This window comes from Enterococcus sp. AZ196 (assembly GCF_050498845.1).
GTDB classification, from domain to species: Bacteria; Bacillota; Bacilli; order Lactobacillales; family Enterococcaceae; genus Enterococcus_A; species Enterococcus_A murrayae.
In genome coordinates, this window is record NZ_JBIPAM010000001.1 from 3,460,737 (window position 1) to 3,576,079 (window position 115,343).

The 115,343-nt window shown below is 35.2% G+C and carries 104 protein-coding genes and 4 pseudogenes; 79 read left to right on the forward strand and 29 right to left on the reverse strand.

The features are described 5' to 3' along the window. Positions 1-115: 115 nt before the first annotated feature. Positions 116-538 carry a hypothetical protein gene (locus IGI67_RS16635; protein WP_429958444.1) on the forward strand — a complete coding sequence of 141 codons (423 nt, stop codon included), beginning with the start codon at positions 116-118 and terminating at the stop codon, positions 536-538. A 583-nt stretch (positions 539-1,121) separates the two neighbouring features. After that, positions 1,122-2,300, forward strand: a pseudogene (locus IGI67_RS16640) (IS256 family transposase). Positions 2,301-2,699: 399 nt separating this feature from the next. On the opposite strand, the gene IGI67_RS16645 reads toward IGI67_RS16640, so the two are convergent. From IGI67_RS16645 to IGI67_RS16675, 7 genes are all read right to left on the reverse strand, one after another. Then, entirely contained in the window at positions 2,700-3,704 is a 1,005-nt protein-coding gene (locus IGI67_RS16645) for a TPM domain-containing protein (protein WP_429958445.1), read from the reverse strand. Positions 3,705-4,144: 440 nt separating this feature from the next. Beyond that, positions 4,145-4,903, reverse strand: a complete 759-nt coding sequence (locus tag IGI67_RS16650; RefSeq protein WP_429958446.1) for an ABC transporter ATP-binding protein — start codon at positions 4,901-4,903, stop codon at positions 4,145-4,147. A 14-nt stretch (positions 4,904-4,917) separates the two neighbouring features. Continuing rightward, positions 4,918-7,263: an FtsX-like permease family protein gene (locus IGI67_RS16655; RefSeq protein WP_429958447.1), complete on the reverse strand. Its 2,346-nt coding sequence runs from the start codon at positions 7,261-7,263 to the stop codon at positions 4,918-4,920. A 646-nt stretch (positions 7,264-7,909) separates the two neighbouring features. Beyond that, positions 7,910-8,104 carry a cysteine-rich KTR domain-containing protein gene (locus IGI67_RS16660; RefSeq protein ID WP_429958448.1) on the reverse strand — a complete coding sequence of 65 codons (195 nt, stop codon included), beginning with the start codon at positions 8,102-8,104 and terminating at the stop codon, positions 7,910-7,912. An 8-nt stretch (positions 8,105-8,112) separates the two neighbouring features. Next, entirely contained in the window at positions 8,113-8,520 is a 408-nt protein-coding gene (locus tag IGI67_RS16665; RefSeq protein WP_429958449.1) for a polyketide cyclase, read from the reverse strand. A 575-nt stretch (positions 8,521-9,095) separates the two neighbouring features. Further along, positions 9,096-10,352: an MFS transporter gene (locus IGI67_RS16670; RefSeq protein WP_429958450.1), complete on the reverse strand. Its 1,257-nt coding sequence runs from the start codon at positions 10,350-10,352 to the stop codon at positions 9,096-9,098. 273 nt (positions 10,353-10,625) lie between these two features. Beyond that, positions 10,626-10,880 (reverse strand): hypothetical protein, encoded by a 255-nt coding sequence (locus IGI67_RS16675; protein ID WP_429958451.1) that lies wholly within the window; start codon positions 10,878-10,880, stop codon positions 10,626-10,628. Positions 10,881-11,832: 952 nt separating this feature from the next. On the opposite strand from IGI67_RS16675, the gene galE reads away from it, so the two are divergent. The 14 genes from galE to IGI67_RS16745 all read left to right on the forward strand — a co-directional run bounded on the left by galE (position 11,833) and on the right by IGI67_RS16745 (position 33,181). Continuing rightward, positions 11,833-12,816 (forward strand): UDP-glucose 4-epimerase GalE, encoded by a 984-nt coding sequence (galE, locus tag IGI67_RS16680; protein ID WP_429958452.1) that lies wholly within the window; start codon positions 11,833-11,835, stop codon positions 12,814-12,816. 103 nt (positions 12,817-12,919) lie between these two features. Then, complete coding sequence (locus IGI67_RS16685) at positions 12,920-13,510, forward strand: hypothetical protein (protein WP_429958453.1); 591 nt, start codon at positions 12,920-12,922, stop codon at positions 13,508-13,510. A gap of 669 nt (positions 13,511-14,179) precedes the next feature. Next, complete coding sequence (locus tag IGI67_RS16690; RefSeq protein WP_429958454.1) at positions 14,180-15,289, forward strand: tyrosine-type recombinase/integrase; 1,110 nt, start codon at positions 14,180-14,182, stop codon at positions 15,287-15,289. Positions 15,290-15,701: 412 nt separating this feature from the next. After that, positions 15,702-17,504, forward strand: a complete 1,803-nt coding sequence (locus IGI67_RS16695) for a SpaH/EbpB family LPXTG-anchored major pilin (protein ID WP_429958455.1) — start codon at positions 15,702-15,704, stop codon at positions 17,502-17,504. A gap of 161 nt (positions 17,505-17,665) precedes the next feature. Then, positions 17,666-22,750 (forward strand): SpaA isopeptide-forming pilin-related protein, encoded by a 5,085-nt coding sequence (locus IGI67_RS16700; RefSeq protein WP_429958456.1) that lies wholly within the window; start codon positions 17,666-17,668, stop codon positions 22,748-22,750. After that, positions 22,747-23,457, forward strand: coding sequence for a pilin N-terminal domain-containing protein (locus IGI67_RS16705; protein WP_429958457.1), 711 nt, complete (start codon positions 22,747-22,749; stop codon positions 23,455-23,457). Before IGI67_RS16700 ends, IGI67_RS16705 begins: the two co-directional genes overlap by 4 nt. A gap of 109 nt (positions 23,458-23,566) precedes the next feature. After that, on the forward strand, positions 23,567-25,318 hold the full coding sequence (locus tag IGI67_RS16710; RefSeq protein ID WP_429958458.1) for a class C sortase: 1,752 nt from the start codon (positions 23,567-23,569) through the stop codon (positions 25,316-25,318). Between the two features lie 14 nt (positions 25,319-25,332). Continuing rightward, positions 25,333-27,441 carry a glucosaminidase domain-containing protein gene (locus tag IGI67_RS16715; RefSeq protein ID WP_429958459.1) on the forward strand — a complete coding sequence of 703 codons (2,109 nt, stop codon included), beginning with the start codon at positions 25,333-25,335 and terminating at the stop codon, positions 27,439-27,441. A 17-nt stretch (positions 27,442-27,458) separates the two neighbouring features. Continuing rightward, positions 27,459-28,022 (forward strand): signal peptidase I, encoded by a 564-nt coding sequence (lepB, locus tag IGI67_RS16720; RefSeq protein WP_429958460.1) that lies wholly within the window; start codon positions 27,459-27,461, stop codon positions 28,020-28,022. Positions 28,023-28,069: 47 nt separating this feature from the next. Next, a complete protein-coding gene (locus IGI67_RS16725) occupies positions 28,070-28,843 on the forward strand; it encodes a hypothetical protein (protein ID WP_429958461.1) in 774 nt (257 codons plus the stop codon). Further along, positions 28,843-30,384, forward strand: coding sequence for a hypothetical protein (locus tag IGI67_RS16730; RefSeq protein WP_429958462.1), 1,542 nt, complete (start codon positions 28,843-28,845; stop codon positions 30,382-30,384). Before IGI67_RS16725 ends, IGI67_RS16730 begins: the two co-directional genes overlap by 1 nt. A gap of 39 nt (positions 30,385-30,423) precedes the next feature. Then, a complete protein-coding gene (locus tag IGI67_RS16735) occupies positions 30,424-31,161 on the forward strand; it encodes a hypothetical protein (protein ID WP_429958463.1) in 738 nt (245 codons plus the stop codon). Positions 31,162-31,183: 22 nt separating this feature from the next. Further along, a complete protein-coding gene (locus IGI67_RS16740) occupies positions 31,184-32,287 on the forward strand; it encodes a hypothetical protein (protein ID WP_429958464.1) in 1,104 nt (367 codons plus the stop codon). A gap of 105 nt (positions 32,288-32,392) precedes the next feature. Continuing rightward, entirely contained in the window at positions 32,393-33,181 is a 789-nt protein-coding gene (locus tag IGI67_RS16745; RefSeq protein WP_429958465.1) for a winged helix-turn-helix domain-containing protein, read from the forward strand. Positions 33,182-33,415: 234 nt separating this feature from the next. Here the strand turns inward: IGI67_RS16745 and IGI67_RS16750 are convergent, their stop codons facing one another. Next, positions 33,416-34,147, reverse strand: coding sequence for an IS3 family transposase (locus IGI67_RS16750; RefSeq protein WP_429958466.1), 732 nt, complete (start codon positions 34,145-34,147; stop codon positions 33,416-33,418). Then, positions 34,144-34,554 (reverse strand): hypothetical protein, encoded by a 411-nt coding sequence (locus tag IGI67_RS16755; RefSeq protein ID WP_429958467.1) that lies wholly within the window; start codon positions 34,552-34,554, stop codon positions 34,144-34,146. The genes IGI67_RS16750 and IGI67_RS16755 overlap by 4 nt, the downstream gene beginning before the upstream one ends. Before the next feature lie 260 nt (positions 34,555-34,814). Between IGI67_RS16755 and IGI67_RS16760 the strand changes: the two genes are divergently transcribed. The 11 genes from IGI67_RS16760 to IGI67_RS16810 all read left to right on the forward strand — a co-directional run bounded on the left by IGI67_RS16760 (position 34,815) and on the right by IGI67_RS16810 (position 46,136). Continuing rightward, complete coding sequence (locus IGI67_RS16760) at positions 34,815-34,949, forward strand: hypothetical protein (protein ID WP_429958468.1); 135 nt, start codon at positions 34,815-34,817, stop codon at positions 34,947-34,949. A gap of 105 nt (positions 34,950-35,054) precedes the next feature. Next, a complete protein-coding gene (gene istA / locus IGI67_RS16765) occupies positions 35,055-36,470 on the forward strand; it encodes an IS21 family transposase (protein ID WP_429956807.1) in 1,416 nt (471 codons plus the stop codon). Beyond that, positions 36,471-37,193, forward strand: coding sequence for an IS21-like element helper ATPase IstB (istB, locus tag IGI67_RS16770; protein WP_429956806.1), 723 nt, complete (start codon positions 36,471-36,473; stop codon positions 37,191-37,193). 65 nt (positions 37,194-37,258) lie between these two features. Then, on the forward strand, positions 37,259-37,726 hold the full coding sequence (locus IGI67_RS16775; RefSeq protein ID WP_429958469.1) for a sigma-70 family RNA polymerase sigma factor: 468 nt from the start codon (positions 37,259-37,261) through the stop codon (positions 37,724-37,726). Beyond that, a complete protein-coding gene (locus IGI67_RS16780; protein ID WP_429958470.1) occupies positions 37,695-39,104 on the forward strand; it encodes a DUF4179 domain-containing protein in 1,410 nt (469 codons plus the stop codon). Before IGI67_RS16775 ends, IGI67_RS16780 begins: the two co-directional genes overlap by 32 nt. A 211-nt stretch (positions 39,105-39,315) precedes the next feature. Further along, a protein-coding gene (locus IGI67_RS16785; protein WP_429958471.1) for an IS3 family transposase occupies positions 39,316-40,442 on the forward strand; the annotation gives its coding sequence in 2 pieces (ribosomal slippage) (positions 39,316-39,544 and positions 39,544-40,442; 1,128 coding nt in all). A gap of 180 nt (positions 40,443-40,622) precedes the next feature. Beyond that, positions 40,623-41,834 (forward strand): IS21 family transposase, encoded by a 1,212-nt coding sequence (gene istA, locus IGI67_RS16790; protein ID WP_429958472.1) that lies wholly within the window; start codon positions 40,623-40,625, stop codon positions 41,832-41,834. 8 nt (positions 41,835-41,842) lie between these two features. After that, a complete protein-coding gene (istB, locus tag IGI67_RS16795) occupies positions 41,843-42,637 on the forward strand; it encodes an IS21-like element helper ATPase IstB (protein ID WP_429958473.1) in 795 nt (264 codons plus the stop codon). 1,179 nt (positions 42,638-43,816) lie between these two features. Beyond that, positions 43,817-44,791, forward strand: coding sequence for a threonine ammonia-lyase (locus IGI67_RS16800; protein ID WP_429958474.1), 975 nt, complete (start codon positions 43,817-43,819; stop codon positions 44,789-44,791). 736 nt (positions 44,792-45,527) lie between these two features. Further along, positions 45,528-45,929, forward strand: coding sequence for a hypothetical protein (locus IGI67_RS16805; protein ID WP_429958475.1), 402 nt, complete (start codon positions 45,528-45,530; stop codon positions 45,927-45,929). Between the two features lie 3 nt (positions 45,930-45,932). Continuing rightward, a complete protein-coding gene (locus IGI67_RS16810) occupies positions 45,933-46,136 on the forward strand; it encodes a helix-turn-helix transcriptional regulator (RefSeq protein WP_429958476.1) in 204 nt (67 codons plus the stop codon). A gap of 791 nt (positions 46,137-46,927) precedes the next feature. Here the strand turns inward: IGI67_RS16810 and IGI67_RS16815 are convergent. The 6 genes from IGI67_RS16815 to IGI67_RS16840 form a co-directional block, all read right to left on the reverse strand. Continuing rightward, a complete protein-coding gene (locus IGI67_RS16815) occupies positions 46,928-47,227 on the reverse strand; it encodes a hypothetical protein (protein ID WP_429958477.1) in 300 nt (99 codons plus the stop codon). Positions 47,228-47,425: 198 nt separating this feature from the next. After that, positions 47,426-47,569, reverse strand: a complete 144-nt coding sequence (locus IGI67_RS16820; protein WP_429958478.1) for a transposase — start codon at positions 47,567-47,569, stop codon at positions 47,426-47,428. A gap of 84 nt (positions 47,570-47,653) precedes the next feature. After that, entirely contained in the window at positions 47,654-47,878 is a 225-nt protein-coding gene (locus IGI67_RS16825) for an ABC-2 transporter permease (RefSeq protein WP_429958479.1), read from the reverse strand. Then, on the reverse strand, positions 47,875-48,321 hold the full coding sequence (locus IGI67_RS16830) for a hypothetical protein (RefSeq protein WP_429958480.1): 447 nt from the start codon (positions 48,319-48,321) through the stop codon (positions 47,875-47,877). Before IGI67_RS16830 ends, IGI67_RS16825 begins: the two co-directional genes overlap by 4 nt. 35 nt (positions 48,322-48,356) lie before the next feature. After that, on the reverse strand, positions 48,357-48,647 hold the full coding sequence (locus tag IGI67_RS16835) for an ATP-binding cassette domain-containing protein (RefSeq protein ID WP_429958658.1): 291 nt from the start codon (positions 48,645-48,647) through the stop codon (positions 48,357-48,359). 177 nt (positions 48,648-48,824) lie between these two features. Continuing rightward, a complete protein-coding gene (locus IGI67_RS16840) occupies positions 48,825-49,100 on the reverse strand; it encodes a GntR family transcriptional regulator (protein WP_429958659.1) in 276 nt (91 codons plus the stop codon). A gap of 199 nt (positions 49,101-49,299) precedes the next feature. On the opposite strand from IGI67_RS16840, the gene uvrA reads away from it, so the two are divergent. Both uvrA and IGI67_RS16850 read left to right on the forward strand, forming a co-directional pair. Further along, positions 49,300-52,728 (forward strand): excinuclease ABC subunit UvrA, encoded by a 3,429-nt coding sequence (gene uvrA / locus IGI67_RS16845; RefSeq protein ID WP_429958481.1) that lies wholly within the window; start codon positions 49,300-49,302, stop codon positions 52,726-52,728. Next, complete coding sequence (locus tag IGI67_RS16850) at positions 52,725-53,912, forward strand: MFS transporter (RefSeq protein ID WP_429958482.1); 1,188 nt, start codon at positions 52,725-52,727, stop codon at positions 53,910-53,912. Before uvrA ends, IGI67_RS16850 begins: the two co-directional genes overlap by 4 nt. On the opposite strand, the gene IGI67_RS16855 is transcribed toward IGI67_RS16850, so the two are convergent. Next, positions 53,902-54,720 carry a MerR family transcriptional regulator gene (locus tag IGI67_RS16855; protein ID WP_429958483.1) on the reverse strand — a complete coding sequence of 273 codons (819 nt, stop codon included), beginning with the start codon at positions 54,718-54,720 and terminating at the stop codon, positions 53,902-53,904. The two genes, IGI67_RS16850 and IGI67_RS16855, sit on opposite strands and share 11 nt — an antisense overlap. Positions 54,721-54,912: 192 nt before the next feature. On the opposite strand from IGI67_RS16855, the gene IGI67_RS16860 reads away from it, so the two are divergent. The 21 genes and pseudogenes from IGI67_RS16860 to IGI67_RS16960 all read left to right on the forward strand — a co-directional run bounded on the left by IGI67_RS16860 (position 54,913) and on the right by IGI67_RS16960 (position 67,011). Further along, positions 54,913-55,551, forward strand: coding sequence for a TetR/AcrR family transcriptional regulator (locus IGI67_RS16860; protein ID WP_429958484.1), 639 nt, complete (start codon positions 54,913-54,915; stop codon positions 55,549-55,551). A 15-nt stretch (positions 55,552-55,566) separates the two neighbouring features. Beyond that, the gene (locus IGI67_RS16865) at positions 55,567-55,755 is read left to right on the forward strand and encodes a hypothetical protein (protein WP_429958485.1); all 189 of its coding nucleotides are present in this window, start codon (positions 55,567-55,569) and stop codon (positions 55,753-55,755) included. A gap of 49 nt (positions 55,756-55,804) precedes the next feature. After that, positions 55,805-56,065, forward strand: a complete 261-nt coding sequence (locus IGI67_RS16870; protein ID WP_429958486.1) for a hypothetical protein — start codon at positions 55,805-55,807, stop codon at positions 56,063-56,065. 94 nt (positions 56,066-56,159) lie between these two features. Next, positions 56,160-56,351 (forward strand): hypothetical protein, encoded by a 192-nt coding sequence (locus IGI67_RS16875; protein ID WP_429958487.1) that lies wholly within the window; start codon positions 56,160-56,162, stop codon positions 56,349-56,351. A gap of 27 nt (positions 56,352-56,378) precedes the next feature. Beyond that, the gene (locus tag IGI67_RS16880) at positions 56,379-56,516 is read left to right on the forward strand and encodes a hypothetical protein (protein WP_429958488.1); all 138 of its coding nucleotides are present in this window, start codon (positions 56,379-56,381) and stop codon (positions 56,514-56,516) included. 103 nt (positions 56,517-56,619) lie between these two features. Continuing rightward, positions 56,620-56,871, forward strand: a complete 252-nt coding sequence (locus IGI67_RS16885; protein WP_429958489.1) for a hypothetical protein — start codon at positions 56,620-56,622, stop codon at positions 56,869-56,871. Positions 56,872-57,225: 354 nt separating this feature from the next. Then, the gene (locus tag IGI67_RS16890) at positions 57,226-57,411 is read left to right on the forward strand and encodes a cysteine-rich KTR domain-containing protein (protein WP_429958490.1); all 186 of its coding nucleotides are present in this window, start codon (positions 57,226-57,228) and stop codon (positions 57,409-57,411) included. Positions 57,412-57,558: 147 nt separating this feature from the next. Beyond that, entirely contained in the window at positions 57,559-57,681 is a 123-nt protein-coding gene (locus IGI67_RS16895) for a hypothetical protein (protein ID WP_429958491.1), read from the forward strand. A gap of 19 nt (positions 57,682-57,700) precedes the next feature. After that, the gene (locus tag IGI67_RS16900; protein ID WP_429958492.1) at positions 57,701-58,294 is read left to right on the forward strand and encodes a YdeI/OmpD-associated family protein; all 594 of its coding nucleotides are present in this window, start codon (positions 57,701-57,703) and stop codon (positions 58,292-58,294) included. Positions 58,295-58,422: 128 nt separating this feature from the next. After that, positions 58,423-58,686, forward strand: a pseudogene (locus tag IGI67_RS16905) (glyoxalase); the annotation flags it as partial. A 131-nt stretch (positions 58,687-58,817) separates the two neighbouring features. Next, on the forward strand, positions 58,818-59,036 hold the full coding sequence (locus IGI67_RS16910) for a hypothetical protein (protein WP_429958493.1): 219 nt from the start codon (positions 58,818-58,820) through the stop codon (positions 59,034-59,036). A gap of 72 nt (positions 59,037-59,108) precedes the next feature. Beyond that, complete coding sequence (locus IGI67_RS16915) at positions 59,109-59,408, forward strand: transposase (protein WP_429958494.1); 300 nt, start codon at positions 59,109-59,111, stop codon at positions 59,406-59,408. 11 nt (positions 59,409-59,419) lie between these two features. Beyond that, complete coding sequence (locus tag IGI67_RS16920) at positions 59,420-60,013, forward strand: IS3 family transposase (RefSeq protein WP_429958660.1); 594 nt, start codon at positions 59,420-59,422, stop codon at positions 60,011-60,013. Next, positions 60,013-60,216: an integrase core domain-containing protein gene (locus IGI67_RS16925; RefSeq protein ID WP_429958661.1), complete on the forward strand. Its 204-nt coding sequence runs from the start codon at positions 60,013-60,015 to the stop codon at positions 60,214-60,216. Before IGI67_RS16920 ends, IGI67_RS16925 begins: the two co-directional genes overlap by 1 nt. 479 nt (positions 60,217-60,695) lie before the next feature. After that, on the forward strand, positions 60,696-61,436 hold the full coding sequence (locus tag IGI67_RS16930) for a TraX family protein (RefSeq protein WP_429958495.1): 741 nt from the start codon (positions 60,696-60,698) through the stop codon (positions 61,434-61,436). 682 nt (positions 61,437-62,118) lie between these two features. Next, on the forward strand, positions 62,119-62,301 hold the full coding sequence (locus IGI67_RS16935) for a transposase family protein (RefSeq protein ID WP_429958662.1): 183 nt from the start codon (positions 62,119-62,121) through the stop codon (positions 62,299-62,301). A gap of 170 nt (positions 62,302-62,471) precedes the next feature. Further along, positions 62,472-62,696, forward strand: a complete 225-nt coding sequence (locus IGI67_RS16940; RefSeq protein WP_429958663.1) for a transposase — start codon at positions 62,472-62,474, stop codon at positions 62,694-62,696. Between the two features lie 452 nt (positions 62,697-63,148). After that, entirely contained in the window at positions 63,149-63,376 is a 228-nt protein-coding gene (locus IGI67_RS16945) for a transposase (protein ID WP_429958496.1), read from the forward strand. A 1,028-nt stretch (positions 63,377-64,404) separates the two neighbouring features. Then, positions 64,405-64,848, forward strand: a complete 444-nt coding sequence (locus IGI67_RS16950) for an ATP-binding protein (RefSeq protein ID WP_429958497.1) — start codon at positions 64,405-64,407, stop codon at positions 64,846-64,848. A gap of 71 nt (positions 64,849-64,919) precedes the next feature. Continuing rightward, a complete protein-coding gene (locus tag IGI67_RS16955; RefSeq protein ID WP_429958498.1) occupies positions 64,920-65,804 on the forward strand; it encodes an ATP-binding cassette domain-containing protein in 885 nt (294 codons plus the stop codon). A 1-nt stretch (position 65,805) separates the two neighbouring features. Then, on the forward strand, positions 65,806-67,011 hold the full coding sequence (locus IGI67_RS16960) for an ABC transporter permease (RefSeq protein ID WP_429958499.1): 1,206 nt from the start codon (positions 65,806-65,808) through the stop codon (positions 67,009-67,011). Positions 67,012-67,689: 678 nt separating this feature from the next. Here the strand turns inward: IGI67_RS16960 and IGI67_RS16965 are convergent. After that, positions 67,690-68,322, reverse strand: coding sequence for an alpha/beta fold hydrolase (locus IGI67_RS16965; RefSeq protein ID WP_429958500.1), 633 nt, complete (start codon positions 68,320-68,322; stop codon positions 67,690-67,692). A gap of 856 nt (positions 68,323-69,178) precedes the next feature. On the opposite strand from IGI67_RS16965, the gene IGI67_RS16970 reads away from it, so the two are divergent. Then, positions 69,179-70,429: an IS110 family transposase gene (locus IGI67_RS16970; RefSeq protein WP_429958501.1), complete on the forward strand. Its 1,251-nt coding sequence runs from the start codon at positions 69,179-69,181 to the stop codon at positions 70,427-70,429. A gap of 283 nt (positions 70,430-70,712) precedes the next feature. Here the strand turns inward: IGI67_RS16970 and IGI67_RS16975 are convergent, their stop codons facing one another. The 4 genes and pseudogenes from IGI67_RS16975 to IGI67_RS16990 all read right to left on the reverse strand — a co-directional run. Then, positions 70,713-71,375, reverse strand: coding sequence for a 5'-methylthioadenosine/S-adenosylhomocysteine nucleosidase (locus tag IGI67_RS16975; protein WP_429958502.1), 663 nt, complete (start codon positions 71,373-71,375; stop codon positions 70,713-70,715). A gap of 161 nt (positions 71,376-71,536) precedes the next feature. Further along, positions 71,537-71,842: a hypothetical protein gene (locus IGI67_RS16980; RefSeq protein ID WP_429958503.1), complete on the reverse strand. Its 306-nt coding sequence runs from the start codon at positions 71,840-71,842 to the stop codon at positions 71,537-71,539. Positions 71,843-72,026: 184 nt separating this feature from the next. Further along, entirely contained in the window at positions 72,027-72,227 is a 201-nt protein-coding gene (locus IGI67_RS16985; RefSeq protein WP_429958080.1) for a DUF4177 domain-containing protein, read from the reverse strand. Between the two features lie 219 nt (positions 72,228-72,446). Continuing rightward, positions 72,447-72,743: pseudogene (locus IGI67_RS16990) on the reverse strand (FosX/FosE/FosI family fosfomycin resistance thiol transferase); the annotation flags it as partial. Between the two features lie 88 nt (positions 72,744-72,831). Here IGI67_RS16990 and IGI67_RS16995 point away from each other — a divergent pair. Beyond that, positions 72,832-73,994 (forward strand): IS3 family transposase gene (locus IGI67_RS16995; protein ID WP_429958504.1). Its coding sequence is split into 2 segments (ribosomal slippage): positions 72,832-73,108 and positions 73,108-73,994, totalling 1,164 coding nucleotides; the frame shifts between segments, so codons are not numbered across the junction. A 359-nt stretch (positions 73,995-74,353) separates the two neighbouring features. On the opposite strand, the gene IGI67_RS17000 is transcribed toward IGI67_RS16995, so the two are convergent. From IGI67_RS17000 to IGI67_RS17010, 3 genes are all read right to left on the reverse strand, one after another. Beyond that, entirely contained in the window at positions 74,354-74,536 is a 183-nt protein-coding gene (locus tag IGI67_RS17000) for a DUF6440 family protein (protein ID WP_429958505.1), read from the reverse strand. 177 nt (positions 74,537-74,713) lie between these two features. Beyond that, the gene (locus IGI67_RS17005; protein WP_429958506.1) at positions 74,714-75,082 is read right to left on the reverse strand and encodes an iron chaperone; all 369 of its coding nucleotides are present in this window, start codon (positions 75,080-75,082) and stop codon (positions 74,714-74,716) included. 161 nt (positions 75,083-75,243) lie between these two features. After that, positions 75,244-75,708 carry a hypothetical protein gene (locus IGI67_RS17010; protein WP_429958507.1) on the reverse strand — a complete coding sequence of 155 codons (465 nt, stop codon included), beginning with the start codon at positions 75,706-75,708 and terminating at the stop codon, positions 75,244-75,246. 126 nt (positions 75,709-75,834) lie between these two features. On the opposite strand from IGI67_RS17010, the gene IGI67_RS17015 reads away from it, so the two are divergent. Continuing rightward, a complete protein-coding gene (locus IGI67_RS17015) occupies positions 75,835-76,053 on the forward strand; it encodes a hypothetical protein (RefSeq protein ID WP_429958508.1) in 219 nt (72 codons plus the stop codon). 128 nt (positions 76,054-76,181) lie between these two features. On the opposite strand, the gene IGI67_RS17020 is transcribed toward IGI67_RS17015, so the two are convergent. Further along, positions 76,182-77,393, reverse strand: coding sequence for an IS110 family transposase (locus IGI67_RS17020; protein ID WP_429958075.1), 1,212 nt, complete (start codon positions 77,391-77,393; stop codon positions 76,182-76,184). Positions 77,394-77,688: 295 nt separating this feature from the next. On the opposite strand from IGI67_RS17020, the gene IGI67_RS17025 reads away from it, so the two are divergent. Both IGI67_RS17025 and IGI67_RS17030 read left to right on the forward strand, forming a co-directional pair. Then, positions 77,689-77,817, forward strand: a complete 129-nt coding sequence (locus tag IGI67_RS17025) for a hypothetical protein (RefSeq protein ID WP_429958509.1) — start codon at positions 77,689-77,691, stop codon at positions 77,815-77,817. A 1-nt stretch (position 77,818) separates the two neighbouring features. Further along, positions 77,819-78,103 (forward strand): transposase, encoded by a 285-nt coding sequence (locus tag IGI67_RS17030; protein WP_429958510.1) that lies wholly within the window; start codon positions 77,819-77,821, stop codon positions 78,101-78,103. Positions 78,104-78,252: 149 nt separating this feature from the next. Here the strand turns inward: IGI67_RS17030 and IGI67_RS17035 are convergent, their stop codons facing one another. The 3 genes from IGI67_RS17035 to IGI67_RS17045 all read right to left on the reverse strand — a co-directional run bounded on the left by IGI67_RS17035 (position 78,253) and on the right by IGI67_RS17045 (position 79,839). Further along, the gene (locus IGI67_RS17035) at positions 78,253-78,822 is read right to left on the reverse strand and encodes an NAD(P)H-dependent oxidoreductase (RefSeq protein WP_429958511.1); all 570 of its coding nucleotides are present in this window, start codon (positions 78,820-78,822) and stop codon (positions 78,253-78,255) included. 164 nt (positions 78,823-78,986) lie between these two features. Continuing rightward, positions 78,987-79,397 (reverse strand): FMN-binding protein, encoded by a 411-nt coding sequence (locus tag IGI67_RS17040; RefSeq protein WP_429958512.1) that lies wholly within the window; start codon positions 79,395-79,397, stop codon positions 78,987-78,989. Continuing rightward, complete coding sequence (locus IGI67_RS17045; protein WP_429958513.1) at positions 79,381-79,839, reverse strand: MerR family transcriptional regulator; 459 nt, start codon at positions 79,837-79,839, stop codon at positions 79,381-79,383. Before IGI67_RS17045 ends, IGI67_RS17040 begins: the two co-directional genes overlap by 17 nt. A gap of 927 nt (positions 79,840-80,766) precedes the next feature. On the opposite strand from IGI67_RS17045, the pseudogene IGI67_RS17050 reads away from it, so the two are divergent. Further along, positions 80,767-81,271: pseudogene (locus tag IGI67_RS17050) on the forward strand (IS30 family transposase); the annotation flags it as partial. 29 nt (positions 81,272-81,300) lie between these two features. On the opposite strand, the gene IGI67_RS17055 reads toward IGI67_RS17050, so the two are convergent. After that, entirely contained in the window at positions 81,301-81,861 is a 561-nt protein-coding gene (locus IGI67_RS17055; RefSeq protein ID WP_429958514.1) for a TetR/AcrR family transcriptional regulator, read from the reverse strand. Between the two features lie 109 nt (positions 81,862-81,970). On the opposite strand from IGI67_RS17055, the gene IGI67_RS17060 reads away from it, so the two are divergent. The 23 genes from IGI67_RS17060 to IGI67_RS17170 all read left to right on the forward strand — a co-directional run bounded on the left by IGI67_RS17060 (position 81,971) and on the right by IGI67_RS17170 (position 115,222). Then, a complete protein-coding gene (locus IGI67_RS17060; RefSeq protein WP_429958515.1) occupies positions 81,971-82,942 on the forward strand; it encodes an aldo/keto reductase in 972 nt (323 codons plus the stop codon). A gap of 917 nt (positions 82,943-83,859) precedes the next feature. Continuing rightward, entirely contained in the window at positions 83,860-84,537 is a 678-nt protein-coding gene (locus IGI67_RS17065; RefSeq protein ID WP_429958516.1) for a hypothetical protein, read from the forward strand. A 417-nt stretch (positions 84,538-84,954) separates the two neighbouring features. Beyond that, a complete protein-coding gene (locus IGI67_RS17070) occupies positions 84,955-86,067 on the forward strand; it encodes a tyrosine-type recombinase/integrase (protein ID WP_429958517.1) in 1,113 nt (370 codons plus the stop codon). Between the two features lie 607 nt (positions 86,068-86,674). Next, the gene (locus tag IGI67_RS17075) at positions 86,675-88,468 is read left to right on the forward strand and encodes a SpaH/EbpB family LPXTG-anchored major pilin (RefSeq protein ID WP_429958518.1); all 1,794 of its coding nucleotides are present in this window, start codon (positions 86,675-86,677) and stop codon (positions 88,466-88,468) included. 24 nt (positions 88,469-88,492) lie between these two features. Next, positions 88,493-93,109, forward strand: a complete 4,617-nt coding sequence (locus tag IGI67_RS17080) for a SpaA isopeptide-forming pilin-related protein (RefSeq protein ID WP_429958519.1) — start codon at positions 88,493-88,495, stop codon at positions 93,107-93,109. Next, on the forward strand, positions 93,110-93,811 hold the full coding sequence (locus IGI67_RS17085) for a pilin N-terminal domain-containing protein (protein WP_429958008.1): 702 nt from the start codon (positions 93,110-93,112) through the stop codon (positions 93,809-93,811). A gap of 74 nt (positions 93,812-93,885) precedes the next feature. After that, positions 93,886-95,643 carry a class C sortase gene (locus IGI67_RS17090; RefSeq protein ID WP_429956374.1) on the forward strand — a complete coding sequence of 586 codons (1,758 nt, stop codon included), beginning with the start codon at positions 93,886-93,888 and terminating at the stop codon, positions 95,641-95,643. 61 nt (positions 95,644-95,704) lie between these two features. Further along, complete coding sequence (locus tag IGI67_RS17095) at positions 95,705-97,990, forward strand: glucosaminidase domain-containing protein (RefSeq protein ID WP_429956375.1); 2,286 nt, start codon at positions 95,705-95,707, stop codon at positions 97,988-97,990. A 69-nt stretch (positions 97,991-98,059) separates the two neighbouring features. Further along, positions 98,060-98,635 (forward strand): signal peptidase I, encoded by a 576-nt coding sequence (lepB, locus tag IGI67_RS17100; RefSeq protein WP_429956376.1) that lies wholly within the window; start codon positions 98,060-98,062, stop codon positions 98,633-98,635. A gap of 28 nt (positions 98,636-98,663) precedes the next feature. Then, a complete protein-coding gene (locus IGI67_RS17105; RefSeq protein ID WP_429956377.1) occupies positions 98,664-99,443 on the forward strand; it encodes a hypothetical protein in 780 nt (259 codons plus the stop codon). Further along, complete coding sequence (locus IGI67_RS17110) at positions 99,444-101,126, forward strand: hypothetical protein (protein ID WP_429956378.1); 1,683 nt, start codon at positions 99,444-99,446, stop codon at positions 101,124-101,126. It begins immediately after the preceding gene. Between the two features lie 123 nt (positions 101,127-101,249). Beyond that, complete coding sequence (locus IGI67_RS17115; protein WP_429956379.1) at positions 101,250-101,990, forward strand: hypothetical protein; 741 nt, start codon at positions 101,250-101,252, stop codon at positions 101,988-101,990. 30 nt (positions 101,991-102,020) lie between these two features. After that, positions 102,021-103,121 carry a hypothetical protein gene (locus IGI67_RS17120; RefSeq protein WP_429956380.1) on the forward strand — a complete coding sequence of 367 codons (1,101 nt, stop codon included), beginning with the start codon at positions 102,021-102,023 and terminating at the stop codon, positions 103,119-103,121. 134 nt (positions 103,122-103,255) lie between these two features. Further along, positions 103,256-104,008 (forward strand): helix-turn-helix domain-containing protein, encoded by a 753-nt coding sequence (locus tag IGI67_RS17125; protein ID WP_429956381.1) that lies wholly within the window; start codon positions 103,256-103,258, stop codon positions 104,006-104,008. A 77-nt stretch (positions 104,009-104,085) separates the two neighbouring features. After that, entirely contained in the window at positions 104,086-104,874 is a 789-nt protein-coding gene (locus IGI67_RS17130) for a YveK family protein (protein ID WP_429956382.1), read from the forward strand. 15 nt (positions 104,875-104,889) lie between these two features. Beyond that, complete coding sequence (locus IGI67_RS17135; protein WP_429956383.1) at positions 104,890-105,657, forward strand: CpsD/CapB family tyrosine-protein kinase; 768 nt, start codon at positions 104,890-104,892, stop codon at positions 105,655-105,657. A 149-nt stretch (positions 105,658-105,806) separates the two neighbouring features. Further along, positions 105,807-106,523 (forward strand): sugar transferase, encoded by a 717-nt coding sequence (locus IGI67_RS17140; RefSeq protein ID WP_429956384.1) that lies wholly within the window; start codon positions 105,807-105,809, stop codon positions 106,521-106,523. Between the two features lie 11 nt (positions 106,524-106,534). Continuing rightward, positions 106,535-107,719 (forward strand): beta 1-4 rhamnosyltransferase Cps2T, encoded by a 1,185-nt coding sequence (gene cps2T, locus IGI67_RS17145; protein ID WP_429956385.1) that lies wholly within the window; start codon positions 106,535-106,537, stop codon positions 107,717-107,719. Between the two features lie 147 nt (positions 107,720-107,866). After that, positions 107,867-108,691: a LicD family protein gene (locus IGI67_RS17150; protein WP_429958520.1), complete on the forward strand. Its 825-nt coding sequence runs from the start codon at positions 107,867-107,869 to the stop codon at positions 108,689-108,691. Between the two features lie 169 nt (positions 108,692-108,860). Further along, positions 108,861-109,751 (forward strand): glycosyltransferase, encoded by an 891-nt coding sequence (locus IGI67_RS17155; RefSeq protein ID WP_429958521.1) that lies wholly within the window; start codon positions 108,861-108,863, stop codon positions 109,749-109,751. A gap of 24 nt (positions 109,752-109,775) precedes the next feature. Beyond that, complete coding sequence (locus IGI67_RS17160) at positions 109,776-111,128, forward strand: O-antigen polymerase (protein ID WP_429958522.1); 1,353 nt, start codon at positions 109,776-109,778, stop codon at positions 111,126-111,128. 19 nt (positions 111,129-111,147) lie between these two features. Next, positions 111,148-112,566, forward strand: coding sequence for a lipopolysaccharide biosynthesis protein (locus IGI67_RS17165; RefSeq protein WP_429958523.1), 1,419 nt, complete (start codon positions 111,148-111,150; stop codon positions 112,564-112,566). 1,207 nt (positions 112,567-113,773) lie between these two features. Further along, a complete protein-coding gene (locus IGI67_RS17170; RefSeq protein ID WP_429958524.1) occupies positions 113,774-115,222 on the forward strand; it encodes a helix-turn-helix domain-containing protein in 1,449 nt (482 codons plus the stop codon). Positions 115,223-115,343: the final 121 nt, after the last annotated feature.

The following is a 115,343-nucleotide window of genomic DNA, read 5'->3' on the forward strand; positions in this document are numbered from 1 at the left end:
GTAAAAATTTTCATTATTTCTGATTAATAAATAGTTTCGTCTAAAATTGCATATTGAAATTTTTTGAGCTGGTCAATTGAGAAATATACACGGACTCAATAAGGATGGTGAGAGAGTGTTTAGTCAAATATTAAGACGCATAAAAGTATTGAAAGGGAACGTTAATTTCAAAAGTAGGATTGTGATGCAAATTTGCATAATGTTCTTTTTCATATTGTTATTAACCTTGGTTATAAGATCTCAACTAGTTAATAATGTTGCTTGGTTAGAAGGGAAATGGACTAATCCAGAACATGAGATAGAATTCAAAACTAGTAAAATTAAAAATGAGAAATATAGAACGTGGAGTATAAGTGATAGAGAAGTACAACTGATTAAAAATGTTAGGGTCTCAGTTATTTCAAAAAAGAACAATATTATACTTTCAGATGATGGCAATAGGTCTAATTACATAGTTATTCGTCTAGATAAAGATAGAATAAAATTAAATATCGTTGAAAATGGAGCAGTGATAAAAGAAGAAATACTAGAAAAATAGTGATATTTAAATTTAGAAAGTATCTGCAACAGTTTAGTTAACAGTCGGTTAGTTTACTTATGGCTTTGTCTCAAATTGTAGAGGAATCATTACAAATTTTGTATTAATTCATTTGTTTGTAGAGTTAGTCTTAAAGCATGCATCTCCATGTTACTTTTATGCTTGTTGAGTTCGATTAAATCTCGTTTGATAGGTCGATGAAATGATTCGATTACTACAGTTTTAATAGGAGTTAAAGGGTGGCTCATTGAATGTGTGATATGGTGGTCGTTCAATATCTCTTAATAGATGAGGGAACGGAAACGATATTGTTTTCCCCTTTCTGAATAAATTACCGGGGCAATTCTCTTTTACAGATTTGTAATGGATGGATGACAATTTATGTTTGAATCCATCATATAGCAACGTGGAATACTAGTTTTTGTATGGTGGACAAGTAGAAGCAAACATCATTACATAGAATTTAGACAGCATCAATTGGGCTCTGTTAAGATTGTCGGTTTAATAAATTTTCGAGAGGATAAAATATTTTGTGTAAGTTCTGATGGTAAAATGAAATAAATTAAACCAAGAGTAACAGACCATGAGTATACTTTCTAAATATCAAATCAAAGAAATGATTCAACACTATGATATTAAGACTACCGAAGATATAAAAGATGCCTTTAAAGGTATGTTTGGTGAAACGATTCAAGCGATTATGGAAGCAGAACTGGAGAGACATCTTGGCTACGAAAAACACGATAAAAAGACGTAGTCCATTATGAATAAGCGAAATAGATCTAGTTCTAAAACTTAACGGTCCGCAGAATATGGTGAGTTGCCAATAGCCGACCCAAGAGATCGTGAGGGTGAATTTGGGCCTGTCATTGTTAAGAAAAACCAATCTTCTGTTTCTGGACTAGGAGAACGAATCATTGCCATGTATGCCTAAGGCATGAGCACAAGAGATATTTGAGACCATTTTAATGATTTATATAGATCTGAAGTATCACACACACTTAGTTCAAATGGTCACCAACAAAGTTTTGTTGCTGGTAAAGAAATGGCAAAATCGGCCGTTAGAAGCATTTTACCCAATCATTTTTATGGATGCGAGTCTCTTTAAAGTCCGTTACGAAGGTCGAATACAATCAAAGGCTGCTTATGTGGTTTTAGGGATTACTGTTAAAGGTTTAAAAGAAGTTCTGGCTATTGGTGTTGAATGAACTAAAGAATCGTGGTGTGCAAGATATTTTGATTGCCTGTACAGATAATCAAAACGGATTTAGTGAAGCCATTCAAGCTGCTTTTCTAGAAACAGAGGTTCAAAAATGTATTGTCCATCAAAGTAGAAACAGCGTAAGATTTGATTTGTTTGTTATAGGGATTTGAAGCCTGTTACAGATGCTCTAAAACCTATCTATAAAGCATCTACCGAAGAACAGGCATTAGAGGCCTTAAGCGATTTGGATAAAAATGGGGCAAAAAATATCCGATTATTACCAAAAGCTGGAAGGATAATTTGACTGAATTGGCCACCATTTTCAAGTATCCAGAAGAATTAAGACGAATTATTCACACAACGAACCTTATTGAAGGATTTCATCGACAACTGCGAAAGCTGACAAAATTAAAAAGTATGTTTCCGTCAGATGAGTCATTAATAAAGATGCTCTATCTTGTAACAATAGACGTCACAAAAAAATGGACCATGAAGGTCCAAAATTGGGGGCAGATTTTATCGCAATCTGTCATCTTTTTTGGGAAATCGCGTGATTGAATATATTTAAAGGAGAAAGAACTTACACAAAACTCTTTACTGACCCAAATTTTCTTTTACTATTTCTCCTACTCCATAAGAAGATTTGCGGCGATGAAATCCTTATGCGCATAAATTCATTCCACGCATAAGGACTAGCGACAACACGTTTATTGGTTTCGATTCCTTCATTAGAAAAGTTGGTGATCTATATTGATCTTTATGTTCGTATAACGCCCGCCTAGTATTCTTTTTTCTAATGGCGGAATTGATTCCTATTTAGGCGACTAATCTGCCTTAAATAATATTCTTGCCTATTTTACTTTTAGAATCCTGTACAAAGTTTCAATTGAATATTGTTGACGATATTTGTGAGCATATTCAGAGAAGACTTTTCTGACTGTAAAGTTATCGACAAATTTACCAATCTGAACTTGCACCTCCACCACCTGAACTACCCCCGCCCCATGAATCGTTACTGCCAGAACTGTATGAACTGTTTGAACTACCACTATTCCATGTATCACGATAGTAATAATATACTGAATAGTCTTGTATCTCTTTTTTCTTTTTCCATAAAAGCTCCCAAAATGTTAGAGAGCCAAAAGCATAAGTAAAATCATAATAAAGAGGGCGCTTTTTCTTGGATTTTTGATGATAAAGTTTTTTTATTATTTCTCTTGCTTTATAAACTGAGGGATCTTTACAATCAATGATCTTTTTCGTTGAATAAAGTTGATATTTAATATCATCATTTTTCACCCTTTTTTTCAATTCTCTTGCGAACTCCTTTCTGGATTTTCGGTAAATAAATAATTTATCCAACGGTGTTGAAATTAAAGCATATATAAATCCAATTCCAAAAATTATTGGACCAATACGTTCAATGAGGATCTCTCTAAATGATAAATCATTAGAAATAACCGGCGAAAATTCGTTAGCTGATTTATTTCCTTGTAACACATCATTTATATTATTTACCACGATTGACACGCCCTCATCATATTTTTCATCTCGAAAATATGTTTTTGCTTTCTCGGACATGAGATCTTTTGCCAAAGCATCCGGGAGAACGTCCTCCAAACCATAGCCTACTTCAATACGTTGTTTCCGATCAGCAATCGCGATTACATACAGTATTCCTGAGTCATATTCAGAATTACCAATTCCTAACTCATTAAATTTTTTATTTGCATATGATTCGATTGAGTGTCCATCTGGTAATTTCTCTATTGTAACCACTAATAGTTGAGGATGTAATTTCAAATTCTTGTAGTAATTATTATATTGGTAAATTTTTTCTTTAGTTTGAGAAGACACAACATCCGCGTTATCTTCTACATAGATATTTTCTGCTTGTACTGGGGCACAATAAGATACGCCTAAGATGATCAATAAAAGAAAATAGAATTTCATTTTCAACATTTTAATCATTCCTCCTTACTATTGGGCAGGTAAAATCATTTTCTTTCTGATTATCAATTTTATCTACTCACGAATAATGTTCAGCGATTACTTAAAAATGGTCGTGATAACCTTAATACAATCGGTTATCATGATCATTGAAGAGTTTATTCTCAGTATTGAGCATAGCTCCATTAATTAATCTTACTTTTAATATTGGAACATTCTTCAATGAATTGATAAATTTGTAGTTAAACTTAGTTTATAAAATAAAAGATTATCAATTTTATCATGATACTTTAAAAATTATGTTTAAGTAACTTCTTACCATCTCATAAAAGTCCTTTATCAGTTCTACTGCTTCAGTATTGATGAATATGCTAAATCGTTCGTCTGATGACGTTGACACCAATTTACTTCATGGTGAATTCGATTGATCGACTCACTGATATTTTCCCATACTAAAAACCTAAAATCTCTAACCATTCACTTACTTGCTTTTCACGATCTCTAGGTGTTGAATCCACTGCTAACTTTCCTAAATATTTTTCGGAAATAATCTCTCCGTCAGACATAAAGAGAATACGTTCTGTTTTTGATGCAACTTTTGCATCGTGTGTAACTAGTAATATAGTTGTACCAGTTTGATTAATCTCATTGAAAAGAGTCATAATCTCGGATGCGGATTTAGAATTTAGAGCACCTGTTGGCTCATCACAGAAGATAATTTCTGGATTATTAATTAATGCACGACATATAGAAACTCTTTGTAATTGCCCACCAGATGCTTGAGTAATATCCTTCGAGGCAAGATGATCTACGCCAGTCTGTTTCATTAATGTGTCTGCACGTTTATCAATAGTTTTTTGTGGTTCCATTTTTCTTAGATATCCGGAGAGCACAATATTGTCTCTCAAATTGAAATTTTTTAATAGATTTGCTTGTTGGAAGACAAAACCCATTTTATTTAATCGTAAATCTGTTAGATGATCTTCTGATAAACTATTAAGTTGTTCTCCAGAAAATTCTACGACTCCTGAAGTAGGTTTTGTCATACCACTAATTGTATAGAGTAATGTAGATTTTCCAGATCCACTAGCACCCATAATAGAAACAAATTCGCCTTTTTCAATGGTTAATTGAATGTTACTTAAAATTTTTTGAGATTCCATATTTTCTATTGGGAAACTCTTTGATAAATCCGTTGCTTTCAAAATCATAAAAAAATCCCTCTCTATTCTGCAACAAGCATTACTTTTATTTTTTTTATAGATAAGCTAACCATATAAACACTTGAAATTACTACAAGTACTAATGATATCGGTATCACTAAATAGTTGATCAGAGGATTAGTGACAAATGTTAGGTTTGATACACCAGAGAGTAGAAGGCAAGCAATCTTTGGACCAAATATGTTTGTTGCAATTGTTCCAATTATGATTCCTATCACTAGAGTAAATACAGCTCTGGTGTAGTATTGGTGCTGTAGACTTTTTGTAGAAATACCGATGCTTTTCATGATTGCGATATTTTTTGATTCTTTTACGATTATCATTTTAAAGAACATGAAAGTGACTAATATAGCGATGAAAAGAGCTAGTCCAATAGCAACAACATTTATTGTAGAAACTTGTTCAATAATTCCTCCTAAAGTTTGTTTAACATAGTCATCTGTATCAGTAACTTTAATATGTTCAAATTTTTTCTCTAATTCGGTCTTTATCTTATCAATTTGTGAATCATCTGCGATATTGAAATTGTAAGTTACCCATAATATATTGTCACTCTCAAGCATTCCTTTGGCAGTTTTTCCACCATTTGTGACATCTTGATATATTCCGCATACAGTAATGGTTTTTTCTTTTCCATGTATGATAATCGTAAGTTTATCTCCCACGGTTGCTTCAAATTCATCTGCATTCATACTTGATAAGGCAATTTCATTATCATTTTGAGGCGCTTTTCCTAATGTATATTTAAGAGGAAATAAACCAGGGTTATCTGTGTTTTCGATTTTGATAGTAACAAGTTCATCTTCATTATTTTTTATTTGATAAGCACTTGTTTCAGAACGTGCAATACTTGAAAATTTTGATTCTTTGTTTTTCCCGTGTAATAAGTGATTAAATATTGCTTCTGACTCCTCAGGAAATTCATCTAACTCGTGGATATCAATTCTTAAGTCACTTTTTCCGGCCCCCATATAAGTGATAAAACTTGGTGCTTTGACAGTTTGTAAAAAATTTAATGGAACAGTCATTAAAAATATACAGATAGAAAATACAAACATTATTAAAAGATAAATTCGAACCTGTGTTAAGACATCTCTGATACCAATAAAAATGTTTTGATTCCGAAACCAGTGTTTCTTTCCACTTAAGCGCATTTTATGTGCAATTTTGCGATTTCCAGTTGTTTGTCCGACCTGTAAAGCTTGATAAGCTGAGATCTTCTTAAATCGGCGAAAAACTAATTTGCAAAAAAGGTAGACAAAAAAGAACACAATAATTGGACCTAAAAGAGAGAATAGATAGCTGAAAATAGTTTTTGGAGCAGTTCCCATATATGCCGACATAGATTGTGTAAACAAGCTTGTAAGAACTAGAGAAGTAATGTAACCACCGACACAAGCAGTGGAGGCAATCACAATATATTTTAATAAATACATATTTCTAGTTTTAGTATTACTAATTCCAAGGGCCTTCATGATACCAATCTCTCGATAATCTTCTTCGATTGCAGTCATGATGGTGAATCTTAAGCATAATGAGGCAATTAGTAGTAATAACAGGCTAATCAACGTTATAATCGCAATCACGATACCGTCTGTCATAGAATTCAATATTTGATACAAAGAGCGTGTTAGTGCTGTCCCACTCTGAGGTAGATTGGAAGCTTCGTATTGTTTCTCAAATTTGGAAATGGTACTTTCATCCTTTAGTTTAAATTCAATCAGGTATTCTTGATTATTAATATATTGTCGTAGTTGATTCCAGTCATTGTCACTTACTAAAAATCGTTTAGATGTGACAAGTGAAGGATTCATTTGAGCGTCACGTATAAACGATGTGACAGTATACGTTTTCTCGAATTCTCCAAGCTTTACTCGTACTTTTGAACCTAGTTTTAAGTTATATTGTTGTTGATGATATACGGGTACACCAATTTCACCATCTGCGACTTGGGCGACTTCATTTTTTGTGTCCAATAAAAAGTCGAACAAGGCATTTTGTTTCACAAAGCTATTTTCAATAATACTGTCTACTTCAGATTTATCTTTACTTTGAAGAAATAGATTCTCTCCTGAAATACCCAACATCGTTACAGTTTGTTGAGCTTTTACTAGATCGTTTTTTCCACTAAATGTATCTATATTTTTTTGAGAGAGATTACCTTTGTACATTTGAACATAGCTTGGAACATTTGTTTTTTCAAACAAATGAGTTAAGGAACCATTTAGCTCAGTGACGATCATCAGAGCACTAGACACCAACATAGCAGATAATAAAATAAACATGAATAAGGTGAGGGTAATCACTTTATTTTTCTTGAAGTCCTTTTTTATTAATCGAAATATCATTTACATACTCCTTAAAAATTAGTATTTAACAACTATAATTGTTATGAAATTCCTCTATCAACTTCCTTTTACACTTTTTTAGACGCTCTATTGAATGGCATATATGATTTTTCAACAAATTTTATAAATATTCATAATATCTTCTATGGTCACATAAAAGTATAAATGCAAAGTGAAGAAGTCCTATTTTAAAAAATGCTACCTTATGACAGTACAGTAAGAGATGAGCTTCACTCTTTAATGTTTCAGAGCACAAAAGAAAATGTTGATCTTCACTCTCAATTCTAATCGTAGTCTCTTCTTCTAATGAAAAAATATTTTTGTGTGAGTAACTTCTAAATTGTCAGAATTCTTCATATTGCGATTGCGTTTATGCCTTTTTTTACTTTGTGTATAGATAAGTTCAACAATCATAATCAATACAATATACTATGATTGTTGAACATTGAGTCAGTATAATTTTATTAATAGTCTCCATCATTATATAAACCATTTTTATGGACTTTACCTTAATTACTACGATGATAAATACACTTGAGTAATATAATCACCTCTTTTCAATTTACATGAATTCATACTCACTTTTATTTAGGGGTTGCAAAATGATAAAAGGTCAATAATTACGAACGATTTTTAACCCGTGTTATTAGTTTTGTGTAATTACGTCAGGCCCTTCTAATACTGTTATCTTGTAGTTTTTTAAACAAATTAAAATTTCCTGTTTGCACTTTGGGCAGAAGAGAGGAAAATTCCTTAATTCAGTGTCTTCTCTTACTTGTATCCGAGTCTTATTATTACAAACAGGACAGTAAACCCATTTACAATTCATAATTACCTCCATTATTCATATCATTCGACAGCTTGTTTAATTTTATAAACAGCACCTGTTGTATCATCAAAAATACTATTTAGTGTTTCTAAACTTTCTTCACTAATATGTGTATTTCGAAGTTCTAAAGAATGTGTCACCTCAACACCATTAGTGACTTCATTGATTTCATGACCAAAAACTAAATCTCCGAATGGAGTGGGAGTACAGTCGACAAATTCTTTGTTTTTAGTGACGGATAATAATACAAAATCCATCGCTGGAAGATCGGTTAACTTCATATTTCCCTCAGTTCCAGTGACGAAATCTCCATATAAATTGTATTCTTCTAAATCAACTTCCCAAATTTTACGAAGAGAAATATCCTCATAATAATTCCAAATTTTCTCTGGTGTACTCTTAATAAATAATGTAAATTCTAATTTCATTTTTTCCTCCTATATCAAACTAAAATGATTTTTCTTCAATAAAACTAGCTGTACTTAAAATTTCTGTTTAGTAATATTTCTTCTAAGGTTTCAAATTTACTACTGAGTTGTTACTTTGTTGAACGTATTGTCTTCTAAAATAGATTCGCTTACAGAGAATTAGTCTCAATTACTAGCTCCTATTTATACTTTTCTTCAAAACAAATATTCTCGTTTTTGGAGCCTACATATTAAGTGAACCATTAATATTGTTTGAAGAGATATTCTCTGTTGTAAAAAGTCATCTTGAAATCTTTCCTCGATAATATATTCATCTAGAAGAGTGAATATGCGTAAATAGCCATGCATCATCAGTGAAAAAGGATATTCCAGCTAATACTGGAGTACAACATTTAAAGATAAGTAGTGCTTGAATACTCCAACTTTTTATGCTTCTATAACTTGTTTTTTATCCGCGCTCCATCACAATATACGCGAGGATAGAAACAATAATTACCTTAGAAATTTTGGATCTAAATCATACTATCATTTACATCACACCTTTCAAAAACTAATAATATTAAGTATTGACCTTGCTAAATATCTTCTTCATTCCTGTAAAGTATATGGCTAAGGATGGAGAGTGATAATGTGGCGATAAATGTAATAGCGATTAAAATGTATACTGAGTCTTGAAAAACTTCAAAACCGAATCCATAGAGTATCTGGCCCATCGGAGCGGCGCATTGTGCTGTGGCCAGGATGATAGCCATAACTTTTCCTAAATTTTTACTCGGAGTTATTTTTTGAACTTTGCTAATCGCAAAGATTGATACAATCGATAAGCAAGCAGAAAGTGGGACGCCGCTAATTAGAAAAAGAGAAAAAGGCTGTAAAGTTCCATAGTTCAAAATTAACGGAGAGCAGGAAAGTGCAATTGGGATCAAAAGAACAGAAATGAAAAGTATCCATAAATAGAAATTTGAGACATTTAATTTTTTTGACACAAATCCGACTAAAAGTGCACCTAAGATTGTAGCAAACTCAATAATTCCAACTCCAACTCCGTACAAACCTGTGCTCAAATTCATGGTTATTCTTAGAATATAAGGAACTCCAACGATAAAAAGCGGGGTGAGTGCAAAGTTTAATCCAACACTTATAAGCATTGTTTTACGAATGAAACTGTGCGTTAGAGTATAATGGAAACCTTCTTTCAAATCTTCCGCCAGTACTTTAAATATACTTCCTGAAAAACTGGATTCGTTTTTTGGTACCAAAATGCGCGTTTCTAAAAAAGCAGTTAAGAAGAATACGACTGAAGTAATGATAAGAATATTATTCATACCAATTATGCTGTATAGCAGCCCACCTAAGATAGGAGCAACAATTCCAGATAATGATTGAATACCTTGAAGAATTCCATTTGCTGATTCTAGTTTATCTTTAGAAGCTAAACTAGGAATTATAGCAGAAACTACAGGAGTATCCATTGCTCCAACAAAACCGAAAAGAATCATGGCGACTGTGATTATAATGAGTGAAGATTGATTGATTAAAAAGGCTACAAGTAATAATGAACTAAAACAACCATTTGCTATATCTAGTCCAACCATAATAGTCTTTCTATTAAACCTATCTGCCAATGCTCCAGCAATTGGTGAAAATAAAACGGGAAGACTTGAAATTGCGAATAATGTTGCATAGATATCTGCGCGTCCTGTAATATCTAGAATATATAAAGATAGAGCAAATCGAAGTAGCGAGGTGCCGAAGACCGAAACGGCTTGTCCTATGACCAGTTTAAAGAAATTGAATGATGTTTGATAAATTGAGTTTCTTGTCGTATCCATAACAACTCTCCTAAAAATAAAATTTCAGTTCATAAATAAAGAAGAAAACAACTTTTGCAAATAAAGTAAAAGTTTCATGATGATTGCTCCCAGTATCTTAGAAAATATTTCTATATGCAAAAAAGCCAATAACTTGGAATTGGTAATTCCAAGTTATTGGCTCTGCGACAAAGCGTCTGGCTCTACTAGCAATGTTTATTATACTTCTAGTACATATTATCCAGAAAAAGGCTTAGAACAATTACAACTGTACTAATTATATTTACATAATTGTTAAATAAGAAATTCCTTATTCTTATTGTCTCTAATAATAGGGATCAAAATGCTGAGAACCAATTCCACACTCCCTCTGCTACAAGAGGTTTTAAAACTGATCCAATCAATCATCTGAGCGTCATTTTCCTTTGTAAAGGGCAACTTAATTTCGTCTTTTCGATATTTGTTATACGCTGAAATAATTTTTTCGCAGGTTTCACGATCTTCACCGGATAGCTGTATCATTTTTTTTAGAACAAATTCCTTTTTCATATTCATTTCCTCCCGATTAGAATTTCTGAGTAAAAGTATTATTAAACATTTAAATATAATAATGCTTTTACGCAGAAATATCTTTTCATGATTAAAACGAGCTCAATAGTGTTATGGTATTAGACTAGTAGTCTAATGTCAATAATTGATTTTCAATTTGATGTTACTAAGGAGTTTAAAAGGATGGGAAGAGTAGTAATTAGATGTGAAGATAGTTAAATCCAATGAGTTAATTTGAATAGTTCTCTTTAGTTAAGTTTGTAATAAAGTATAATATATTTTTTTCTGTTTTTTTAACTAATATTTTTTTTTTAGAAAAATATATTGAAGTCAATTTCTCGGGAAAATATTTTATACTTGTAAATCCTTTCTACTCGATAAAAGCATGTTCTGAATATTGAAAGAATGTATTTACGAACTAATTAAAAAAGTTGGTATATATTTTTAAATATTCTAAAATACGTATCTGAACTTAGATGTATGCAATTTTCAAAAAAAGCACTTACCACCCAATTCTAATTGATTTATAATTATATTTTTTAAAATAAGAGTATTATTTAAAAGGAGTTTATTATTTATGTAGTTGACAATAAAATGCTATTCTATTAAAGTATTCTCATAGATTCTCTAAACGATGAATTAAGTAACTTAGTTGAATATTAATGTATGAAAACATAGTTAAAGTAAACATGATAAGAGAGAAAATGAAGATTATGGGGGACACTTTTCAATTATATGCTAATATTTTTTTATTAAAGTTCTTTATAATGGACGCAGATTTATTTAAATGAGAGAGCCAGATGCTATGACACAGAGCCGATGACTTAGAATGGAAATTCTTTGTTGTTGGTTCTTTTTGTGTTTAAATATTTTCACTTTTTGCCCATTTTTGATTTTTTTACTAGGAAAGCATTTGATTTTTTTTTGAAATCTTAACATGAAAGGAAAAATAATGAGTAAGACTATTCTTGTCACCGGGGGAGCCGGGTATATAGGTTCCCATACAACATATGAATTACTGAATGAGGGATACAATGTCATTGTTGCAGATAATTTGTCTAAAGGAACGAAGGCTGCAGTTGACCAAAGGGCACACTTTTATCAAATTGATGTAACCGATGAAAGAGATTTATCTGACCTATTAGAAAATGAAAATGTTGATGCATTATTACATTGTGCAGGATCTATTGTAGTAAGTGAAAGTATAGAAAACCCGAGTAATTACTATTCAGATAATGTTTCTGGAATGAACGCTGTATTAAAAACTATATCAGATTTCAATATTAACAAGATAATATTTTCTTCTACTGCGTCAGTTTATGGAAATAATTGTTCAAATGTTAAAGCAACAGAAGATACTTTAGTTGATCCGATCAATCCATACGCTGAAACTAAATATGCAGGAGAAAGACTTTTACACTGGATGGCTTCTAGATACGGATGGAAGTATATCGTGTTTCGATATTTCAATGTTGCTGGAGCAATGCCAAATAAGAGTAACGGACTTAGAGTTAAACATCCTACACATATAATCCCTAATATCAACAAAGCAATATTAAGGAAATTAGATTGCGTGAAAGTATTCGGAACGGATTATCCAACCATAGATGGAACATGCATCAGAGATTATATCCATGTTTTAGACTTAGCAAAAGCTCATGTGCTGGGTTTCAATTACTTATTTAATCACGGAGAGAGCAATCTTTTTAACTTAGGAACAGAATGTGGGTACTCAGTCCTACAGATTATTAGTAGGGCCTCTGAAGTAACGGGGTTGGACGTACCTTACAAACTTGTAGGGAGGAGACAGGGAGATCCGGCAAGCGTTTTGGCAAATGCTGACAAAGCTAAAAATATCTTAGGTTGGGTTCCCCAATACAACCTGAATGATATTATTCTTTCTGATTTTGAATGGAGAAAGACGGAAAAGTTTTAAAAAGTAACAATCAGTAGGAGTTGAAATTATGATAAATACTGAATTTATTCAGCATCTCAAAATCACTTGATAAAAAATGTGTTCTTGAAAGGATTGGTTGACTTTGCAAACTGATAAAAAAATGAAGAGAGCTAGGATATTTTTGTGTAGCATTTTTCTATTAGCAAATTTGATAACATCAGCTATCGACTTACTGTTAAATCATCGATATACATGGTTTTTGCTCGTTGGAACTAGCCTATTCTTCTTTTGGGCATTTTTAGATGTTTTACTATTTAGCAAGAATAATCGAATATTACGTTCGGCTTCTCTTTTTTCAATAATGCTTATTCCTTATTTTGTAATAATAGAAAATGTTTCAAATCAGTTTCTATTAGATAAACCTGTTTACTGGAGTTTCACAATTGGTGTCCCAATCGCCGGTATATGGATTAGCTATTTCTGGATCTTGCTCGGTGTTAAGTATATTTTACGATTGAACATTGGTTTATGCATAGGCTCAGCCTTCGTCCTATCTGTTCCAGCTGTTCTGTTTACAAATAATGTAGCAAATCAAAATAATTTCTTTGGTTTTGATGGAATTAACCCAATTGTAGCAATTATCTTACTGTCAGTTGGTATTGTCAGTATCATTTTAGGTATTTTTTTCTATTTCCAAAATCTCTATTACTCAGATAAGAGAAGACATCACTAATGCAAGAATTAAGCAATTCTCGGACGATAATTTGAAGAAATTATGTTGTAAGGACTAAGTAAATTTTCAACTATTTCATATTTAAAAGAACGCAACGAGTATGGACTGTATTCTTGAATTTATTTTCTTAGTTCTATTTATGGTAACTGATACTTTGTAATAAGAAAAAGAGAGAATCAGGAGACACACGGGTTTTGTTATGATCAAAATATCATTTGAGTATCAACTATTTCAATTTTCTGTCTTTCTAGTCTTGTTGGAAAATAGTAGTTCATTACTTGGCTTTAGCTTGTTTGTTTATGACGAAAATTATAGTTAGGCTCTTAGTTGTTTTTATGTATTTTCCTTTAGTAAACAGCTTTGAAGATGAGCTCGCTTTTTTGTTTCATACTGAGGGAACAATTAATACGGTTGATTTCATAAGTAAAAAAATGTCCTAGAATTGATAGTTCTAGGACATTTTTGTCGAAATCAAACAAAAATATGGAGATGTTTACATTTATTTTGATTATACATGTGTTTTTTTTTAGTGTCAATATTATTTGTGATCTAAAAAGTAAGTTTTGGATTTGTTAGTTATTTTTTTAGTTAAGTTAGTGCCGATTGTACCTTTCATTTTTAAGCCGTCACAATCGCCGTCAAATTACATACATTCAGGAGGAATACTTTATGAGTCGAAAAGGAGAAAATATCTATAAAAGAAAAGATGGAAGATGGGAAGGGCGATATATACGAGATCGTCGTTCGGATGGTTCCATCCATTATGGTTATGTCTATGCATATTCTTATAATGAGGTTAAACAAAAGCTTATTCCCTTGAAAAAGGAAGAATTATATGTGAATCACTCAAGAGCTATTGACTCCCCATATGTACTACACTGGGTTCAAGAATGGTTAGACAAAGAAAATAAAAGATTGAAATTGTCAACTTATTCAACCTATAAATATAAATTACAACGCTACGTACTGCCTATATTAGGAAGTAACCGATTATCTGAACTTACGACGCAGAGTCTTCAAGAATTGATTGATAACTATCAAATTAACTATCATTTGTCTGCCTCAACAATACGTAATATTTTTCAGATTCTGCAAAAAGTGTTAAATGAAGCGATTAAGAAAGGTTACATAGTCGAAGATATATGTGCAACTGTAGTTTTGCCAAAACAAACAAAAAGAAGAATTTATGCGCTATCACAAAGTGAACAAAGGAAACTAGAAGGAGCGTGTAGGAGAAGTTCAAATGGTCTTCCAACACTCTTAGCACTTTACAGCGGACTCCGAATAGGAGAAATAGCAGCCCTATCTTGGGAAGATATTGATTTTGAAAATCATCTTCTCTATGTGAATCACACATATCAACGAATAGTCACAGCATCAAAAGAGCAGAAAACCACCCTTTATTTGGGTTCGACAAAGACAGAAACTTCCCGAAGAGTAGTTCCATTATCTAAAACCATAATTTCTCTACTAAGGGATAGAAAGTTGAATCACACAGGGAAATATCTATTTATGGCAAATGGTCAACCAATGGAGCCTCGATTGCTAAATTATCATTTCAAAAAAATAGTTAGTCAGTCAAAGATTAAAGACATTCATTTCCATCAATTAAGGCATACCTTTGCAACAAGATGTATGGAAGCGTCAGGTGATATCGCTTCGGTTAGTGCCTTGCTAGGACACTCTTCAACAAAGACTACGCTTGATGTTTACGTGGATTCGGTTATTGAGCAACGTAAGAAAATTATTTGTAAAGTAGAAGAAATGGTGAATTTTTGAACGATCATTATTTAATGAATGAAAAGTTCAGCCTAAAGATTTTATCCGCCGTCAGTGCGCCGTCAGGTAAGTAGAAAATTGGTAAGATGACGCCGTTTCTTTTATTAACCTAGAACTATCAATTCTATGATAGTTACAAATCTTTTCATTTTTGTCCTAGAACTTATTTTACCACGTTCTAAAACTAAAGTCCGAACAAAACTTTCTTGCATACAGATGCAAGATAATCGTTTTAGAGAAGTTCACTATCTTTTATCAAAAAAATATGGTCAATACAAGAATTTGAAAGGTGGTGCTTCTATCAGAAAAGTAACAGAAAGCTTTTTACATGCGCTCAATTTTTAACTGTTAGGAAAAATTTAATTGGGTGAAAAAATTTTGAAATACTAAGGATGAAAAGGAGTTAAATTCTATGAAACAGAAAAAAAAATGGTTAAGTAGGTTGGCAATTTGTCTGGGGGTGTTGTCGCTTCTTGGAGCAGCAGGATCTGGTATGGCAAATATAGCTAATGCTGACGAACAAAAAATTAGTGGAAATCCAGTATCCGATAATACATCGGTTCGCTCGATAACCATTTGGAAATACGAGATTAATAGCTCTACTGAGTTAGGTGAACGAGGTGATGGAATTAATACTGACCCAGGTAAAGCACCTGATTTAGGTGGCAAGAAATTAATGAAAGATGTAAACTTTGAAATCATAAAAATTGAAGCAATTGGAAATGCATCTTTAATTGATCCTTTAAAACAGGTTGAGGGAAAAGACTGGGAAGTCAATACTTCTTTTGCAGCAATTAAAGGAAAGACAGATAAAGATGGAAAATTAACTTTCAATGTAGGAACTGGAAAGGCAGCAGATGGAATCTATTTAGTACGAGAAATTAAAGATTCAACAAGTGGAGATTACACCTACACGGATGAAAATGGAGAAACAAAGAAAATAAACAAACCGATGGATCCATTTTTTGTTCACTTACCACAGACAAAACGGGACGATACTGGAAAGCTAATTTATGATGTGCATGTTTATCCAAAGAATATCATTACAGACACTAAATTGGATAAAACCATTGAAGGCGGAAAAGGATATTCGATCAAAGCCGGAAATGACTTTCAATGGGAAGCTACAACTAAGTTACCTGATGGTTTATACAACAAAATTGACAAGGAAATGACAATAACAAATTGGCTTGATCCTGAAGATGGATTACACAAAGACCTAGTTATTGACCCAAGTCGATTGCCATTTGAGCTATTTGCAAATTACTTCAAAGTGAAAGATAGCCTTGATGAACGATTACTGTTGAAAGATGTAGAGGTTTACGTATTAGATGAAAAACAAGAAAATCCTATAAAATTAACTAATGGAACGGAATACGAGGTGACTTTGGGTGGAACGAAAGTTATTGATCCAAACAAGGTCGAAGATTTAACTGAGGGATCAAAAAAAGAAGTAGAAGTTAGTTTAACAGATGTTGGAATGAAAAAGGTAACTTTGGAGAAAAATCCATATTTGCAGGTCGTATACAAAGTAACAACGAATAAAGATTTTAATGGTACGATTTCTAACAAATATGATGTAAATTATTTGCTTCCAGGTCAAGATCCTGTGACGGAAACCAGTGAAGAGAGTCCAGAATACTATGATGGTGGGTTTGATATTGAAAAAACAGATGAAGGTTCTAAGGTACTAAAAGGAGCAGAGTTCCACATTGCTACAAGTAAAGAGAACGCCGATTTAAAAACATATCTGGCTTCAGATGGTAAATCTTACAAATTGAATGAAGATGGTTCAACTACTCCAGAACTACCAAAAGATGTTTACTTTGTAACAGCAACTTCTGATGAACATGGTAAGGCTGAGTTCAATGGTTTAGCCCTAAATTGGTTCACAGATACTGATGGTGATGGCAAACAAGATCCCTCAAACCCGGCAGAAAAAACGTGGGATAAAGATAAAATTGAAAAAAAATATTGGGTAGTAGAAACAAAAGCACCATCTGGATACGAACTAATTAAGGATCCAAAGGAAGTCACTGTTACATTGGGTTCAGCAGATGATACAAATATTGAACTAACTATCGTTAATAAAAAGAAGACTGATCTACCCTTTACCGGTGGCACAGGAACAATGTTAATCATTATTATCGCAATTGGAGCCATCACAATTGGGACTGCAGCAATTGCAATTGATAAAAAGCGTCGTGCTGTCTAGACAGTAAGCAGAAAAATCTTATTAAGTATGTGATTCCTCAAATTTTTTCTTGAGGAATCACATTAATTTAAAAGGGAGGAGAATATGTCCCTGTTTATCAATTGGAGAAAAGAATCTTTCAATCGCAAGCATAAATTTAAAATAGAGGGGGAAGGTAATAAATGAAGGAATATTTGAAATCAAAGAGATTTTTTTCCTTTCTTTTTCTAATTTTAATATTGATTACAATACTAGTTTTTCAGTTTCCAAAAGGAGAACTTTTACGTGCTTTTACGAGTGAGAAATTCGTGGATATAGCTATTGATGGTGAAGCAACCACTGATGATGTGTTAAAGATCAATAGTAAAACTGTTGAATTGGTATTAAAAGCTAAAAAGGATATTATTTTAGAAATCCCTTATGAGGGAGATGTCTCTATACACCCACTTGATAAAGAGAATGAAGAAATGAGTATCGAACAATTTTCTTCAAACGACTTCAAAAAAGAGGATCTTATAAATGAACAAAATAATTTAGATAATAAAGAGTCCAAAAAGAACAGAACTTGTTTACGTGTTATAAAGAATGATAGTAGTGGATCCATTTTTATTATTTTTAAAAAGGATGACGTTCAAAAGTTAAAAATTCAAAGAAATACAACTGAAGAGGTTGAGTTAGAGGCTATTGATGTTAAAAAATCGGATGGTATGCAGACGATTCTTAAGTTTGAAAAAATTAAAAAGCAGCTGCACTCTATACCAGAGGAAGTACAAACAACGAAGAAAAGTACAGAAGTAGATACTAAAACTTCTGAATCGAATATAACTGTTACGGAAACAAAAGAGGAAAAATCAGAAATAAGTAAGAATGATATAAATAGTACAGAAACTAGACAAGAATCCGAAAGGAATCACAATGCTGATAAACCAAGTAAAGCTGAAATAGCTGCTAAGTCTAATATACCCACGCAATCAATGGAAAAAGAGGAAAATAATCAAAAAGAACCTGTAGTTACAAGGAAATTCGAAGTTGAAAAAGGCGAGAAAATTGTAACAGTTCCAACGACAAATACAAAAATGTCATTGAAAGAACTGGAAAATAAAGAGTATAAAAAGGGAGACTATTTACGATCTCCTGTGTTGTTGATGGATGAAAAAGGAAAAGTTAATGCAGAAAGTACAAATGATACAATTGTTATTAGAGATGCACGCATAGTAACTAAGACTGGTACGGATGATTTCGATTCTGATGATTTACCTGGACATGATTCCGGACCTGGAACTCCAGAAAAACCTAATGACATAGTACGAACATTTGATCAAATATTATACTTCGTATCCTTTTCCATTCAAAATAGTAGCTCAAAAACAAAGTATTCCAATATTCGCTATCGTGTAACAGGAAAATTTCAAGGTGCTCTGAAAAATATTGACGGGACGTTAGTTAATGTTGGTGAAATTTCTAATGGTGAGAACTATGATTTATCCTCAGGTGAACAGTATTCTGAGGGAGTGATGGAATCTGTCATCAGTGACACTGGGCAAGTTTTTGTTCCGATAGCTCTAAATGTTTTTGCTCCAAAACATGGAACTGAAATATTACCGGAATTCAAATTAGAAATCGTTGAAGCAAAAAATGAAGAAACTGGAGAAGTGGAGGTTTTCAATAAATCTTATGATGATAAAAAACTTCAAAATTTAAAAGTTCCCATTACAAAGGTTTCTGCAAAGCCTTCTATATCTATTGAATTAGTTGCAGGGGAGACTAGTGACAGGAACATTTTCAGTCCCAGCTCTGCAATAACCTCTGAGGCCGCTTATGATGTTGCTGCGATAACTACTTTAAAGCCGCTAGATGGAAAGAATAGGGATTTCAGAGGAACAACGTTTCCTAGTGGACCAATAGAATATGAGATTAAACAGAGTGGAACGTATAAAACGAGTGCTAATATAGAAAAAAGCATGACACCTGGAACGCACTATGACCCAATGTTGGTTGAGACCTATTCACCAGCGATGAAAAACCGTTCTAAAGGTCAGTGGAAAACGGTTTCTGGCGGTCGAACAATAGATCCTACAAAATTCAAAAGAGCACTTGCTGCCCCTCACGGCAAAACCTTCAGTATTTATAACTCTGAGCCAAGCGTTGAAGATAAATCCGAAATTGGAGTATTCGATGCAGGAAATTTTAGTATTAATCGAGCCACTGGAACTCAAAACGCTGTGGTTATTAATACAGATTTTGCTGGAACGTACAATCCGTATACGTATTTAATGACAGGAGCAAGGAGTCCAGACGCCACTGCTAAAAGATTTTCTAGCTTGGAACTAGTGTATAGTTGGAATTCTGCTAAATCAGATAAGATTTCCTTAGCTGAAAAATGGAATTACTATACTATGTCATTGACAGTTGATTCCGTCTCTTATGAAGGGAAGTCATATAAAAATTCTTCTACGATAAAGTATCCATTCGCGACTACTCCCCCAGGTGGATTTGCAGCAATGCAAACATTTATGCAAGAACAATTTGCTGGTGAATATGGAGTACCCGGGACAACAGTTAGATTCAGCAATGCAACTCCTAACAAGGAACGAATCACTAATTATGGGCTAGGAGAATTATATCAAGGAACACGAGCGTGGTTATATAACTGGTGCAAAATTTCAGGGGCACAAGTTAATAAGGTTTCGGGTAGCGATCATCTCACTATGTGGGATCCTGAATGTTTTGAATATGATGATTCCCTTGTTCCATACTATAACTACGTATGGTCTACCAAAAATCATGAAACTGAAGTTAGGTATGGAATTGCAAAGAAGGATGAAAATAAGATGGTTGGACCGTATACTAAGGAAACCCCACCTTTCACTAGAAAACTAAGACACATAGAAAAGGATAGTCAATTTTATAATTGGTACAAAACTGCTGATGAGGCTAGAAGCCATGGGAAGATTAGTGCTGTCAAATACTTTGGAAAATATGATCATGATCCTAATCAGTCTGGTGCTGAAGCTAGGCTAGAAAAAGGATATGTAACACCTGTCAAGATACTTGGGGGAGCTGGCACAAAAACCCCTAGCGGTTATCCCATTGTCAATGTGGGTTCATCTAGATTTCTTGATAAGGATGGAGTTGAAATGTTCGATTCTGTTACAACTGGTTCTGAATCAGCAACAGGCGGAGGATCGAAAACGGGAGTGGGAACGTATGCTAATTCTACTTGGGACGCGAAAGGAAATCCAACTTTTGTTCATGCTGTTTTTAACCACCTTGGTGACACAGCTTTTATTAAACCTATGTCAATTACTACTAAGACAGAGGTTGAGAAAAGTACTTATAATTCCAAAGATGAAGTAAACATTAAAGTTCAAGGAGTTCTATCAGCAAAAACTGATAATAAATTGGATAGCGCTTTAGTAGTAAAATTGCCATTAGGAGTTAAATTTAAAAAGGGGTCATCTACAGATTCCAAAGGAAAACCTCTTACTGATCCTCATATAACAACTGATTCAAATGGAATACAAACTTTAAAATGGATTGTTCCAGATGTTACAGCTGCGAGAGGTCCTGAAGTGAATTTTATAAGCAACATAGATCAAAGTAAGTTAACATTCCTGGAGTCGGGATTTACAGACAACTTGACTATAAATACTTATGGAGAGTTATGGGTTTCTTCTAACGAAAATTCTAGAGATAATTCTGATATTAGACTAAGAAGTTCTTCAGACTATTTCAATGTTCAACACATGCAACAGAATACTTTAAGTAAATCAGTGAATAAACCATTCATTGAAGTAGGAAACAATGATCCACGTCCTTCCAAGGAAGACACTTCAATAACCTATGAGGTTTCATTAATTAATGATAGTACATCTGGGATTGTAGATGGTCGTTTATTAGATATTTTACCGTACGATAATGACTTCCGTGGCACTAATTTTCATGGAGATTATACAGTAACAGATATTAAAGTTACAGGTCCAAGTTCAACAATATCCTTTTCAAAATCATCGATTAAGGAAGAAAATCCGGATCCTAAGAATCCTGGTTTGAGCGACTGGGAAACCTATAAACCAGGAGTAGATACAAAAGAAAAAATTGAGGACGCAAAAACTATAATGGTTTCTACTCCAATAATTAACAGGACAGAAGAAGTTAAATTGACAATTACTATTCAACCGAAAGGTCAAAAAGCAGGCGACACATTTGTGAATGATGCGATTATGAATTCTAAGATTGATTTGCCTGTTAAATCTCAAGCAGTTTGGACTAGAGTATATGGGCGTGATTTAACAGGTTATGTATGGTATGACGACAACTACAATGGATTAATTGATCCGTCTGAAAATCCAGTTGGAAATATTCCAGTAAAACTGTATCGAACAAGTCTAAAAGATTTAAGTTTTGAAAAGAAACTAGTTACTGAAAATTTATCAGGAGAGAAATTCATTGATTCTAAAACGGGTTATTCGAATATAAAGACTTCTACAGATGGAAAGTATACGTTTAATGATCTTCCTGAAGGAAACTATGTAGCTGAATTCGTAATTGAAAATATTGTCATTACGAAGAAGATCGCGATCGTGACGAAAAAGTGGGTTGGAACTGATCCTAAGTTGAATTCTAAAGTAAATCCTGATGACTTTACTACACCTAGTGATTTTAAAAATCCTAATGATGGGACATCATATTTTAATCATCCAAAACTGGCCGATCTGCCAGAGAAACTTGCTGCCGGAGAGTTTATTTATTCTATTTCTCATGTCAATGCTGGTTTGACTCGATTATCAAAACTTAGGGTATTCAAGTATGAAGAAGGATCAGTAGTTGATGCTAATGATGATGGTGAGTTAAGCGGAGCAGAGATCGAAAATAATCAGACTCATGCTCTGGAAGGTGCCAAGTTTGTCATATATAAGGGTGAAAACAACACCGATCCAGATGATAAAATTGGTGAAGCTACAACAGATGAGCATGGATGGCTAGAATTTCATGGGCTGCATAAGGGGGAATACACTCTTGTTGAGCTTAAAGCGCCTCCGGGATTTGAGTTATTGAAGAATCCAATTAATGTAATTATTTCAAGCTATAACTCTGTTGCGATTGTCCACGTTCCTGACAAAGGCCAAAGTAAACTGCCATTCACTGGTGGAACTAAAACGATGCAAATTATCCTGATAGCGTCTGTCTGTTTATTGGTGATCGGTATGATCGGAGTATTTATGCATTTTCATCCAGTCAAGATAAGGAGAGGAAGGATTAAATGAAAAAACTACAACGTTTGTTATTCTGTCTATTTACTTTTTCTCTGAGCTTTTGTTTGGCAGGATTTGCTTATGCCGAAACAGCTACCGTCTATGATACTGAAGGATACAATATATTTATTCAAAAGTATAAGATTACCGACTTCGCTAAAATCGCTGAGACATTACCGTTAGATGGTACAAAAGCGAGCAGGGTCGAAGATGCAGATGGAAAGAAACTTGATCCATTACCCGGGATGGCCTATGAAATAACCCGTGTGACACCTATCCAGGGCGCCTCTGGTTTTGAACCTGTTCAGGGTGAGGGCGCCTTTCAAACAACCGTCACCACCGATGAAAAAGGGCTTGCCCATGCGGGCAACCTCGTACAAGGGATGTACCAAATTGTGGAGAAGGAACACGCGCAGCTAAAAGATGTGATGGAACCTGTTGTCGTCGAGTTGCCGTTTCCCCAACAGACCGGTGAACCGTTGAATGAGGTGTATATCTATCCGAAATCCAGTGTGGTAGGCGACACCCCTAAGTTGCCAGTAACTAAAGGACCGGACGGTACCCCAATTGAAGTCGATGAAAAAGGCGAAATCAAACGCTTGCCGCAAACCAGTGGGAATATCGGAACAGCCCAAGTGCTGATCTGGATTCTAGCGATGATTTTCGCTATGGGGGGCTTCGGAATGTTGAGTATCCATCGGAAGAAAGATGTTTTTTAAAAAGTGATTGATGCATCATGACTGAAGAAAGAATCTGGGATGCGGAACGATTAGTATCCTTGATTCTTTCTTTCAAATTGTGACTCTCTATTGGAAAGAAGGACCTGCCATGAAGAAAAAGAAGAAGCCAAGAAAACATTCCTTTTTAAAGATTTTCGCAATCATTATGATCGTTGGTGGTGTGTTAACCCTTCTTTATCCCATTGTCGGAAACTATTTAGCCAATCGAGAACGAAGCCAAGCTGTTTCAGAATACGACGACACGATGAAAAAAATGTCGAAAAAGGAAAAAGATGAACAGTGGGCATTAGCCAAGGCCTATAACGAATACATCTATAACAAGCAAGAAGGATTACCGAAGGGTGATCCAGTCGTTTACAACAAGATCATGAAACAAGGGGATGTCATGGGCACCGTCGACATTCCGTCGATTGATATCAAACAAATGCCTTTTTTTCACGGCACGTCCTTTAAAACATTGGAAAAGGGTTTGGGGCACTTTGAACCCACATCCATCCCGATCGGTGGGAAGAATACCCATTCGGTGATTACGGGACACAGCGGGGTCAAAAACCAAGTACTCTTTACCGATATTCGTAATCTAAAAGAAGGCGATTTGTTTTTTATCAATATTTTAGGCAAACGTTTGGCGTATGAGATCGATTCGTTTGAAGAGATTCTGCCTAGCGATGTCGATAAGGTCAAGATACATAAGGGAAAAGACAAGGTCACACTATTGACCTGTACACCGCCTGGGATCAACACGTTCCGACTGTTAGTCACGGGACATCGCATTGACTACAAAGCGGCTGTGAAGCGGAAAGTCAAGAAACGGAACACGTGGAGTTATCAAAATATTGTATTGGCAACACTCGGCATAAATGTCGCAATCTTCGCTTTATTGATGGGCTTATACCGGCGCTTCATCAAACGATTCCGATCGGAAGACCCGGTTGTTTCAGCTAAAGCCCGTAAAAACTTGAAACGTCTATTTACTGTTACCAAGACGCTCTTCATTATTCTGTTCATTACGATGACAGCGGTACTGATCACAGCGATTTATGGCTATCTCCATATGGAACAAGAACCTGCCTCTGCGGCAGTCAATGTCGGGGCAACAGAGGAATTGAGCTCCTACAATATCGACAAGGTTCAAAAAGCGAACTATGGCGAGAAACAAATCGCCAGTGTCAAAATCTCGGATTACGCCAAGGCAAAGTCGGTGGTTCAAACTACTACCAATAACTGGGGCATTGGAAAGATCGTGATTCCCGATGTCTCCATTGATCTACCCATCCTCGCCGGGATGGCAAATGAAAACCTGTTAACTGGAGCGGCGACCTACCGCTCCGATCAACAGTTAGGCAGAGGAAATTATGTGGTGCTGGCCCACAATATTTTTGACAAAGATGTCTTATTGCATCGCATTCAAGATTTAAAAAAAGGGCAATTGATCTATACAACGGACTTCAAGAATGTCTATGTTTACGAGGTTTCTTTGAACAAGATCATCGAAGAGACCGAGGTTTCTTATGTGGAAAAAGAACCAAAAAATGGGATCGCAAAAATTACGTTATTACGCTGTGAAGGCGATATCGGCACGATCTATCGGCGGCTTGTTCAAGGAAATCTCAAAAGTGTGGAGCCGTTGCACGATGCAGAAAACGAGCTATTCAAAAAAATGAAACTCAAACGCGACGAGGGAAAGATCGACGGCACGATCGTGAAGAAGGACCCAGTGTCCGAACCCGAACGGGTGAGTATGACGCTGGCAGCCAAGATCATTTCTGATCCAATGCAGACGGTGGTGCCGTTGTTTTTATTATTTTTGTTACCAATACTATTCTTTAGTTTGATATAGAAAGGAACAAATACATGAAAAAAATACTAACAGGTACTTGCTTTGTTCTGGCCTGTATCATCGGTCTGGCTAGTTTGCGAAGTGGTGCATTGAAAGCTGGGGAACTGACAAATAATTCTTCTTTAATAGTAGAAACTGGTACGATGGAAAGTTCAATCTCCATTTCTGAAAGCAGTGAACTTCTTCCTATTGAAGGAAATGAGCCTGAAACGGTGACTGAAGCTCCTACTTACGAATCTGAAGATAAAATAACTGAGACATCAGAACTATCAGAACAACCAATTAGTTCTGAAGCATCAACGGATCAATCAACAGATGTACCTGCTTCAGAAAGTAGTACAACGGATTCAATTACAAGTTCTAGCTCGATAGCATCGTCATCGAGTACATCAACTAGTAATCCAAATCCGTCAGACAGCAGTACAACTAAACCAAGCAGTAGTAGCCAATCAAGTAATACACAGCCGAGCACGATTCCCAGCAGTTCAGCACCAACGCAGACATCTACAGGGAAAAGTCAGGAAGAGCCAACCAAGCCGGCACCTCCAGCACCTGCGTCACCAAGTACACCGACCGCTCCTGCCACGGGGAAACCCACAAGCGTGCAGTCAAATACTTTCGTTACGCCAACCGCACCAGAGGCATTTTCGGAAACAGGTACCTTGAATCTGCCGAGTGACTTGAAAACAACAGAAGTCGCGCAATCGGATTTGAACGGTTTTGAACTACCATTGTTAAGCAGCTTTAAAAACAAAGACCATGCCGCAGTCATCTACGAAGGGATTAAGCAATTCGGGACAGAACAAGAAGACAACTACTCTGCGGAACAATTTGTCACAGAACTTTATCAGAACTTATTCAATCTAGAAATCACTGGAAAACCAGAAAACATGCCAGAAGAGATCGCAGTCGGCAGTCTGATTTATCAGAAGAACAAAGAAAGAAATGTCTTACTTGGTGTCTATATCGGGGAGGATTATTACTTAACCGTTGATGATGTTGAAATTGAAGAAGAGGAAGAAGAAACGTCCGAAATAGATGAACCAGAAACCCAACGCCAAGTCGTTGTGGAGACTCTTGATCTAGAAGAAGATTTACTCGTTCAGAAACTACCAGAAGCAGAACTGACTGAATATGGAAAACAAGTTCTTGCGGACTATCCCGCTTCTATGAACTTTACCGAAAATGAGAGCGCCAAGAAATTTATTGAAACTATCGCAGAAGATGCGCGGAAACTAGGTCAAGAATACGATGTGTTCGCTTCAGTGATGATTGCCCAAGCATTACTAGAGAGTGGCTCTGGAACAAGCAGCCTTTCCTTAGTGCCAAATTATAATTTGTTTGGAATTAAAGGTACCTATAATGGACAATCCGTTTCGATGGCAACCCAAGAGGACCGCGGAAATGGCAACTTGTATTCCATCAACTCAGCTTTCCGAAAGTATCCAAACTATGCGGCGTCGTTGGGAGATTATGTCCAATTAATTCGCGGTGGTATCTCAGGCAATGATGTATACTATAAGCCGGCGTGGCGATCGGAAGCGAAGAATTATTTGCGGACCACCAATGCCTTAACCGGAACCTATGCGACGGATACCACCTATGGAAAAAAACTAAACTCGATTATCGCCTTGTATCATTTAACGCAATACGATCGGGTGAAAACTACCGACAGCGATTCAGGCATCTTCATTAAAGGGAAAAACGAGATTCCAACCGAGTATAAAAATCGCATGAAATATCCCGATTACAATGGAGTAAATTATAATGATTCGGGCTCTTACCCAGTTGGTCAGTGTACATGGTATGCGTTCAATCGTGTCAAACAGCTAGGTGAAACGGTAGATGATTTTATGGGAAACGGTGGAGAATGGGCAACAAAAGGGAAGTCATTAGGATATGAAGTCAGTCAGAAACCAAAAGCTGGCTGGTTGATTTCTTTCAAACCCGGAAGTGCGGGATCTGATCCACGATATGGTCACGTTGCGTTTGTAGAGGTTGTTCGACCAGAAGGTATTTTGATTTCAGAAGCAAATGTTTATGGAGGAACTGTCATATCTTTTCGGGTTATTGATCCTTCTTTAGCAAATTCTGATCAAGTTTCGTATATTAAAGCAAAATAGAAGGAGCGCTATGAATTATGGTAACCGTTCGTTCACGTCAAACCCAAAAAAAAGAAAGCCTACCGCAGCGTTCCATTGCGAAAAGCCTCATTCTAACTATTTTAACACTATTAGTATTGGTTGTGCTTTTCTTTTCAGGACAACTAGTACGAAGGGAGTATAGCTTACATCCAATCTCAGGGAATTCCATGAATCCTACCCTAACAGAAAAGGATATGGTTCTAGTAAGAAGAAGCGATTTGATCCATCGGTACGATGTCATTGCCTTCTCTGTTAAAGGAGAGAGTGGGAAATTTGTGAAAAGGGTGATTGGGATGCCGGGGGACAGGATGTTCATTCGTAATGATCGAATGGTGTTGAATATCGGAAAACATGGAGATTTTGAAACAACATATACGTTTCAATTATCTCCTGCTGTAGCAGAAGAGTTTCAGGAGATCGAGAAAATTCCTAAAGGACTGTACTTTACAATTGGAGATCATATTGATGTTTCAAAAGATAGTAGAACATTTGGCTTCGTTAAAAAAAAGGAAGTCGAGGGTACAGTGCAAATTCATCTTCCTTCTTTGATTAGAAAGTAGTCTGATAGAAAATGAGAAGGAATATCTTGTTTAGAGGGGAGTTCAAGATGTTCATACTAGGAATAATTTGTATAGTTTTAGTAGTTTTAGCTATCATGTTGATATTTGTTAGACTCGTCTTTGGCTTCCGATTCTCAACCATTCAAAAAGAGCCTAATCAATCGATCCTGTTTCGAAGAAAAGTAAATTATGTTAGGAAAATGGAACAAGATAGACATATTCACTTCCTGCTAATAATTTGTCTGATTTTTGGAATAGCATTGATAATTTTTATCAGTTCTTTTCTAATGTTAACTAGTGACTATCAAAAAATGAGAACAAGGAATACTAATTTAGGGAATCGATTAGAGAGGTTGGAACAGCAACAAAAGAAAATCATTTCAAATATTCCTTTAAGAAAATATCCAGAAGAGGGCATTGGACTTAAAGAATATGAATGGAGTAATTTTGACAGTAAAAGAGGAGATACAGATTTACGTAAGCAGATTGAATTGTCTATTTCCAAAAAAACTAGGCAATATTTCGGCTCATTTAGAGTTAAGGTCTCATTAGCAATTCCCAAAACAATATCTTTTCAATTAATTGGACAAACAGATGATAACATAAGCAAAGAAACGATAAAAAGAAATATAGACCAATTCGTAAAAGAGGCTGAAGGAGTTTCTGAATTGACCAACATTCATGTTCGAATGGTCACTTCTATAGGAAAAGAAAAAAAAGTTGTATATAGTGTGAATTATTCTCGTATAAACGTTGAGCAAAGTTTTAGTAAGAAGAATGTTTCTGAACAGAATATAAAGAATGATGGTGGGAAGGGTTAATGGCAGAGAATAGAAAGAAAAGAAAATGGCTATCAACACAGACATTGAAAGAATTTATCAATGATATTACAGAGGAAGAACTAAATGCAGAGGAATTCTACAATGATACGAAACCTATTCGTGATGAGTTTAATTTAGGAGACACTTCGGAGGATTTGTCAAATGAGTCGAAAAGTAAGATAAAAGCGAATAGTGAAGAAGAGCAGATAACTCAAAAATTTAATAAGCATTCATCGGATGAAATATCTATTCAACAGACAGAAAATCAGTATGTCACGGAAGAATTGAAAGAGATACAAAGAGAAAACGAAAATCGTGTTTCTGAGTTGAAAATGGAGAACGATACATTAAAAGAAAAGTTAGATTTTGAGAGAACAAGATTGAAAGATGAGTTAAAAAGTAGGGATGAAGATTGGTCTAAGAAAAATGGTGTATTGGATGAAAAAAGGAAATCAGCAGAATCTATGATCGATAAATTGCAACAGCAACTAGAGGATAAGAAATCCAACTCAATGAGTTTGAAAGAGCTGACCCTTCAAATTGAGGAGTACAAAAAAAAATATCATGATTTACAAATTAAGGATAGTGAAAATAAAAAAAAACTATCCAAGAGTGATGCGGAAATTATTGAACTTGAAGCAAAAGTTCTACAATTTGACGATTTAAATAAACAATTCCACCAACTTGAACAAAATTATCAGCAGCTACAAATAGATAGTCAGGAGAATGAAAAGAAGTTGAGGGAGCTTCAGGCTGAGAGTGATATGCTCGACGAAATGCTTGATGAAAAAGATCAGGAATTTGAAGCGATATCGAAGAATTTAAAAGATGAAAATGCTAAGTACAAAGTAATGCTTCAACAATTAGAAGATCAAATTAACCAAAAGCATAAGAAAACAATGGGGGAATCACAGTTGGCTATTGATGAAAAAGATCAAATTTCAGGAGAACAATCGAATGAAGAGATGATTGAAAATATGGAGAAATTGGTAGTTGAAAAAGAAGATCTTAGCAAAGCTCTGTTCGATGCGCAAGAAGCAATTGTAAAGCTAGAAGAAAAGACAAGCAATTTAGAGGAATTAGAAATAGAAAAAGAAAGATTAGCGCAACGTTTAACTGGAGCACAAAATGAATTAGACAAATTGAAAGAGCAGAATAATTCAGAGGAGAGCCTCGGGATGATCAATATGAAAAAGCAAGTCGATGAATTAACTGAAAATAATGAGAAGCTCAAACTAGAGGTAGTTCAATCTCAACAGGAAATCGGTGAAGTACTGATTTCGGCAAAAAAACAAGCAAAAAAAACAGTGGAAGAAGCGCAGATAGAGGCAAAGCACTTAGTTAGCTCTGCCGAACTAGAATTAGAAAATATAAGCAATCGAGCAAAAAAAATTCTGATTGAAGTGTCGGAGTCACGAAAGAATGTACTCTCCTTATATGATGATTTGGAGTTTAAGGTTGAGGCATTATCGAGTGGAGCACTGTTGAAGGAGATTAAAAAAAATAGGCAGGGTCAAAAATTATCTGATTATTTTGATTAATTATGTAATTATACTACAGGAAAAGAGGAAATATGTATTTTGATCATAAATTGGATTAGTGTTGCGTTGATTATTCTAATACTCGTTGTTTGGTTTCGACGAATAATAATTAAAGTACAGTTACAGCGACTTAAATTACCATCAAATACACCTCAGTCATTTCAACGGAAGTTGGAGTACGTTAAACATTCAGAACAGGAAAAACACGTTTCATCCTTACTATACTTAGTAATTCTTTTAGCATTAGGGTTACTTCTAACCACCTATGGATTATTTCAGATGGAAGATCAATTACGTGTGATTACGGAACGAACCAATCAATTAAAGGATGAGCTATATACGCTGAAAAAAGACCAAAAGCAAATTATCACAAAATTACCTATCAAAGCCTATCCTAGTAAAGGAATCGGTTTAATGGATTATCCTTGGGAAGAACTATTTATAGAAGAAAATCGTCAGAAACAATATGAAGTCGAAGGTGATCTATCAACGAAAGTTAGTCCTTACTTTGGACTTTCTACAACATTGATTGTATTGGATATACCAACGCAGACATTAAATATCGCTTTAGCTGGGGACTCTGGTAATGAGGATAATCGCCAACAAATCAAGGATAACATCAAAGCTTTTGCTAAAGAAGCGAAAGGCATTTCGAAACTTACTCAAATCACTTTCCAAATGAATTTGATGAATGATAAAAATAAGAAGAAAACTTATAGCTGTACTTTCTCTCGAGAAAATGCGGACGAAGGATTTTCATTAATCCAAGAAGAATAAGCAAAGAGGAGAAGTTGTCATTATGAACGCACAACAAAAGAAGAATGGTTGGTTTTTCAACAAAAATATTATTGACGAGATCAATTCTATTCCCGAAGACGAGATTATGATTGAGCAAAGAACAAGTGAGGTGACAGAAAAAAATATCAAGAATCAGAATATAGGAATTGATGAGTTAAATCAAAAAATATCTGAAAAAGATGAATTGATTGAACAAATAAAGAGAGAGGCCTCCTTAGAGAAGCAGCGTCTAATGAAAGAAAATGAAAAATACAAGCAGGCTATTTTACGAACTGGGGAAGAAAAGGCGGAGAATCGTCGCCAAATTCAAGATTTGGAATTGGAAGTTCGAAGTTACCATCAAAAGCTGGAACATTTACAAGAAGATAAGGAGACTGGCTATTTGAAGGAACAACTCGATGTATCAAAAGAAAAAATTACTTCTTTAGAGGCATCGTTAAAAGATGTAAAGGAACTAGAAAACGAGTTGCAAAATGCTAAGCAACAAATTCAAGAATTGACTTTAAGTAAAGAAGAAAGCGAGTATCATCATCAAGAAAGAGTTCAGAAATTGGAGAAGAAATTAGATGATTTCGAGAATGCGTTGAAAGAAAAAGAGGAGCAGATTAATCAATTAGATCAATTGATTACAGATAAGGACCAAGAAATTTTGGAAAAAGAGATGCTGGCTCAACATTTGATTGAGGAAAATAAGCAACAAAATTCTGACATTGAATCCGAACAATTAGTAGCTTTACAGAGTCAAATAGAGTCTATAAAAAGTGAAAATGAACAATTAAGACAAGATGCAATTTATTCTCAACATGAAATTGGTGAGGTATTAATTTCTGCTCGACGTCAAGCTAATCGAATGGTAGAAAAAGCGAAAATGGATGCGCAACGGATTGTCAAGGATTCTGAAACTGAATTGCAAACGATTTATGATCAGGCAAAAGAAATCTCTTGTGAAGTGGATGAATCACGTCAAACGATAATGAGTATATATGAGGAATTAAAGAAAAGAGTGGATCAACTAGCTTCAAGTAAAGTGCCTGAACTAAGGGAAATGAACGAAAGATATGAATCTCCAAAATTCTCAATTATGTCTAATAAGGACCCTTCATAAGTTTATCAGAGAGAACGTTACTCTATTAGAGGCAAACATGGTGTTTTAGAAAAATTTGATATTTACAAGTAATGTTCTTTTGTACCAAGAAAAGGAGAGATAATAATGAACCAAGTGTTGATTTTGACTAAAAACATTTTAGCTGAGCAAGATATTCAATTGAAATTACAGACTTTAAATTATGAAGTTTATTGTTCAACGAGGTTATTGAAGAAAAATAATGACGAACGTTTGACTGAAAATTTTTTTAAAAATTTCCAATACGTGATTTTAAGCGAAACAATTTGTGAATCTGAGGTGATGGAAATACTACCACTTTTGAAACAGGTTTCTATTCTTAAAATTCGTAAAGTGGATACGAAAATGAAAAAATTGAAACACCAATATTTAGATGCCACTATTACCAATAGTGACTCAATAGATGAAATACGAGAGTGTTTTCACTTACTGAAAAATCAAAATAAAAGTCAGGTACAGCTATTTGAACATGAGAATTATATATATTTGTCTGATGATGAGTCAACATTTGATTCCATGCCAGCAACAAACGAGAAAAATTCAGCTGAAGATGACTATCAGTTTTTAGAGGTACTACACCGATTGTCTAGCACGGAAACTAAGATACTATCTCTTTTGATTAAATCAAAGAACGAAATAGTGACGAGAGAAAGTATTTGTTATCAAATTTGGAATGAAGAGGCAAACAAATCTCATCTAGCTTCACTTTCCAGTACAATCACACGAATTAAAACCAAGTTTGAAAAAACGAATTTAAAAAATAAGGCGATTTATACTTTGTGGGGAAGAGGATATCGAGTTAGTTCAGAGCTAGTTGATCGTATTCAAAGTAACGACATTTTTCACACGACTATTCCTGGTGTCCGTGAAGCATAGAAAAAAAGTTTGTTGACTAAACAATGGGTATTGTTGGTTGACAGACTTTTTTAGTCAGAGAGCTTTTTTCTACGACTGTTTTGTAATGTATGCTCTTTATCAAATGTAACTATGGGGTCATATAACTAGAGAAATATATGGAATTGGCATAAGTAGATTAATCGAGAGTTTTTGGTCTCATGTAAGTGGATTAGAGTCAATAACTGAGACACTTTTTACGAGAGATTTTTTATGTTAAGCAGCCAGTATCTTTTTCTCAAATTCAATCGGAGACAGATATGCTAAAGCACTGTGAATTCTGTGGTTGTTATAAAATCCTTGAACGTAACTGAAAATTTGTTGCCGTGCTACTTCAAAAGTTTGATATGTTGGTCGTTGGTACACATGTTCTTTCTTCAATAATGCATGGAATAATTCAATTCCTGCGTTATTGTAGGGATAGCCTTTACGGCTGTAGGAATGGGTGATAGTTAATTCTTTCAGCGGTTCTTCGTATTCATTACTTGTATACTGCGAACCTAAATCGGTATGCAAAATCAGGCCATTTTCAACATTTCTATTTGAAACAGCGTCTTCAAGGTTTTTTTCTACAATAACAGTCGTCATATTATGATCAAAGTGATAACCGATAATTTTTCTTGAATGAAGGTCCATGATGGTTGAGAGATAGCACCATCCATCGTCTAACGTATGGATGTATGTGATATCAGCTACCCATTTCTGATTCAACCTAGTAGTAGAAAAATCTTGCTTCAATAAATTTTGATAGTTTTTCAAGAGTTTCTTGGCAGGCTTACCTGCTTTGAATTTCTTAATGACAATCGATCGGATCTTTTGACGCCTCATTGATCTCTGAATACATTTCATGCTGATTTTTCGATAGTCTGAATAGTTTTGTACGAGTATATAATGAATTTTCCCAGCACCGTAGACACGACCACTTTCGTGTAGACATGGAGGACTCAACGATCCAACAAAGCTTGTTCGTTAGCTCTTTTGGATAGGATCAGATTAATTTTACGATAGTACACAGCTCTAGATATGCCAAGCAGACGCCACATTTTTGACACACTGTGATGGACTGCTTCGCTTTCTTGACGGATGAATTCAATGATTTCTATTTCTTTGCCAGCAGGCCGAGTGCTTTTTTTTAAGATGAGGAGTTCCTCGTCTTTTTCTTTTAATTGCTTTTTTAAAGCTTTAGCTTCGTCGGGAGTAAGTCCGCCAGGACTTATTCTGGTTGTACCTTGAACCCACTTTAGTATAATAGAATATCCAACTTCATATTCTAAAGATAATTGTCGTGCTGATTTTCCTTGTTTGTGCAATTCTAAAATCACTTCTTTAAATTCTTTCGTGTAGCGTTTTGGCATGACGAGACACCTTCCTTTGAGAATAGTTTACCCTCTCTCAAAATCTGTCTCAACTTCTAACCTACATCCAGCTATTGACTCTAATCCAGAAAAAAATAGTTTAAGATTCAATTCTCTAGATCATGAATTAATATAACTGGTAGATTTCTATTCAGTTTTCATTATAATAACTAAAAAAATGTAGGAAAAAAATGAAACCGAATATACTTATAAATACTCTAATTAGTATACCGGTAATTATGTTTGAAGGAGAGGTTAAAATGGAGGAGAGATTAGTGAAAAAGGCGATCAAAGGTGATGCGAAGGCTTTTCAAAAGCTTTTACTGATTCACCAGGATCAATTGTATAGGACAGCTGTTTGTGGCAGAATAGTCGTACAGATGATTGCAGCGTAAAAGTACATAGCTCCGCAGGAGCTGAAGATAGAAAAAAGGCCCTTGCTAACCACCCATAAAACCTCTAATGTTTAAGTCTCGAGCTTGAACAGGAGGTAGAAAGGTATGCTAACAATGACCGATATTAATACTATCAAAAATTTACGGAATAATCACGATAAATCGATCAATCACATAAGTAAAGAATTGAATATTAACTGGCGAACAGCCAAAAAATACGCGGATGAAGATCAACTTCCAACTGAAAAAATTTATAAGAGAACTGGAATGATGTATCAAGATGGTTGGGGAGAATACGTTTGTCTTTGGTTGTCTGAGGATTCTCGCTTGGCCAAGAAAAAGCGGCGGTCAAATCTCCGATATTTCGTTGAACTTCAAGAACTTGGCTTTAAAGGATCGTATCGTACGGTCTGTCAATTTATTAAAGATTGGAGAAGCACACATACGGAACTTCAATATGATTTGGGATTTGAACGTTTGGAACATCCACCAGGAGAAGCTCAACTAGATTTTGGCACTATGGAAGTTGAACATGAAGGAGCTTTCAAAGATATTAAAGTATTGGTTCTCACTGCTCCGTACAGTAATGCTGGTTTTGCTGTGGCGCTTCCTGCAGAAAACCAAGAATGTTTACTTGAAGGAATGAAGATGCTCTTTACTCAAATGGGCGGTATTCCCAGGACAATTCGTATTGACAATATGACAACTGCTGTTAAAGAATCTAAGACAAAATTTGAAGATGCTCAGTTGAATGATATCTTTCTCCGGTTTGCTACTCACTATGGATTTGATGTTCAAGTATGCAATCCACGTAGTGGAAATGAAAAGGGATCCGTAGAAAACAAGGTTGGTTATGTCAGGTACAATTTTTTCCCTGCTGCCCCTAAAATGGTTTCATTTGAACAACTTAATCAAGAACTGGCAAAACAACTTCGAAAAGATATGGATCGACTTCACTATGATAAAAATTGCTTGATCGAAGAATTATGGATTGAAGAACAAAGGGAACTACTCGCTCTACCAGATGTTGAATATCCTGTATTTAAAGATATTGCGGTCAAGGCAAATAAGTACAATGAAATAAAACTGGATAATACAAGAATCCATATTCCAAGAAGCCGAAACCATACTGAGTTATATGCACGTCTGACATGGAGCCATTTCAAAATTGTATCTTTAAACGGCGAGATCCTCTGTAAAGAGTTACGACCATACATGAACAAGTCGCGGCCGATTCCTTGGACCAATATCTTTGTGGATTGGAAACGAAGTTTATCTAAAATTAGTTATTCTCGTTACTGGAAATACTTGCCTCATCGAATCCAATATTTCTTGAATATTGATAATAAACGCTTGATTTATGAACGTTTAGACATGATGATTAGGCTTTTAGTAACACATGAAATGAGTTACATCAATGAACATTTCTATGAGTTCACAGAGACTATTGAAAATGCAGATTTCGGTGTTGAATGGTCCGAATATGATTCCCTTACTTCCAAGAAAAAGGGGGCTGCGTAATTGGTTGATCGATTTGATGAAATATGTAAAACACTTCATTTAGCTCACGTTCCATCTATCGTAGAGCACCGTGCTGACCCACAAACAGTTCATTTGCTTTCTGAAATATTTCAAGAAGAACTAGACAAGCGGGAACTCTCAAAGAAATTGCGATTCACCAAACTTGCAAAGTTTCCTTCGGAAAAGCGATTAGAAGAATACGAATGGCATAGAAATATTCAACTTCCAAGTTCCTCGACAAGAGAAGAACTGATTTCACTAGATTTTATAAGAAACAATGAGAATGCCGTCTTTGTTGGTGCACCAGGAACTGGAAAAACACATTTGGCTACTGCTCTTGGTATTAAAGCATGCGAAGAAGGTTACGAAACAAGATTTTGGCGCGTTTCTGAACTTGTATCAGAACTTGAAAAGTCTTGGAAGAAGCAACAGATTCATTCATTAAAAAAGAAATTTGACAAGGCACGTTTAATCATATTAGACGAAATGGGCTATGTTCCTTTTACAAAAGAAGGATCTGAACTATTATTCCAATTGATCAGTGAATGGTATGAAACAAAAAGTGTCATCATTACCTCTAACCTTGAATTTAGTAGTTGGAACAAGGTATTCATTGATCCTCGCCTTACGGCGGCCTTAGTAGACAGGCTAATTCATCACGCGCATATTTTAAGTTTCACTGGTGAAAGCTACAGACTTAAAAATGCATTATCAAAAACATAAAAATAATCGAAGATTATGTGTGGCAAAGTTATGTAATTTTCTTTGCAATCTTATGTGGAATGTTCTTGCAAAACACAACAGCTTATCTTTATGTTCATAACAAGGAGGACAGTCTAGATATTGTTCAAGAAACCAGTTATCAAGCTTTCAAATCAATCAAAAATTTAAAAAATCCACAGTACTTCAAAACATGGATGATGAGAATTTTGATGAATACTGCAGTAAAGTTCAAGAAAAACAATTCTATTGTTTTCGTAGAAGAAGTAGCTAATGAAGGGGCAAGTATATCAATCAACAAAGAGGAACATCTTGATCTTTTATTTGCACTAAATGAATTAAAAGAAGACTATAGATTAGTCATTATTTTACATTACTACCATGATTTAACTGTAAAAAGTATTTCTGAAGTTTTGCAAATACCAGAAGGTACAGTAAAAACTAATTTATTTAGAGGAAGAGAAAAATTGAAAAACAAATTAACAGGAGTAGGAGTGATTAAGAATGAACAAAGAAAACTTAAAGAAAGCTATTAATACCATAAAAGTTCCCCAAAAAGACTTACAGCAAGCCGTAAATATTGGGGTTTCTAAAGCAAAAAAAGAGGAACAGGTGTATCAAGGAAGTTCATATTTCAAACTTGGTAAGTTACTTTTATGTGCTACAGTTGTATTACTTATAGCTTCTGGAGTATTCATTCCATCAGTAAATCAGGTATTTGCACAAGTACCGATTTTTGGAAGCCTGTTTGAAAAATTTAATGATCCTCTAGGCATAGAAATTGGCAAAAAAACGAATGAGGATGAGAGAACAGCAGAAAATAGAGATAATAATGCAAGAGTTTTAGGCGCATACTATGATACTGGACAAATTGGAGTGATTTATCAAATTAAGAATAAGATAGCAGAGGACTTTGAAGAACTGGAAATTTATATTAATGATAAAAAAGTCTCTGATACGAGTTTATCTTTTGATTTTGAAAAGAATGAGGAAAAAGAAATCTATGATGGCTATTTGAGTATAAGTTTAAACCAGAAAGAATTACCAGAAATAGTGGATTTAATTGCAATATTCAAATCCAAATCTGGAGAAACAGAAAAAATAGAGATGCCTATTACTAAATCAAAAAATGAAGATATTACTGCAAATGTTGCAAGTGAGATTAATACAGAGAATGGACTTTATGAAGCTAAAGTACTTAAGATGGTTAAGGGAGAAGCTTCCACTCTAGTTGAATATCAAGTGACTCAACCAAAAGGAACTGTTGGAGCAGCATATGCTGACTTCTATGTATATGATGACAATGATAAGGAATATCCAATTGATAAAATTTTTTCGAGTTTATTAGTTTCCAGTGTTAGTGATGACAAAAATGATGTTAGTATTTTTAGAGCTATGCTTCCAAATCAGTTTATGAAAAAACAGTTATCCATAAATATCACAATAGTAAGTAAAAATATTTATAAATTTTCAGGTGCTATTAATGAAAAGCTTCCTAAAAAGATTGATGCTGAAATGTATACGGTTAGTATAGATAAAATAACCGAAAATAATACTAGCATCGTATCAGAATTACATTTGCCAGAATTACCTAGAGATTTTAATAAAGATATTCTAATGACATATTTAATGGGTGTTTCAATAGGAACAAAAGCATATATTGAAACTGAAGAACCCGATTTTAAAAGAATGGAAACTCCAAATGAATTCTATATCAAAGGGGCACAAGTTGAAAAGCTTTTTTATGAGGAAGGGAACGGCTGGAGTGCTACTATCAAGCATGAAAAGAAAGAAACACACGGTTGGGGAAAATATTTTGATAAGGCTACCTTTGATAATAAACGCGCCTATTATGTCGGAAAATTTGGACCTCCTAATGTGACATTACCTCCTATGTTGATTCCAATAAAATAAGTCACTTGATTGCATAAATAATAATGTAAATCAGTGAATCTTTATTAAAAGAGGGAAGAAATTTCAGTCTGTATATAAAATCCGTTTCATGAATAATATTTCATAAATTTAATTTACTTCACACATATAAGATGGTGTTAGTATCAAATCTTAGACAGCTTTTCGTAGAGACGAGAATAAATTAAACTTATCTACGAAAGGATGGATTTTTATGGCTCGATATGAAGAAAATTTTAAACAGATGATTGTTGAACTGAATCAAACTGGACGTTCTGTTCGAGGGTTGGCGAAAGAATATGGCTTATCTGAAGCAACGATTTACAAATGGAAGAATTTATATTTACCTAATCAGTCCACAGGACTGACTGGGAAAGAAGTGATTGAGCTGAGAAAAGAAAATGCTCGTTTGAAAGAGGAACTTGAAATCTTAAAAAAAGCCGCAGCCATATTCTCTCGGAAAACCTAAATTCGCTTGTTCAATTTATTGAAAAATGGTGTAAGGATTACACTGTTTCTTTGTTGTGCCGGTTATTAGAAATCCCTAGAAGTGTCTATTATTTTTATAAAAATAAACCGTTGACAGCTACAAAAATCAGAAATAATAAGTTGAAAAAGAAGATTTCAACAATTTTTTTTATGAATAAACAACGCTATGGAGCCACAAAGATCCATCAAGTTTTATTAAAAGAAGGTGTTTCAGTATCTCTTAAACATGTCCAAAAGCTAATGAAACAATTAAATTTAAGGTCGATTGTAGTAAAAAAATATAGCCCTCAAACGTCTAATAGACCGATTATTTCAAAAGAGAATCTCTTAAATCAGGACTTTTCTACTAAAACGATCTGTGAGAAATGGGCAGCCGACATTACTTACATTCCTACTAAGAAAAATGGTTGGTGTTACTTATCTTCAATCATGGATTTACACACGAAAAAAATTATTAGCTATACATTTTCAAAACGAATGACTGTGGATTGTGTCATTCAAACGTTGAATAAAGCAAAAACACATTATCCCATTCCAGAAGGAATGATTCTACATACTGACTTGGGCAGCCAATACACAGCTAGAGAAGTGGAAAAATGGCTTGAAACCAACAAAATAAGGCATTCTTATAGTAGAAAGGGAACACCTTATGATAATGCTGGAATCGAATCTTTCCATGCCTCATTGAAAAAGGAGGAAGTTTACACGACTAGCTACTCAGATTTTGAAGAAGCAAATCGAGCACTATTTAGCTACATCGAAGGATTTTATAACCGAAATCGAATCCATAGCTCGATTCACTACCTAACTCCACAGGAGTTTGAAGAGTTGGCAAAAGAAAAAATGGCGTAACCGTCTCTACTAAAATATGTCCAAGATATTGACTCAAATCCAAGATGAGGGAAACAAGATAGTTAAATTATAAGATAGATGTGAATCCCGACAGTAAAATGTAAGAAAATGCCGACGAGAAAAATGGTGTTTTTCTTACATTTTTTAGTACACTGATTTAAAAACAATCCGGAGGATTTTATGCGATCAGATGTACATGAAGGAGTTCAAATTTATATTATGAGTGATATTAAACCTAATTTTACCCACTTAGCCCGACAGTTCGAATGTGATCCGCGTACTGTCAAACGTTACTACGAAAACGATCTATCTAAAAAGAAAGCCGTACCTAAAAAACGCCCGAGCAAATTAGATCCTTTTCGATCAATTATTCAAGAGAAAGTAGAACTAGGCTGTTCTGCGTCAGCGATTTATCGCTTTATTAAGAAGAAAGGTTATGAAGGGAAAGATTCTATTCTAAGAGATTACTGCAGTCAATTACGAAAAACACACATTCAGAAAGCGACAATCCGAATTGAAACACAGCCAGGTTTGTCTGCACAAGTTGACTGGAAAGAAGATCTTGTCCTTTATAATCGTTCGGGTCAACGGTTCCAAATCAATTTATTTTTATATGTTCTAGGCTTTTCACGTTGGAAGTATATCGAGTTAACGCTAGACAGAAAACAAGATACACTACTTCGTTGTTTGAACAATGCCTTTCTCTCTTCTGAAGGAATCCCGCATGAAATCTGGTTTGATAATATGCGCACTGTCGTTGATCAAAGTAGAACTCAGTTTAGAAAGGTGACTTGGAACCAAAGGTTCTATGAATACAGTAAAGACGCAGGATTTAAACCAATTGCTTGTCGACCATATCGACCGCAAACAAAAGGAAAAGTGGAAGCCTTAGCCCGAACGGTCGAGCAGCTAAAAGTATACAACGGTGAATTTGATACATTGGATGATTTAATCGATCTTGTTTTTGAATTCAATGAAGAGCTGAACAAAGAAACCTCTCAAGCAATTGATGGCCCACCAATACTGAAATTTACTGCACACGAAAAAGAGCACTTATTGCCCTTTGATTCAAAATTACTAACGACCTACACACAAGATGTCCTCTCTCGTAAGGTATCTAAAGAATCGCTCGTGATTTATCAAAAGAATAAGTACTCTGTACCCGTTCGCTATATCGGCAAGACAGTTTCTCTCCAAGCTGTTGCCGGCGAACTTACTATTCATTATAACGGCGAATGCATTCAAAGACATCTTTTAAGTCAGAAAAAATTTAATTATGATTCAGATGATATGCAGGAGATTTTAAAATCTGATGTTTATCGAACAAAATCGGATGAAGAAATTGTACACTATGTTCAAGAAAATTTGAAACTCTACGACGAGTTCTATTAGGAGGCACCATGTCACAATACCAAGAGTTACTAGAGAATCTAACAACGTTAAAGCTAGATCAAATCAAAGAATATCTCCCTCGCTTTTTAGAATCTGAAAAAACAAAAGAACTATCCACAATCGATATTCTTTATTCATTAACGGAACGGGAATTAGCGTTTAGAAAACAACGGGCAGAAAAAATGAATATCAAAACGTCCCACTTTCCCTATGAAAAACGAATGTCCGATTTTGACTTTGATTATCAGCCAAGTGTGAACAAACGGCAACTGTTGGACTTATCCAGTCTGCATTTTATGGAACGACAAGAGAACATTTTATTTATCGGTAGCAGCGGTGTTGGAAAAACACATTTAGCAACGGCAATCGGTATGGAAGCTTGTCGTCAACGAATCAGCACCTATTTTATTACGTGTAATGAACTGATTCAGCGATTGACCAAAGCCTATCAAGAAAACCGGCACGAAGCATTAATAAAAAATTACTGCCGATATAAACTGCTCATTATCGACGAAATTGGTTATTTACCGATTTCAGAGGTTGGCGCAAATCTCTTTTTTCAGTTAATCACAAGGAGATATGAAACGAAATCGACGATTATTACAACCAATATCCCATTATCAAAATGGGGAGCAGTATTCTCAGACCCAACATTAGCAAATGCCATATTGGACCGATTGGTCCACCACTCCCAACTAATAAAGATTACCGGGAGGTCTTATCGAATGAAAGACTATTTGCTTGATAAGGATGTCCTTCAGGCAACTACAGATGAGAAAAGCAAGAGAATCGGTAAAAACTAGCATATTCTCACCGGCAAAAAATTACATTTGAAAATCGGGATTGACAATAGAGTTCGATAAGAGTGGTTATCATCTATCTATATTTAAATTAGTAAAGGAAATATAGTATTAAATTTAGGCACTCAAAGGGGTGATATATCATTTTTTTGAGTGCTTTTTTACCGCTGAAAAACGAGAATCGTTATTAAGAAGCATCTTAATAGTGATTTAGATTAAATCAAGTAGTAAAAGAAGTTGCAATGCCCCGATTACTATCTTGGATTGGTGTGCCATTTATGAAAAACGAAGGGCTACTGGATTACTTGTTGTATAAAGGATTCAGTGCTACTTCAAAGAATCGAAACTAGAGTTGTTCATGATTACTTAAATGGAACAGAAAGTTGAAGAAGAGTAGCTAAAAGATATGGCTTAGGTAGTAGAACACCATTTTGAAACTGGATTTAGAGAAATAATACTCATGGAATAGTTAACTTCGAAAGGGTGGAAGGAACATAAGCCTAATTAAAAAAATTAGACGAACGTGTGGAGACGGCGCTTGATTCTATTTCCAACAAGTATGAATACGGTAGATCTTACTTCAACTACAAAGTGGACTATTCCAATCTTTGCAATAGGCTAAAGGGTATGATGGAAAAGGTTATGTGATTCTTCCGATGTGTACAGCCATGAAAATTTTCTTTATGGGTTCGGGTACGCCCCCAAAAAAATACATGATTTTTCACGATGATGTTCTATTTCATTAATTGGCTGAGTTGATTATAAACTTTGTGATAGAAAGTAAGAAAAAATTTTCGATTTACTATTAAGAGAAGAAATTATAACTTCTACTATGAAGCAAATTGAATACTTAGAGAATATTAGAAGAAAAGTTAATAATCATACTATTGAAAGCTAGATCGAAAAATACTATGGAGTACTAATGGAATAGATTTAGGTGTTTTTAAGGCTTTTATCGTAATATCATCTAACACGAATCTGAATGAAGAATGTAACAACCGAACTGAAGCGACAGAAATGACACAGGCCATCAGTATAATAGTAGAAAGAAGGACGCTGAATGACTTAAAGTTTTAAACAAATATTCTGATCGAAATGCTATAATAAAACTAAGATTAGAATATACTTAGAATAGCAACTAATTCTAAAGTGAATAATATAACGAAAGGAGCTATCAAAAACATGAGAACTAGTACAGGATCCGTGTCTGTTAATGAAATTATTAAGGCAAAAACAGTTATTGAAAGATATGTATCAGAAACGCCGTTGACCCACTATCCTGGTCTATCAACTATGATCGGATGTAGAGTATTTATAAAGCATGAAAATCACCTTCTAGGGGGAAGTTTCAAAATACGTGGTGGAATTAATAAGATGTTTCATTTAAAGAAAACTGATACACTTGGTGTAATCACCTTTTCTACAGGAAATCATGGAATCTCAGTTGGTATGGCTGCAAACTTATTTGACATTCCGGCTACAGTAGTAGTTCCAAACAACAATAATCCTGGAAAGAATCAGTTAATAAAAGAAACAGGAGCTCGTTTGATTGAATCTGGAAATAATTTTGATGAAGCTGCAATAACGGGGAAAAAAATTCAGGAAAATGAACAGTTAGAATTCATCCATGCGGCTAATGATTCTCACTTAATTAATGGAGTCGGAACAGAATTTTTGGAAATATTACATCAACTGAAAGAGGTAGATGCAATTATTCTTCCTATTGGTGGGGGAAGTGAATTAGCAGCTGCCGTCACAGTATTTAATGAATTGTCTCCAAAGACAAAAATTTATGCAGTACAGGCAAAAGCGTCTTCAGCGGCGTATCAATCGTGGAGAGAAGGAAAAATTGTAAAATCGTCAAACGAAACTTTCGCGGGTGGATTCGCAACCGGAGAGGCCTATGAGCTTCCGTTCTCTATCTACTCCAATAAACTATCGGGGTTTATTACATTAACAGAGGAAGAATTATTACAAGGAATAGCACTCTCATTCAAGTATACTCATAATTTAGCCGAAGGGGCTGGTGCTGCTACAATTATGGCAGCTTTCAAGTTGAAAGAAGAACTCAAAGGAAAAAATGTTGTTTTACAAATGAGTGGTGCAAATGAAATGTTAAGCGTATTAAAAGAGTCTTTGAAATTTAGTGAATTGTAAAGCAATTTACTACAGTCTTTAATATATGTTAGTCACAACTTAAATAGAGACCAACTACATGAGTCTGATGAGCTAAACGGACTACTGTTTCCGAGGTATTTAGCGTTTCTTCCCAACGGGCAAACGGCAACTTTGTCGTGATGAGTATAGAATCAGGTATCATCCGATTTGATAGAAGAACAAAAAGCATCTTTCTATATAAGTAAAGGTCTTGTGGATAGCAGCGTAAATAAGGTTGGTAAAACGAAATATATTTGGAAGAAATAGTTTCGAACTTCTAGGAAAAATTCTTTAAGAGGGTTCAACGAAAGCGGTAAAGAACCCTTTTCAAATTAGCATGAGCAAGTTTTATGGAATTGAAAATTTTCTACAACTCCTTTTGTTTTTAACCCCAAATTCTTAAGGACAATGTGTCGCCCTTTTTTGAAAAAATGAAGCACTATGTTGTCAGTAGTAGGTTCTGGCGTTGACCCGACAGTGAGTTCTAATATAGTAAACTGATTCGAAAATGTTAGTTTTGTCAGGTTTCTCAGACTCGGAATTTGTAAAAATAGGCTTGTTGTCAAATCAATTAATCAAAAAATCTCTTGATAAAAGTCGAATACTAGAATTAAGTGCAATGCCCAGCAATTCTCTGTTGGGTGTTCTTATTCTCTAAGTATACATTGACTGAATACCTTTCTAGTGATGTATTTATAACATTATGTAAATATATCACTAGAAAGAAGGACTTAATATGAAAAAAGAGCAAAAGTTAACAGATAAGATTTTCAAATTGGAGTTACTTGGTGGATTTATTTTTTATAGGATAGGCATTTTAATGTTAACACCTACAACAACTCCCGTAATAGAAAAATATATTTCAATAGGAGGGATGACTACTATTGAAATAGTTATAGGTATTTGTTACTGGATTCAGCAATCTGAAAAAATGGATGAAAGAGCAAAATTGAATATTAATAAAGCTAGTAATTCCACTTTAATTTCTGTGTCCGTACTCTTACTGATGTTAGGATTAGGTTATGAATTTTCTTCTGTTCACCTTCCTTTTTCATTAGGGATCGTTGCATTCATTTTTGCCACAATTCTAGTTGTTCATTCATGTGTTTTTAAGCAATTAGAATTGTCAGGTGAGTAAGTAATGGCAAGAGTAGAAACGAATTTAAAACAACTTAGAGAATCGAAAGGAATGACTCAAAAGGAATTGGCAGAAAAAGTTGGTGTTAGGAGAGAAACTATAGTTCACTTAGAGAAGAATAAGTATAATCCATCATTAGAACTGGCTTTGTATATCTCAAAAGTTTTTGATTTGCCTGTTGAAAACATCTTCAGACTGAAAGAATAATCTTTAGTAAGGATTATTTCAAATGGTTGATGCAGTAAGAGGTTCAAGCACCCAAATTGTGAAATGAGATTGGACTACTTACGTATGTCTTATAACTAAAGGAATTTGTGAGGAGCAATCATTTTGAATTTTTCAAAAGGCTATTGTTGTTTTTTAGATGGGAGTCCAGAGAATACTGTAAGCATATTCATTGTCTGAAGAGCGTAAGCAAATATAGATGTGTCTGGTGTAAGGGGACTTAGGTTGAAATAATTCCTACATAAATCAATGATCTCTAGAGAGATCCCCCGATCCTACAATAGTATTACTTTTTGGAGCAAAAAAGAGTAATAATTGCTCCAATGAGTCATAGAAATAGAATTAAAAAAAGGATAACGCTCTGCTACAAGCCATAGAATGAATGGAATTTAAGAGGTTTGCCCATATAAAAAATTAAGGCAACCCTATTTTTTTAAGATAGGTTGCCTTTTTAACTTGTAGTAATGATTAATTACATGGTTCAGAATTGTATGTTGAGACTTAAACATATTTTTAATGACAAGAAAAGGACATTTTTCTTCTTATATTTGTCTTCAATAAATGTGTAATCAAGATACCTAATTTCTGAATTACGAGATTTGAGGATTTATTCCGCAAGTTTTCCCCAACCTTTATAAAATGAAAAGCCGTTTTGTTTAGTTACACATAGCAGTTCAAATCCATTATTTACAGGGGGGATCGATATGACTAAAACTATGCAATAGGTAGGTATTCCCTAATTTACGGGAGTTATTCCGCGAAAAGTATTTATACTAAAATAATATTGATCGAACTAATTCACCTTGATTAATAGAGTGATTAAATTTAGGGAATTCAATTGCCTTTGATATCAATGTTTCTGAAGGTGGCAATAATCTTACTGAGGGTTTCAATACATTTTTCTCTACAGTTAATCGACCATTACGTTGAAATGATTGGTCATCTCTGTTGGTTAAGTACAAACGATTATCTCTAATCTTTTTCACAGTATCTAAAGAGAATCCTTTGAATTTTTCATGAACAATAACTTGATTTCCAACCGACAAAGAATCCAACCACTCTTTATATAGCATACATTTTTTCCTCCAAAATTTAACTTCCTCAGTTCTTATAAGATATGAGGATAGTCCAAAATAATTATCTAAAATAATTATTTGGTTATGATTAGTTTAACATGAGAATGAACTAAAAAAAAGAATGGAATAACTAAAAAAAGTACTTCAGATTTATTGTAGGATAGTCTTTGAGAGATTTATTACCGTTGCGTAGAGTTAGTATATTAAAATAGTCATTCGATAGATGGAATTAGGATGGACTTCCAATTTTTTTGAAACAGTTTGGACAGGAAATACTTCATTCAGGACGAGTAAAACAGCTTGTCGTTTGAATTCTTGTGTGAATGATCTACGTTTCAAAGTAATTCCCCCTCAAATTCTCTTAACTTGGTGTCTACTTTAGTATAACCATTCCAAAAAAGACTCTCGAAAAATGAGACCACTTTATTGACACAGATCCAGGGTAAATAAAAATGCATTTCCGTTATCGAATTCGTCATAGCTGATGGTACTAAGTGTAAACATGGAACCAATGAATGTAAGAAACGTTATTGGAGTTACTGCATTGGAAGTTACCACGCACACAAATATGGAAACAACAATAATAATTAGAAAAAAGTTTTTTTGCATATTCATTAGCTTCAAATCTTTAATTAGTAAGCTCTTCATAATTGTTCACCTCTTATCATCATCGTAATGACTTCATCAATTGTTCCTTTCTCAATTGTAATTTGTGGATAATTCTCAATATAAAATTGTTTTTGGTAACTTAGACAACTGTAGCCATAAGGCTCTTCTTTCACACGTAAAAGATATTGTTTATCAATTTTTTCATATTGGGTTTTATCAACTTTTAGTAAAGCATATTCACTTAACAAAATATCTGTTTCTTCATGAAGAATAATTCGACCTTGATGAATCATGTAAAGGTCATCGCATAAGGTCTCTAAATCGCTCGATATATGCGAACTAATTAGAATCGAATGTTTGTCATCTTGTTCCATAAACTCTCGTAATAAATCCAATACTTCATCCCTAGCAATAACATCAAGACCTGCTGTGGTTTCATCTAAGATTAGTAGTTTTGCATGATGCGAGATTGCTACTAGCACCTTAAACTTTGCTTTCATTCCAGTCGAAAAATCACTTAATTTTTTTCGAGTGGTAATTGAAACTCTTGAAGACGTTCTATAAATTTTGTAGTATCAAATTCAGTGTATAAGCTCTTCAAGATGGGTAAGATATCTTTGATTGTTAGATAGCCACTAAAGCTAGAGTCTGAAAGGACAACACCTAAAAGTTCCTTATCTTTTGGTGTAAAGGTTGTGCTATCTTTTCCAAGTATTTCGATTGAACCACTATCAAATGAAATCAATCCTAACACAACTTTAAATGTCGTACTTTTACCTGCACCGTTTTGCCCGATGAGTCCTGTTATATTACCTTGTTTTACTTCTTAAAGAACAATCAAGTGAAAAACTGTCATAATGCTTGTTTAAATATTTGATTTTTAACATAGTTTAGTCCTCCAAAATCAATTCAAATAAATGTTTAGTATCTTCATCACTAATGCCACACTGCCTGCCCTTTTGAATTGCTTGTTCTAATGCTGCTTCTACTTCTTTTTTTGCTCTTCTACGAATACTTCTTTACTGATTGCTAAGACATAAGTTCCTTTTCCATGTACTGTTTCCACAATTCCCTCACTTTCTAAATTGTCATATGCCTTTTTGACTGTTAATGCACTGATTTTTATTTCTTTTGATAACATACGAACAGATGGTAGATTTTCATCTGCTACTAACTCGCCCTTATGTATTAACATTTTAATCTGGTCTACGATTTGTTCATATACAGGCATCATCAAAGAAGTGTTTATAATAATCTTCATATCCACCAGCTCCTCCATGCACAAACAGTATATAACACTATGCAACTGTTGTGGAGTGTTATACACTGTTTGTAAAACAGCGTAGTTTTCTTTGTAAAGTAATAGACAAGAAAATATCATTTGTTGCTTGTTATGATTTTTCTTCTTGCACCTGACACGGTGTCATGACCTAATATGATGGTGAGAGGAGATGAAATATATGCCACAAGTAAACTATTATAAGCAAAGTATTATTACAGAACCAAAAGAGTTCATCAAAGATTATGAAGAATTGCCTTCATGTGTTTCAGCGTTAATTGAGTCTGTTCAATCTTTGGTAATTCACGGAGAGTATGGAAAACTATATGGAATTAATTTTAGTAAAAAACAAACAGATGAGGAATTACTGAGAACAGTATATCAAATGCTAAGTAAAATTAGGCAAAATACGGATATACCTTTAACCACTGAAAGAAGCCCCAATTTACGTTTAGTAGGAATGTGTCGTGATTCTTCCCTACTACTAACTTCATTCTTAAAATCAAAAGGATATCAAGCAAGAGTACGAGTTGGGTTTGCCAACTATTTTAAAACTGATATCTTATATGAAGACCATTGGATAGTTGAGTATTTTGATGACCAAAAAAGTAAATGGATTCGTGTTGATGCGCAACTTGATATAGTCCAAAAAGAATATTTTGATATTCAGTTCAATCCACATAATTTACAACCGAATGACGGTTTCTTAAGTGGTGCTGAGGTATGGAAAGCATGTCGCCAAGGAATCTATCACCAAGACGATTTTGGTTATAATAAGAATTGGAAAAGTTGGCAATCTATCAAAGGGAATCTATTACATGATTTTAATTGTATTATTGGGCTAGAATTACTTCCCTGGGACTTATGGACGGATTTAAGTAATAAGAAATATCATCAACTTACAAAAGTGGAAAAGGAATTTCTTGATGAGTTGGCGGATATATTGTCAACTCCAGATTTTGAAAAAGATATGGTAGATGCAATGATTCAAAGGTTGCCTGCTGACTATTTAGCTTCTATCTATTCGCAATTAAAAATTTCAAAATTAACAAATGAAGAAGTAACAGTTGACCCTTATGTATTGCATGAAAAATTTCAAATTGAGAGTATATTTGATACAGAAAATATCGAACATACTCAAAAAGATGATTCGGTTATTTATCTAAAAGGTGCAAGAGAAAATAATCTAAAGAATATAGAAGTAACCATACCAAAAAATAGACTTACTGTCGTTACGGGAGTAAGTGGTAGTGGAAAGTCTTCTCTGGTATTTGATACTATTTATCAAGAAGGGAAACGTCGATATTTTGAGAATGCAAACAACGGTGCGAAATTAAATGAGCAAATTGCAAAACCAGATTTTGACGTGTTACAAGGTCTTACACCTACGATTTCGATTGAACAGAAAAAAGGAAATCAAAATCCCCGCTCGACCATAGGAACAATGAGTGGTATTTGGGATTATTTACGAATGCTTTATGTTAGCGTTGGTAAAACGTATTGTCCTTATTGCGCGAAGGAACTTGTTTCAAAAAGCAAAACGAAAAATGGCTGTCCAACTTGCTCTACTCTATTTCCAAAATTAAATACTTCAATGTTAAATGCAAATACTCATACAGGAGCATGCAGTGAGTGCAATGGGTTAGGATATACATATAAAATTGACCCAACAAGGATTGTTCAAGATTCCACTAAATCTATTCTAGATGGCGCAACCAACTACTGGGGAAAATTAAGAGGGAAAAAATTAACTGGTAATTGGATGGTTGGGGAGCTATATGCGATTGCAAAGGAAGAGAATATCAATCTTGATACGCCATGGAATGAATTACCAACATCCTTTATACAGAGAATATTATATGGCTCAAAAGATAAAATTTATACCTATGAGTATGAGTCTAAAGGCCGTATCGCCAAAATTAAAAGACCTGCATCAGGTGCAGTCCATCATATTCAACGCTTATTTAGGGAAGCAATGTCTAATGATACACCTTATTTACAGTATATGAAAAAGCATCGTTGTCATAGCTGTAATGGAGAATTATTGAGTATAGAAGCAAGATTTACTTCGATTTATGGGTTTCGTTTTCCAGACTTAACAAAATTAACCATTCGAGAATTATCTAATTGGATACAGACATTACCTAAATATTTAAATAATAGAGAACAGGAACTCTCTAGAGAATTACTTTATGAATTAACCACAAGAACAAATAACCTGATGAAGGTTGGTCTTCACTATTTATCAAGTGATAGAACAGCGCCAACTTTATCGGGTGGTGAATTACAAAGGGTTCGCCTATCAAATCAGCTGGGAAGTGAACTTACTGGCATTACTTATATTATAGATGAACCATCGATTGGGTTACATCCAAGAGACAATAGCTTTATTATTCAAACCTTGAGAGACCTTGTTGATGATGGAAATACAGTGATTGTTGTTGAACACGATAAAGAAACCATGTTATCAGCAGATTATATAATAGATGTTGGATATGGTGCAGGTCATGCAGGAGGAACAGTTATTGCTAGTGGTAGCGTTGAAGAACTTATGCAAGACAAAAATTCTATTACTGCCCCATATCTCAAGTCAATAGAAAATTATACTCCTCAAAAACGAAGAGATATTACAAAGTGGATAGAGTTGAATGGCTGTTGTGCCAATAATTTAAAGAATATCAATGTAAAATTTCCATTAAATTGCATTTGCTCCATTACAGGAGTTAGTGGTTCAGGAAAAAGTTCTTTAGTGTTTGAAAGTTTAGTGCCTGCGTTGGAAAACAGTTTTGCAGAAGATATTCAGCTACCTCAAGCATATCAATCGATTGAAGGGTATCAACAGGTGAGCGGTTATGTTTTGATGAATCAATCGTCTGTTGGGAAGTCTATTCGTTCCTCTGTTGCAACATATACAAATGTATTTGATGAAATCCGTTTATTATTCTCAAAAACAGAACAATCCAAAACATTGGAACTAGACGAGACTCACTTTAGTTTTAATTCTAAAAAAGGACAATGTCCGAATTGTATGGGAATAGGAAAAATTAAAATTACGCTACCCTACATGGCTGACCAATGGATAACATGTAGTGAATGTAACGGACGAAGGTTTCAGCATCCTATTTTATCTGTAAATTATCAAGGAAAAAATATTCATGAGGTATTAGAAATGGAAGTTGTAGAAGCTGTCATCTTCTTTCAAGATAATGCTCTTCTGAAACAAAAACTGAATGTGTTACTAGATGTAGGCTTAGGCTATTTGACCTTGGGACAAAGTACAGCGATTTTGAGTGGTGGTGAATCTCAACGATTAAAACTAGCAAAAGAGCTCGGAGGGAAAATAAAGGGTAATATGCTTTATATTCTTGACGAGCCAACAACAGGATTACACTTTAAAGATATCGAGAAATTACAAGTGGCATTCAATAAGTTAGTACAGGATGGCCATACAGTGTTAATCATTGAGCATGCAAGCGAAATTGTGAATGCTTCGGATTGGGTTATCGACATTGGAAGGGAGAGTGGAGTAGATGGTGGTGAAGTGGTTGCTATTGGGACTCCTGAACAGATAAAAGCAAATAGAAACAGTATTACAGGAAGGTACCTATGAAATTAAACTGGAAGCAACATTTATTATTTTTCATGCTCTCCCAAACAGTATCAATGTTGGGCTCATCCATTGTGTCATTAGCACTCATTTGGCATGTAACATTACAAACGAATTCAGGGATAGCAATTACTGGAATTACGCTCACAACATTTCTTCCACAAGTATTTATTATGCTTGTGGGGGGAGTAATCGCTGACCGCTTTCCATTAAAACGAATTATTATCATTTCGGATACATTCATTGCTGTATCAACGATATGTTTGGCAGTATTATATATCAATGGATATCAGTCAATTATGTGGATATATGTATTTAATTGCCTTCGCTCTTTGGGGAGTGGTATTCAAATGCCTGCAACAAAAAGCATTTTACCTGAATTCATACCAATGGAAGAACTCATGAGAGCAAATAGTTATTCAACGACTACATGGAGTATTGTTCAGTTGGTTGCACCAGCTTTAGCAGGAATATCGTTAAGTATGTTTTCTTTATCAATGGTTTTGTTAATTGATGTGGTGACAGCAATGATTGGTATAGGACTGTTATTCTTTGTACCGGTTCCGTTCGTTCGCAAGCAAAACGAGGGAAATAGTTTAACTGATTTAAAGAGCGGTTTTCACTATCTACAAACATCAAAAAAATTGAAAACGATTATGGTTTTATACGCTATCTTCCAGTTTCTAGTTGTACCTGCTTCACAATTGACACCGTTGTTAGCCAGTAATCATTTGGGTGAAGAACTTTGGATTCTAACAAGTGTAGAAGTTGCTTTTTCATTTGGAGCAATATTGGGTAGTATTTGGCTTGGGCATAAAAAAATAACCTTTTCATATGTTAAACTCCTAGGTTATTCTATATGGATTTTTGCATTAGCGATGGGTTGTATTATTTTCGCAAAATCAGTTTATCTGTTTGCTTTATGTATGCTTATTATGGGAATTGGGAGTCCTTTTTACTATACACCAATTATAACCATGATACAGGAGTACAGCGAGCCTCAGTATATGGGAAGAATCTTTTCATATGTTGATTTATTTAGTACCATTGCAACTCCGCTTGGTATGTTAGTATTCGCCCCTCTAAGCCAATTTAATTTGTTCATTCCGTTTCTTTTACCTAGTATTGGCTTATTTCTAGTAGGTATTTGGATTTTTAAAAATGAAAAGAAGATTTTTACTTCGTGACAACTAAAGGAATTTGAATCTCTGTTAGAAAATCTTCCTCATTATTGGTATGACGATGGTCAATGATTGTGATTTGCCTTGAGGTGTCACCAATCGAATATTCAGAATGATTGGATAACCAGTCAACAAAAGAACGATAGGCTTCATCAATATGTTGATAGGAACCATAGACCATCATGGATGCCATGAGTGTCACTTCATCTAATGTTCGATAGTTGATACTTGCTGAATTAATACCTTTCTTTTTCACGATATAGGCCACTTCAATATCAACACTATCATCTTTGCTGTCATGATAGATAGCAATGTTGTTGTATCTTGTTTGGTCAATCGAAAGACGCTTTTCTTGAATAAAATGATAAAGTTCATTCCAGAGTATTTCCTCTTCAAAATGATGATGCATTTTTCTTCGTAAGGAAAGAACGAGTAACTCTGGAATGGATTTGATTACTACGGAATAATGCCTATCCGTTTCATTTTTTTGGATGTGTTCCATTGCTTGTTGTATTTTTAAGGCTCTATCTTGTTCCTCATCAATAATTTGATAAGTAGTCTGTAATCTTTCTTTCATATGGTTCAAAAGTGTTTCTTTATCCCAATGTGTAATAATCTCTTTTATTTCATTAATACCAAAATTTAAATCTCGCAACATAATAACTTTTTGCAAAGTAGGTACTTGTGTAATTGAATAAGAACGATGTCCATTTTCATTATCAATTTTCTGAGGTTTTAATACGTCTTCTTTATCATAATAACGCAACATACGTACCGAAACTTTTGTTAATTTAGAAAAATCACCAATCTTCATTTTATCACCTCATTACCTAGTATAAAGAGTTGTATTGAATACTTCAAGTTTAGCTCATTTGGCAAGAAAGGAAATATGTATAATGTGTACAGAAATTATTGTTAAATAACAAAAATTTCAAAAAGTATTGACAATAGACCAATGGTCGTTTAACATATACGTGTAGACCTTTGGTCGAGAAAGGGAATGCTCATGTCAAATACAAAAGAATTCGATATTAAAAGAAATGAAATCATTGATTTTGCAGAACAACTATTTACTAGCAGAGGGTATGAAGACACAACTGTAAATGCCATCTTAAAGAAAGTTGGTATCGCAAAAGGAACATTCTATTACTATTTTGAATCAAAAGAAGAAGTAATGGATGCAGTCATTATGAGATTTATAGATGAAGATTTTGAATTGGCTAAAAAGACACTTAAGAAGAAAGATATTCATTCGTTTGATAAATTACTTACGTGTTTATTTAGTAGACCGAAATCAACTGAAAAAAAGGTCATGATTGAACAGCTATATGAGTCAAACAATGCTTTGATGAAACAACGTAGTATGCAATTAGCCATTGAAATTATATGTCCAGTATATGCGGATATCATAAGTGAAGGAAATCAAAGTAAGGAATTTAACTCTGCACATCCACTTGCAGATATTCAATTTCTTATGGCAGGTATGCAGACATTGTTTGACTTAAGTAATATTAAAGGCTCAACAATACAAATAGATGTTGAGGCAGTTGTAAATGCCATGTTTCGTATCCTGAAAATTGATGAAACTAAACATTCAAAAGAACAAACATTAAAGAAAATTATTGAAGGCATTGGTGCCCAATAGTGCCAATGGAGGAAAATGAAGGGTAAAAAGATAGTTGTAGCAATTGGATTATTACTAGGGATTGGGTTACTTTCTCAAATAGTAGAAAACAACATGAATAAGCCTGCAATACAAAGTTATGCAGAAACAAATCTTAAAGAACATGATAATAGTAAGGATACATTTGATTTTAAAGATGAGGAAGAAATAAATTTCTTTGAATAGTTAGGATTATAAAATTGCAAAATGATAGTAGTCATGAGGAGGAAATAGAATGAATTACAAAAACTTGGTTGATGAACTGAAACAACAAACAGGGAACGAACGCGAAGTATGCACGGATATTGTAGATGCATACGAAAAGTATTGTACGGAAGAAATCAAGAGACCTTTTCAAAAAGAAGTAGACGAAAAAATGATTGATTGGGTTAATGAATCGACGGGTCATGATAAGGATAGCGTGACTGATATGTTGAATACGTTAATAGCAATCGTTAGAAAAGAAATAAAGAGTAAAACCGCGTTTATGAAATAGGTAAATGCGACTATAACCAAATATTGACTGATTTATACAATACAGTTTAAATGCTTATAATTACCATTTAGCTAGTAAAAAAAGGAGACCAACCATGAAAAATGAAACATTCGATAGTTTTAATGAAGATGGTGTACTATGTTTACCCAACACTAATGTATTATTTGCAAACTTGAAATGGAATCCGCATGCAGTCTTTGAAGGAGTGGAATTAAACCATTTAGCCACAAGTGAAGAAAGCGATGGTCAATTTAGTTATCATTTAGTTCGCAGTGCGCCCAATTAGAAGCACATGAAGTCATAGCGGGTAGTGGTGTGTATAAATGATGGAGTATCTATTAATTATCAAGCTGGGGTGATTACTATTTTACCCAAAAATATTGAACATGAAGTAATTGCAGAGAAAGAAGGCTTATTGCTTTTTGCAAAATTCATTCCAGCATTGCTGTAATTTACAGATATGATATGACATTATCTAGCAGGAGATGTAATGTTTTCTATGGTCATTAGCTTAATGATGAAAGTAAGCATTAAAAATAGTAGAAATCATACCAATGGAACTCTCTATTGATAAGGCATATCGCTTGTCTTTAAACTATATGGATTTCAGTGAGAAAGATTTATTAGTTGCTGGTTTACGTGCAATTGATAGTATTCATAAAGAAGAGCAATCAGCAAAGATACCCAAAAAGATTTTTCAACAAGATTCCCTTCAATTTTCTTATTTTGATATTGATTTATCACCACCACATTCCTCCAATTCAGAAAGAATCATTGCAAAAATTGATAACATTAACGATGTATGAGGCGAAGAATTTAGAAGAGGTAAAAGAAATTGCTGACAATGCCCCCATTATTCAAAGAGGATTCTACCGCCATGAAATCAAGCAATGGACGTTAATGTTTACTTCGAAGGGTATGTAATTAAACGCAATTTCTAAGTGAATAATGAGTAACGAGAGAAGTGATTAAGGAATATTAGCACTATATTGAAGAGTAGTTAAGGAGAATATGGTGATAAATGAGAGGTGAAAAAAATGGACCAAGTTATGATTACTGCGATAGCAGTAGGCGCAGTACTAATTGCTTTTGCAATTAGAAAGAAGAATAGAAAAGATAAATAATTTAATAATATATTATAGTTAAGGAGGCAATAAATTATGATTTATCAATGGGTACGCTGTCCTGTTTGTAACAACAAAACGCGAATTCAAGTAAGAGCTGATACGGAAATGAAGAATTTCCCCTTGTTTTGTCCAAAGTGTAAGCAGGAGAGTTTAATTAGTATTAAAGAAAATAAAATAACTGTTATTAAAGAGCCAGATGCAAAGACGCAGAGCCAATAATAAGGGAGAATTTATATTTACCCATATTGTTGGCTTTTTTGATTCAAAAAATTATTTAAAATAATAGAAGGAAATCAACATAGAAAAATGTGAATATGTAATGTAAATATTACACATGAATCAAAAAGTAAAGCAATGGTTAGTACCATGGAGCATAGAGAAACCATTGATGAGTATAGTGGTCAATATATCGGGATGATTCCAACAGAACTAAGTGCAGTAAGTGGTACATTTAGAAAAATAGATTTGATTTTTGTTAAAGAGGAATAGGATGAGACTGACGTAGTAGTTGGATTTAAGTAGTAGAAAGATTGGGTTAGATATGAGCGATGTTTTATTATTTGAGAAACGAGAAGATTTTCATAAATGGCTTCTTGAAAATGTAGAGTCTAGTAAAGGTGTTTGGTTAGTTTTCAGTAAGAAAAAGGAAGTTCAAACGTTAAGTGCACATGAAGCATTAGAAGAAGCACTGTGTTTTGGTTGGATTGATGGTCAAATGAAAAGTATCGATGATACATATTACCATAAATACTTTGCACGAAGACTTGCAAATAGTAAGTGGTCAGAGAAAAATAAAAAGTTAGCACAGGAACTTGATAAAAAAGGACTGGTTACAAAGTACGGGAAAGAGAAAATTGCAGAGGCAAAGGAAAATGGTCAATGGAAAAAATCCAATGTTATTGTTGTGAATGAAGAAGATATTCAGTTCATTGAAGAATTATTAAAGCCACATGAACAAGCATATAAGAATTTTATGGCAATGTCGAATTCAGTTCGAAAGACGTATACTAAGGCATATGTACAAACGAAGAGTGATGAAGGCAAAGCGAAGCGACTTGTTTGGATGGTAGACAGATTGAATCAAAATCTGAAACCTATGTAGCTTTAATGCTTATATAAATAAAATGGAATTAATATCACGTTTGGTGCAGGATTTTCTTTACAACAGGATTTTGATTGGCTGACTGGCATTTCAAAAGAAGAAATCAAAACAAATAAAATAACTTTGAGTTATATTTTGAAGAAGTAGCGTTTGATGATTTTGTTGAAAAACTCAACAAAAGAGATGTTATCGAATGGGTACATCCTGTAGAAGAAGCTACATGGGGACAAGAAAGTATTTTGTTTTATGATTTAGACCACCATTTAATTGAAATCGCAGAAAATTTAAAATCGGTAGTTAAAAGATTTCAAGCAGAAGGGAAATCAATAGATGAAATAGCTGAACGTATGGATGTTTCAATTCAAGAAGTAAAACTCATATTAGAAAAATAGTTTAATGACCATAAGAGTTTATGCAACTGTGCTGTTTTTTGTAAGAATATCTATAATACTAGATATGCGAATAAAGATGAATATCTTCTTCGTCCACAAAAATGACTATAATAATTTGGGATGAATTGATAATGGCTACACTAATTTTAGGATTAGCCATACTTATACATCCAGCACAGATGAAAGCAATAGATGTGGAAGCTGGCTTTGAAGGTGGAGGAATTGCAGAAGGAAGTATCACTAAAGAAGTTCGAAACATCACAATAAACGATGGACTTGGATCTGGGTCAATAAAGTGGACTCATTTTTTTAGAGTCTTTTGTGGAGTGTCAACAGAAAAGTGGACATAGAAATTAAGAGAATTTGTGGAATGGTTATACTAAAGTAGACACCAAGTTAAGAGAATTTGAGGTGGAATTACTTTGAAACGTAGATCATTCACACAAGAATTCAAACGACAAGCTGTTTTACTCGTCCTGAATGAAGGATTTCCTGCCAAAACTGTTTCAAAAAAATTGGAAGTCCATCCTAACTCCATCTATCGGTGGATTCAAGAGTATGAAAAATATGGAGAACGTGCCTTTCCCGGAAGAGGAAGCCATGAATTCGTTCGTAGAAATGAAAATACACGCCTCGAAAAAGAGAATAAACGGTTAAAAGAAGAAGTGGAACTCCTAAAAAAGTTCGAAGTCTTCCTGAAAGAAAAAGGAAGATTTCGGTAATTTTTGAGTTTATAAAAGATCATCGAGGAATGCTCTCTATTTTAGAGGCTTGTCGTTGTCTGAATGTCTCACGCGCAGGCTATTATTTGTTCTGTCAACGGGAGCCATCAAACCTTGAAATTGAAAACGAAACCTTAGCTGAACTGTTAAAAGAAATTTTTCTTGAACATAAAGGCCGCTATGGAGCTAGAAGAATCAAGTTTGTCTTACAAAAAGAATACCAATTAGCAATCAGTCGTAGGCGTATTACTAGACTTCTTCATACTCAAGGCCTCTATACTCGCGGCGTTCGCCGAAAATATCGGAGACAAAAGACTGGTTGTTGTAGTGTACAAAAGAACTTAGTATATCAGAATTTCTCTGTAAAATCGCCTCATACTGTTTGGTTTGGTTATATACCTACTGTCGAAGGCACGCTTTATCTCAGTACGTACATGGATGCTTATTCACGTCGAGTGGTTAGCTACCGTATCGACAATCATATGAGAGATGAATTAGGTGTTGAAAGTCTAGAGACTGCTCTTTTCAAAGAAAAGCCAAAGGCTGGATTAGTCATTCATGTGGATCAAGGATCTCAATATATAAGTCATCTTTTTTTGAAGTAATTCAAGCAAATAAATTACTACTTAGTCATTCAAGAAAGGGCACCCCTTACGATAACGCTGTAATGGGGTCCTTTTATAAATCACTTAAACGAGAAGTATTAAACAAACATGGTTTCAAAAGCAAGGCGGAAGCTGTCCTGCAGCTTGTAAACTATCTAGAAAATTACTACAACGCAAAAAGAATACATTCTAGTTTGGGCTAGAAAACACCAGACGAATTTCTACTTTCACAAAATTAACGTATCTTTTTGTCCATAAAAGTCTTGCCATTCCACGAATCCGCCTATTTTTTCTGTCACTTTAGTATAACCATTCCAAACCGTCTCTACTAAAATATGTTCAAGATATTGACTCAAATCCACAATTGAAGGATGAACTAATATCGAACAGTCTCGACATAGGAACAATCATATTTTAGAAATAACAGAGTTACTTTTATACGTTCTTAGTGGGAAAACATAGGAGCATTCCTCCTGAGTTCATTTTTAGTCCAAAATTTTGTCCGACCTCCACTGAAATGAGCAACTAGAAAACTTGATAACTGATGACTTTATTAATGAAAATATGTTTTTTGGAATTATACATCAATTATATTAGACGGAAATTATATATTAATAATGTTCGTGAAGGTTGTTTTATGTGGTATAATAATTAAAAATAACTTTTTTAGGAGGATGATCATTTGCTAGAAAAAAGATTCGATAGTTTTCATTTGAAATTGATTGCAATCATTGGAATGTTTATTAATCATATGGGTACAATATTTGAATGGAGTCATAGCGCCCAAACATTACCTTTGTTTGCAGTTTCTGAGTTTGTAGGAAAGTTTACTTTTCCGATAATGGCATACTTATTGATAGAAGGATATCATTACACTCGAAGTATTAGAAAGTATATTTTAAGGATGTCATTCTTCTGGGTAATATCAATTTATCCATTCTATTTATTGCACAATCCAAATTACGCTTTTTCCATTACTGATATTCCTAATAATATTTTCTTTACATTGTTAATGGGGTTAATAATGCTAATCTTTTATGACAAAATAAAGAATATCATGGGAAAATCCTTACTAGTTTTACTCTTTATAATTTTAACAATTCTATCAGATTGGAATATTTTTGGAATTATTCTTATATGGGCTTTCTATCAGTTCCATAATGAAAAAGGAATAAAAGTCACTATGTTCATATATTTTGTGATTTTTGAGATCATATCCATTATCGGCATATTTACTGCCTCAAACACCGGAGCATATATTGCCGAAATGTTCGCTGCACTTGGATTCTTATTAGTAGGATTTTTGTTATTAAACTACAATGGAAAAAGAGGATACTCGCCTAGTTGGATAAAATGGGGATTTTATCTATTTTATCCAATACATTTGGTAGCTCTCGAGGCTATTAAATATTTCTTGTTTTAAAAAACAATAGAATTTTGATATCGTTCTTTAGGAGCTAAGAAATACTAATTTCTATAGCTACATCTTTTAAACTAAAGAGGTGTTGGGAATAAAGCTAAACTGGAAGTATATACTTTTTGAGAAAGTACCTGAATTTTTCCTATAAAATTAGAAAATCACGAATGAAAAATAAAGATGTTAATAATAGAGGATAGAAGCAATCAATAGATGGGGGCTTCTATCCTCTTTTTACGTTGAAAGACTATGGCCAGTGTTGTTCGCGAAGAAAATAAAAAAAACGCACTCCCATATGTAGGTAGGGGAAATTTCGCATCAAAGCTGTTTTATATAGCAGTGGGACTAACTTCACGTATTATCAAAAAGAATTTTTCTATGTCATCAAATCATGGAGTCAATGGAAATATGCATATTATATAATGATTATACAAAAATATTGGAAAAGTGTACTACAGAGAATTGAGAAATGATAATCACTTTGGGGAAGAAGGAAAAAAGAAGAGTACTGTCTAGGGCGGTTTAAAATTGGTTCTTTCCTGACTTAGGTGTTGTATGCTTAGATTGACTATAAGTGAAAGGAGCTGATTTCTACGCTTACGCTAGATATTGATGAATTGTTAGTAGAATCTGATGAATTAATGAAAACCGATACCTCATTCATTGCCGGCTAAAAGATCATTGCTGTATATGTCCCGCATGCGAGCAGTCCACTACTCGTGTTCATGTGTATTATGATCGAACTATTCAAGATTTGCCTGTCAATGGGAAGCCAGTGTATCTAAAAATTCGATGTCGGAAATTACTCTGTCACAATAAAAAAATGTGCGAACAAGTTTTTTTCACAACGGGTTCAATGTGCCCAACATAAATCTAAAAAAATAGAGCGACTGGAAAAGGTTGTTCTTAAATTGGCTACAAATATAAGCCTGATAGAAATCTCAAAAACATTAAAACAACTGGATATTATTACTAGTAAAATTTCGATTGCAGAGCTTAAAAAAAGAGATTTTTGTTGGAAATAATGCGTCCATTCTCTGTTTGGATGATTTTTCTTTAAGAAAGCGTCACTTTTACGGCAGTATATTGATTAATTTTCAAGCAAAGAAAGTTATTGATCTATTTCCTTCAAGAAATCAAGAAAAAGTCGCGCATTGGCTGTCTTTAACCTGTCAAGATCTTTCATTTGTCAATCGAGCTGGTGCGCCTTCTTTCAGAAATGCTATTTCTCAAGCTTTTCCCGATGCGATTCAATTTGTAGACTGATTCCATATTCTAAAAGAACATACCTTAAAAGCGATTCGGTCGCTCATTCCTAAAGAGGATATGTACAACAGATGGTACAACATCACACCTTTTAAAAAGAGTTCCAACGATCACCCAACCGAAAAAAAAAGAGCTTGCCCAAAAAGTAACAGAGAAAAAGCAGTTAGGTTGGACATATAAAAAAATAGATCATTATTTTTCTTTAGATCTACGAACTGTTAAACGTTATTGTAATACAACCGCCAACGTATTGATGATCAAAACGAGAGACCGAAGGAAGTACACAGAAAACCTATTATTCGACTTGTTTTTGAATCAACTATAAATCGTGATGCCTTGGACGATCAAACAGAAAGGGTATTGAACAGCATGCCTGAATTACTGGCGATCATTCACTGCGTACAAGATTTCAGAAAAATACTAGCGGAAGTTAGTTTACTAGCGCTAGACCAATGGATAAATCAACTAAAGCTTTGGAAAATGCAGAATTAGATGCTTTTATCAATGGTTTGGAACGAGATAAAGAGGCTATTCAAAATGCTATGATTTTCCCCAAACTCTCTAATGGCTTAGCAGAAGGAAAAGTGAATAAATTGAAGAAAATAAAACGTATAATGTTCGGACGCTGCTCCTTCAAAATATTGAGGACAAAAATGATTCTTTCCGAACTTAGGATCTAAGTCAGGAAAGAACTATTCTAATACCGCCGTTTACTTATCTAACTCTGAATGTTGCTTTCTATTACAGAGCAAGCAACATTCAAACTTTTATTAGAAAGAAAAGGATGTATAGAGCATAGGATAACGAAAAAATCAAGAATAAAATATAAACAAAAATTAGTGCTATTTTTAAAGGTTTTTGAAGAATAATTTGCTTAGATAAGTATATCCCAATTATGGATATAATAGAAATTAAAATACACACAAGCACACTTAAAAAGAACGATACATCGAACGTGAGGTAATTAGAAGAAAATGGTAAGACTATAATTACCCCTGTGAAAAAAAAGATTGATGACGTGACAATGATAAATATTTTTAATTTCTTATTTTTAATTATGACTGCCGAGGTTCCGGCAACTAACCCTGTGACTGTAATGAAAATTCCCCAAAAAAGTATAGCCAGTGCAATAAGGATAACTGGTAACATTATTAATATTAAAAAAGGCATTTTGACCTCCAAGTGCTTTTTTACATTATAACATAAAGAGAACACAGGCAGTTTTAAGTTGACAAAAGAAGATTATTTAGTATTCCTTTCTAATTCAATTAATAGTTGGATTAGAGTCAATATCTGAGATACTTTTACGAGAGATTTTTTTATGTTAAGCTACCGCTATCTTTTTTTTAATTCAACAGGAGACAAATAAGCTAACGCCCTATGAATTCTTACGTTATTATAAAATCCTTAAACACAACTGAAAATTTGTTGCTTTGATTCCTCAAAAGTTTGATAGGTTAGTTGTTGATATACATATTCTTTCGTCAATAATGCATGGAATGATTCAATTCCTGTGTTAGTGTAGAGACAGTCTTTACAGCTATAGGAATGGGTGATAGTTAATTCTTTCAGTCTTTCTTCGTATTCACTACTTGTATGCCGCGAACACAAATCAGTATGCAAAATCAGTTCACTTCTAAATCACTTGCTTTAGTTTTTTTCCGAGAAGATGTGAACATTATAGAAATTGGAGGATTTGCCACTCCGTATGACTCAGCAATCATTGAGCAAATTTGAGGAACACCTGCAAGACATCCTTCAGTATCGCGTAGAAAAGGAACTACTAATAATAAAGAACTATCCAAGGATCATTGCTGACTATGATCGCGACTTGATCATTGAATTAATGGAGAGTCTGCTGAATAATGTTTATTGTTTTGCTGAAAAGACGATTACCATAACCATAACCTTGCAAGAAAAGCTGTTGATTATTTACGTTAAGGATGATGGTCCGGGCTTTTCTAAAAAGGAATTACTAACCGCAACAGAACCTTACTATTTTCAGAATAAAAATAGTCATTTCGGGTTGGGGTTGACTATCGTTGAAGCCTTAACCCAAAAGCATGTCGGCAACCTAAAAATCGTTAACAGCATTGATGGCGGTGCGATCGTCTCTGCGGTTTTTGCCATAAAAGTTGAAAATCTACATTAGTAGAGAATTTATAGAGATTTAATGATTATCCTATAAATGAACAGAGTATTACTCACTATTAGGAGGGATAGATGATGCAAATCGAAATCAATCACTTAAATCAATACTATGGAGAAAAACAAGTTCTCTACGATATTAATCTTTCCATTTCAACAGGTATGTTTGGCTTACTGGGCCGCAACGGTGCTGGAAAAACGACATTGTTGAAAACACTGGTAACCTTGCTGCCTACCAAAGATGGCGATATCCGAATGAATGGAATTGGTCTCCATGATCAGAAAAAAATTCGCTCCATCATCGGTTTTTTACCGCAAGACTTCTCAATGTACGGGAACATGACGGCTTACCAGGCTTTAGATTATCTAGCGGTCCTTTCTGAATTAGATAAAAAAACTCGGAGAGCTCGAATCAAGGAGCTGCTAAATCAGGTGAATTTAACGATTCATAAAAATGTCAAAGTCAAAGCGATGTCTGGTGGGATGAAGCGACGATTAGGGATTGCTCAGGCGTTACTGAATAATCCGAAGATCCTAGTCGTTGATGAACCGACAGCGGGGTTAGATCCAGAGGAACGATTGCGTTTTCGTAACCTATTAGCCGAAGTCAGTGAAAGTAAGATCGTTCTGCTATCTACTCACATCGTTGGTGATATCGAAGCTGCCGCTGAAAACGTCGCAATTTTAGAAAAAGGACGAATCATTTTTTCTGATTCAATCGAAGAGTTATTATTGAACGCTCAAGGAAAAATTTTCAGTGTCCAAATTCCACGTACCGAACTCAACGTAGCCAAAAGACAGGTCAAGATTATCAGCTTGCAGCAGGAGGGCAACACATCACATCTAAGATTTATCGGCAATCCGAATGCACAGATCATGTGCCATCCGCTGGTGGTTGAAGAACGCCCTACATTAGAAGATGCTTATCTCTACCTATTATTGATGAAGGATGTGGAATAATATGCTACTAAAGAAAGAACTCAGATTAACATTAAGAAGTTTGACCTATTGGCTGTCTGTTCTATTCATCGGCGTCTTTCTCCTTACACAATTAGGCTCAGATTTTTTCTCGTTAAAACAGCCGAAACCTAATCAAAATGATTACGGGATCGCTCGAACGACGAATAGAAAAGATATTCAACGGCAAACACTTTTCAAACTGCTTCAGCAATATAGTAATCAAAGCTATAATACCTACCCTTTGGGCTTTCTAAAAGTGGTTAAACCATCAAAATCTGATCAAACGGCTATCAAAAAAATTTTGGAGCATTCTACTGGCAAGACTATAAATGAACTAAATCAAGCGCAATCACGTGAGGGCAATGGTTACTCTCAGATAGATCCAATTATTATGGCGACTAAAATTCCCGTAGCAAGAAACTATTCATATCCATCCTTCGAAGAGGATATGAAAGAGGTCGAAGGCTTGATTGGCAAAGGGTCAGATTTTTCCAAAAATACTTACTTAAACCAATCATTAAAACAACTAACCTATCAAGAGGCGGTTAAAAATTTCAGAACAATTTTGACTAAAGATCGTGTTTCGGGAGCCTTCGCTCGGATGACTTGTGATTACTTAGGAATTATTTTGGCCTTAGTTCCAGTATTTGTAGCAGTAACTGTTGTTCTTCGTGACAAACGCGCTAAGAGTCAATTGATCATCTATAGTAAAAGCATTTCCACCTTTAAATTGTATGGAACACGTTTTCTAGCGACTTTTCTTTTACTTCTCCTGCCGATTATTTTGTTTAGTCTGCTTCCAGCAGTGCAATCCGTTTATATTGCTCAAAAATACCAGCATCCCGGCGATTTGCTATTGTTTTACCAATACATTCTCGGCTGGACGATTCCAACGATTGTTGCGATAGTTGGAATCAGCTTCTTACTCACGACAGTGTTTAACGGACTGGTAAGTGTTCTTTTTCAATTGTGCATTTGGCTCATATCTTCTATGATGAGCGGTCGACAAATCGTTGGTAAAATTGGTCTTAATTTGATACCGCGGTTCAATAATATTGGTTCACATGACGTTTTCAAAAGTATCTTTTACGAGTTAGTGATCAATCGTACTTTTTGGTTTCTTGTAGGTTTACTTTGTTTCATGGTCAGCTGTATACTTGCTGATCTCAAACGGAAAGGAACAATGCGTTATGGGAACCCTAACTAAAGTTTCGACGATTTTCTGGCGATTTCATTTTTACTCAGCTGTGATCGTAACATTGCTACTAACTCTGCTTTTCGCTTGATCAGCTTAATTTTATTTTGTCACTTTATCTAACCGACAGTTCAGAAGAAGCAATTCAACTAATCAAAACGAAACGTTCTTATTATGTTAACATTCTGCTCTTATTGGTCACCCAAAATCATGCTTGTACTGTTTCTATTAACTTGTAGTTGCTTGGTGCTCTTTGAAAAGAACAGCTTAACGATTGAATTCGGAAGTTTTCTGTTAGCCGGATTAGCAAACACTTTGTTTTTGTGCGGATTATATGCCATTGGCTTTATCTCTACTACTTCTCTACTACTTAGCCAATCGTGGCTTAGATTTTGCCGTTGGGATATTATGTAGCCGTTCTTTTATAAGTATCGAAATATTTACCAACTCTTTACTTTGATAAAAAATGACCTTTAATAAATATTCTTCGTTTAAGTGGTATTTTGTTGATCTTTATCAGCTATTTATTTACGAAAAGAGGAAAGCAAAACAGGAGTAGCAGTTATTCGTTTCTACTACTCCTGTTTATCTAATTATCAGTATGCTAATTATTTGATTATGGTTCCAAGTAGATTGCAACCTCATGCTGCAAAGTATTTAAAGTACACAAAAATGGTGAATTACACAATTTTACATTTCTTGAGTAAATCTATTAATTGTATAGGCGAGTTCTTCTGGAGAGCTTCTATTTAGTTCATGTTTGCCATTCTCGATAATTACTATTGTTGAATTTTTCAATAGGTTACTGAGTTTGCTAGTAGCTGACAGATTAGCCTTGTCTTTTGAACCACACAAAAGTAAAGTTGGGGCTTTTATATTTTGTAATGAATTACTCATTTGTAGATTTGCTAGATCATCCATTAATTGTAGTAGTTGCTTCTTTTTAAGGACAATTCCGGATTTTCTTAGGAAAAATGATGGAGTTAATTTAAGCATCATATTTTGTAACTTTAAAATTTTTTTATCAGGTGCTTCAAACTGACCTGCTACAACAATTAAGCCCTTTAACAAGGGATTACAAACTGTTCCATACTGTAATGTTAAAATGGCCCCGAGAGACAAGCCACACAAAATAAAAGGTTCATTGAGTGTTCTCAAAAAAGCTTCCAGTTTGTTATTAAGATACTTAAAATTCACATATTCATTAGGTCCTATATTTTCGAATAAAGGGAAAAGACAAATATCAGAATTATCAATATTTTTGATGACTTCTTTCCAACTGTCAGTGGATTGACCAATACCGTGGAGCAGGATAAGTTTCATTTGCGACCTCCTTAATTTTCCATTTTATGATATTGAAGACTATCATATCATATACAATAGCGAAAAAGAATAGTAGAAATATCTGAACAATATGATAGTAAATTGCAAAATTCTATTGTTGGAGGAAGGAGGTGAGTTAAATATATGATTGAAAAGATAGAATTATTTACAAAAAATGGGTATTTTTATCATTGATAGATATCTTTTCTAAAATCAGAAATTTCGTATTTTATTAAAGGAGTTCAGTGGTCCGATTATTTACTTTAGTTATTAAAAATAGCTCAATGTCTAAAGCAGGTATACTAGCCATAATAATTTTTAGTCTTTTTTTATAGGATGGGGGCTAAATATTGATTTAATTTAAGAAAAAAAGTGTTTGTGGATTTTGATAGTGATAAGCCCATATGGAAATGGTAGAAGATATCGTTTGTGGGGCGGGCGATCACGGAACAAAATAAAGAGACTGTTGTTTAAACAGTCTCTTTATATGAATTTTGAAACGACTTTCATCGTTTCAGTCACCCTCACGGGTTATTCCTTATTAAATAACTTTAAAGTTTGGCTATTGACCTTTGTTCCTGAATAATAGACCTATGGAACGGTCTATCGGAACACTGCTATTACCTTCTGTAGCTCGACTACAACAGAAAGCCTGCATCCCGACCTATTGGTTATCATGCCCCAAACCCATTAGCTGTACCGTTTATTTTTTATACTATTTCTAGTAGGAAATAGAGTGGCTTTTAAAAAATAAACTGAAGAGTACTATCAAGCGAGACTGCGGTTATTCAATAGGTTTCAGGAATAAACTTCAATAGCTAAGTATTTCCAAATAAATATGAAAGGAGGCCCCTCCATGAAATTATTTATCGGTTTAGATGTTAGTTCTCAAAAATTAGATACTTGTTTTTTATTAGATTCAAAAGAAATCTTGTTTGAAGGATCGCTAAGTAACGATCTAGTCGGCGCTAGTGAAATCAAACAAAAAATTATTGAATACCATGAAACCTGTGGTTTCAGTCGAATTGTCATAGGAATGGAATCGACTTCTGTTTATAGTTTCCATCCTTCAATGTTTTTCTACTTGGACGAAGATTTACAACAATTGCCTGTCGAAGTTATAGTCGAAAATCCCTATAGAATCAAACAATATTCAAAAATGTTTGATCAAGATAAAACAGATAAAATTGATGCACGAATTGTAGCTGACTATCTACGAGTAGACCTTCATACCTTGTTTCCTATCAAAGAAGAAATTTATGTTGGACTGCAACGATTGACAAGATCCCGCTATCAATTGGTCACACAAATGGTGGAAGTAAAACAGCATTTTTTGGAAAATTTAACGTATAAATGCAATACCTTGTCAAAAAAACTCACTCAGGAAGACAATAGGACTTCAGTATTTGGTTCCACCATTATGAACCTTCTCACGGAGGACATTACTCTAGATGAATTTGTGGAAATGCCTCTTGAAGACGCTGTAGAATTACTTCAAAAACTAGGAAAAGGGCGCTTCAAAAATCCAGAGCAACTTGCCAAAAGTATTAAAAAAGCGGTACGAAGCTCTTATCGACTAGGTAAAGTAACCAAGGACTCCATTGATCTCGTACTAGGCATAATTGCCAATGAAATCAAATTTTTAAAGAAACAGATCAAAGAAATTGAAAAAGCAATCATGTCCTTACTTGAAGCAATTCCAGAAGCTAAATGTCTTTTAAGTGTCCCTGGTCTAGGACCTATTTATACCGCAGGATTAATCGCTGAAATTGGTCAAATCGATCGATTTGATAATCAATCAAAGTTAGCAAAATACGCCGGACTAACTTGGACAAAAAATCAATCGGGAAACTCAAGCTCTGAAAACACTCCATTAAATCGTTCTGGAAATCGCTACTTTCGTTATTACTTAATTGAAGCCACCAATCGAGTAAGAAACACATTGCCAGAATTTCAAGAATATTATCAAAAAAAGAAAAATGAAGTTCCCAAACATCAACATAAACGAGCGCTCGTCTTAACTGGAAGAAAATTTGTGCGCTTGATCGATGTGCTACTACGCAACGGTCAACTCTATCAGCCAACGAAGATGGTGATAGAGAAATAACATAAAGTTATTTGCGCAATACTTCATAACTGACCCGAAAAAATTTGAATTTTCGTCGGGTTTAGTTCAGTGCGTTCTAATTTTTGAAAAACTAGCTTTTGCTTAAAAATCTTTATCTTGACTTATTACCATTAGGCTTTCTAAAAGGATTATATCAAAAAAATACGAAGGGAATGTGGTAATTATTAAATGATATGAACTTATACAAATGGAGGAGCTAGAATAGCTTTAAAACATAAGATTAGTAGTAGAAAACCATAGGTGAATAGTTGAATGAAATAACTTAATCTATTTGGTAAATTAGGCAGATTAGATTAAAGATTTTTAACATCAATTTTTTTTGCTCCATTTCGCCAATATTGACCGCTTGTGAATTAGCCTTGTCAGAAACAATACGTATGGATAAAAAGCTTATTTTGTTCAAAAAGCAACATTGGGCTATTGAGGCTGATTCCATGTCAACACAATCAATGTGAAAGTCATTTATTAAAGACGACCTTTGTTTATGTGTTGTGACGAAACCTTCACCTGTACCAAAAGTACCTATTTTTAATGAGGAATCATGTTTTGAGAACAAATGAATTGCTTCTTTATCGGCTTCGTAAAAGAGTTGATAAGGAAATTTAAGTTGCGATTGCTTTTTTCGTATGTCGTAATGATAGTATTTCTTACCGAGGTAAATATCAGATAAAGAAGAATTAGAGGATATCCCTCCACAAATACCGATATTAAGAACCAAATCTGGAGAAAATTTATCAAGTAATACTTGAGTAAAAATGGAACTATTTGTTTTTCCTTGACCGGAGCACAGTAAAACAAATTGATGGATACCTTGTTTTGAAACATAGAATTTTCTTTCTAGATATTCGAATACTTGTACAGGAGCTAGTCTTTCAATCAAAGGATGTATTTCCAAATCCATAGCAGAAATAATTCCAATTTTCATAATAGAACCTCCTAGATAACTTTTAGATAATTGTATCATAAAAATTTTTGAAACATTCGAATGAAAAAATTCGTAAATGGAAGAATTCAAGTGAAGAAAGCTCATAGAGAAGGGGCCATCATAGAATTTTTGATAATAAAAAAAGAGACCATCAGCCTCTTTTACTGTTTCAATTGAGAAAAATAGTTATCTATAGACGCCTTGATTGCCGCAAAATCTTTCGTCATAAGTAATTTTGCAGGGACTTTGATTATTGGAAGATTGTTTTCATTGTCAAAAGAAAAGAAAGGATCAGGTACAATTAAATAATCTACAGTGTCTTTATCTCTAAGGTAGTTGAAGGAAACATCATAATAGGTAGAAAAATATTTTTTCATATCAGAATATTCACTAGAATTTACAGGTGGGGCTAGCGGACCGTAGCCTGTTCCTGAATCAACTGTAAAAACGAAGCATAACTTGGTCATGGGTCAACCCCCTTTTCAAAATAAGTATACTACTGGTTGGAGTAAGCGTAAAGATTATAACTGATTGCAAATCATGAAATAAGTCAGCAATCGGAGGAATTACAGGAAAAAGGTCACGTGCATGGGGCGCTATCAAGTAGAAATAGAAAAGAAAAAATGGTGCCAAAAAAAGACACCACAGCTTCTATTTTTCTCTTTTGAAAGTAATTAAAGTGGCACCTTTGAATTGAAGTGAAGTTGACATATAGGAATATGTGACAAGCTCCCAGCCTTCTTGTGAGCGTTCGTTAAATAGATCATTTAACTCGAGTATGTCACTTTCTTCCGCTTTGTCAGTAGTCCATTTAGTTTTCGTATACAGTACTTCAGTTTTATATTCGTACATTTTTATTACTCCTTTCCTTTAATAAAAAACATTTTAGCAAGTTAGTATTAATATATGCGTAAATCGAAACTATTTTTTCTACTGAGGTTGATTTTCTTAACATAGAGAGAAAAGAAGACAGGAAAGGAAACAATAGTTTCTAAGAATTATTAAAATAAGTATGCAATCGGAGGAAACACCCCATGTTTGGGGCTATCGCGGAACAATATGGGTCCTTTTTTATTTCTTAAAAGAATTATACTTGCTCAGTCGTTCGTTGAGTGTTCCTGTGTGCAACTCAAACAAATGATTATCATAATCATAGAAGTAAATTGAAGTCCCTTCACCTTCGATTCTAGAGCGCCCTTCTTCAATTTTTAAATTTACGTTTTCTATTCGTTGAATGTAATCATCTATTTCATCATACTCAATCTTAAAAGCGATATGGTTATATGTTTTATCCAAACTAGCAGACTTGTCTTCCATTATAGCTATCCAGAGATTTCCGATTAGAAAGAATCTTTCTGGATGAACAGAAAATTGTATAGAATTGAATCGGCTACACTAGACTAGACAGAAATAATGAGGTGTGTAGAATAATAAAAAACACACTGGAGGAATTATCATGTCAAGACGTCAACGTAGAACCTATTCAAAAGAATTCAAACAACAAATCGTCGATCTCTACCTTGCAGGCAAACCGCGCGCAGAAATCATTCGAGACTATGAGCTGACCGCTTCAGCCTTCGATAAATGGGTGAAGCAAGCACAGTCAACAGGCTCGTTCAAGGAAAAAGATAACTTAACCCCGGAACAAGCAGAACTGATCGCATTACGAAAGAAAAACAAACAGCTCGAAATGGAGAATGATATTTTAAAGCAAGCGGCGCTGATATTCGGACGAAAAGACAAGTAATTGATGCCAACAAGCACAAATACTCGATATCAGCGATGTGCAAAATTTTAAACATTTCTCGTCAAACCTACTATTATCAAGAACAACCTGTCAGAAATGAGTCTGAGTTAGAAGAAGTCATACAGGAAGAATTTATTCGTAACCGAAAAGCCTATGGCACCCGGAAATTGAAGAAATGTTTAGCAAAGCGTGACCTTCAACTCAGCCGGCGTCGAATCGGTCGAATCATGAAACGTCGTGGGTTGACATCTACCTATACGATCGCTCATTTTAAAGGCCATCGAACAGTTTGTAATGAAGCAGAAACAGCGAATGTATTAGATCGGACCTTTACACAAGAACAGCCATTGGAAGCCATCGTCACGGATCTTACTTATGTTCGTGTTGGAAAAAAATGGCAGTATATCTGCCTCATTCTGGATTTATTTAATCGAGAAATTATCGGTTATTCGTGCGGCGAGAAAAAGGATGCCGCATTGGTAAAAGAAGCCTTTGGCCGGATTCCTTATCCATTGACGGATGTCAAACTTTTTCATACAGATCGTGGAAAGGAATTTGATAATCAAACCATTAATGAGATTTTGAATGGTTTTGAGATCACGCGCTCGCTGAGTAAGAAAGGCTGTCCCTATGATAATGCTGTTGCGGAATCTACTTATAAATCTGTTAAAGTCGAATTCGTGCATCAATACCAATTTGAGACATTGGCACAACTACGCTTGGAATTATTTGATTATGTGCATTGGTGGAACTATCTGCGACTGCACGGCACATTGGGGTATGAAACACCGATCCAGTTTCGTCAACAGAGATTGGCGAAGCGAACCCTTGATAATGAGCTCGGATCTGATACCTCTGGAGAGGCAGCGTAATTGAATGAGTACGCTTCTGCCGGAAAGAATCCGATCCGAGGAGGCTCATTGTCAAGGGCAATCGGAGCAATAACACCAAGGGATTCACAACACCTTATAATTTTTGTCAAAAAAAGTGTTGCCATTCCAAATCACTGGAATAGACTTCTTGAGCATTAAATATACTTTTGAACATTAATGAAGACTGCTCGAGATTTTTTACTATGAAGGTTATGTGACTAATAAGGTGCATAGAAAATCGTTCCTTTTTTAATAAAATAGTATTAATAAAGTATAAAAAAGTCAATAATCGGAGGGGACACCCCATGTTTGGGGCAATTACATACAAAAAAAACAGCCCATAAGGCTGTTAAAGAATATCACTTTCTTAATTTAGGTTTGCCATCTTCGTCAACTAAAACAGTCATGCCAGCACCGATACCATAAGTAGTTGCTAAAAGATACTGTACGCCTGTTTCCTTATCTACAATAACCCGAACATCATTAGAACCCTTTGCCCCAAATTTAACAACATCAAACTTTTCACTATCAAATTTAACCATAATCAAACTCCTTTTTAATCATATTTAAACATTAATTCTAACTTATTTGATTAATTAGGTCAATGCGAATTGATACTTTTGTTTAAAGTGTATACACAAATGGAGGAAACAGAGTAGGGAAGCTCCGCTAGATGGGGCTATTGCGGAAAAAAAGCTTCTCCAAACAAATGGAGAAGCTTAGCGCCAAAATTTTTTATAATCCTCCTTATCAATGATGTTGAAGGAGATCATTTTCTCCAACAATGTAAAGTTGATTGGTTGTTCCCATTCAATACGAAAAATATTTTTTGTATGAGAATACCCGCATTTTTCAACATCTGTAATAAACTTTTTAAGACAGGAAACTTCTGGCGAGACAGAAAAAAATTTTTTGGCGGCACTAAAGCCAATAATAAAGGTCCCATGGTGGGTAAACATCGGTGAGCTCCATGCGACTCGCCTATCTAATTCAGGGAACCTTGTCGAAATTTCTTTTAGAAGATTTCGTAGCTTTTCCTGATGCATTGGGTTTTCAATTGAGATCAGATAATCTTCAAAAATTTCCATAGATGACTCCTTTTAAACATATTATATCAAAAAGAGGATGAACTTGGGAGATCAATTCAGTAATGGAGGAAATAACACATGTTTGTGGCAATGTGATAGATAATCAAGGACGATGAGATAAGAATAGGAGCATAGCTACAACTAACTATGCTCCTTAATTTCTATTTTGATAATTTCTTTAATTCTTTAAGAGTGGTATCCAAATTGTCAGCGTGCCAGTTTTTAGCTCCCAAAGCGTTTTCATTAGAAAGTGCACCGCTTGTCCGAAGATTAGAGAGCTCTTTTTGTTGTACGGTTAGGTCAATATCGCCATCTTCACAGGAAATAGTAACCGAGTAGTTAAATCCTTTTTCTTCAACTGAAACACTCTTAATTGTCGAGAATTCAACTTTCAGAGGGTCATCATCTTTAATATCGCCAGAACCAAAACTATAGCCCTTTAATTGTGCAATGATTAACTCGTTTTTACATAGTTGTAAGATGTAGAAAGGTTCGGTTTTGTACAGAAAGGATGCTACCTTAGCGCTCAAGTTTGGTTTCCCGAATTGGCTAATGATTCCGCGACCTTCGATAGGTTCGACACCTAACATTTTTAGACTTTCTAATAATTTCTCTTGTTTTGCCATAATTAAAACTCTTTTTTTAATCATATTTTAATATTAATTATAACCCATTTGAAGATTATGAACAATAGGAGTTAGAGCTGTTGGTAGTAAAAGTATGCAAACGGAGAACTTAGAGGAGGAATTTTAGTGAAATACAAACAAAAACCCATTCAGGTTGAAGCACTATGGTTCAATGGGCGCAACTTAAAAGAGGTTCTTGAATTTTGCTCTGACGCTTATGTTGATCGGTTTGATCGGCTTCATATCCATGTACAATCGAAAGACTTCATAGTCAAGGATGTACAAGGAGAGTTTCATGCCATTGATCCTATGACATTCGCAAGAACATTTGAAAAGGTAAAGTAGCGACAGCTATCAAGCCTGCAAATAAAAAGTCAATCAGAAATTACTAAAAAATTTGTCTGTTTTGAGAGCATGACAAATAGAACCACCGAAAATCGCTGGTTTTTAATTTAATTCATACGTGCATGGCGCTATTCCATTTTTGGAAATGAAGCTAGGTATTCTTTTACACGTCCGTAGTAGACACGCAAGAATTTATTTGATCCAGCGGTCATATAGACATAATAAGGTTTTCCTTCTGCTCTCTTTTTAGAAATGAACGTGTATACAGGATCGTCTTCTGGGGAATTTTTAACTAAAGTATTCATGACTTGAAAAAGAGTCTTTCGAAGCTGTGCAGAGCCACGCTTAGAGGTGCGAACACCCTTTTGATTATAAGTGCCAGATTGATTCACACCAGGATCGACACCCGCAAAAGCAGTTAATGCTCCTCTGCGAGAGAAACGACTAATGTCGCCAATTTCTGCTATAAGCTGAGGACCTAATGACGCTCCAACACCTTTCATGGACATGACTACAGGATATTCCGGCAATTGTGAAGCCAGTTGGTCCATTTGTAAACGAAGTTGTTCAACGGTTTTGGAAAGAGTATTTAATTGCTCAATTGCCTGCATAATAAGCAATTTAGTCATTTTATCTTTGGGTAAAATAGCAACTAATTCTTTGGATGATTTAAGAAGTTGTTCAGGTTTATTTGGTTGAAAGTCATATCCGTTACGCTTACAAAATTTTCGATACCGTTCGGTAAATGCGTTCAAGGACATATTTCGAACACAATCAACATGCCAAAAAGTTGTAACAAAATCAACCCATTTTTGACTTCCGTTGGATCGTGCCGGACTAGAGAAAAACGTATTGGCTCCAGGGAAAGTTTGATCCAAAAGAGAAATGAGATTATTTTTAATGGCAGTTTTATTCTTCGTATAAAAATCAAATTGACGGTTCAGGGTCTTTAATTGATCTCTTTGCTTATCCACAAGATTGTACTGTCGCAGGTCGTTCCAGTTGTCAAGCGCGTAGCGAGCGATCTTAATAGCGTCTTTTTTATCAGATTTTACTTTACGTAAAGTGTTATTTCCAAAATCTTTAACGAGTTTGGGATTTACTACACTGACATAAAAGCCTGCGTCAGAAAGCCAATGTGCAACAGGTTCGTGATAGCGCCCTGTGTATTCCATGACGATCCTGATGTCTCCTTCTAGCTTTAAAAGAGAATGAATCAACTCATTAATATCACTAGAAGTATGGCTGATCTCGCGAGGACTCAAAACAACTTCACCGAAGGGACGGATAATCGAAATAACGCTTTTACCTTTAGAAACATCAACACCTACTGCGTTCAAAATAATCCTCTCCTTAAAAATTATTGCAATGAAATGCCAGCATTAGCACATTGCCGATTCAATCTACTGGGGGTGACACGAACGTACTGGAAAACAGCAGTTCAACCTGCATAAAACGAACGCTGTGAATGAGCAGCTGGTTGACAGACTTGATAGCGGACGTGATAGTCCAAGGAGGTTTTACGCCTGACCATTGCTTTCTCATTCTAACAGCTTAAGCAACATGATAGATAAAAGGGATTACTTAAGTTAGTCCCTTATAACCTATAAATATATTGTAGTAGGAGGATTTTATATGAATGATTATTATTGCCCAGTCTGTGGCGAAGAAATGAAGCAATGGCAAGGATCGATTTACGAATGCAAGGATTACGGCAACATGATCGATATGGATATTTTTGACGATGAGGAGGACGGCGAATGACATGGACTATTATTCTATTCATTTGGCAAAGTGGGTAGGCCTTTGTTCAGGGAGCTACGAAAGTGGTGGTGTTCGAAAGTCAGCCCACATCACTTCTGGAAATAAGTATCTAAAAACAATCTTATACCAATGCGGTGAAACAGCAGGGCGATCGAATAATCCGACGTTTTCAGAATTTTATGATAGAATTTCCAAACAGGGAAGCGAGAAAAAGGTGATTATTGCCTGTGCACACAAAATTTTAAGAATTGTTTACAAGATTCTTTCAGAACAAACCAATCGGTAAAATGAAAAAAACTTACTGGCTGCAGCGGGCAACCAGCAAGGAACAATTAGAAAAATTTTTCTTAGTTCTATTATATTATGAGTAAGGTCTTTTTTCCATAATTCGTTTCCTTAAACAAGACTAGTCAGACTAGTCTTGTTTTGAGACTACTAAAGAGTTTTAGCATATTCAGATACTTTATTTAGGAAAAATCTTCTTTTATTTTTGTCAGCATTGCGAAGGAAGGGTAGCGTAATAGATCTGGTTGTCTTAATGCCACACATTTTAAGTACTTGCTTTTTTAAAACTTTTCCGTAGTCTTGTTGAAATATTCTGGCGTAAAAATTTGGTGTGTCATGAGTTGTAATCACGGTAGCCGTTTTATTTGGCAATAAACCTACTGGTAGAACTCCTTTGTATTCATACGCGAAGCCTTTTACAAAAACTCTATCAACGTAACCTTTAAGTATAGCGGGCATACTGCTCCACCAAATAGGAAAAATAAAGACTAAATGGTCGGACCACGTCAAATCGTCTCGATACTTTTGAGTTGAAGTAGAATCCTTTAGGTCTCGGCGTTTATTGTCCTTATCAAAATGAAGTATAGGATCAAAATTATCTTTATAGAGATCAAGAATTTTAACTTGGTGATGGGCAGAAATTTTTTGTTTGAATGAGTCCAAAATTGCATTATTAAAGCTATCCTCACTGGGATGAGCATAAACAACTAAAATATTCATGCTTTGGGTCATCTCCTTGTGTTTTCTATTAAGTATACATTAGTGTACTTAATAATTTTATTAGACTTTAGACCGAGAAGTTCTGTTAACGGAGGAACTACAGTAAAAAAGTCTATTGTCAAGTGGAGTATTGTGAAATATAGAATGGAAGCCATAAAAGATGTTTACCTTTCAGTTAAGGCAAGTTCAACTGCTTTCTGGATGACTTTACTAGAGTTTGTTGCTCCGGAAATCGTGTCGACTTTTACTTTTTGCTTTGTCAATATATCCTGTGTAATGTTACTTGCTTTTTCTCCACGATCATTTTTGTGATAGATATATTTAATATTGTTTATTGAATGGTTTTTTACTGTGACCTTTACTTTTACATTGATAAAATCTACATCATATTTACCAATATATTCACCGTCTTCAATTTTATTTAAATCAGGTTCTTGTATTACGATATTTTTTACTTTGTTTTGATATTCTTGAGTTCTTAGCCAGTAGTTCATAGCCAATCCACCAGTACTTAAAATAATAATCAAACCGATTAAAATAATTACCTTTCGATATTTTTTATCTTTTTTCATCATTTGTGTGTGCCTCCAATTGGTTTTGTCTGACTTCTTCAAATAAATTCATGATAGAAGTATCGAGCTTTTGCTGATTGATTTTATATAATTCATGTGTTTGAAAGAGTGGAAGAAGCTCTTCTAAAATAGCTGTGACTTTCTTTAAGAACAATAATTGTAACTGCATTGAATTTAGGTTTCTTGTAATGACTTCTTTTGCTAAATCATTGCAGTCATTTCCTTCCTTAAGAGAATACAAACTGGTAAGTATTTGAATATCCTCTAATGAAAATCCAGCTTGCTTAAAAACGACAATGTTACGAAGAATGTGAATATCTTTTTCATTATATGTTCGATAACTATTTGCTGAGCGACTTGCTTTTAAAATTCCTATTCTATCATAATAACGTAGAGTAACTTTACTTATATTCAGTAATTCTGAAACTTGTTTGATTGTGTACATACTTTTCCTCCTTAAAGCGATACTAACATTTAACTTAAGGTTAAGGTCAATAGTTTTATATTCAAAAATTTAGTTTATGTTTCATAATAATATCTTTTGAAGATAGGGCATAGATAAAAATGCCATTTCGGACAGGTTTTGTATAGCATATAGTAGATAGGCTATAAAATTTTAAAGGTTCTCTCTTAAAAGGAGCTTATGTTTTAATTTTTCATAATTAGTCTTATCACTTGTTTTTCCCTTTCAGTTTCTTTCCAATTCGCTATTTCCTATAAAATCAATTCAGGATATATTTTGCTAGTATCTTTTAAGGTATTGTCGCAAAATTTTCTGACATAATCACTCTCGTCCTCTTTAAGTTGCGCTAATAGCTGAATTGCAATCTCTGGATTATCCTTAAAGAAGGGTCTGCTTGTCCAACCCCTAATCCTTCGGAAGCTGCTCTTCTTATGTTGGCATTTTCGGAGTTCAATCAATCTTTGATGTCAGGAAAGGCAATCTAATAACCAGTACTAGCATAATAGTTGTCAAAAGCCATGGCTAAAATTTCTTGTACCCGCAAATTTTCGTCTTTAGATACATTGTTTTTTATGAATAAAAAAGTGTTTTCTTTATCAGAAGCAAGCTTACCAAATAAGAAAACAGCGACCATTCTAATTTGATAAATTTCTGATTGATATAAATCAGTCGAGATGGTTTCAAGCGTATTTTTTAAGAAAGAAGCTTCTAATTGTTCTGTAAATTTTTCATGGGGATAAGCCCTCTAGACACCGCAGTAATTCGGTCTAACTGCTCTTTAATCGTTAGTGCTTCCAATTTCTTTTCTAAATAATTCGACATCTATTTTTTCCTTTCCATTAAAAAAATCAGTTAGCGGACAGAGTTTCAGGACTTTATTGTGAAATTGATCAACTGTACGGAATAGTTGACAACTCTAGTTTTTCAAGTGATTCAAACCGTGAAGGAGATACAATCGTCGAGACGAAACATGAGAGTGCAGGCATCAATCACACTGGTAGAGCGCTTGTCCAATGTGTACATCAAGCTAAAACCTGTTGGGGTACAAGCAAAAGATATTGAAAATAGAATAAATCAATGGTTCCTAGCCTTTCCACATCACGTATTCAAATCAATAACGTTTGATTGCGGGAAAGAATTTTTTAACCGGAAAGCGATCAGTAGTGTCAATGTTACAGACATCTACTTTACGGATCTAGTAACTCTTCACAACGAGGATTAGACGAGCATTCTAACAGATTATTTTGTAAAGAGGGTTGAATAAAGACATGGATTTTATCAATGTTCCAGAGTCATCCATTCAATCCGTTGCTTCTAGGAGGAATCATATTCCTAGAAGGTCGTGAAATTATCGACACCATTAGAAGTATTTTTGAGTTACATGGGGGAAGAGACTTTGTCTAACTTAATTTGACATTTAAGAGATTTCATAAATGTGATCTTCTAGGAAAATAAAGAGTCTAATCCTGCTGCTAAATAAGTATGGATAATGTTCGTCATTTCTTCTGGACTTTTTACTGGATCATCCTCAATCCATTCAGAGACAATATTCAGAAAAGCTCCAGTTTTAAAGGCAATTTTAAATCTATTATTATCCGTAAAGTCACACAAGATACCGCGCATATTTTGAAACAAATAAATATAATCTTTGTAACAGACTAGTAGGTAACCGAACAATCCCTGTTTTTTTAGCAATCTTAAAATATCAAGATGTTGTTCCAAAAAAGTAAAATGGATGCAGCACAATTGTCGTTCAGTTAGATATGTCTGTTTTATTATGGATTCAAAATGAGGTTTGAGTAGGGACAGTAAATAGTCGTTCAATACGTTTTCTTTTTTCTTGTAGTGCCTGTAGAAAGTACGTCGATCGACTTCTGCAGAATTTGCAATCTGAGAGACAGTTATTCTGTTGAAATCTTCAATGTCCATTAACTGAATGAGTGCATCCTTAATCCAATTTTTAGTAGTTTTTACTTGCTGATTATCATCTGTTTTTTTTGCCATATTAGTCTCACTTTCCTGAATTTGTAGCACTTATCCGAAACCATTGAACTATCTTCTTTCTTTTATTTATAATGTACAGAACAATATTAATATCATAAAGGAGATAAAGATGGAAAACAACTTACGTAGATTAGGAAACTCGGAACTCTGGCTGTCACCTTTAGGTTTAGGTTCTTGGCAATTCTCTGGGGGAAGGGGATTCGGAAGTAAATTTTGGAGAAACCTAAGTCAAGATCAAGTATCGGAGATCATCCGCATGAGTCTATCTAATGGAATAAATTGGATTGATACTGCTGAAGCGTATGGATACGGAGTATCTGAACAAAGAATTTCAAAATGTTTGGAAGAAATCAATATGAACGAAAATGAAAAATGTAATAATCCTATTTTAGCAGATAAATGGTGGCCTTTGGGACGTACAGCAAAATCTATCAGTAAAACGATATCTGTTCGTCGTAAAAATTTAGGAGGGAAAATAATTGACCTCTATCAAATACATCATCCAACCTCATTATCAACTATAGAAAAACAAATGGCGGAAATGAAATTACTAGTACAGAATAACCACATACGCTATGTAGGAGTGAGCAATTTTTCTGCGAAACAAATGCGTAGAGCTCACTGTATTTTGAAGAAGTATGGTCTATCTATAGTTTCGAACCAAGTGCGATATAACCTTTTCGACCGCAGCATAGAAAAAAATGGTGTTCTTGATACTGCTAAAGAGTTAGGAATATCAATAATCGCCTATTCTCCTCTTCATCAAGGTTTACTAACAGGAAAATTTCATGATAGACCAGAAGCAATAAATCAATTATTTTGGTTAAAAAGAATTCAATACGGATTCACAAAAAAAAATTTAGAACGCACACAACCGTTAATTGATGAGTTAAAAAGAATGGGTGTAGAGCATAACATGTCTGCAGCACAAATTGCGCTAGCTTGGCTTATTAGAGCGCATGGGGAAACCGTGTTTGCAATTCCTGGTGCTAGCAATATAGAACAAGTTAAAGGAAACATAAGAGCAATGAATTTATATCTAACAACTGAGGAAATAAATATACTAAGTAAAATTATATGACTGAAAAAATCATTTTCAAAAACACTGTCATCGGTAAAACAAGCCTGAGAGTAATATGAAAAGTATATTGCACACAAAATAATTTGTAATCTAGTTTGTGAAATGCTTAATTGAAATAATATGTCTCGCTCTTCTTTAAAATCTTAAATTGTAGATAAAGTGGAGTTACTTATTTGGAAATCAGTGGGTGTTAGTGCCTCTTACATTGGGCCTTCCTGCTTATTTTTTAGAATCAGTAGCGTTCCTTATGACGATAATCGAATTGACCTATCACCGAATTACGGATCAAGTTAAGGTTTGATGATTATTATTGAAGAGTCGCTTCTTCAAGCAGTATTGTTACTGGAGAACAAAAAACTGAGAACGAATTGGCTCAACTGGTTTTTGAACTAATATAAAAAATTTAATATGATGTCAGGGATTCCAATAGTTAACTTGGAAGGCCAATTTGTTAGAGATATACGCTGATGGATTTCTTCGAAGAAGTTGGCTGGTCTTAATACTGAGAGTGGTTAACTTAAAAACCAATTCAATAAAAGAGATTTTTCAATTTATCCCTTCTTCCGATAACGTTTTTATTCCACAAAAAAGACAGAGTAATGATTAGTCGTAAGAGATATTCATAGTATGGCTCAAGATTATATGCCTTATCACACTTCATTTTAAGAGTGCATTTATTATTTTTTTGAATTATCGTTATACTGATTATATTTTTTTTTTATAACAGATAATAAAAATAACTTTTTTGTCTTTATCAAAAGAGTATAAAGTGATATAGTAAGATACTAGTGACGAATATTGTGAATTGTTTTAATCGATGAATTCCTTTGTTTAAAAAGAATGGTGACAAAAGCGATGGAAGAAGGTTACTGATTCAAAATGAAAGGGTGAGAATAATTTCAGAAAGAAAAAAACTAGTGGTTCTCTATTTAGCTGTAATGGTAGGTGGTGAGATTCTTGCTTTGATGAGTATCTTTTTCATATACTTCAATGATGCTTTTTTTAATCAGAACATTGATATTATTCAATCTTATATCAACGCTTCTTCTGCATTTTTTGGCTGTTTCTTTTCAGTATCCACGGCATTGGTGATTAGTCAATTTGCGAAGTATCGTGAACGATTGAAAGAAACACAACGTACAATGACTTTCTTTTTCAAAGTGAAAGCAGAATACCAACATAATATGATTGTTTTATTGAAATTAGAAAGAGAAATCCGAGAGGGGTCGGATAAACTTGCTCATTTGCTGATAGAAAATCGAAAGGTTTGGGATTTGTTTGCGACCTCGGTGTATCATTTAGAATTTATGGCTTATAATCAGCTGTTCTCACAAATCAACTCACGATTACTTGAAAGAGAAGTTGCTCAGGCTGAACCATACCTCCTGTTGTTTGAACAAACGTATCAAATTTATTACTTGTGCCAAGCGATCGTAGAGAAAAAAGTAAGAACAGAAGAGAACATATGTCAGCTTTTACTTTTGATTACTGAAAAAATAGGAGATGCGGCTCAACTCCAAGCAGAAATTGAAGAAGAACAAACAAGTGAAAAAGGGGCAACTGCTATATTGATTTCTGACACTGTAGATATTTAAAAAATGAAAAGGGTAATATAAAAAGCTTCCTTTTGTTTAGAAAGGAAGCTTATTTTTTAAAGAATATTCACAATATTTTTTTTATAACTAATATTATGAAGATTTTTTGGGGTAAATTTCTTATATACTACAAAACGTCAACTGAATAAGTACTGACACGGATTTATCCAGTTTCTTAGAATTACTGAGTCTAAGAAACTGGATAATTTTTTGCCTTTATTTACTTGAAATAACGTTTAATTCTCACTATAGATTAACAATAATCATTTTAAACTACAATGTCAAGCTAATAAAGATCTTTTTTTTAGAAAATAGCAGGTAAATAACTCTATTTTTTGACCGAAAACATTATTTATCCCTTTGTTTTTATTCACCGTCAATTTCGCCGTCAAAATTATTGGAGAGGAATGAACAATTATGAGTCGACGAGGAGAAAATATTTATAAACGAAAAGATGGTCGCTGGGAGGGACGATACATTCGAGGGTATCGTTCCGACGGAACTATTCATTATGGATACATCTATGCGTATACCTATAAGGAGGTCCGTCAAGCGTTGCTTCCCTTAAAGCAGACCGAACCTTCACGCAAGAAACAACGATCAGTGATGGATCCTACGATTGCTTCATGGATCACAGACTGGTTAGCATTTCGTAAAGAAGAGCTGAAGCCTTCAACGTATGCCACCTATCAGTACAAAATCCAGCGCTATGTGTTGCCACACATAGGAGGAAAAAGACTGTCTGAATGTACGAATGACACCATTCGCGAATTAATCGTTCGCTGGAAAGAAGACGATCAGTTATCTGCTTCTACGATAAAAAGTATCTTTCAAGTGGTAAATAGAGCTCTAGGGAGCGCCCACAAGAAGGGGTATTTACTAGAAGATATTTGCGATCGAATCGTCTTACCCAAAGTCAAACGAACAAAAATCAATGCCTTGTCTTCGAGTGAACAAAGGCGATTGGAAAAAGCCGCGAACAAAGCCCCAGAGGGCTTGCCTACCCTTCTTGCGTTGCATACGGGGCTTCGAATTGGAGAAATCGCGGCATTAACTTGGAAAAATATCGACTTTTCTAAGCGAAAACTCTACGTAGAAGGTACCTACCAACGTGTCCAATTGCCATCAGCCAATGGCAGAAAGACATCGTTGGTTTTAGGAGAGACAAAAACCTCTGCTTCGCAACGTTGTATTCCATTGTCTAGTAAACTCATTCGTTTATTGAAAAAGTGGAAAGCGCAGCATTTAGGAGAGTCACATCTCTTTACGAAGAACGGACGTCCAGCAGAGCCACGCTTATTGGGCTATCATTTTCAACAAATTGCAAAAAAAGCAGCGATTGGACGTGTTCATTTCCATCAATTGCGTCATACCTTTGCGACACGCTGCATGGAAGTACAAGGTGATATTGCTTCGATCAGTTCCTTATTGGGCCACTCTTCAGCCAAGACGACCTTAGATATCTATGTGGACTCGTTGTTCGAGCAACGAGAACAGTTGATAGCCAAAATGGAACAACAATTTGCTTAACAATCATTAAAAAAACGAATGTTATCACTCCCTAGACTCCCCCTTTTTTTGCCTTCCCAAAGAAAGCGCTTCATTTGTACTTCTTCTTTTTTTGATACGTTTCGACCATTTTCCTTCAAAAATTCTTCCATTCGAGTAGATATGAGAGAAATCTCAGATTTAGAAACGGAGGAAAAAAAGTTATTTTCCGTCAATTCACCGTCAAGTATGTTTCTAAAACATTGAGTTAATCCCGATTATCGAACTTTTCTTAGACTCAGTAATTCCAAGAAACCCGCAGGGCTTCTTTTTCTCGTCAGATTTAGTCATTTTATCATGTTTTATCGATAAAAATCAGCTGACTTGTTTTTTCTATTAAAAAAATTAATCAATACTCACGCGAGAGAAAAAGATAGTGGAAACAATGGATGAAGGACCTTTGAAAGGAGGTATGTTTATCGACTGGTAGATATACAAAATAGTCAATCGTCTCCAATACCAAATGAGAGACCAAGAAAATCCAGTTGAGTATTGGGAAATAAGTGAAGAGATGCGGCAATCATAGTTTCACTTATTTTTGATTTCAACGAAATGAAACAAACTATAGCAGAGAATAAAGGAGTAAATTATGAATAGAAAATGGATAAGTAAAACAGCAATGGCTTTGGGTGTACTAACAATGGCAGGATCAGCAGGCGTAGGAACGGTGATTCATGTAGCCTATGCAGCAGAACAAAATATTAGTTCAAATGCGGTTTCTGATAATACGTCGACACGTTCGATCACTGTATGGAAATATGAAATTAAGAGCTCGTCTGAATTAGGGGGACGAGGAGATGGAACCAATCCAGATCCAAGTAAAGCTCCTGATCTAGGTGGTAAGAAATTAATGAAAGACGTGAACTTTGAAGTTATTAAAGTCAAAGCAATTGGCAATGCCTCATTAACAGATCCAGTGAAACAAAAAGAAGGAACAGAATGGGAACAAGACACTTCTTTCACTTCTATTAAAGGGAAAACCGATGCTAATGGTAAATTGACTTTTGATGTCGGAACAGGGAAAGCTGCCGATGGGATCTACTTAGTACGAGAAATCAAAGATTCTGTTTCCGGTGATTATACGTATACAAATGAAAATGGTGAAACGAAGAAAATCAATAAACCAATGGATCCATTCTTTGTTCATTTACCACAAACGAAACGGGATGATACAGGGAAATTGATCTACGACGTGCATGTCTATCCAAAAAATATCGTCACAGATACAGAATTGGATAAAACGATCGAAGGCGGAAAAGGCTACTCGATCAAAGCTGGAAATGACTTTCAATGGGAAGCAACCACAAAATTACCTGCCGGATTATATTTCAAAGCAGATAAAGACATGATTATTACAGATGTTGTTGATCCAGCAAATCCAGCGAATAAACTGCCAAACATCAATGTAGCAGCTGGTGATGAAGTGTATGGGAATTACTTCAAAGTAAGCGATAGCTTAGACGAACGCTTGTTACTACAAGATGTGGAAGTGTATGCCATCGATAAAACAGGAACCCCTGTAAAATTAACAAACGGAACTGAATATGAAGTGACGTTAGGTGGGACAAAAGTTACAGCACCAAATAAAGTAGAAGACTTAACCGAAGGTTCCAAAAAAGATGTTGTGGTGAGCTTAACGCAAGCAGGGATGAAAAAAGTTACTTTAGATGAAGATACTCACTTGCAAGTTGTGTATAAAGTAACCACTAACAAAGATTTTAATGGCACGATCGCTAATAAATATGGTGTGGATTACTTAATTCCTGGTCAAGAGCCTGTGACAGAAGAAAGTGAAAAGAATCCAGAATTCTTTGATGGCGGGTTTGACATTGAGAAAACAGATGAAAATAAAGCTGTTTTAGCAGATGCAGAATTTCATATTGCAGCGAGTGAAGACGATGCGAAAGAGAAAAAATTCTTGGCTTCTGATGGAAAGTCTTACACATTAAATGATGATGGAACGACTACACCGGCGTTACCGACAGGTATTAGCTTATTGACGACGAAATCGGATGCATCAGGGAAAGCAGAATTTAATGGTTTAGCTTTAGACTGGTTTACCGATAGTAATGGTGATGGCAAACAAGATCCAAATATTCCATCAGAAGCTACTTGGGCTCATGAGGCCATTAAAAAAGACTACTGGGTAGTCGAAACAAAAGCGCCAAAGGGCTATGAATTAGTGAAAGATCCAATAAAAGTGACGGTTACATTAGACACTGCAGATGATGCAAAAGTTGAATTAGATATCGTCAATAAAAAGGAAACAGACCTTCCATTTACCGGGGGTGCAGGGACTACATTGATGATCGTCATTGCATTAGGAGCAATTACTATTGGTACAGCAACAATGGCGATTGAAAAGAAACGTCGTCAAGTGTAAACGGCAGAAAGGATGGGTAGACAGTTGCAAAAGAAAAGACTAAAAAAATCAGTCATAATATTTCTCCCCATCATATTTCTTATGGGAACCATTTTCTTTTATAATATGGTTCCTGTAGGTAAGATATTAAATGCATCTATGGAAAAATCTTTATTTAGACTAACTCTCAATGGTGAAGATATCACAAATAATGAACCTATTACTGGGATGGATAAAGTTGAAGTAGAATTAACAGCGAGAGAAACTGGTATTTACAAAATCCCTCAAAATGAAGCAGACTATCATTTAGAATTAGAAAAAGAGAATCTAAAAATTCCATATTATATGTTAGATGAGACTGAATTCGATTTGGAAAATCAAATAATCTCTTCTTCATTATCAAAAGATAATACAGAAACGTCTTCTGGAGTAGTTGTTGGCACTACCGAGATGATCGACTCTAAATTGGACAAAAGAGTGAGTAATTCTGAAAGTGAGGCAAATACTCCCGATTCAAGAATAGTTTTAGAATCTGCAGTGATTAATGTTCGGAGTAATACATCAGATGGTTATTATTTCCTAAGAATGGAAAAAGGGGAATCGGTCATTTTTACCGTTCAACGACTGTCTTCAGAAAAACAAGATATAATTTTAGTCGATATGAGCAACCAAGAAAAAAAACAAAAAATAGTTGCTTTCAAAAAAAAAGTGGAACCGATGAAGAAAGATTCCAACAAAGCTATCCAGAAAGATGCAGATAAAGCTAAACAAAAAGGCATGGATATTGATGTTGGTTCTTTGGAATTGAGAAGTGAAGTTGATATTGTTAAGTTGAAAGATATTAGTTTGAATGTTCAAACTGGTGAGAAAAACTTCGATTCGGATAATTTGCCTGGACATGATTCATCTCCTTCAAATGATATTGTCCGTACTTGGGATAAAGTAACATACTCCTATTCCTTTTCTGTACAGTCAAGCGATCCATCTAAATCTTATAAAAATATCCGGTATAAAGTAAATGCATCATTGAAAAATGCGAGACAGGTTGTTGATGGGCAAGTTAGAGATTACGCATATTTTCCTGAAGGCTCGTTAACCGGGAATAATAGTTCGACAATTCGAGAAGCAAACTATGAAACATCTGGAACATTAAATTCATCATCAGCTATAGTGGATTCATCAGTAAACCTTCAAGTACTCGGAGCAACAAACGACTATGAGCTATCGCCAACGATTACAGTCACTATAATTGATGCGATAGATATCGAAACAGGGATGGTTGTCCCGATAAATGCAGTTTCAAATAATTTAGTTAACAAGAGTATTAAAGTATCAGCAAAACCAAATGTGAAGGTAGAACTATCAAATAATACTACGGTTGCGAGTTTAACATCGGATCTAACTGATGATTTATCAACTAAATCAATGTCACAACAAATGGGGATAATGTTCTCAGTCATTCCATTAACCGACTCGGGAATTAATAGAACAGGTAGTTTATTTGAACAACTATTTGGGGCAACGTATCCAGTAGGTGAAATTAAAGTTGAGGTTGAAACTAAAGCATGGTTTCAACCTATAAATGGTGGAAGTGATCATAATATTGAATATGGAGTTGATCAGCCACCACCACAAATATCACATTATGGTTTTTTAAGTGATTCAAGTAAAAACTTAGATGACTGGACTAAGACACCTGAATTCACTACTAAAAGTTTCAAAAATCTAGGATTAGCCAGTGGCTGGGTAATGCCAGGATCAAAAGATATTTCAACAAATAAAAGTAGCTCTAAGGCTGTTTATGATACTAATCAATTATCCGCAGTCAATGAAGATAAAAAAACTTTTATCTTTTCTGTGAAGAACTCAGCAGCAATTCATAAAGAGGGATTAATTAGCTTTATTGGATCAACTGAACAAAATGTAAATAAAACTGTTTTTGCTTCAATAGGAACATTATTAACCCTCCCTTACGATTATGTGGTGGGGAAAGAAGGAACTATTTTTACAGAACTAAAGACTACTACAATCGAGTATGAAGGAAATAAGAGTGCTAATGTATCAAATATTAAATTCAACAGAGGTAACTTATTACCTGGACAGATCATAACTCGAAATCCAGTCTATGATCTAGAAGGGAAGAAGATTGGAACAAATCAAATTCAATCGTGGCTTCCTTCAGGAGATGGGGCTGTCTATGAAGGACAAAAGATTGATACTGTAGGTATTTATTCTGGAGAATCAAGCGAATTGAAGTATATTACTGGAATTTCTACTTGGAATACAAGTAGTTTTGAATATGATGATTCTAGAAATGTAACCACTCTTATTGAATCTGCAACTGCAGAAGGGAAAGTAAAAAGTATCTTATATGGTATACGTAAAAATAAATCTTCTGCTCCTAATTTAACAGTTAGATTTCCTAGTATGGACGCTGAATATGAATGGCACTCGACTTCTGATGAAGCAAAAGCTAAAGGAAAAATAGCTGCTGTAAAAACGATTTTTGAAAAAATTGGATTATCACCTAGGATGACAACTCGTTCGTACATTCCTTTAAAAGCAATTGGTCCGGCAAACAATCAAGCAAAAGATAACGAGGGAAATGCAAACGTCTTTCTATCTTCTGCAAGAACGTCAAATAATTTAGATGAAAAACTTTTGTCATATCCTTATGAAGGACTTGCATACAGACCAACAGAGTATGACGAACAAAATGAATTTTCATTGGAACATAGTCCTGCAAATTTATATGGGGATACAGTTTTAATTGTTCCTTTTACCGCTCGAGTTAGTAAAATACCAATTCGGACAAGTTATAACTCAGATGAAGTGGTTCAATGGAAAATAACTCCCAGAATTTCAGCAAATTCTGATGAATCAGTGACGTTTACTTTGAAAGATACTTTACCTAAAGAATTACAATATGTTTCAGGTAGCTCAAAATATGGAGCACAGGAAATCGAGCCTACAAAAGAAAAACAATCAGATGGTTCGACAATATTAACTTGGACGATCCCATATAAAAATAATGAAAATCCAATTCGGAGCCTAGTTTTCGATTCAATTGTAAATGGAAAGAATATGAAATATGATGCCACAAATACCAAGAATGTTACTAATAAAGTGACTATCACTGGTGTAACCGAAAGCGGGTTGACAGATAAATCTATTGAAATACTCAGGTCAGCAGAAGCCAGTACCACAATTACTAAGGTATCCACTACTGTAATAGAAAAAAACACTTTGAGTTCAAAAATAGAAATGGGAGCGAACGATCCTGCAACTACAGATGGGGAAAAGAATACTACTCTTCGTTACTCTTTATATAATAAGAATGAATCTAAAAATCCATCTAAAGAAACTAAAATCTTGGATGTATTTCCTTATTTATCTGATGGTCGAGGAACAACCTATTCTGGTTCTTTTGATTTGCTTTCAGTTAATGTGAAAAGTATAAATAAACCCAAAATCTTTTATAGTAAACAAGCTGTCTCCAGCTCCACAGATCCTAATGACATTGACACTTCATCGGGCTGGAGTGTTTACACCGGTGGAAGGATAGCTGATGTGAGAGCTATCTATTTAGAATATGATCAATTGGACGTAGGTGAGGAGAATACAATTAATTTTGATTTAGTAGCTAAAAATCAAAAGAAAAGGGATATTTTAGTTAATAGTGCAAAATTGGATAACTATAATAATAGTCCCGTTCAATCTGTATATGTTAAATCAACAGTGGTTGCTCGATCAATTAAAGGAATATCTTGGTATGATGACAATCTGGATGGAAAAAAGAATTATATTGAATCAAATGCACCTAATGTACCTGTTAAACTATATCGTACGAGTCATGAAAATATTTCATTCAAAGGTGAATTAGTTAAAGAAAATTTGATAGGTAAGAAATTTGTTGATGTAACAGGAAACTCCTTGATTAAAACAGACTCAAACGGGGTGTATGAATTTGATAATCTTCCAGAGGGAGAATATATTGTTTACTTCGAAATTGGGGATAATGTAACTGCCAAAAAATACAAAGTCACAAAAAAAGATGGTATTCCCTCTTCTCAAGCATTAGATACATCAAAAGCTAATATCCAGACTTATAAAACGGATGTTTACGATACACCAACTTTAACTGGAGGTAATTTTACTGACAGCGAATGGAAAGTTGAAAATATCAATATTGGATTGATTAGGCCATCCACAATTCGTTTATTCAAATACGCAACGGGTTCTGCCATCGATGCAAATCAAGATGGAAAGTTAAGCGATGCGGAGAAAGCAACTGGGACGCCATTGTCAGGTGCCGAGTTTGATTTGTACAAAGGAAATCTTGAGGAAAAAATCGGAAGTGCTAAAACAGATGAAACCGGTAATTTAGAGTTTTCATCACTATTTGAAGGGGATTATACACTAGTTGAAACCAAAGCACCTAGTGGCTATGAATTGATCAAATCACCGATTAAAGTCACGATAACAGAGGGAAATCAAACCATTAAGGTCTACCAAGAGGACGATAAGAAAGCAGATCTGCCATTTACTGGTGGAAATGGGCCAATGTTTGCTATTTTATTAGCTGCAAGCGGTGCGCTTATCCTAGGCTTTGGTTACATGCTTTGGTATTATCGCATGCCTAAGAGGAAAGGAGGAAGGTAAATGAACAAGTTCTTCAAACTAGGATTTATCTTTCTCCTGATTTTTGGAACATTCGGTTTATTTGGGAAATCAGTTCAAGCCGATGAAACTGCTGAGGGATACTCAATCTCAATTGTCAAGTATCGATTAGAAGATCCGCAAATCGTGGAAAACCAGTTACCACTAGACGGAACTAAAGCAGGAGAAGTCAAAGATACGAACGGAAAGACTCTTGAACCCCTAAAAGGGGTTTCCTATGAGATCACACGTGTTTCACCTGTTCAAGGGACGACTGATTTTGAACCCGTTATTGGGGATTCGGCATTTTCCACAACAGTAACAACGGATGACGCTGGTTTAGCTCGTGTGACAAATCTGGCTCAAGGAACATATCGAGTTGTAGAAAAGGACCATGAGTTGCTAAAAAAACCAATGGAACCAGTTATCTTAGAGCTTCCTTTACCCCAAAGAACAGGAGAAGCCTTGAATGAGGTCTATCTGTACCCGAAATCTAGTGTTATCACAAAAAGTGATTCACCGGGTGGAACGATAGACAAAACGAAAGGTGTTGGGACTAGAAATGCTACTGGGAAAAACGAACGATTACCACAAACCAGTGGAAATATCGGTTCTTATCACTCATTATTACTTGTTTTGAGCTTCATTCTGATCATGACGTTGATTGGCTTTCGGGTCATGAAAACAAAGAAGTTTGATTTTTGATGGAAGAAGAGCAACTCGAGCATCAGGGGTTGCTCTTTCTTTCATAAATTTGCGAAATAGAAGGATGGCTGAGCATGAAGAAACAACCGAATAATAAGCGAAATACCTTTATTATGAGCTTTGCCATTTTTATGATTGTTGCTGGCGTCATTGTATTGATGTATCCGATTGTTGGAAATTATCTAGCCAATCGTGAACGCAGTGCAGCAAGCACCTCATACGATAATGCCCTTAAAAAAATGTCGGCGAAAGAGAAAAAGGAACAATATAACTTAGCAAAGGTTTACAACAACTATATTTTTGAAAAGCAACAAGGAAAACATACAGAACCCATGGTTTACAAAAATATTATCAAAAATGATTCTGGTGTTATGGGAACGATCGATATTCCCGGGATCGATATCAAGCAAATGCCATTTTATCATGGTACTTCCTTTAAAACGTTGGATAAAGGGTTGGGTCATTTAGAACAATCATCGATACCGATAGGTGGCAAAGACACACGAGCTGTAATTACAGGCCATAGCGGTGTTCAAAACCAGATCCTGTTTACAGATATAAAAAACTTAGAGGAAGGCGATATCTTCTACATCAATATTTTAGGGAAACGATTGGCATATCAAATTGAATCCTTTGAGGAAATATTACCTAGTGAAGCAGAAAAAGTAAAAATCGTACCTGGAAAGGATATGGTGACGCTCTTAACGTGTACCCCGCCGGGGATTAATACCTATCGGTTATTAGTAAATGGCCATCGTATTCCTTATAAAGATGCTCAAAAACAAAAAATTAACAAACGAAATTTATGGAGCTATCAGAACGTTGTGTTAGCAACCATTATTATAAATGTACTCTTATTCCTCGTGTTAATCACAATCTATCGTTTCCATGTCAAACGATTCAGATCCGATAATCCGCTTGTGGTAAACAAAGCACGGAAGAATTTGCGCCGCTTATTCAGAGTAACGAAAATCTATTTCGTGTTGATTTTTGTTGCCATGATGACGGTACTGGCAGTAGCGGCTTACGGTTATGTTCAGATGCAAGAAGATACTTCTTTAGGAGCCGTGGATGTTGGGCAAAGTGAAACCTTGAGTACTTTCAACTTAGATAAAATCAACCGGGCAAATTATGCCGAGAAACAGATCGCGAGTGTCAACGTCGCAAATTACGCGGAGGCTCGCGGGAATAGTTTTGAGACCACCAATAATTGGGGGATAGGAAAACTCAATATCCCAAAGGTTGACGTTGATCTGCCTATTTTAGCTGGGATCGCCAATCAAAACCTGTTGACAGGTGCGGCGACTTATCGGTCGGATCAACAACTCGGAAAAGGCAATTATGTTTTATTGGCACACAATATTTTTGAAACAGACGTATTGCTTCATCGAATTAAGCAGTTGACTCTTGGTGATAAGATTTATGCCACAGATTTTAAAGATATCTATACCTATGATGTTTCATTGAATAAGGTGATTGAAGAAACGGAAGTTTCTTATATTGATGCGAAAACTAAGGACGGCAAACAGACCATAACTTTGCTTCGATGTGAAGGGGATATTGGTACAATCTATCGTCGCGTAGTTCAAGGAAAATTGACAGATGTCCAACCCATCAATGGAGCAAATGAACAGCTGTTGAAACAACTAGAAATCAAAGAGAACGACCAAAAAGAATCTTCTGGAAAGATTTTAAAAGAGCGAAGAGTCTTGCCCTTTACGCAGTTCGCAATGTTGATCGCTGCAAAATTTGTTTCAGAACCGCTTCAAACAATGGTTCCGATGTTTCTCTTCTTTCTATTACCCATTTTATTCTTCAGTCTTATTCGCTAAAAGAGCGTAGAGACTGCAATGCTTGAGCGTTTAAGTTAAATTCAGGAAGGAAATTCAATTCATGAAAAAGATAATGATAGGTGTTTTTGGCATTTTGGTATTGATAGGTGGCATAGCAAGTTTACGAAGCGGCGCATTAAAAGCCGGAGAATTAAATAGAAGCGCTCCTTCAATCATAGAAACTGAAACAACAGAAAGTACGTATTCTGTTCCCGAAAATAATGTTTCTTCAGTTAATGAAGAAATTGTGGAAAGTGAAGGACCTGTCATAGAAGCTGAGCGCGAAACACCGATGGCTGAGCCAAGTGTTTCGATAGAACAATCAGGAAATCCAGAAAGCACTGTGTCTTCAGAAGCGCCCCCTTCTGAAGGAAGTACGAGTAACACGTCAACTAATCCAAGTACAGCGGTGCCGTCGTCAAGTTCTAGTTCTTCGAGTAGTTCGTCGAATTCAAGTGGCTCTTCCAGTACAGGGACAACCTCATCAAGTTCGTCAACACCGAAACCGACACAGCCAAGTACGACAACACCAAGCAGTACAAAACCAAGTGGAACAACACCGAGTAGTGTGGCACCAACGCAACCGTCAACCAGTCAGCCAACAGGTAAACCAACACAACCAGTGGCTCCTGCACCGGTACCGACGGTACCAGATTCACCGGCTGCGGCAACAAATGTGACGCCCAATGTATCAAGTGTTCAAGCAAATCCAACCTTTACACCAACTGTTCCAGAAGCATTTTCAGAAACAAGTACCTTGAATTTGCCAAGCGAGTTAAAAGCCACTGGAGTAGCTCAGTCTGACCTAAAAGGGTTTGAGTTGCCATTATTGAGCCGACTGAAAGAAAAAGCTCATGGAGCATTGATCTATGAAGGGATTAAGCAAGTGGGGATTGAACAAGAAGAAACCTACGATGTGAAGCAACTGGTAACAACTCTTTATAAAGAGCTGTATGCAATTGAACCTTCTGGAACACCAAAAAAGATGCCAGAGGAACTTCAAATTGGTAGTTTGTTGTACCGAAAAGAGAAGGACCAAACGGTTTTACTCGGTATCTATATTGGAGAAGACTACTACTTATCTGTGAACGATGTTGAAGTGACAGAGGAAACCACGGATACGGAGAACAAAACCACCAGTGAATCTGTTACGCCAGAAAAAGTGATGAAAGTGGGCACTGGCGCTACAAAAGTGAAAAAGAGAGAAAAAACAAAGAGAGTAAACAAGCGATCAACGGAAGAAACGACATTAGCGAACTCAGAAGAAAGAGAAACACAACGCCAAGTTGTAGTTGAATCCATTGATTTAGATGAGGATTTATTGGTTCAAGAAACTCCAGAAGTGACATTGACGGAATATGGTGAAGAAGTATTAAAAGACTACCCGGCAGCTATGAATTTTACGGAAAATGAACGTGCGAAAAACTTCATTGAAAAAGTTGGCGAAGATGCGCAGAAATTGGGGCAGGAATACGACGTATTCGCTTCAGTAATGATTGCCCAAGCACTATTAGAAAGTGGTTCTGGTACGAGTGGTTTATCCTTACCACCAAATCATAATCTATTCGGTGTAAAAGGTTCATACCAAGGCCAATCAATTTCAATGGCCACACAAGAAGACAGAGGCAACGGTGAACTGTATTCCATCAATTCAGCATTTCGTAAGTATCCAAATTTTGCGGCGTCATTAGGGGATTATGTGGAACTTCTGCGTGGAGGTATCTCGGGAAATGCTAGCTATTACGAAAAGACTTGGCGTTCAAAAGCTAAGAACTATCTTCGTACAACGGATGCATTGACAGGTACTTACGCGACAGATACGACATATGGAAAAAAATTAAACTCTATAATTGCCTTGTATCATTTGACACAATATGACCAAGTAAAAACCACTGAGAGTAACTCAGGAGTTTTTATTAAGGGCAAAGATGAGATTCCAGAAGAGTACCGTAGCCGTATGAAATACCCAGACTACAATGGGGTGGATTATAATGCTTCAGGATCTTATCCTGTTGGTCAATGTACATGGTATGCCTTTAACCGTGTCAATCAACTAGGAAAAACTGTGGACGACTACATGGGCAATGGCGGACAATGGGCAACTAAGGGAAAAGCCTTAGGTTATGAAGTCAGTCAAAAACCAAAAGCGGGTTGGCTGATCTCTTTCAAACCAGGAGTCGCAGGTTCTGATGCTCGGTATGGTCATGTGGCTTTTGTGGAAGTTGTTCGACCAGAAGGAATCTTAATTTCCGAAGGAAATGTCTATGGTGGAACAATCATTTCTTATCGAGTGATCGATAGCAGTCTAGCAACTTCTGATCAAGTTTCCTACATCAAAGCAAAATAATCGAATGAAGAAGTGAATAATAAGTCAGATAGTTTCTGACAATTTAGTGTATAAGGAGCACTGTAACTTATGGCAACTGTTCGATCACGTCAAGAAAAGGTAGAAAAACTGCCCCAGCGTTCGATCGCAAAAAGTCTGATACTCACTATATTAACGCTATTGGTTCTGATTGCGCTGATTGGAACGGGAATGCTTGCACGCAAAGAGTATAGTTTCCACCCAATCTCAGGTACGTCGATGCAGCCAGCATTATCAGAAAAAGACATGGTATTAGTAAAAAGAAAAGGCTCTATCTTGCGGTATGATGTGATCGCTTTTTCTGTTAAAGGAGAAAGTGGCAAGTTCGTTAAACGAGTCATCGGATTACCTGGAGATCGCATGTTTATCCGTAATGATCGAATGGTCTTAAGCATTGGTTCCCAGGGAGATTTTGAAACAACTTATACCTTTCAATTAGCGCCAGCTGTAGCAGAAGAATTTCAGGACCTAACAAAAATTCCCGAAGGGTTCTACTTTACAACAGGAGATCACATTGATGTCTCGAAAGATAGTCGAACCTTTGGGTTTGTTCAAAAAAGAAATATCGAGGGAACCGTTCAATTTCACCTCCCGTCTTTATTGAAAAAGCAGGCGGAAACGGAATGAGAAAGAAAAACCTGCTGGAGGAAAGAACATGATAGTAGAAATTTTGGAAATAGTGAGTGGCACCATAGCTATCGGAGTGATCATTTTGATGCTCTTGCGCATTAATCTGGATAGACGCTTTTCAGCTATTCAAAGAGAAGAAGGACAATCTTCTTTGTTTCAACGAAAGATGACTTATGTGAAGAAAATCGAACAAGAAAAGCATATTCATACGTTAATTCGTGGGTGCTTATTGCTGGGAGTCACGATAGTAATAATTGTCAGTGCCCTAGTGATTCTGGTGGATACAAATCAAAAGATGAAAAAGCAGACGAATAAACTAACAGATAGGATCGAAGTGTTGGAGCAACGACAACAACAATTAGCCGCCAGTATTCCATTGAAAAAGTATCCAGAAAAAGGGATTGGTCTAAAAGACTATGATTGGAAAAAGCTAATAGGAGAAAGCAAGGATTCATCCATTCAGAAGCAGATTGAAGACGATCTTTCAAAGCAAACAATTTCCTTTTTTGGTGCTGTGGAACCGACGGTTTCCTTAGCTGTACCTAAAACAATCTCGCTTCAACTGAAGAGTCAAACAGAGGATGATACAGGCAAAGAAGCGATTAAAAAAAATATTGAAGCTTTTGCAAAAGAAGCAGAATCAATACCAGAATTGACAGACATACATGTGCGAATGGTCACCTCTGTCGGTAAATCAAAAAAAGTGATCTACAATGTCAATTATTCACGTGAAAAACCGGGAGAGTCATTCAAGAAAATGAATGTTTCCGAACAGAATCTTAAGAACGATGGTGGGAAAGGCTAAATGGCAGAGAAAAAGAGACGATGGCTTTCAACCGATGCGTTGAAGGAATTTATCAATGAAATTTCAGAAGAAGAGTTACAAGCGGAAGAGCGCTTCAATGAGAAGTTAGACAGTCTAGAGGACCCTTTGGATATACAAGAAAGATTAAATCGGACACTTTTCCAACGAGATCAATTGATAAAAGAACGGGATGAATGGATCAGAATCAATCATAAGAATCAAGAACGAATCAATGTCTTAGAAGAACAGATTCAAAAAATTCAGACAGAAGATGAACAAAAGAAAAAGGAGCGATCTTCAGAACAGGAAATTGTTTTGATGGGAACAATTAGACGTCTTGAAGAAGAATTGGCTACGTTAAAAAGAGAACGATTGATTCATATCCAAGAACTGGAAAACGAAAAAGAAGAATTAAAAGAACGATTAGATGTTGAACAAACTCGCTTTGAAGAGGAATTGAATGATCGAAACGAGCATTGGAAACATAAATTGGAAGAAGCAGAAACAGAGAAAGTGACGATCGAGAAAACATTGGAAACCCTTCAACAACAGTTAGTAGAAAAGGAACAAGAACGTGAAGAATTAACGAACAAGTTGAAAGAGTTGGAAGCAGAAAAAGGTGTCCCGATCGATGAACTAATGAGTGAGCTCGAAGAGCTGAAACAAGACTATCAGTCAGCTCAAAAAAAAAATAGTGACTATGAAAAAGAAGTGGAGCAGCTCAAAAGAGAAGCTCTGGAAAACCAAGAAAAGTTGGAAAAATTTACAAAAAATCTTGAAAGAATAAACGAGCAAGAAAAAGAAATACAGCGATTAGTATCTGAAAAAAAGATATTGGAAGATACGCATCAACAGTTACATAAAGCACATCAAATAGAAAGTCAAAAAAAGGCAGAGCTTAGAGTAGAAAATGACGTGTTACTTGAGCTGATCGAAAAGAAAGACCGAGAGCTACAAGCCTATCAAAACAATGAAACAAAATTAAATCAACTTTTAGAGGAACGATTGATTGAGAACAATCAATTAGAAGTGGAGGATTCACAAATGGAAGCTGGCGAACAAGGACAAACACAAGAAGAGGTAAAAGAAGCACCAGAGCAAGAGTCCACAGAGATGACCGAAGATGTGGAAAAATTAGTGGCCGAAAAAGAGGCACTTAATAGCGCCTTGTTTGATGCCCATGAAGAGATTTCGAAATTTGAAGAGAAAATGGCCCATCTGGAAGAGCTTGAAGCAGAGAAAGAAACATTAGAACATCGTCTGGAAAATGCACAAGCGGAATTATCAGATTTACAAGAACAAAAATCAGAAGAAGAAAGTTTGGAATTGCTTCAAACAAAGGAACAAGTGAAAGAATTACTTGATAAAAATGAGCAATTAAAAAAAGAAGTGGTGCAATCGCAACAAGAAATTGGAGAAGTTCTAATCTCTGCCAAGAAACAAGCGAATCGAACAATTGAAGAGGCACAGGCAGAAGCGAAACATATGATCAATTCGGCAGAACTAGAGCTGGAAACAATTGGTAATCGAGCAAAAAAAATTCTGATCGAGGTCTCTGAATCTAGAAAAAGTGTTCTTTCCATTTATGATGAGTTGGAATTTAAGGTGGAATCCCTCTCAAATGGAACGTTATTAAAAGAAATCAAAAAGAAAAAACAAGAAGAAGGTAATCGACTGTTTTGATTCCAGTAGTAACATGTGTAGAGAAAAAATTTTGCAAGAGACACCTTAGGTGCTTCTAAATAGTAGTTAGAAAGACGAATGAATCACTAGATAACGAAACCAAAGAGAGAGGATAGAGAACGTTTGATCATTAATTGGATTAGCGTGGGACTGGTCATTGTCATACTGATTGTTTGGTTTCGACGAATGATTATTAAGGTGCAATTACAACGACTTCAATTGCCACCAAATACCCCAGTCTCCTTCCAACGTAAGTTGGATTATGTGAAGCAAGCAGAACAAGAAAAACATGTATCGGCTTTACTGATAGTGGCAATAGTTCTAGCCATGGGATTATTATTAACGACTTACAGTCTCTTTCAATTGGAAGAGCAACTGCAGGTGGTCACGGATCGAAGTAATCAATTAAAAGATGAACTATACACGTTAAAAAAAGAACAAAAACAAATTATCACAAAAATGCCCATCAAAGCCTATCCTGCAAAAGGGATCGGCTTGAAGGAGTATCCATGGGATGAATTATTTTCGAAAGAAAATCGTGAACGGCAATACGAAATAGAAAGTGACATATCTTCGAAAGTAAGTCCGTACTTTGGATTATCAACCACATTGATCGTATTAGATATTCCAAGCCAGACATTAAATATTGCATTAGCAGGTGATTCTGGAAGTGAGGATAACCGCAAACAGATCAAAGACAATATCAAAGCTTTTGCAAAAGAAGCAAAGGCTGTTTCAAAATTGACACAAATCACATTCCAAATGAATCTGATGAATGATAAGAACAAGAAAAAAACATATAGCTGTACATTCTCACGAGACAAACCAGATGAAGAGTTTACATTAATTCAAGAAGATGACTAAGGAAAGAAAAAGAAGATAGGAGTGGCTAACATGCATACACAACAAAAAAAGAATGGTTGGTTTTTTAATAAGAATATCATTGATGAAATCAATTCTGTTCCTGAGGAACAGGTGATGTATGACGAACAAGAACCGGTTAAATCGGTTCCACAAGGAAAGAAATTTTCCGACGATTTTGAGAAAGTAAAGAATGAATTGACAGAAAAAGAAGAGGAAATCGAGCGGTTAAAGAAAGAAAATGAATTAGAGAAACAACGTCTAGTTCGTGAGAATGAACAATATAAGCGATCTATTCTACGAGCGGGAGAGGAAAAAGCTGAAGCGCGCCGTCAAGTTCAAGATTTAGAAACAGAAGTGCGCCGAAGTCGTCAAGAAATACAGCGTTTAACAGAGGAATCCGCCTCAGGAGAGCATAAGATTCAATTAGAGAAAGCAACTAATGAAGTTAAAACTTTGAAAGATCTATTGGAGAATTATAAGGGAGTGGAAGCTGAATTAAAAGAAGCCAAGCAGCAATATCATGAATTGACATTGACACAAAAAGAAGAAGAGCTGCATCGTTTTGAAAAAGTTCAAAATCTTGAAACACAGGTGAATCAACTAACTGCAGATTTGTCGAATAAGGAAGAACAGATTACCCAATTGAATCAATCTATTTTCAATAAGGAGCAACAAGTACGCGAAAAAGAAGAACAAATGAGACGTTTGATCGACGATCAAAACCATCAAAATGCGGTGATCGAAGGAGAACTGGTGACAGAGCTTCAGCATGAAATTATGATGCTTCAAAAAGAAAACGATCAATTGAAGGAAGAATCTATTCATTCGCAGCATGAAATCGGTGAAGTTTTAATCTCTGCGCGTAAACAGGCCAATCGAATGGTCGAAAAAGCGAAGATTGATGCCCAACGAATTATTCAAGAATCGCAAAGTGAGCTACAAACGATTCAAGAACGAGCAAAAGAAGTATCGTATGAAGTTGATGAATCCCGCCAAGCGATTCTAAGCATTTACGAAGAACTAAAAAGTCGTGTGGATCATTTGGCGCACGATGATGTTCATGATTTTGAAGAGATGAAGAGTCGCTATGAGTATCCTAAAGTTTCTGTGATGCCAAGGAAAGAGTACTAATAAATTTTTGGGAGAGCGGTGCAAGCAAAGTCATGACGTCCTGCTTCTCGGCTCTCTTTCTTGTGTCCGCTATTTTTCTATATATGAATTATTCGGTCATTAGGAGTGAATATCTATCTAAAGGAGAGAAAAAAATGAATCAAGTATTGATTTTGACTAGAAATATTTTATCAGATCAGGAAACTCAGAGAAAACTGCAGTCGTTGAATTATGAAGTGTTTAGTTCAACTAAACTATTTGATTACTGTAGTAAAAATAGAGAAGGTTTAGATGTTTTGCATTTCTTTCAATATATTATTTTAAGTGAAACTATTTGTGAATCAGAAGTTGATGACTTAGGTCCTGTTTTGAAAGGATATTCCGATCATATTATTCGAAAAGTAGAAAATGAAGAAGCTGCCAAACAAGCGGACTATTACAAGAGAGGTATCGTATCTGGTCTGATCACAACCAATGATTCAATTGATGAGTTGCGGGAACGACTAGCTCAATTGAAATCGACATCGAAGACGGGCATAGCTAATCAAAAAATGATCGTTGAAGCAAAGGAATATGGAAAAGGAAAGCTATCTATGAATAGACTGGAGGTTCGGTCTATTTTAAATCGACTTTCAAAAAACGAATTGAAGGTGTTGTCTGCTCTTTTACAGAATGAAGACCGTGTTGTAACAAGAGAAGAGATCTGTGAAAGAGTTTGGGGAGAATCCATTAGCAATTCGCAATTAGCATCACTTTCATCCATTACTTCGAGACTTAAAACGAAATTTTCAAAGATGAATCTAGATCAATCAGCAATTCAAACTTTTTGGGGACGAGGATATCAACTTGACTTTCAGTTGATCGAGTTGTTAAAGGAGGAAGATTGGTTAAATCATATTGATTACTAACAATGGAAAGCCTCAGATGAAAAACAGATGTGAAACGATCAATAAAACAGTGGATCGTTTCCCGAGAGGGAATTTAAATGGAAGATAGCCTTAATTTAAATGAATTGATTCAGGTTTTGAAAAAGAAGATACGATTGATTTTAGGGACAACGATTATTGGGATCGTGATCGCGACAATTGTAACTTTCTTCTTATTAACACCGAAATACGAGTCTGCAGCACAATTGATTGTTCAAAATGAGCAGACAGAAAATGGGAATACGAATCTACAAAATGATATCAACGGCAATGTTCTGATGGTTAATACCTATAAGGACATGATAAAAGGCGATATCGTTATTGATGCTGTACAAAAGAATCTACGTGAAGAGTATCAGTACACTTACAGTAACAAAGAACTAAAAGAGATGATTGAAATCGAGCAAACACAAAATTCTCAAATGTTTCAGATTATCGTGACATCTTCGGAACCAAAAAAGGCAGCCCGGATTGTAAATGTAACTGCGACAACCTTTCAAGAAATAGCCGAGGATGTGTTGGAAGTGAGCAAAGTAACTATTACTTCTAAAGGAATGATTCCGACGGAATCCGTTTTCCCAAACACTAAACTGAGCTTATTGATTGGTGCGCTATTGGGATTAACAGTGGGAATCGTCAGTGCATTTGTATCAGAATTTTTTGATGATACAGTGAAGGATCGACGATACGTAACAGAAAATTTAGTTTTTCCGATTCTCGGTGATGTCTCTGAAATCAATCCAGAAGAGCTAAGTGATCATCGTGGAACAAGGACACCGGAGCAAGGAACTATAAAACGTACTCTTGCGGCTAGAACGGTTCTTAATCGACATCGAGAACGTTTATAAGGAGCATATAGTTAGATGGAAAATAAGGAACAATTGATTGCCCCAGTGGATTTAGTAGCAGCACTTAATCCATATTCTGCAATTTCTGAGCAATATCGAAAAATTCGAACGAATATTGAATTTTCAACTGCCGATAAAAAAATTAAGTCACTAGTGGTGACTTCGTCTGGCCCATCCGAAGGAAAGACAACAACGGCTGCGAATTTAGCGATTGTTTTTGCCAATGCGGGAAATCGAGTGGCTTTAGTTGATGCCGATTTAAGAAGACCAAATGTTGCTTTGAGTTTTGGTATACCAAATGTTAACGGACTGAGCAATTATTTGACCGAAAAAAATTCAACGAGTGCGAATTTCTTATCTGAGACCGAGGTGAAGAATGTCTATATGACCCAAAGTCATGCACAAGTAGGTAGTCGTTTAGTTGCAACAAGTGTTGAAAACCTGTATTTGATTCCCAGTGGTCCAACGCCTCCAAATCCTTCGGAATTGCTAAATTCCAATCGAATGAAGGAATTGATTGAAATTTTGACAGAATCGTTTGATTTAGTGATTTTTGATATGCCGCCAGTGGTGATGGTGGCAGACGCACAAATTTTATCTTCATACGTCGATGGCACGATTTTAGTCGTGCGAGAACGAGTAGCGAAAAAACAAAATTTACTGGAAGCAAAGAAACTGTTGGAAATGGTCAATGCAAAGGTGATCGGTGTGGTTTATAACGGGGTCAACAAAAAAAATGAGGCTTATTATTATGGAACGGAAAGAACGAAAAAGGGGAAATAAACACTCTATATTTCTCACTTATTCGTTAAGCTACTTACGAAGAAAATGCCATCATATCTGGAAGTCATATTCTATTAGTCAATCAAAAAATGTTCAAATGTTTTGCATTCGTAAATTTTGAATGCTCATTATTGTTGGAGGAGTTAGGGATGAAGAATGAAAATAATTTTGGGTATATAGGAAGCGTAAAAAGCCGTAGATATGACGATCAAAGGCACTTCCAGTTGAATCAATTCGATCAATTGAATCTGGAAAAGAGAAGATTTTATACATTTTTCAAGCGGTCAATTGATCTATTTTTTAGCTTAATTGGCTTAATTTTTCTTTCACCGATTATGTTGTGGGTGGCTTATAAAGTACATAAAGAAGATCCAGAGGCTCCTATAATTTTTACACAAGAACGGATCGGTCAAGATGGTAACTCCTTCACAATGTATAAATTTCGCTCAATGCATGGGGATGCGGAGAAGCAATTAGAAGAACTTCTTGATCAAAATGAAGTCAAAGGACCGATGTTCAAAATGAAAGAGGATCCTCGAGTCACTGAATTTGGAAAACTTATCCGACGAACAAGCTTGGACGAATTTCCACAACTGGTGAATGTCATTAAAGGTGAAATGAGTTTAATCGGACCACGGCCCGCTTTAAAAAGAGAAGTGATCAATTACACACCCCATGATCGAAAACGTTTGTTAGTAAAGCCCGGTTGTTCTGGTTTGTGGCAAGTCAGTGGGCGAAGTGAGGTTCATTTTGAGGAAATGGTCGCATTTGATATCGAATATATTCAGAAACGAAGTTTCTGGTACGACATTCGACTCATCCTAAAGACAATAAAAGTAATGATAAAACCAGAGGGTGCGTATTAAGGAGTCACAAAATGGAAGAAAAGCAACACGTTTATATCATAGGATCAAAGGGAATTCCTGCCCATTATGGAGGATTTGAAACATTTGTGGAGCAGCTGACAAGTCATCAAGTAGACAAAAGGATACAATATCATGTTGCGTGCATGACTGAAAATTCAGAAAAATCAGATATTAATCAAAAGCACTTTGAGTATAATCACGCGAAGTGCTTTAACATTGATGTGCCCAAAATTGGTCCTGCCAGGGCAATCTATTACGATGTCTTAGCGCTGAATTTTGCTATACAGTTAGCAAAAGTGAACCGAGACAAGCACCCCATATTCTATGTTTTAGCTTGTCGAATCGGTCCTTTTATAGGTCGCATGAAAAAGCGCATTGAAGCTCTGGGCGGTCGCTTGTTTGTCAATCCAGATGGACATGAATGGTTACGAGCAAAGTGGGCGTATCCTGTTCGAAGGTACTGGAAGTATTCTGAACGACTAATGGTGAAACATGCCGATTTACTGATCTGTGACAGTCAAACAATCGAGAACTATATTCAAGAGACGTATCGTTCTTACGAACCAGAGACGACTTATCTAGCTTATGGAACTGATTTAGAGAAATCTGAATTGGACGAAAGTGACTCAGAAGTTCGTGAATGGTATCAAGAAAATGACGTATCCCTACGGGAATATTATTTAGTTGTTGGTCGATTTGTCCCAGAAAATAATTACGAAACCGTGATTCGTGAATTCATGAAGTCTGAAACAACAAAGGATCTGGTCTTGATTACGAATAATGAGCAGCATGGTTATTACACCAAGCTACGAAAGGAGACAGCGTTTGATTCCGATCCGCGAATCAAATTTGTGGGCACAGTCTATAATCAAGAGCTACTAAAATACATTCGAGAGCATGCTTTTGCTTATATCCATGGTCATGAAGTAGGAGGAACTAATCCGTCCCTCTTAGAAGCGATGGCGTTAACAAAATTGAATCTGTTGTTAGATGTTGGCTTCAATCGAGAAGTTGGGAGAAATTCCGCTGTGTATTGGAAAAAGAATGGCACCTTACATCAAATGATTACAGGATTAGACTCACCATTAGAAGAGCTGATGACCCTTAAAGGATTGAAGAAACCTGAACATATTGACACAGAGTTCTCATGGGAAACAATCGTTGCTTCTTATGAAGATCTATTAATGAAATTTTGATCTATGAAACTGATTTTGAACATATAAAGGATAGTAGAATCAAAAATTATTAACAAGAAGGTACTAGCAGACGAGGGGTTTCCAAAGGAAACAATGAACGATAAAGCAGTATACATTGTCTAATAGTAAGTCAAGAGGAGCGAGTGAATGGAAGAGGAGAGTCAGTTACGAAGACTCCAAATGTTGGAATTGGAAGCATTAATAGAATTACGAGCATTTTGCCAAATGCATGGTATGGATTTTTTTTTACGTGGCGGCAGTGTTATGGGGGCAGTAAAATACAGTGGTTTTGTCCCGTGGGATGACGACGCAGATATTGCCATTTTTAGGAAAGATTATGATCGATTCATTGAGTTGACGGCTGCGAATGAGTGGTCAGAAAAATTTGAGGTGGTTAGCTATAAATACAATCCAGAGATTCATTGCTATTTCCCAAGGGTATTGTTAAAAGAGGGCATCCGAAAGAAGGAGGGCCTACCGAAAAACAATCATTTGGGATTAAGTATGATCGATATTCTTCCCATTGATGGTAGTCCGAATTCATTTATGTTAAAAACTTTCTATTATACACGGATCTATGTGTATCGCGCGCTTGCAGGGGTATGGACAATGGGTATCGAAGATACGGTGAGCATGCATGATTCAACAAAGAAGAAGGTCTTGTCCTTTTTAAAACAAATTCGGATCCATCGCTTGTATTCACAGGTGTCTATCTATGAACGATTGGATCGTTTATACACTAAATATCCACTTGAACAGTCAAAGGATATAGGCACAATTACTGGTTCATTGTACAAAAAAGAGATCCTTCCTCGAGAGTGGTGGGGGAATGGGGAAGAACTCGCTTTTGAAAATCATCGATTTCTTGTTCCAGTGAATTACAATGACTATTTGAAGCAATTATATGGGGATAACTATCTAACATATACTCCGAGTATCACGCAACAAGAAGAGAAAAAGCATATTAAGTAGACTGTCAAGAGAGTAAACGGCATGTGCCAATGAATGAGAAGGGGCTAACTATTTTTAGCTGTAGAATCTTCTTTTGAATACGCATAGTGTTATATACTTAGATTTCTATTGACTGTCTAGTCAACGGAAGAAGAACAAATCTACATGAATAATTTTTTGGAGGGATCCCATGTTTTGTTTTGTCGTGTTGCATTATCTGGTTAAAGAAGAAACGATTTTATGCGTGAATAGTATTCTGCAATTGATAGGAGAAAAGCGAATCATTATCGTAGATAATGCGTCACCAAATGGTTCTGGAAAAGAGTTAGAACAGATCTATTCTGAAGTGCCCAACATTGATGTGATCGTCTTGCCAGAAAACGTTGGATTTGCGAAGGGAAATAATGCTGGTTACCTATATGCAAAAAAAAATTATCAACCAGAAAGTATTGTGATCATGAATAATGATATCCAAATTGCTCAGCAGGATTTTATTATTACAGCCAAAGAACTCTATAAAGCGGAGAAGTATGCGGTTTTGGGTCCGGATGTCTATGCGACATCTTTGAATATCCATCAAAGTCCGAAGCGATTGACGCATTACACACAGGAGGAAGTCCATCGGCTTTTGAAGCAGTATGAAAAGAAATGTTCACAAAAAAGGCTAACGAGAATTAAGTGCCGAATCAAGCGAGTAAAAGCATTAAAACGTTTTGTGTACCATCGGCGAATCAAGAGAAATCTTATTGATCATCGAAATACTTATTACGATGTCCCGTTGCATGGGTCTTGTTTGATTTTTTCAGAACCCTTTATTCAACAACGGGATTACGCTTTTTTCAATGAGACATTTATGTATTATGAGACAGAAATTCTTGACTATGAGTGTCAAAAAAAGAAGTTTAAAACGATGTATACACCTCGACTACAGGTTTTGCATCATCACAACGTTGCTACAAATCAAACTTTTCAATCGGATATTCAGAGAACAGTGTTTATGAATACAACGATCCGAGAATCGTTGTCAGCATTCCATACATTGATGGAAAAAGATGGGGCAGAGGAAATCTTTTCTGAATGATCATTGGAAAATTGGAGGAAGAATGTGTTGATTTTTGTTCTATTTATTATTGAGATTCTTTTGATTTTCTTGGCATTTTATCTTATGGGGTATGATCTGTTTAGACCTTCGGTCGTTTTTCTGTCTGTCTTTGCCCTAAGCACTTTTTTTGCCTTATTAAATGTCTTCAATTGGCGAATTGATTATCTACCAAAAACGCTTGCGATTATGGTAACTGGTTTCTTACTTGCAATCGTGGCGGATTATTTGGTCTACCTTTTTCATTCGCGATCTATTGGGCATTCACAGGAGTTACAGGTATTAGTGATTGAAAAATGGAAGGTTTTTGTCATTTTGCTCGTTCAACTAGCGGCTCTTTTTTTGTATTATAAGGAGATCAAACGTCTAGCAGTTGTTAGCGGGTATGTTGAAGGCGCAAATCTTTTGTGGCATTTTAGGAATGCGACTTCTTATACAGCCGAGGCATCCATCAGTGGGTTCGTGAGTTTGTTTGTAAAAACTTCTGATGCCATAGGTTATGTATTTACCTTTGTGTTTATTCAAAATACCTTGTCCAAAAAAATCAAGCTGAGATCGTATTATTTTTATCTTTTCCCCATTGTTTTGTTTGCGATTCGAGTCTTGATGGGCTCTGGAAGACAAGAGTTATTACGATGGGTAGCCTTTTCTGTCGTGATTAGTTATATTCTGTTGCACTATCGTTCTGGCTGGTCCACAAAGAAACTTTCCTTTCGATATATGAAAAAGATTGTGGTGATTCTACCAATTACACTGGGTCTTTTTTATGTTGCGGCGAATGTCATTGGTCGGGAAACGACACGTACCTTTTTTCAATATATTTCAACTTATGTCGGAGGTTCGATTCAGCACTTTAATCAGTACTTAACTGAACGTCCTTTAGTTGTGGAAAAACATTTTGGCGCAGAGACCTTTCCTGCAGTCTACTCATTTCTTCATCGTTTAGGTGTGACTCATTACACACGAAGTGTGCATCTTGAAATGCGCCAGTTGGGGATCACACAAGGGAATATTTACACTTTTTTTCGTCGGCCGTATCATGACTTTGGTTTACTTGGAATGTGTCTGATGGTATTTTTCGTGATCCTTCTATTCTCCTTATGGTACTCCTCTTTCAAGAAAAAAACACTTGGTCCAAGGACCAATTACTCGATGATCTGTTATAGTTATCTTTTTTACTGGATTGTCCTTGCCTCTATTGAAAATTACGCAATCGGTTTGATTTCACTAGGAACAGTGATGACGTTACTTCTTATCAAGCTGGTCTATTTTTTCTTATTTGGTTTTTCTTTGAAAAGATGGAGACCTCAAATAGGCTATTTTGACCCTCTTGAGAAGGAATCGTCTATTCTAAAATGATGGAAAAGTGAGGGTACCTTTGAATACGAAAGCGAAGAATCTACTAAAGAATATTCATTATACTGTCACAGCGAACGTTCTTGTTTTAACAATCTCAGTTTTATTAAACCTATTTGTCCCCAAATTTATTGGGGTAGAGGATTATAGTTATTGGCAACTCTATGTTTTCTATTCTTCCTATGTGGGCTTTTTTCATCTCGGTTGGTTAGACGGCATCTACTTGAAGATTGGTGGGAAAAAGTACGAGGAATTGGATAAATCAACATTAGGGAGCCAGTTTTGGTACTTCTTTATATTTGAATGTGGTTTATCACTGGTGTTCAGTCTGTTTGTTTGTTTATTGCCAATTTCAGAACCTAAGGTTCCTATTCTATTATTTACAGCACTTGTTTCAATCATTAGAAACTGTACGACGTTCATTCTTTACATCCTGCAATCCACGAATCGAATCAAAGAATATGCCCAGGTATCAAGAAATGACCGGTATGTTTACTTAGTTTTTTTAAGTGTCTATCTCTTTTATGGCGGGAGAAATTATCTCTTACTGATTCAACTTGATGTTCTGGCGCGTCTTCTTGTGACGATTTGGGGATTCCTCAAACTGAAAGATCTCTTTTCCTCTAAACCTTTAAGCGTTTCATCCCTTCGACAAGAAATTTTCCACAATGTCAAAGTTGGTAGCAATCTCATGATTAGTAATATCGTGGGCATGTTGATTATTGGGGTTTCTAGAGTTCTGATTGAACTACATTGGACTGTTGAGACCTTTGGAAAGCTGTCTCTGACTTTAGGAATTTCAAACCTATTTATGACCTTTATCAATGCAGTAGGAGTGGTGTTGTTTCCGTTGTTGAGACGAACGAATCCTCAAAAATTAAGCGCGCTTTATCAGACCCTTCGGGCAGTGTTTGTGCCAATTTCTTATAGTCTTCTACTTGTATATTATCCGTTGAAGTTGATTCTAGAAAGTTGGTTGCCAGCATACAAACAAAGTTTTCTGTTTATGGGCATTTTATTTCCGATGATTCTTTTTGAAGGCAGAATGTCTCTTCTTGTAACAACGTATTTAAAAACGATCAGAAAAGAGAAACTGATTCTCTCCGCCAATGTGGCAGCATTATTATTTTCAGTTGTTGGATCATTCACCGCGATTTTTTATTTGGAGAGTCTATTAGGAGCAGTCGGGATAATTGTTCTTAGTTCAGCGATTCGTTGTGTGATTGGAGAGATTCTTTTAGCCAGAGCGATAAAGTTGAAGATAATAAAACCATTAGTGATCGAACTGACCTTGACCATTATTTTCATTTTTGGAAATAGTTGGCTACGAGAACTGACAAGTTTTATTTGTTATAGCAGTTGTTTTTTGTTGTATGTACTCTATGATCGTTCTTCATTTTTAAGTAACTTGAAACGATTAGTGAGACTTTCAAAAGCGTAATGCAAATAAATAGACCATGAATATGAGTAAAGGGGCTAAGAGAAAGGATAAAAATGGAGCATTATTCTTATAGTGGGAAGCGCAAGAATCATTTGAAGAGGCCATTTTTTGTTTTGTTGGGAGGGGGATTGTCGTATTCGCAATTGTAGGTATGGGGACAAAAACCTATCGCGAGGCAAAATTGACGACAGATCAAACATATAGATTGGTTTAGCCGAAGAAGGATTCGACGGATCGGAAAGGGCTAATCACAAGGAATGTTTCTCTCATTCACTGTTTTATTAATAGGTATTGATACAGTGGATTTGAGACGCGTAGAAAAGGCCTATCAGATGCAATGATGCCACTGCAATGAATCCAAAGAAGAAGCAGAGTTTATTGGTGAGTCGACCACGAGATACTTATGCAGAAATCATAGGTCATTCAACAAAAGATAAAATCAATTATGTTATGCCTTTGTCGGGATTGAAGTGACTAATTCACTTGATTTTATGCAGGGTGGCAAAACTTTTCTAAGAGAGGGTCAAGAAGTTAACTGGAGATAGGGCATTGAAGCATTTTTGGATGAGTTATGTCGATCCCAATGGGAAATATGGTTGGCAACAGCGGCAGTAGTGCCTCCTCATAGGAGTAGCAAAGAAAACGCTAAGTGGAGAAGGGTCACCCGTTCGCAAAACACTCAATTTAACTTGGAGCGAACTTGAAGACAGATTTACGTTTGATGAAATGAAAATACTAGCGCGAGACTACCAAACAGCTTTCACTCATATTGAATTTGAGCTGAAAGATGAACTATTTACACAATGAGGAATATTGTATCGGCAAGTATCGAAAGAAGAGATCAATCGGATTAGAGATAAGATAGTAAAAGCAGTCGATTATCATCTTATCTTGTTAATATCTGTATGGGCCTGATGGACAGTTTAGTGTTTCAGGGTTGGTTTGAATGCAAAAATTATAAGTTAGGGACGTAGCAAAATTCCTTATCATTATGAATGGCTGAAGACTTTATTGTGCTTTACATAGCGCTTGTTTGAATGCTCTTTTCCATTTTTTTTACTTGTACTTGTGAAAAAACAATAATCCAATTTTGATGATTTATTTATTATATACGATAGAGATAACCAAAACGTGTTAGATTATGTGTTTCCCCTTTTATTGAAAGAAAGTAGATACTTCATTCTTGTTAGAATAGTGAGGGATTATTATGAAAAAATTGTTAAGTGAAAGTAATGATCAACAGCTTCAAATTTGTCATTATATACTATCTAGTCCCAAACAGTCGAGATCATCCAAAGAAATCCAAGACGCACTAAATCTGAGCGAACATATAGTGAAAACTCGCTGCGATGCTTTGATCGCTGATATTCAGCAGATAGCAGAAACTCCCATGCATTGTCTACTAGAGTACGCATTTAATCAATATAAAATTTCTGGTAGCTCTGGCGACATAATAAATAGATTGCTGTTGAAGTACGGAAAGAAATCGCGAATTTTTCAACTTTTGCATATGATCGTAACGAAGAGTTATGTAGCTATCTCGAACTATCAGGATATTGCGTTTGTTGGGGAGTCTAATGCTTATAATATGAAGGATAATCTGAAAGACTTTTTATCGGATTATGGATTGTCAATTGGAAAAAAGAATCAATTGATTGGAGAAGAATATGTAATTCGTCAATTGTTATATTCTATTTATTATACAATATTTAAAAATCTCGAGATTCCGTTTGAATCATATATAGAAAATGAGGCGCAACAAATATTCAATCAACTTTTGAAAGAAGAATTGTGTTCTTTTGAACTAAGTGAAGCGGACAAAAACAAGCTCCTTACCTATTTAATGATCACAGTACTTCGAATCAATCATCAATATTTTTTGCATGAGAAGAATAAATACTTTCCATCTGAGAGGAGGTTCACGCAAACTATTCAGTTTATTCAAAAGAGGTTCAAACTTTCAAATGAACGAGCAAATTTAGAGTGGCAGTTAATAAAATCATTTCTAGAAATTGAAAAAATAATCCCTTATGCGAATACTATATATAGACAGGAAACTACGCAAAAAATAAATAATGCTGCAGAAGGACTTCTGAAATATCTCGAACAGTATCGGATTGATAGATCAAATAAACAGACTCTAGAACTGATAGATTTTGGTTTCCGCAATATGTTCAAAATGGTATTTTTGAGTGCAAGTAAGCGCGTGGATTCTCTTTTCTACTTAAGAGAAATGGATGTGTCAGAGGGTGATTCTCTCCATCTTAAAATTTGTCATGCATTTATGCACTCGTATATTCAAGAAAAAGGTGAGGTGTACCAGAGTTTACTAAAGAATCATTTGTTGATGAGAGACCTTACGATTTCTTTGGAGAGAATACTTTTGGAAAGTGGTTTGAGATATGAAGTGTCTATTCGTTTAGATTTCAGCATGGGACCCTCGTATCAGGAATATATAAAAAAATGGATTCAACGTAGTTTAGATATACCAATCACTATTGTGGAGAATTCTAAAGAGAAGGCAAATATTTTAGTTACAGATTATCTGACAAAGTCAAGGAATGAAGAGCGATTGCTTATTTGGAGTAATCCATCAACGCCAAATGATTGGAAAGCGTTAAAAGAATGGATTAGAGAGGAACTGAGTAATCCATAAATATTCAATAGTGACATGATATTCACTGTACATGCACATAGGATAGCGTTTAAAATTTTGAGATATGTTTTAAAATAACTCTACCAAATTATTCTACTAACTATAAAAACAAAGATGAAAG

What these genes read in the sequence shown, in the direction of transcription:
- IGI67_RS16810 (WP_429958476.1), top strand. Translation starts at nt 45,933, where the DNA reads ATGGCAAGAGTAGAAACGAATTTAAAACAACTTAGAGAATCGAAAGGA.
- IGI67_RS16850 (WP_429958482.1), top strand. Translation starts at nt 52,725, where the DNA reads ATGAAATTAAACTGGAAGCAACATTTATTATTTTTCATGCTCTCCCAA.
- IGI67_RS17005 (WP_429958506.1), bottom strand. Translation starts at nt 75,082, where the DNA reads ATGGAAATTTTTGAAGATTATCTGATCTCAATTGAAAACCCAATGCAT.
- IGI67_RS16655 (WP_429958447.1), bottom strand. Translation starts at nt 7,263, where the DNA reads ATGATATTTCGATTAATAAAAAAGGACTTCAAGAAAAATAAAGTGATT.
- IGI67_RS16705 (WP_429958457.1), top strand. Translation starts at nt 22,747, where the DNA reads ATGAAAAAACTACAACGTTTGTTATTCTGTCTATTTACTTTTTCTCTG.
- IGI67_RS17155 (WP_429958521.1), top strand. Translation starts at nt 108,861, where the DNA reads ATGTTTTGTTTTGTCGTGTTGCATTATCTGGTTAAAGAAGAAACGATT.
- IGI67_RS16960 (WP_429958499.1), top strand. Translation starts at nt 65,806, where the DNA reads ATGCTACTAAAGAAAGAACTCAGATTAACATTAAGAAGTTTGACCTAT.
- IGI67_RS16840 (WP_429958659.1), bottom strand. Translation starts at nt 49,100, where the DNA reads ATGAAGATTATTATAAACACTTCTTTGATGATGCCTGTATATGAACAA.
- uvrA (WP_429958481.1), top strand. Translation starts at nt 49,300, where the DNA reads ATGCCACAAGTAAACTATTATAAGCAAAGTATTATTACAGAACCAAAA.
- istA (WP_429958472.1), top strand. Translation starts at nt 40,623, where the DNA reads ATGCGATCAGATGTACATGAAGGAGTTCAAATTTATATTATGAGTGAT.
- IGI67_RS16985 (WP_429958080.1), bottom strand. Translation starts at nt 72,227, where the DNA reads ATGTACGAATATAAAACTGAAGTACTGTATACGAAAACTAAATGGACT.
- IGI67_RS17055 (WP_429958514.1), bottom strand. Translation starts at nt 81,861, where the DNA reads ATGGCAAAAAAAACAGATGATAATCAGCAAGTAAAAACTACTAAAAAT.
- IGI67_RS16890 (WP_429958490.1), top strand. Translation starts at nt 57,226, where the DNA reads ATGATTTATCAATGGGTACGCTGTCCTGTTTGTAACAACAAAACGCGA.
- IGI67_RS16815 (WP_429958477.1), bottom strand. Translation starts at nt 47,227, where the DNA reads ATGCTATATAAAGAGTGGTTGGATTCTTTGTCGGTTGGAAATCAAGTT.
- IGI67_RS16970 (WP_429958501.1), top strand. Translation starts at nt 69,179, where the DNA reads ATGAAATTATTTATCGGTTTAGATGTTAGTTCTCAAAAATTAGATACT.
- IGI67_RS17110 (WP_429956378.1), top strand. Translation starts at nt 99,444, where the DNA reads ATGGCAGAGAAAAAGAGACGATGGCTTTCAACCGATGCGTTGAAGGAA.
- IGI67_RS16875 (WP_429958487.1), top strand. Translation starts at nt 56,160, where the DNA reads ATGAAAAATGAAACATTCGATAGTTTTAATGAAGATGGTGTACTATGT.
- IGI67_RS17140 (WP_429956384.1), top strand. Translation starts at nt 105,807, where the DNA reads ATGAAGAATGAAAATAATTTTGGGTATATAGGAAGCGTAAAAAGCCGT.
- IGI67_RS16670 (WP_429958450.1), bottom strand. Translation starts at nt 10,352, where the DNA reads ATGGATACGACAAGAAACTCAATTTATCAAACATCATTCAATTTCTTT.
- galE (WP_429958452.1), top strand. Translation starts at nt 11,833, where the DNA reads ATGAGTAAGACTATTCTTGTCACCGGGGGAGCCGGGTATATAGGTTCC.
- IGI67_RS16715 (WP_429958459.1), top strand. Translation starts at nt 25,333, where the DNA reads ATGAAAAAAATACTAACAGGTACTTGCTTTGTTCTGGCCTGTATCATC.
- IGI67_RS17030 (WP_429958510.1), top strand. Translation starts at nt 77,819, where the DNA reads ATGGACTATTATTCTATTCATTTGGCAAAGTGGGTAGGCCTTTGTTCA.
- IGI67_RS16690 (WP_429958454.1), top strand. Translation starts at nt 14,180, where the DNA reads ATGAGTCGAAAAGGAGAAAATATCTATAAAAGAAAAGATGGAAGATGG.
- IGI67_RS17070 (WP_429958517.1), top strand. Translation starts at nt 84,955, where the DNA reads ATGAGTCGACGAGGAGAAAATATTTATAAACGAAAAGATGGTCGCTGG.
- IGI67_RS16760 (WP_429958468.1), top strand. Translation starts at nt 34,815, where the DNA reads ATGGAGGAGAGATTAGTGAAAAAGGCGATCAAAGGTGATGCGAAGGCT.
- IGI67_RS16645 (WP_429958445.1), bottom strand. Translation starts at nt 3,704, where the DNA reads ATGTTGAAAATGAAATTCTATTTTCTTTTATTGATCATCTTAGGCGTA.
- IGI67_RS17025 (WP_429958509.1), top strand. Translation starts at nt 77,689, where the DNA reads ATGAATGATTATTATTGCCCAGTCTGTGGCGAAGAAATGAAGCAATGG.
- istB (WP_429958473.1), top strand. Translation starts at nt 41,843, where the DNA reads ATGTCACAATACCAAGAGTTACTAGAGAATCTAACAACGTTAAAGCTA.
- IGI67_RS16950 (WP_429958497.1), top strand. Translation starts at nt 64,405, where the DNA reads ATGACTCAGCAATCATTGAGCAAATTTGAGGAACACCTGCAAGACATC.
- IGI67_RS16660 (WP_429958448.1), bottom strand. Translation starts at nt 8,104, where the DNA reads ATGGAGGTAATTATGAATTGTAAATGGGTTTACTGTCCTGTTTGTAAT.
- IGI67_RS17135 (WP_429956383.1), top strand. Translation starts at nt 104,890, where the DNA reads ATGGAAAATAAGGAACAATTGATTGCCCCAGTGGATTTAGTAGCAGCA.
- istA (WP_429956807.1), top strand. Translation starts at nt 35,055, where the DNA reads ATGCTAACAATGACCGATATTAATACTATCAAAAATTTACGGAATAAT.
- IGI67_RS17010 (WP_429958507.1), bottom strand. Translation starts at nt 75,708, where the DNA reads ATGGCAAAACAAGAGAAATTATTAGAAAGTCTAAAAATGTTAGGTGTC.
- IGI67_RS17125 (WP_429956381.1), top strand. Translation starts at nt 103,256, where the DNA reads ATGAATCAAGTATTGATTTTGACTAGAAATATTTTATCAGATCAGGAA.
- IGI67_RS16965 (WP_429958500.1), bottom strand. Translation starts at nt 68,322, where the DNA reads ATGAAACTTATCCTGCTCCACGGTATTGGTCAATCCACTGACAGTTGG.
- IGI67_RS16710 (WP_429958458.1), top strand. Translation starts at nt 23,567, where the DNA reads ATGAAGAAAAAGAAGAAGCCAAGAAAACATTCCTTTTTAAAGATTTTC.
- IGI67_RS17105 (WP_429956377.1), top strand. Translation starts at nt 98,664, where the DNA reads ATGATAGTAGAAATTTTGGAAATAGTGAGTGGCACCATAGCTATCGGA.
- IGI67_RS16885 (WP_429958489.1), top strand. Translation starts at nt 56,620, where the DNA reads ATGGAACTCTCTATTGATAAGGCATATCGCTTGTCTTTAAACTATATG.
- IGI67_RS17045 (WP_429958513.1), bottom strand. Translation starts at nt 79,839, where the DNA reads ATGTACACAATCAAACAAGTTTCAGAATTACTGAATATAAGTAAAGTT.
- IGI67_RS16945 (WP_429958496.1), top strand. Translation starts at nt 63,149, where the DNA reads ATGGATAAATCAACTAAAGCTTTGGAAAATGCAGAATTAGATGCTTTT.
- IGI67_RS17095 (WP_429956375.1), top strand. Translation starts at nt 95,705, where the DNA reads ATGAAAAAGATAATGATAGGTGTTTTTGGCATTTTGGTATTGATAGGT.
- IGI67_RS16980 (WP_429958503.1), bottom strand. Translation starts at nt 71,842, where the DNA reads ATGACCAAGTTATGCTTCGTTTTTACAGTTGATTCAGGAACAGGCTAC.
- IGI67_RS16665 (WP_429958449.1), bottom strand. Translation starts at nt 8,520, where the DNA reads ATGAAATTAGAATTTACATTATTTATTAAGAGTACACCAGAGAAAATT.
- IGI67_RS16745 (WP_429958465.1), top strand. Translation starts at nt 32,393, where the DNA reads ATGAACCAAGTGTTGATTTTGACTAAAAACATTTTAGCTGAGCAAGAT.
- IGI67_RS16910 (WP_429958493.1), top strand. Translation starts at nt 58,818, where the DNA reads ATGGCTACACTAATTTTAGGATTAGCCATACTTATACATCCAGCACAG.
- IGI67_RS16730 (WP_429958462.1), top strand. Translation starts at nt 28,843, where the DNA reads ATGGCAGAGAATAGAAAGAAAAGAAAATGGCTATCAACACAGACATTG.
- lepB (WP_429958460.1), top strand. Translation starts at nt 27,459, where the DNA reads ATGGTAACCGTTCGTTCACGTCAAACCCAAAAAAAAGAAAGCCTACCG.
- IGI67_RS16780 (WP_429958470.1), top strand. Translation starts at nt 37,695, where the DNA reads ATGAACAAAGAAAACTTAAAGAAAGCTATTAATACCATAAAAGTTCCC.
- IGI67_RS16650 (WP_429958446.1), bottom strand. Translation starts at nt 4,903, where the DNA reads ATGATTTTGAAAGCAACGGATTTATCAAAGAGTTTCCCAATAGAAAAT.
- IGI67_RS16870 (WP_429958486.1), top strand. Translation starts at nt 55,805, where the DNA reads ATGAATTACAAAAACTTGGTTGATGAACTGAAACAACAAACAGGGAAC.
- IGI67_RS16825 (WP_429958479.1), bottom strand. Translation starts at nt 47,878, where the DNA reads ATGAAGAGCTTACTAATTAAAGATTTGAAGCTAATGAATATGCAAAAA.
- IGI67_RS16955 (WP_429958498.1), top strand. Translation starts at nt 64,920, where the DNA reads ATGATGCAAATCGAAATCAATCACTTAAATCAATACTATGGAGAAAAA.
- cps2T (WP_429956385.1), top strand. Translation starts at nt 106,535, where the DNA reads ATGGAAGAAAAGCAACACGTTTATATCATAGGATCAAAGGGAATTCCT.
- IGI67_RS16855 (WP_429958483.1), bottom strand. Translation starts at nt 54,720, where the DNA reads ATGAAGATTGGTGATTTTTCTAAATTAACAAAAGTTTCGGTACGTATG.
- lepB (WP_429956376.1), top strand. Translation starts at nt 98,060, where the DNA reads ATGGCAACTGTTCGATCACGTCAAGAAAAGGTAGAAAAACTGCCCCAG.
- IGI67_RS16860 (WP_429958484.1), top strand. Translation starts at nt 54,913, where the DNA reads ATGTCAAATACAAAAGAATTCGATATTAAAAGAAATGAAATCATTGAT.
- IGI67_RS17120 (WP_429956380.1), top strand. Translation starts at nt 102,021, where the DNA reads ATGCATACACAACAAAAAAAGAATGGTTGGTTTTTTAATAAGAATATC.
- IGI67_RS17075 (WP_429958518.1), top strand. Translation starts at nt 86,675, where the DNA reads ATGAATAGAAAATGGATAAGTAAAACAGCAATGGCTTTGGGTGTACTA.
- IGI67_RS17000 (WP_429958505.1), bottom strand. Translation starts at nt 74,536, where the DNA reads ATGGTTAAATTTGATAGTGAAAAGTTTGATGTTGTTAAATTTGGGGCA.
- IGI67_RS16755 (WP_429958467.1), bottom strand. Translation starts at nt 34,554, where the DNA reads ATGCCAAAACGCTACACGAAAGAATTTAAAGAAGTGATTTTAGAATTG.
- IGI67_RS17085 (WP_429958008.1), top strand. Translation starts at nt 93,110, where the DNA reads ATGAACAAGTTCTTCAAACTAGGATTTATCTTTCTCCTGATTTTTGGA.
- IGI67_RS16805 (WP_429958475.1), top strand. Translation starts at nt 45,528, where the DNA reads ATGAAAAAAGAGCAAAAGTTAACAGATAAGATTTTCAAATTGGAGTTA.
- IGI67_RS16865 (WP_429958485.1), top strand. Translation starts at nt 55,567, where the DNA reads ATGAAGGGTAAAAAGATAGTTGTAGCAATTGGATTATTACTAGGGATT.
- IGI67_RS16975 (WP_429958502.1), bottom strand. Translation starts at nt 71,375, where the DNA reads ATGAAAATTGGAATTATTTCTGCTATGGATTTGGAAATACATCCTTTG.
- IGI67_RS17170 (WP_429958524.1), top strand. Translation starts at nt 113,774, where the DNA reads ATGAAAAAATTGTTAAGTGAAAGTAATGATCAACAGCTTCAAATTTGT.
- IGI67_RS17060 (WP_429958515.1), top strand. Translation starts at nt 81,971, where the DNA reads ATGGAAAACAACTTACGTAGATTAGGAAACTCGGAACTCTGGCTGTCA.
- IGI67_RS17090 (WP_429956374.1), top strand. Translation starts at nt 93,886, where the DNA reads ATGAAGAAACAACCGAATAATAAGCGAAATACCTTTATTATGAGCTTT.
- IGI67_RS16725 (WP_429958461.1), top strand. Translation starts at nt 28,070, where the DNA reads ATGTTCATACTAGGAATAATTTGTATAGTTTTAGTAGTTTTAGCTATC.
- IGI67_RS16740 (WP_429958464.1), top strand. Translation starts at nt 31,184, where the DNA reads ATGAACGCACAACAAAAGAAGAATGGTTGGTTTTTCAACAAAAATATT.
- IGI67_RS16700 (WP_429958456.1), top strand. Translation starts at nt 17,666, where the DNA reads ATGAAGGAATATTTGAAATCAAAGAGATTTTTTTCCTTTCTTTTTCTA.
- IGI67_RS16800 (WP_429958474.1), top strand. Translation starts at nt 43,817, where the DNA reads ATGAGAACTAGTACAGGATCCGTGTCTGTTAATGAAATTATTAAGGCA.
- IGI67_RS17035 (WP_429958511.1), bottom strand. Translation starts at nt 78,822, where the DNA reads ATGAATATTTTAGTTGTTTATGCTCATCCCAGTGAGGATAGCTTTAAT.
- IGI67_RS16895 (WP_429958491.1), top strand. Translation starts at nt 57,559, where the DNA reads ATGGAGCATAGAGAAACCATTGATGAGTATAGTGGTCAATATATCGGG.
- IGI67_RS16695 (WP_429958455.1), top strand. Translation starts at nt 15,702, where the DNA reads ATGAAACAGAAAAAAAAATGGTTAAGTAGGTTGGCAATTTGTCTGGGG.
- IGI67_RS16675 (WP_429958451.1), bottom strand. Translation starts at nt 10,880, where the DNA reads ATGAAAAAGGAATTTGTTCTAAAAAAAATGATACAGCTATCCGGTGAA.
- IGI67_RS17040 (WP_429958512.1), bottom strand. Translation starts at nt 79,397, where the DNA reads ATGATGAAAAAAGATAAAAAATATCGAAAGGTAATTATTTTAATCGGT.
- IGI67_RS17150 (WP_429958520.1), top strand. Translation starts at nt 107,867, where the DNA reads ATGGAAGAGGAGAGTCAGTTACGAAGACTCCAAATGTTGGAATTGGAA.
- IGI67_RS17130 (WP_429956382.1), top strand. Translation starts at nt 104,086, where the DNA reads ATGGAAGATAGCCTTAATTTAAATGAATTGATTCAGGTTTTGAAAAAG.